The organism is Pseudomonas sp. OA65 (genome assembly GCF_017498305.1).
GTDB lineage: Bacteria > Pseudomonadota > Gammaproteobacteria > Pseudomonadales > Pseudomonadaceae > Aquipseudomonas > Aquipseudomonas zanjanensis.
Window position 1 is genome coordinate 1 of the sequence record NZ_JAGDEZ010000014.1, and the last position, 115343, is coordinate 115343.

Annotated in this window: 94 protein-coding genes, 2 tRNA genes and 2 pseudogenes (1 of these 98 running past the window's edge); 54 read left to right on the forward strand and 44 right to left on the reverse strand. The window is 61.5% G+C overall.

Features of this window, described 5'->3' with window-relative positions; all coding sequences use genetic code 11:
• Positions 1-354: 354 nt before the first annotated feature.
• The 12 genes from J3361_RS14155 (at position 355) to J3361_RS14210 (ending at position 13872) form a co-directional block, all read left to right on the forward strand.
• Positions 355-684, forward strand: coding sequence for a polymorphic toxin type 44 domain-containing protein (locus J3361_RS14155; RefSeq protein ID WP_243458875.1), 330 nt, complete (start codon positions 355-357; stop codon positions 682-684).
• 30 nt (positions 685-714) lie between these two features.
• Positions 715-1167 (forward strand): hypothetical protein, encoded by a 453-nt coding sequence (locus tag J3361_RS14160; RefSeq protein ID WP_207965117.1) that lies wholly within the window; start codon positions 715-717, stop codon positions 1165-1167.
• 392 nt (positions 1168-1559) lie between these two features.
• Positions 1560-2012, forward strand: coding sequence for a type II 3-dehydroquinate dehydratase (aroQ, locus tag J3361_RS14165; protein ID WP_092331086.1), 453 nt, complete (start codon positions 1560-1562; stop codon positions 2010-2012).
• A gap of 48 nt (positions 2013-2060) precedes the next feature.
• Positions 2061-2525, forward strand: coding sequence for an acetyl-CoA carboxylase biotin carboxyl carrier protein (gene accB / locus J3361_RS14170; protein WP_053118072.1), 465 nt, complete (start codon positions 2061-2063; stop codon positions 2523-2525).
• A gap of 17 nt (positions 2526-2542) precedes the next feature.
• Positions 2543-3901, forward strand: a complete 1359-nt coding sequence (gene accC, locus J3361_RS14175; protein ID WP_207965118.1) for an acetyl-CoA carboxylase biotin carboxylase subunit — start codon at positions 2543-2545, stop codon at positions 3899-3901.
• Between the two features lie 292 nt (positions 3902-4193).
• Complete coding sequence (gene prmA, locus J3361_RS14180) at positions 4194-5072, forward strand: 50S ribosomal protein L11 methyltransferase (protein WP_013692161.1); 879 nt, start codon at positions 4194-4196, stop codon at positions 5070-5072.
• Between the two features lie 30 nt (positions 5073-5102).
• Positions 5103-6329 carry a DUF3426 domain-containing protein gene (locus J3361_RS14185; RefSeq protein WP_207965119.1) on the forward strand — a complete coding sequence of 409 codons (1227 nt, stop codon included), beginning with the start codon at positions 5103-5105 and terminating at the stop codon, positions 6327-6329.
• A 185-nt stretch (positions 6330-6514) separates the two neighbouring features.
• The gene (gene dusB, locus J3361_RS14190; RefSeq protein WP_053181619.1) at positions 6515-7522 is read left to right on the forward strand and encodes a tRNA dihydrouridine synthase DusB; all 1008 of its coding nucleotides are present in this window, start codon (positions 6515-6517) and stop codon (positions 7520-7522) included.
• Positions 7519-7839 (forward strand): DNA-binding transcriptional regulator Fis, encoded by a 321-nt coding sequence (fis, locus tag J3361_RS14195; protein ID WP_003186237.1) that lies wholly within the window; start codon positions 7519-7521, stop codon positions 7837-7839. The genes dusB and fis overlap by 4 nt, the downstream gene beginning before the upstream one ends.
• A gap of 83 nt (positions 7840-7922) precedes the next feature.
• On the forward strand, positions 7923-9530 hold the full coding sequence (purH, locus tag J3361_RS14200; RefSeq protein WP_207965120.1) for a bifunctional phosphoribosylaminoimidazolecarboxamide formyltransferase/IMP cyclohydrolase: 1608 nt from the start codon (positions 7923-7925) through the stop codon (positions 9528-9530).
• Between the two features lie 169 nt (positions 9531-9699).
• Positions 9700-10995, forward strand: a complete 1296-nt coding sequence (gene purD, locus J3361_RS14205) for a phosphoribosylamine--glycine ligase (protein WP_207965121.1) — start codon at positions 9700-9702, stop codon at positions 10993-10995.
• A gap of 99 nt (positions 10996-11094) precedes the next feature.
• Positions 11095-13872 carry a hybrid sensor histidine kinase/response regulator gene (locus J3361_RS14210; protein WP_207965122.1) on the forward strand — a complete coding sequence of 926 codons (2778 nt, stop codon included), beginning with the start codon at positions 11095-11097 and terminating at the stop codon, positions 13870-13872.
• Between the two features lie 36 nt (positions 13873-13908).
• Here the strand turns inward: J3361_RS14210 and J3361_RS14215 are convergent, their stop codons facing one another.
• From J3361_RS14215 to J3361_RS14225, 3 genes are all read right to left on the reverse strand, one after another.
• Positions 13909-14589, reverse strand: a complete 681-nt coding sequence (locus J3361_RS14215; protein WP_207965123.1) for a hypothetical protein — start codon at positions 14587-14589, stop codon at positions 13909-13911.
• The gene (locus J3361_RS14220) at positions 14586-15311 is read right to left on the reverse strand and encodes a hypothetical protein (RefSeq protein WP_207965124.1); all 726 of its coding nucleotides are present in this window, start codon (positions 15309-15311) and stop codon (positions 14586-14588) included. Before J3361_RS14220 ends, J3361_RS14215 begins: the two co-directional genes overlap by 4 nt.
• 63 nt (positions 15312-15374) lie before the next feature.
• On the reverse strand, positions 15375-16184 hold the full coding sequence (locus J3361_RS14225; RefSeq protein ID WP_243458876.1) for a hypothetical protein: 810 nt from the start codon (positions 16182-16184) through the stop codon (positions 15375-15377).
• A gap of 224 nt (positions 16185-16408) precedes the next feature.
• Here J3361_RS14225 and J3361_RS14230 point away from each other — a divergent pair, with 224 nt between their 5' ends.
• Complete coding sequence (locus J3361_RS14230) at positions 16409-17005, forward strand: MarC family protein (RefSeq protein ID WP_207965125.1); 597 nt, start codon at positions 16409-16411, stop codon at positions 17003-17005.
• Between the two features lie 11 nt (positions 17006-17016).
• Here J3361_RS14230 and J3361_RS14235 read toward each other — a convergent pair whose 3' ends face one another.
• From J3361_RS14235 to cobG, 5 genes are all read right to left on the reverse strand, one after another.
• The gene (locus tag J3361_RS14235; RefSeq protein WP_207965126.1) at positions 17017-24072 is read right to left on the reverse strand and encodes a TcdA/TcdB pore-forming domain-containing protein; all 7056 of its coding nucleotides are present in this window, start codon (positions 24070-24072) and stop codon (positions 17017-17019) included.
• A gap of 473 nt (positions 24073-24545) precedes the next feature.
• Positions 24546-26243: a precorrin-3B C(17)-methyltransferase gene (gene cobJ, locus J3361_RS14240; RefSeq protein WP_207965127.1), complete on the reverse strand. Its 1698-nt coding sequence runs from the start codon at positions 26241-26243 to the stop codon at positions 24546-24548.
• Positions 26243-26974, reverse strand: coding sequence for a precorrin-2 C(20)-methyltransferase (locus tag J3361_RS14245; protein WP_018608198.1), 732 nt, complete (start codon positions 26972-26974; stop codon positions 26243-26245). The genes cobJ and J3361_RS14245 overlap by 1 nt, the downstream gene beginning before the upstream one ends.
• Entirely contained in the window at positions 26974-27600 is a 627-nt protein-coding gene (locus J3361_RS14250) for a precorrin-8X methylmutase (RefSeq protein WP_003197389.1), read from the reverse strand. The genes J3361_RS14245 and J3361_RS14250 overlap by 1 nt, the downstream gene beginning before the upstream one ends.
• The gene (gene cobG / locus J3361_RS14255) at positions 27593-28942 is read right to left on the reverse strand and encodes a precorrin-3B synthase (protein WP_207965128.1); all 1350 of its coding nucleotides are present in this window, start codon (positions 28940-28942) and stop codon (positions 27593-27595) included. Before cobG ends, J3361_RS14250 begins: the two co-directional genes overlap by 8 nt.
• 921 nt (positions 28943-29863) lie before the next feature.
• On the opposite strand from cobG, the gene cbiE reads away from it, so the two are divergent.
• The 12 genes and pseudogenes from cbiE to J3361_RS14310 all read left to right on the forward strand — a co-directional run bounded on the left by cbiE (position 29864) and on the right by J3361_RS14310 (position 42159).
• Positions 29864-31075: a precorrin-6y C5,15-methyltransferase (decarboxylating) subunit CbiE gene (gene cbiE, locus J3361_RS14260; RefSeq protein ID WP_207965129.1), complete on the forward strand. Its 1212-nt coding sequence runs from the start codon at positions 29864-29866 to the stop codon at positions 31073-31075.
• Entirely contained in the window at positions 31068-32165 is a 1098-nt protein-coding gene (locus J3361_RS14265; protein ID WP_207965130.1) for a cobalt-precorrin-5B (C(1))-methyltransferase, read from the forward strand. The genes cbiE and J3361_RS14265 overlap by 8 nt, the downstream gene beginning before the upstream one ends.
• A complete protein-coding gene (locus tag J3361_RS14270) occupies positions 32162-32884 on the forward strand; it encodes a cobalt-precorrin-6A reductase (protein WP_207965131.1) in 723 nt (240 codons plus the stop codon). Before J3361_RS14265 ends, J3361_RS14270 begins: the two co-directional genes overlap by 4 nt.
• Positions 32885-33739: 855 nt before the next feature.
• Positions 33740-33890, forward strand: a pseudogene (locus J3361_RS29510) (addiction module antidote protein); the annotation flags it as partial.
• A gap of 178 nt (positions 33891-34068) precedes the next feature.
• Positions 34069-34467 (forward strand): DUF2946 domain-containing protein, encoded by a 399-nt coding sequence (locus tag J3361_RS14275; RefSeq protein ID WP_207965132.1) that lies wholly within the window; start codon positions 34069-34071, stop codon positions 34465-34467.
• 45 nt (positions 34468-34512) lie between these two features.
• Positions 34513-34992, forward strand: coding sequence for a copper chaperone PCu(A)C (locus J3361_RS14280; protein ID WP_207965133.1), 480 nt, complete (start codon positions 34513-34515; stop codon positions 34990-34992).
• A 58-nt stretch (positions 34993-35050) separates the two neighbouring features.
• Positions 35051-35434: a DUF2946 domain-containing protein gene (locus J3361_RS14285; RefSeq protein ID WP_207965206.1), complete on the forward strand. Its 384-nt coding sequence runs from the start codon at positions 35051-35053 to the stop codon at positions 35432-35434.
• 84 nt (positions 35435-35518) lie between these two features.
• Positions 35519-37645, forward strand: a complete 2127-nt coding sequence (locus J3361_RS14290; RefSeq protein WP_207965134.1) for a TonB-dependent copper receptor — start codon at positions 35519-35521, stop codon at positions 37643-37645.
• A 166-nt stretch (positions 37646-37811) separates the two neighbouring features.
• Entirely contained in the window at positions 37812-39191 is a 1380-nt protein-coding gene (locus J3361_RS14295; RefSeq protein ID WP_207965135.1) for a PepSY domain-containing protein, read from the forward strand.
• Between the two features lie 228 nt (positions 39192-39419).
• Complete coding sequence (locus tag J3361_RS14300; RefSeq protein ID WP_207965136.1) at positions 39420-40208, forward strand: ABC transporter ATP-binding protein; 789 nt, start codon at positions 39420-39422, stop codon at positions 40206-40208.
• Positions 40205-41152, forward strand: a complete 948-nt coding sequence (locus tag J3361_RS14305; RefSeq protein WP_207965137.1) for an ABC transporter substrate-binding protein — start codon at positions 40205-40207, stop codon at positions 41150-41152. The genes J3361_RS14300 and J3361_RS14305 overlap by 4 nt, the downstream gene beginning before the upstream one ends.
• The gene (locus tag J3361_RS14310; protein WP_207965138.1) at positions 41149-42159 is read left to right on the forward strand and encodes an iron ABC transporter permease; all 1011 of its coding nucleotides are present in this window, start codon (positions 41149-41151) and stop codon (positions 42157-42159) included. The genes J3361_RS14305 and J3361_RS14310 overlap by 4 nt, the downstream gene beginning before the upstream one ends.
• Here the strand turns inward: J3361_RS14310 and J3361_RS14315 are convergent.
• Positions 42134-43669, reverse strand: coding sequence for a class I SAM-dependent methyltransferase (locus tag J3361_RS14315; protein WP_207965139.1), 1536 nt, complete (start codon positions 43667-43669; stop codon positions 42134-42136). The genes J3361_RS14310 and J3361_RS14315 overlap by 26 nt on opposite strands.
• A 276-nt stretch (positions 43670-43945) precedes the next feature.
• On the opposite strand from J3361_RS14315, the gene urtA reads away from it, so the two are divergent.
• From urtA to ureC, 11 genes are all read left to right on the forward strand, one after another.
• Positions 43946-45211, forward strand: a complete 1266-nt coding sequence (gene urtA, locus J3361_RS14320; protein WP_025211599.1) for an urea ABC transporter substrate-binding protein — start codon at positions 43946-43948, stop codon at positions 45209-45211.
• A 126-nt stretch (positions 45212-45337) separates the two neighbouring features.
• Positions 45338-46834 (forward strand): urea ABC transporter permease subunit UrtB, encoded by a 1497-nt coding sequence (gene urtB / locus J3361_RS14325; protein ID WP_207965140.1) that lies wholly within the window; start codon positions 45338-45340, stop codon positions 46832-46834.
• A complete protein-coding gene (gene urtC, locus J3361_RS14330; RefSeq protein ID WP_207965141.1) occupies positions 46834-47913 on the forward strand; it encodes an urea ABC transporter permease subunit UrtC in 1080 nt (359 codons plus the stop codon). The genes urtB and urtC overlap by 1 nt, the downstream gene beginning before the upstream one ends.
• Positions 47910-48770 (forward strand): urea ABC transporter ATP-binding protein UrtD, encoded by an 861-nt coding sequence (urtD, locus tag J3361_RS14335; protein WP_207965142.1) that lies wholly within the window; start codon positions 47910-47912, stop codon positions 48768-48770. Before urtC ends, urtD begins: the two co-directional genes overlap by 4 nt.
• Before the next feature lie 133 nt (positions 48771-48903).
• On the forward strand, positions 48904-49602 hold the full coding sequence (gene urtE, locus J3361_RS14340) for an urea ABC transporter ATP-binding subunit UrtE (RefSeq protein ID WP_207965143.1): 699 nt from the start codon (positions 48904-48906) through the stop codon (positions 49600-49602).
• A gap of 30 nt (positions 49603-49632) precedes the next feature.
• Positions 49633-50475, forward strand: coding sequence for an urease accessory protein UreD (locus J3361_RS14345; RefSeq protein WP_207965144.1), 843 nt, complete (start codon positions 49633-49635; stop codon positions 50473-50475).
• Positions 50476-50736: 261 nt separating this feature from the next.
• The gene (locus tag J3361_RS14350; RefSeq protein ID WP_039593493.1) at positions 50737-51039 is read left to right on the forward strand and encodes an urease subunit gamma; all 303 of its coding nucleotides are present in this window, start codon (positions 50737-50739) and stop codon (positions 51037-51039) included.
• A 9-nt stretch (positions 51040-51048) separates the two neighbouring features.
• Positions 51049-51582 (forward strand): GNAT family N-acetyltransferase, encoded by a 534-nt coding sequence (locus J3361_RS14355; protein WP_207965145.1) that lies wholly within the window; start codon positions 51049-51051, stop codon positions 51580-51582.
• A gap of 5 nt (positions 51583-51587) precedes the next feature.
• On the forward strand, positions 51588-52121 hold the full coding sequence (locus J3361_RS14360; protein WP_207965146.1) for a GNAT family N-acetyltransferase: 534 nt from the start codon (positions 51588-51590) through the stop codon (positions 52119-52121).
• A complete protein-coding gene (locus J3361_RS14365) occupies positions 52118-52423 on the forward strand; it encodes an urease subunit beta (RefSeq protein ID WP_207965147.1) in 306 nt (101 codons plus the stop codon). The genes J3361_RS14360 and J3361_RS14365 overlap by 4 nt, the downstream gene beginning before the upstream one ends.
• Before the next feature lie 127 nt (positions 52424-52550).
• Positions 52551-54251 (forward strand): urease subunit alpha, encoded by a 1701-nt coding sequence (gene ureC / locus J3361_RS14370; RefSeq protein WP_207965148.1) that lies wholly within the window; start codon positions 52551-52553, stop codon positions 54249-54251.
• A gap of 83 nt (positions 54252-54334) precedes the next feature.
• On the opposite strand, the gene J3361_RS14375 is transcribed toward ureC, so the two are convergent.
• The 3 genes from J3361_RS14375 to J3361_RS14385 all read right to left on the reverse strand — a co-directional run bounded on the left by J3361_RS14375 (position 54335) and on the right by J3361_RS14385 (position 60955).
• Positions 54335-59374 (reverse strand): NEL-type E3 ubiquitin ligase domain-containing protein, encoded by a 5040-nt coding sequence (locus J3361_RS14375; protein WP_207965149.1) that lies wholly within the window; start codon positions 59372-59374, stop codon positions 54335-54337.
• A 107-nt stretch (positions 59375-59481) separates the two neighbouring features.
• Positions 59482-59781 (reverse strand): chaperone modulator CbpM, encoded by a 300-nt coding sequence (locus J3361_RS14380; RefSeq protein ID WP_207965150.1) that lies wholly within the window; start codon positions 59779-59781, stop codon positions 59482-59484.
• Between the two features lie 235 nt (positions 59782-60016).
• Complete coding sequence (locus J3361_RS14385) at positions 60017-60955, reverse strand: DnaJ C-terminal domain-containing protein (protein ID WP_207965151.1); 939 nt, start codon at positions 60953-60955, stop codon at positions 60017-60019.
• A gap of 295 nt (positions 60956-61250) precedes the next feature.
• Between J3361_RS14385 and J3361_RS14390 the strand changes: the two genes are divergently transcribed.
• Positions 61251-62516: an Hsp70 family protein gene (locus J3361_RS14390; protein ID WP_207965152.1), complete on the forward strand. Its 1266-nt coding sequence runs from the start codon at positions 61251-61253 to the stop codon at positions 62514-62516.
• 144 nt (positions 62517-62660) lie between these two features.
• Here J3361_RS14390 and J3361_RS14395 read toward each other — a convergent pair whose 3' ends face one another.
• The 4 genes from J3361_RS14395 to J3361_RS14410 all read right to left on the reverse strand — a co-directional run bounded on the left by J3361_RS14395 (position 62661) and on the right by J3361_RS14410 (position 66044).
• Positions 62661-63674 (reverse strand): AI-2E family transporter, encoded by a 1014-nt coding sequence (locus tag J3361_RS14395; RefSeq protein ID WP_092171427.1) that lies wholly within the window; start codon positions 63672-63674, stop codon positions 62661-62663.
• Positions 63675-63907: 233 nt separating this feature from the next.
• Complete coding sequence (locus tag J3361_RS14400; protein WP_207965153.1) at positions 63908-64180, reverse strand: PsiF family protein; 273 nt, start codon at positions 64178-64180, stop codon at positions 63908-63910.
• A 214-nt stretch (positions 64181-64394) separates the two neighbouring features.
• Complete coding sequence (locus J3361_RS14405) at positions 64395-65285, reverse strand: triacylglycerol lipase (protein WP_207965154.1); 891 nt, start codon at positions 65283-65285, stop codon at positions 64395-64397.
• Between the two features lie 120 nt (positions 65286-65405).
• Positions 65406-66044, reverse strand: coding sequence for an FMN-dependent NADH-azoreductase (locus J3361_RS14410; protein ID WP_207965155.1), 639 nt, complete (start codon positions 66042-66044; stop codon positions 65406-65408).
• A 137-nt stretch (positions 66045-66181) separates the two neighbouring features.
• On the opposite strand from J3361_RS14410, the gene J3361_RS14415 reads away from it, so the two are divergent.
• Both J3361_RS14415 and J3361_RS14420 read left to right on the forward strand, forming a co-directional pair.
• Entirely contained in the window at positions 66182-67123 is a 942-nt protein-coding gene (locus J3361_RS14415; protein ID WP_207965156.1) for a LysR substrate-binding domain-containing protein, read from the forward strand.
• A gap of 57 nt (positions 67124-67180) precedes the next feature.
• Positions 67181-67711, forward strand: coding sequence for a ferritin-like domain-containing protein (locus J3361_RS14420; RefSeq protein WP_092171445.1), 531 nt, complete (start codon positions 67181-67183; stop codon positions 67709-67711).
• A 118-nt stretch (positions 67712-67829) separates the two neighbouring features.
• Here J3361_RS14420 and J3361_RS14425 read toward each other — a convergent pair whose 3' ends face one another.
• Positions 67830-69905, reverse strand: coding sequence for an AsmA family protein (locus tag J3361_RS14425; protein ID WP_207965157.1), 2076 nt, complete (start codon positions 69903-69905; stop codon positions 67830-67832).
• A 376-nt stretch (positions 69906-70281) separates the two neighbouring features.
• Here J3361_RS14425 and J3361_RS14430 point away from each other — a divergent pair, with 376 nt between their 5' ends.
• The 8 genes and pseudogenes from J3361_RS14430 (at position 70282) to J3361_RS14465 (ending at position 76632) form a co-directional block, all read left to right on the forward strand.
• Positions 70282-70776: a hypothetical protein gene (locus J3361_RS14430; protein WP_207965158.1), complete on the forward strand. Its 495-nt coding sequence runs from the start codon at positions 70282-70284 to the stop codon at positions 70774-70776.
• A gap of 156 nt (positions 70777-70932) precedes the next feature.
• A complete protein-coding gene (locus tag J3361_RS14435; protein WP_207965159.1) occupies positions 70933-71565 on the forward strand; it encodes a TetR family transcriptional regulator in 633 nt (210 codons plus the stop codon).
• A gap of 264 nt (positions 71566-71829) precedes the next feature.
• Positions 71830-72200, forward strand: a pseudogene (locus tag J3361_RS14440) (DUF6124 family protein).
• A gap of 356 nt (positions 72201-72556) precedes the next feature.
• Positions 72557-73057 (forward strand): urease accessory protein UreE, encoded by a 501-nt coding sequence (gene ureE / locus J3361_RS14445; RefSeq protein ID WP_057448286.1) that lies wholly within the window; start codon positions 72557-72559, stop codon positions 73055-73057.
• Positions 73054-73728, forward strand: a complete 675-nt coding sequence (locus J3361_RS14450) for an urease accessory protein UreF (protein ID WP_207965160.1) — start codon at positions 73054-73056, stop codon at positions 73726-73728. The genes ureE and J3361_RS14450 overlap by 4 nt, the downstream gene beginning before the upstream one ends.
• Before the next feature lie 9 nt (positions 73729-73737).
• Entirely contained in the window at positions 73738-74352 is a 615-nt protein-coding gene (gene ureG, locus J3361_RS14455) for an urease accessory protein UreG (RefSeq protein WP_207965161.1), read from the forward strand.
• 31 nt (positions 74353-74383) lie between these two features.
• The gene (locus tag J3361_RS14460) at positions 74384-74956 is read left to right on the forward strand and encodes a HupE/UreJ family protein (RefSeq protein ID WP_207965162.1); all 573 of its coding nucleotides are present in this window, start codon (positions 74384-74386) and stop codon (positions 74954-74956) included.
• 542 nt (positions 74957-75498) lie between these two features.
• Complete coding sequence (locus tag J3361_RS14465) at positions 75499-76632, forward strand: AGE family epimerase/isomerase (RefSeq protein WP_207965163.1); 1134 nt, start codon at positions 75499-75501, stop codon at positions 76630-76632.
• A 134-nt stretch (positions 76633-76766) separates the two neighbouring features.
• Here J3361_RS14465 and J3361_RS14470 read toward each other — a convergent pair whose 3' ends face one another.
• The 8 genes from J3361_RS14470 to J3361_RS14505 form a co-directional block, all read right to left on the reverse strand.
• Positions 76767-77531 carry an SDR family oxidoreductase gene (locus J3361_RS14470; protein WP_207965164.1) on the reverse strand — a complete coding sequence of 255 codons (765 nt, stop codon included), beginning with the start codon at positions 77529-77531 and terminating at the stop codon, positions 76767-76769.
• Between the two features lie 849 nt (positions 77532-78380).
• Positions 78381-79097, reverse strand: a complete 717-nt coding sequence (locus tag J3361_RS14475) for an ABC transporter ATP-binding protein (RefSeq protein ID WP_018606262.1) — start codon at positions 79095-79097, stop codon at positions 78381-78383.
• Positions 79094-79966, reverse strand: coding sequence for an ATP-binding cassette domain-containing protein (locus J3361_RS14480; protein ID WP_057448281.1), 873 nt, complete (start codon positions 79964-79966; stop codon positions 79094-79096). Before J3361_RS14480 ends, J3361_RS14475 begins: the two co-directional genes overlap by 4 nt.
• Positions 79963-81243, reverse strand: coding sequence for a high-affinity branched-chain amino acid ABC transporter permease LivM (gene livM / locus J3361_RS14485; protein ID WP_186707824.1), 1281 nt, complete (start codon positions 81241-81243; stop codon positions 79963-79965). Before livM ends, J3361_RS14480 begins: the two co-directional genes overlap by 4 nt.
• Before the next feature lie 2 nt (positions 81244-81245).
• Positions 81246-82160, reverse strand: a complete 915-nt coding sequence (locus tag J3361_RS14490; RefSeq protein ID WP_014336328.1) for a branched-chain amino acid ABC transporter permease — start codon at positions 82158-82160, stop codon at positions 81246-81248.
• A 164-nt stretch (positions 82161-82324) separates the two neighbouring features.
• Positions 82325-83461, reverse strand: a complete 1137-nt coding sequence (locus J3361_RS14495) for an ABC transporter substrate-binding protein (RefSeq protein WP_207965165.1) — start codon at positions 83459-83461, stop codon at positions 82325-82327.
• Between the two features lie 370 nt (positions 83462-83831).
• Positions 83832-85115 (reverse strand): FAD-binding oxidoreductase, encoded by a 1284-nt coding sequence (locus J3361_RS14500; protein WP_207965166.1) that lies wholly within the window; start codon positions 85113-85115, stop codon positions 83832-83834.
• Positions 85116-85273: 158 nt separating this feature from the next.
• Positions 85274-86764, reverse strand: coding sequence for an aldehyde dehydrogenase family protein (locus J3361_RS14505; protein WP_207965167.1), 1491 nt, complete (start codon positions 86762-86764; stop codon positions 85274-85276).
• Between the two features lie 180 nt (positions 86765-86944).
• Between J3361_RS14505 and J3361_RS14510 the strand changes: the two genes are divergently transcribed.
• From J3361_RS14510 to nadE, 3 genes are all read left to right on the forward strand, one after another.
• The gene (locus J3361_RS14510) at positions 86945-87853 is read left to right on the forward strand and encodes a LysR family transcriptional regulator (RefSeq protein ID WP_207965168.1); all 909 of its coding nucleotides are present in this window, start codon (positions 86945-86947) and stop codon (positions 87851-87853) included.
• Positions 87854-88103: 250 nt separating this feature from the next.
• On the forward strand, positions 88104-89330 hold the full coding sequence (gene pncB / locus J3361_RS14515) for a nicotinate phosphoribosyltransferase (protein WP_207965169.1): 1227 nt from the start codon (positions 88104-88106) through the stop codon (positions 89328-89330).
• A gap of 4 nt (positions 89331-89334) precedes the next feature.
• Entirely contained in the window at positions 89335-90162 is an 828-nt protein-coding gene (gene nadE, locus J3361_RS14520; protein WP_207965170.1) for an ammonia-dependent NAD(+) synthetase, read from the forward strand.
• Positions 90163-90339: 177 nt separating this feature from the next.
• Here the strand turns inward: nadE and azu are convergent, their stop codons facing one another.
• Positions 90340-90786 (reverse strand): azurin, encoded by a 447-nt coding sequence (gene azu, locus J3361_RS14525; RefSeq protein ID WP_207965171.1) that lies wholly within the window; start codon positions 90784-90786, stop codon positions 90340-90342.
• 342 nt (positions 90787-91128) lie between these two features.
• Between azu and J3361_RS14530 the strand changes: the two genes are divergently transcribed.
• Complete coding sequence (locus J3361_RS14530; RefSeq protein ID WP_207965172.1) at positions 91129-91716, forward strand: TIGR00730 family Rossman fold protein; 588 nt, start codon at positions 91129-91131, stop codon at positions 91714-91716.
• 68 nt (positions 91717-91784) lie between these two features.
• On the forward strand, positions 91785-91970 hold the full coding sequence (locus J3361_RS14535) for a hypothetical protein (RefSeq protein ID WP_207965173.1): 186 nt from the start codon (positions 91785-91787) through the stop codon (positions 91968-91970).
• 73 nt (positions 91971-92043) lie between these two features.
• Here the strand turns inward: J3361_RS14535 and J3361_RS14540 are convergent, their stop codons facing one another.
• The 17 genes from J3361_RS14540 to rnr form a co-directional block, all read right to left on the reverse strand.
• Entirely contained in the window at positions 92044-92421 is a 378-nt protein-coding gene (locus tag J3361_RS14540) for an NUDIX domain-containing protein (RefSeq protein WP_207965174.1), read from the reverse strand.
• Positions 92422-92587: 166 nt separating this feature from the next.
• Positions 92588-93481 carry a transglutaminase family protein gene (locus J3361_RS14545; protein WP_207965175.1) on the reverse strand — a complete coding sequence of 298 codons (894 nt, stop codon included), beginning with the start codon at positions 93479-93481 and terminating at the stop codon, positions 92588-92590.
• Positions 93481-95967 (reverse strand): circularly permuted type 2 ATP-grasp protein, encoded by a 2487-nt coding sequence (locus tag J3361_RS14550; RefSeq protein WP_207965176.1) that lies wholly within the window; start codon positions 95965-95967, stop codon positions 93481-93483. Before J3361_RS14550 ends, J3361_RS14545 begins: the two co-directional genes overlap by 1 nt.
• A gap of 244 nt (positions 95968-96211) precedes the next feature.
• Entirely contained in the window at positions 96212-99505 is a 3294-nt protein-coding gene (locus tag J3361_RS14555; RefSeq protein WP_207965177.1) for a transglutaminase family protein, read from the reverse strand.
• Positions 99506-99679: 174 nt separating this feature from the next.
• On the reverse strand, positions 99680-100141 hold the full coding sequence (locus tag J3361_RS14560) for a hypothetical protein (protein WP_207965178.1): 462 nt from the start codon (positions 100139-100141) through the stop codon (positions 99680-99682).
• Between the two features lie 190 nt (positions 100142-100331).
• A complete protein-coding gene (locus J3361_RS14565; protein ID WP_207965179.1) occupies positions 100332-100793 on the reverse strand; it encodes a hypothetical protein in 462 nt (153 codons plus the stop codon).
• Positions 100794-101255, reverse strand: a complete 462-nt coding sequence (locus tag J3361_RS14570; protein ID WP_207965180.1) for a hypothetical protein — start codon at positions 101253-101255, stop codon at positions 100794-100796.
• 19 nt (positions 101256-101274) lie between these two features.
• A complete protein-coding gene (locus J3361_RS14575) occupies positions 101275-101736 on the reverse strand; it encodes a hypothetical protein (protein WP_207965181.1) in 462 nt (153 codons plus the stop codon).
• Entirely contained in the window at positions 101736-102653 is a 918-nt protein-coding gene (locus J3361_RS14580; protein WP_207965182.1) for an NAD synthetase, read from the reverse strand. The genes J3361_RS14575 and J3361_RS14580 overlap by 1 nt, the downstream gene beginning before the upstream one ends.
• 282 nt (positions 102654-102935) lie before the next feature.
• On the reverse strand, positions 102936-105236 hold the full coding sequence (locus J3361_RS14585; RefSeq protein ID WP_186707857.1) for a YgiQ family radical SAM protein: 2301 nt from the start codon (positions 105234-105236) through the stop codon (positions 102936-102938).
• Between the two features lie 190 nt (positions 105237-105426).
• Positions 105427-106824, reverse strand: coding sequence for a replicative DNA helicase (dnaB, locus tag J3361_RS14590; RefSeq protein WP_027911801.1), 1398 nt, complete (start codon positions 106822-106824; stop codon positions 105427-105429).
• Positions 106825-106941: 117 nt separating this feature from the next.
• Positions 106942-107388 (reverse strand): 50S ribosomal protein L9, encoded by a 447-nt coding sequence (gene rplI / locus J3361_RS14595; protein WP_003186385.1) that lies wholly within the window; start codon positions 107386-107388, stop codon positions 106942-106944.
• A gap of 18 nt (positions 107389-107406) precedes the next feature.
• Entirely contained in the window at positions 107407-108297 is an 891-nt protein-coding gene (locus J3361_RS14600; RefSeq protein ID WP_207965183.1) for a hypothetical protein, read from the reverse strand.
• 36 nt (positions 108298-108333) lie between these two features.
• On the reverse strand, positions 108334-108564 hold the full coding sequence (gene rpsR, locus J3361_RS14605) for a 30S ribosomal protein S18 (protein WP_002551829.1): 231 nt from the start codon (positions 108562-108564) through the stop codon (positions 108334-108336).
• Between the two features lie 28 nt (positions 108565-108592).
• Positions 108593-109021 carry a 30S ribosomal protein S6 gene (rpsF, locus tag J3361_RS14610; RefSeq protein ID WP_003186395.1) on the reverse strand — a complete coding sequence of 143 codons (429 nt, stop codon included), beginning with the start codon at positions 109019-109021 and terminating at the stop codon, positions 108593-108595.
• Between the two features lie 308 nt (positions 109022-109329).
• Positions 109330-110088 carry a 23S rRNA (guanosine(2251)-2'-O)-methyltransferase RlmB gene (gene rlmB, locus J3361_RS14615; protein WP_207965184.1) on the reverse strand — a complete coding sequence of 253 codons (759 nt, stop codon included), beginning with the start codon at positions 110086-110088 and terminating at the stop codon, positions 109330-109332.
• Entirely contained in the window at positions 110085-112715 is a 2631-nt protein-coding gene (rnr, locus tag J3361_RS14620) for a ribonuclease R (RefSeq protein WP_207965185.1), read from the reverse strand. Before rnr ends, rlmB begins: the two co-directional genes overlap by 4 nt.
• A 227-nt stretch (positions 112716-112942) precedes the next feature.
• On the opposite strand from rnr, the gene J3361_RS14625 reads away from it, so the two are divergent.
• Positions 112943-113029, forward strand: a tRNA-Leu gene (locus J3361_RS14625).
• Between the two features lie 176 nt (positions 113030-113205).
• A tRNA-Leu gene (locus tag J3361_RS14630) sits at positions 113206-113292 on the forward strand.
• Positions 113293-113517: 225 nt separating this feature from the next.
• Here J3361_RS14630 and J3361_RS14635 read toward each other — a convergent pair.
• Positions 113518-115343: the 3' portion of a methyl-accepting chemotaxis protein gene (locus J3361_RS14635; protein WP_207965186.1), read on the reverse strand. 109 nt of this gene lie beyond the right edge of the window; only the last 1826 of its 1935 coding nucleotides appear in the window; its start codon lies beyond the right edge, outside the window — the gene reads right to left on this strand; its stop codon occupies positions 113518-113520.

Sequence of the window (115343 nt, forward strand, 5' to 3'; positions counted from 1 at the left end):
CTTGCTCGCGAAAGCGTCGGCCCATCCAGCATCTGTAGTGGCTGATACGCCGCTATCGCGAGCAGGCTCGCTCCCACAGTGGATCTGAGCTGTACGCAACATCGGAGTACACCACCGAACCTTGTGGGAGCGAGCCTGCTCGCGATAGCGCCGGGTCAGCTTGCATCGACGCTGAATGCACCGCCGTCATCGCGAGCAGGCTGGTATTTTTTTCCGATGCGCCGCGCTGAATGACCTTGGCGCTACTGCGCAGCCCCGATGGGGTTTGTCGCATGGAGCAGGTTACGGAATTTTGTAACAGTTATCTTCATGCTAGGCTCCCGCCCCCTCAAGAAATTGCAAAAGGAACATGCAATGAGGGTACCTGCGTCGCCACCCGGCGTTTCTGTCGAAGAAAATATGGCCGTGGCATTTCATAAGAAAAATGTTCTGAAAGCTGGATCGGCTTTTATCTACTCGTGGTTTTACACCCAAGTCAGAAATCGCGGGCCTTGGGACTACAAGCAACTATCCGCCGAATATGAAGCCTTTGGAAATTTCAACTACGGTGCCACCGGAACCGCAGCAGGCTTCAGCGAAGACGTTCTTTTACGGGCAGCAGGCCTGGCCCAGAGTCGAGCAGGATCAACCGTGGCAGAGTTCGGCACATGGTGGGGCAAGCCCCTTTCGGCGACGATCCGGTAGATCAACGATGGATCAAGGAGGGGATAAAATATGCCAAATTCAGAAACTACTAAAAAGCCCACCTATCTCGTTGTCTTTTGCGCACTGCTTGCCCTCGCGCTGTTTTACATCAGTTGGCTGTGTTTCTTCCCTCGAAATATGCCCCAACTGACAGAGGTCGTCTTGCGAAAACCTTTGTCCCACGATGCATTTATCTATGGCGTAAAGGATGATCGTGGTGGAGCAACGGTCCCGTTCAGTTATCGCTACTACGTCTATCGAACCTTGGCAGTTGACAGCGACATCCTTTCCGAACTGAAAAACGCGACGCCATTCCTTGTCACTCGGGATGACTCAATAGCTGTCGACATCCAGGAATCGACGATTACGGTGTCAGTTGATAAGGAAGTCTATGCCTACCACAGCAACACCCTCTATCGACATGCCGATGGTGTCGACTACACACCCGTGAAGATCTATTTGCGTTCAAGTCCGACAGATTAAATGAAGGAGCGAGCCTGCTCGCGAAAGCGATGGGTCAGCTTGCATCGAGGTTGAATGTACCGCCGCCTTCGCGAGCGAGCCCGCTCCCACAGTTTTGATCGGGATTGTTCACAAATCCTGTGTTCATCCCAAATCCCCTGTGGGAGCGGGCTTGCTCGCGAAAGCGGTGGGTCAGCTTGAATCGATGTTGGATATGCCGCCGTCATCGCGAGCAAGCTCGCTCCCACAGGGGTTCAGCTACAACCGTATGACCGGATCACGGGCCTGGGTCACAAATTTCGCGCAAACATCGGTCATCGTGCTGGCTATTGCCGAGAACTGGACAGTCACAAAGGCTTTGCGGCATAGTCGCCAGGTTCTGATACCTGCTCACAGATAACAAGGAACAGCAGATGGCGACCCTATTGGTCCTGCACGGACCCAACCTGAACCTGCTGGGCACCCGTGAACCGGGCGTCTACGGTGCCGTGACACTGGCCCAGATCAACCAGGACCTGGAACAGCGGGCCCGCAACGCCGGCCATCATTTGCTCTATCTGCAAAGCAACGCCGAATATGAATTGATCGACCGCATCCATGCCGCGCGTGGTGAAGGCGTGGACTTCATTTTGATCAATCCAGCAGCTTTTACACACACAAGTGTCGCATTACGTGACGCGCTGCTGGCGGTGAGCATCCCATTCATCGAAGTGCATTTGTCCAACGTGCACAAACGCGAACCTTTCCGCCATCACTCCTACTTCTCCGATGTAGCAGTGGGAGTGATCTGCGGCCTTGGCGCCAGCGGTTACCGACTGGCCCTGGAGGCCGCCCTAGAACAGCTTGATAAACAGGCACCAGCTTGAACAACAAGCGTTAAACGCCCCTGACCGACCCTTGGGAGTTGATGATTCATGGATATCCGTAAAGTTAAGAAATTGATCGAATTGCTGGAAGAGTCCGGCATCGACGAGCTTGAGATCAAGGAAGGCGAAGAGTCCGTACGCATCAGCCGCCACAGCAAGACCCCGGCCCAGCAGTTCTATGCACCGGCCCCGATGCAAGCCCCGGCTGCCGCACCGGCTCCGGCAGCAGCGCCAGTTGCCGCCGCAGCCCCAGCCGCACCAGCGGCACCAACGCTGAACGGCACCGTTGCCCGTTCGCCAATGGTGGGCACGTTCTATCGCAAGTCTTCGCCATCCTCGCCGTCCTTCGTTGAAGTCGGCCAGACCGTGAAGAAAGGCGACACCCTGTGCATCGTTGAAGCCATGAAGATGATGAACCACATCGAAGCTGAAACCAGCGGTGTGATCGAATCCATCCTCGTCGAAGACGGCCAGCCGGTTGAGTACGACCAACCGCTGTTCACCATCGTTTGAACCGCGGGGAGCCTTTGATGACTGCGAAGTTGGAAAAAGTTCTGATCGCTAACCGCGGTGAGATCGCCCTGCGGATTCTGCGTGCCTGCAAAGAGATGGGCATCAAGACCGTCGCCGTTTACTCCAAGGCCGACAAAGAACTGATGCACCTGGGCCTGGCGGACGAATCCGTCTGCATCGGTCCGGCGTCGGCTGCGCACTCCTACCTGCACATCCCGGCGATCATCGCTGCTGCCGAAGTGACCGGCGCCACCGCCATTCACCCGGGCTACGGTTTCCTGGCGGAAAACGCCGACTTCGCCGAACAGGTGGAAAACTCCGGTTTTGCCTTCATCGGTCCGAAAGCCGAGACCATCCGCCTGATGGGCGACAAGGTGTCGGCCAAGCACGCCATGATCGCTGCCGGCGTGCCAACCGTCCCGGGTTCCGACGGCCCGCTGCCTGAAGACGAAGAAACCGCTTTGCGCATCGGTCGCGAAGTGGGTTATCCGGTGATCATCAAGGCCGCTGGCGGCGGCGGTGGCCGCGGCATGCGCGTGGTACACAAGGAAGAAGACCTGATTTCCTCGGCGAAACTGACCCGCTCCGAAGCTGGCGCGGCGTTCGGCAACCCGATGGTCTACCTGGAAAAATTCCTGACCAACCCACGTCACGTTGAAGTCCAGGTGCTGTCCGACGGCCAGGGCCAAGCCATCCACCTGGGCGACCGCGATTGCTCGCTGCAACGCCGTCACCAGAAGGTCCTCGAAGAAGCGCCGGCACCGGGCATCGACGAGCAGGCTCGCCAGGAAGTCCTGGCACGTTGCGTCAAGGCCTGTATCGACATCGGCTATCGCGGCGCCGGCACCTTCGAATTCCTGTACGAGAACGGTCGTTTCTACTTCATCGAAATGAACACCCGTGTTCAGGTGGAGCACCCGGTTTCGGAAATGGTCACGGGTATCGACATCGTCAAGGAGATGCTCAGCATCGCCGCCGGCAACAAGCTGTCGTTCACCCAGGATGACGTGGTCATCCGCGGTCACGCGCTGGAATGCCGGATCAACGCCGAAGACCCGAAAACCTTCATGCCAAGCCCTGGCACGGTCAAGCATTTCCATGCCCCGGGCGGCAATGGCGTTCGCGTCGACTCGCACCTGTACAGCGGTTATGCCGTTCCGCCGAACTACGATTCGCTGATCGGCAAGCTGATCACCTACGGGGCGACCCGTGACGAGGCCATGGCGCGCATGCGCAATGCGCTGGACGAGATCGTGGTAGACGGGATCAAGACCAACATCCCGCTGCACCGTGATCTGGTTCGTGACGAAGGCTTCTGCAAAGGGGGCGTGAACATTCACTACCTCGAGCACAAGCTGGCAGGCGAAAAGCACTAAGCTTCAGCTCGCACCAGACAAAGCCGCCTTCGGGCGGCTTTGTTGTACCTGGATGCCGCACAAATCCCCCTGTGGGAGCGCGCTTGCTCGCGAATGCAATCTGTCAGTGACATTGATGCTGACTGACTCAGCGCTTTCGCGAGCAAGCCCGCTCCCACAAGTACAGCGTCATTCAAGAAGCGAGCGGTAGACATAAGGTCACACCACTCCCACAAAACCCATGCGCTCGCGTAAACTGGCGCGCTTCTCGCAGCCATCGGCTGCACACTCTATTTTTTCAAAGGTGCCCGCCATGCCTTGGCTGCAAGTACGCCTGGCCATCAGCCCGGAACAAGCCGAAACCTACGAAGACGCGTTTCTTGAAGTAGGCGCAGTATCGGTAACCTTCATGGACGCCGAAGACCAGCCGATCTTCGAGCCGGAGCTCAACACCACCCCGCTGTGGTCCCATACCCATCTGCTGGCCTTGTTCGAAGGCGGCACCGAGGCGGCCAGCGTACTGGCCCATCTCGAGCTGCTGACCGGCAGCCCGCTGCCCGAGCATCACAGCGAAGTGATCGAAGACCAGGACTGGGAACGCAGTTGGATGGACAACTTCCAGCCGATGCGTTTCGGCCAGCGCCTGTGGATCGTCCCGAGCTGGCACGCCGCGCCAGAGCCGGACGCAGTCAATCTGCTGCTGGACCCGGGCCTGGCGTTCGGCACCGGCACCCACCCGACCACCGCGCTGTGCCTGGAATGGCTCGACGGCCAGGACCTGAAGGGTTGCAACGTGCTCGACTTCGGCTGCGGCTCGGGGATCCTGGCGATTGCCGCGCTGCTGCTGGGCGCCCGGGAAGCGGTCGGCACCGACATCGACGTCCAGGCCCTGGAAGCCTCCCGCGACAACGCCGGACGCAATAACATCGCCGAAGCCTTGTTCCCGTTGTACTTGCCGCAGGACTTGCCACAGGTCCAGGCCGACGTGCTGGTGGCCAATATCCTCGCCGGCCCACTGGTGTCCCTGGCGCCGCAACTGTCGAGCCTGGTCAAGCCGGGCGGACGCCTGGCGCTGTCGGGCATCCTCGCCGAACAAGGTGAAGAAGTCGCCGCCGCTTATGCCGCGGACTTTGACCTCGACCCGATCGCCAATCGCGATGGCTGGGTGCGCATCACCGGACGTCGGCGCTAGAATGAGCGCCTGTATCCACCGGATTGCCGCATGACTGACAGCTTCGTCACCCAGTGCCCGCATTGCCACACCCGTTTTCGCGTCAGCCATGCTCAATTGAGCGTGGCCCGCGGGGTGGTTCGTTGCGGCTCGTGCCTGCAAGTATTCAATGCCGCACGACAGTTGCTGGAACAACGCACGGCCAAGCCAGTGGCGCCCACCGTCGCACCGCCCGCCAAGCCGGCCGCCGAAGCCCCACCTCGGGCGATCAGCCAGAAACAATGGAGCGCCGCCGAGCTGGACCTGGACGACCTGGATAAGGAACTGGCGCGCCTGGAGCGACGTGACAATCGCGCCCCAGGCAGTGCCGGCCGGCGCCGGGAAGACAACCTGAGCGCGCAACGCGACTCGCTCTCCAGCGAACAACAAGCCTGGCCCGACAGCCTGTACAGCGAAACCTCGGACGAACGCGTCGAAACCGTCCTCGATACGCCCTTCGAACCGTTCGAACCCCACGAACCGGTGCGGCCACCGCGTACCGAACCGTCGTTGTCGCTGGCCCTCGAACCACTGGAACCGGACGACGAACCGGTCGCCCCGCTCCACCTCGCACCGGACGACGAGCCCGAAGAACGCCTTGAGCGCCTGTCCGCTACCGACGACCACGACGACGAGCCCGAGCCACCGCTGCCACTGCGCAAGTCACGAGAACGCCAGGAGCCGGGCATACGTGCCGAAGCCCTCCACGACCTGGACGACGACCCACTGCAACTGGACTGGCGCAAACGTCGCTCGCCCTGGGGCCGGCGCTTGTTGTGGATACTGCTGATCCTGCTCGCCGCCGCAGCCCTGGGTGGCCAGTACATCGCCTACCATTTCGAAGAGCTGGCCCGCCAGGACCAGTACCGACCGTGGTTCCTGCAACTCTGCCCGACCATCGGCTGCGACGTACCGTCCAAGGTCGACATCGCCAAGATCAAGAGCAGCAACCTGGTGGTGCGCAGCCATCCGGAGTTCAGCGGCGCCCTGATCGTAGACGCGATCATCTACAACCGTGCGCCCTTCTCCCAACCTTTTCCGTTGCTGGAACTGCGCTTTGCCGACCTCAACGGGCACCTGATCGCCAGCCGTCGCTTCAAGCCCGGGGAGTACCTGGGCGGCGACCTCGAGGGCCGCGGCGAAATGCCGCCGCAGACGCCCATCCACATCGCACTGGATATTCTGGATCCGGGCCCCAAGGCGGTGAACTACAGTCTGAGCTTCCATTCCCCCGAATGAAACCGGCCAGGGTCGGCCAATTGACGGCAGCTTTCTGACTGACCCCACCCAGACCAAACCGCTGGCGATAACAAAATAGCTGTTCAGATTTTATCCAATTCGATCTTTATCCAGTCATCGAGAGCGGGTATCATGCCAACCCTTTTTCGAAGTCTCATGATCCGGCCCCACTTCAGGGAAGTCCTATGTCGGCGGTACGCATCGGCCCATATACATTGCAGAACGGCCTGGTTCTCGCCCCCATGGCGGGCGTCACCGACCAGCCCTTTCGTCAGTTGTGCAAACGATTGGGCGCAGGCTTGGTGGTTTCGGAAATGGTCACCAGCGACATGAGTTTGTGGAACACCCGCAAATCGCGTCTGCGCATGATCCACGAAGGCGATCCCGAGCCCCGCTCGGTACAGATCGCCGGTGGCGACGCACAGATGCTGGCGGAGGCGGCCCGGGCGAACGTCGAGCTGGGAGCGCAGATCATCGACATCAACATGGGCTGCCCAGCGAAAAAGGTCTGCAACAAGGCCGCTGGCTCGGCGCTGTTGAAAGATGAAGCGCTGGTCACCGAGATCCTGCAGGCGGTCGTCGCCGCGGTCGATGTACCGGTGACCCTGAAGATTCGTACCGGGTGGGACCGGGAAAACAAGAATGGCCTGGTGGTGGCGAAGATCGCCGAACAGGCGGGTATCACGGCGCTGGCGGTGCATGGCCGCACCCGTGCCGACCTGTACACCGGCGAGGCCGAGTACGACACCATCGCCGCGATCAAGCAGGCGGTGTCGATTCCGGTGTTTGCCAACGGCGACATCGATTCGCCCGAGAAGGCCCGGTACGTGCTGGACGCGACCGGTGCCGATGGCCTGTTGATCGGCCGGGCCGCCCAAGGGCGGCCATGGATTTTTCGTGAGATCGAACACTACCTGCGCACTGGCGAAAAGCTCGCTGCGCCGCAGTTGTCCGAGGTGGAACGTATTCTGCTAGAGCATCTGGCCGCGCTCCATGCCTTCTACGGAGAAGTCATGGGCGTACGCATCGCTCGCAAGCATGTGGGCTGGTATCTCGCAACCCTGCCGGGCGCCAGGGAGTTTCGCGCCCGTTTCAATCGTTTGGATGGTACGCAAGCACAATGCGCCGACGTTCAGGCGTTCTTCGCTGAGCGTTACAAGAGCCTGACAGGGGACGAAGGGGTGGCCGCATGACGATGATGACCGAGACTTTAGTGAGTGGAACAACACCCGTGAGCGACAACGTGAATTTGAAACAGCACCTCAATACGCCCAGCGAAGAAGGCCAGACCCTTCGCGGGAGTGTCGAGAAGGCGCTGCACAATTATTTCGCCCACCTTGAGGGCGCTGCCGTCACGGATGTGTATAACCTGGTGCTTTCCGAAGTCGAGGCGCCTCTGCTCGAAAGCGTGATGAACTACGTCAAGGGCAACCAGACCAAAGCCAGTGAGCTGCTGGGCCTGAACCGCGGCACCCTGCGCAAGAAACTCAAGCAGTACGACCTGCTGTAAGCATTCAATCAAACCAGAAAGGCGCCCGCATAAAAAACGGTCGCCTTTTTTGCTGACTTCCCTTGCTTTTGATGGAAATTGAAATGACCGACCAGACCACCCGCCTGCCGATCCGCCGCGCCTTGATCAGCGTTTCCGACAAGACCGGGATCCTCGAATTCGCCCGCGAGCTGCAACAGCTGGGCGTCGAGATTCTCTCCACCGGCGGAACCTTCAAGCTGCTGCAGGACAACGGCGTCGCCGCAGTGGAAGTCGCGGACTACACCGGTTTTGCGGAAATGATGGACGGTCGGGTCAAGACCCTGCACCCGAAAATCCACGGTGGGATCCTGGGCCGTCGCGGCATCGACGACGCCGTCATGAACGAACACGGCATCAAGCCGATCGACCTGGTAGCCGTCAACCTCTACCCGTTCGAGGCCACCATCAACAAGCCTGGCTGCGACCTGCCGACCGCTATCGAGAACATCGACATCGGCGGCCCGACCATGGTTCGCTCGGCGGCCAAGAACCATAAGGACGTGGCCATCGTAGTCAACGCCAGCGACTACGCCAGCGTGCTGGAAAACCTCAAGGCCGGTGGCCTGACCTACGCCCAGCGTTTCGACCTGATGCTCAAGGCCTTCGAACACACCGCCGCCTACGACGGCATGATCGCCAACTACATGGGCACCGTGAACCAGGCCGCCGAAACCCTGTCGACCGAAGGCCGCAGCGAATTCCCGCGCACCTTCAACACCCAGTTCGTCAAGGCCCAGGAAATGCGCTACGGCGAGAACCCGCACCAGAGCGCGGCGTTCTACGTGGAAGCCAAGCCGGCCGAAGTCGGCATCGCCACCGCCACCCAACTGCAAGGCAAGGAACTGTCGTTCAACAACGTGGCCGACACCGACGCCGCGCTGGAATGCGTGAAGAGCTTCGTCAAACCGGCCTGCGTGATCGTCAAGCACGCCAACCCGTGCGGCGTGGCCGTGAGCCCGGACGCCGAGGGCGGTATCCGCCAGGCCTACGAACTGGCCTACGCCACCGACACCGAGTCGGCCTTCGGCGGCATCATCGCCTTCAACCGTGAGCTGGACGCCGAGACCGCCAAGGCCATCGTCGAGCGTCAGTTCGTCGAAGTGATCATCGCCCCTTCCGTCAGCGAAGAAGCCCGCGCCATCGTGGCCGCCAAGGCCAACGTGCGCCTGCTGGCCTGCGGCCAATGGTCGGCCGACCGTGTGCCGGCCTGGGACTACAAGCGCGTCAATGGCGGCCTGTTGGTCCAGAGCCGCGACATCGGCATGATCGGCAGCGAAGACCTCAAGGTCGTGACCCAGCGTGCCCCGAGCGAACAGGAAATCAACGACCTGATCTTCGCCTGGAAAGTCGCCAAGTACGTCAAGTCCAACGCCATCGTCTACGCCAAGAACCGCCAGACCATCGGTGTCGGCGCCGGCCAGATGAGCCGCGTAAACTCGGCCCGCATCGCGGCCATCAAGGCTGAACATGCCGGCTTGCAGGTACAGGGCGCGGTCATGGCTTCCGATGCGTTTTTCCCGTTCCGTGATGGCATCGACAATGCGGCCAAGGTCGGCATCACCGCAGTGATCCAGCCGGGTGGTTCGATGCGTGATGCTGAAGTGATTGCTGCGGCCGATGAGGCTGGCATCGCGATGGTCTTTACAGGCATGCGCCATTTCAGGCATTGAGGGCAGCGGTAAGCTTCAAGCTGCAAGCGGCAAGTTAAGAGCAGGCCTGTGGCGCTCTGCTTGCCTTTGCAAACTCACTAATTCAAAGCCATAAGCTGCAAGTTAGAATCGCGCATACCCGCTCTGACTTGCAGCTTGTAGCTTGCAGCTTCTCCGAAGGAGTCTTTCTTTGAACATTTTGATCATTGGCAGCGGTGGCCGCGAACACGCCCTGGCCTGGAAAGTGGCCCAGGATCCCCGTGTGCAGAAGGTTTTCGTAGCACCGGGCAATGCCGGCACCGCCATCGAAGCCAAGTGCGAAAACGTCGCCATCGACGTGCTGGCCCTGGAACAACTGGCCGACTTCGCCGAGAAGAACGTCTCGCTGACCATCGTCGGCCCGGAAGTACCGCTGGTTGCCGGCGTGGTCGATCTGTTCCGCTCCCGTGGCCTGGACTGCTTCGGCCCGACCGCTGGCGCCGCGCAGTTGGAAGGTTCGAAAGCGTTCACCAAGGATTTCCTGGCGCGTCACAAGATCCCGACCGCCGACTACCAGAACTTCACCGAAATCGAACCGGCCCTGGCGTACCTGCGCGAGAAAGGCGCACCGATCGTGATCAAGGCCGACGGCCTGGCCGCCGGTAAAGGCGTGATCGTTGCCATGACCCTGGCCGAGGCCGAGGACGCCGTGCGCGACATGCTCGCGGGCAATGCCTTCGGTGACGCCGGTTCCCGCGTGGTGATCGAAGAGTTCCTCGACGGCGAGGAAGCCAGCTTCATCGTCATGGTCGATGGCAAGAACGTCCTGCCCATGGCCACCAGCCAGGACCACAAGCGTGTCGGCGATGGCGACAGCGGCCCGAACACCGGCGGCATGGGTGCCTACTCCCCGGCTCCAGTGGTTACTGCCGAAGTACACCAGCGCGTGATGGACCAGGTAATCTGGCCAACCGTGCGCGGCATGGCCGAGGAAGGCAATGTCTACACCGGTTTCCTCTATGCTGGCCTGATGATCGACAAGGCTGGTAACCCAAAAGTCATCGAATTCAACTGCCGTTTCGGCGATCCTGAGACCCAGCCGGTGATGCTGCGCCTGCAATCGAGCCTGGTCCTGCTGGTCGAGGCCGCGCTGGCCCAGGCCCTGGACAAGGTCGAAGCCCAATGGGACCCGCGCCCTAGCGTCGGCGTTGTACTGGCCGCTGGCGGTTACCCGGGCGAGTACGCCAAAGGTAGCGCAATCCAGGGCCTGGACGCCGCGGCCCGACTGGAAGGCAAGGTCTTCCATGCAGGCACGGCGTTGAAGGATGGCCAAGTGGTCACCGCCGGTGGTCGTGTGCTTTGCGCCACCGCCATGGGCGCCAGTGTGGACGAAGCCCAGCAGCAGGCCTACAAGCTTGCCGCCGAGATCGACTGGGAAGGTTGTTTCTACCGCAAGGACATTGGCTACCGTGCCATTGCCCGTGAGCGTGGCGAAAATCTGGAATAACCCGGCCATTCAGTCAGGCAAGGGTCTGCGGCCCTTGCCTGACTGTTCCGGCGCCGCGCATAGTTATAATCTGGCATCAACCTACGAAGGGATTTCGCCGTGCGCTGGCTCAGGATTGCCATAGGCTTTACCGTCACCCTGCTGACGCTGCTCTGCATGCTCCCGGCCCAGGCCGCGCCAGGCAGTGGCTGGGCGGTATTGCTCGACGAACAGGGCGACCTGACGCTGAGCGACATCCGCTCTGCCCGCTACACCAATCAATTCAGCCCTATCGACCTGGACCGCCTCAAGGCCGCCGAGCCCGGCGGTGCGTTGTGGCTGCGCTTCCGCCTGGCCCCGGACAGGCACGAACACATCCTGCGCATCTTCGCCCCCGACCTGTCACGCCTGAACCTCTACGTGCTGGACGGCGACGCCCTGGTCGAGCAACAGGTCAGCGGCAATGCCACGCCGCATACCGAACCGACGGTGCCCAGCAGCGACTTCATGCTGCCCCTGCCGCGCAGCGATAAATCCCTGGACGTCTACCTGCGACTGGCCTCGCGCCACGAACTGCGCCCCTACGTCACGCTGGAATCGGCCGTCGCGGCGGCAGCCGATCAGAACCAGACGCTGATCTATGGGCTGCTGTTCGGCTGCATCGCCATGCTGATCCTGCACAACCTCACCCGCTACGCCTATACCCGTTCACGCAGTTGCCTGTGGCTGGCCGCCTGTGAAGGGCTGCTGATGCTCAGCCTGGTGCTGTTGCTGAACCTGGCGGGGCCCTGGCTGCCCGACTGGCCGGCGGTGCAGACGCCCGGGGCCTACCTGGCGCTGCTGCTGACGGCGCCCTGCGGCCTGATGTTCGCCTACCGCTTCTTCGCGCCCCTGGGGCCGCACCCGTTGAACCGGCTGCTGCTGGGGGACATTGTGTTCGTCATGCTGTGCAGCCTGCTGCTGTTGTTCGTCAACACGCTGCCGCTCAATATCATGACCTACGCCCTGGTGGCCCTGGCCGGCCTGAGCATGCTGTTCGTCAGCGCCTGGCACTGGCAAAAGGGCTATCGCCCGGCCCGGCTGTTCGTCGCGGCCATGGTGGTCTTCAACCTGGGCACGCTGATCATCCTTCCAGCACTGCAAGGGCTCACGGAAGTGGCTCCCCAAGGCTTGATCATCACCCTGCTGGTCTTCATCTGCATCAGCGGCTTGTTGATGAGCGTCGCCCTGGGCGAGCGCCAACGCTCGATCAATGAAAGCCGCTTCAGCCTCAGCCGCGACCTGGCGGCGAGCAATGCCGAAATCAATGCCAAGGCCGAATTCCTGGCGAAGATCAGCCACGAAATCCGCACCCCGATGAACGGCGTGCTGGGCATGACCGAGCTGCTGCTGGGCACGCCGCTGTCGGTCAAGCAGCGCGACTACGTGCAGACGATCCATAGCGCCGGCAATGAACTGCTGACCCTGATCAACGAGATCCTCGACATTTCCCGGCTCGAATCCGGGCAGATCGAACTGGACGATGTGCAGTTCGACCTCAATGCCCTGATCGAGGATTGCCTGAGCATCTTCCGCGCCAAGGCCGAACAGCAGAACGTCGAGCTGATCAGTTTCATCCAGCCCCAGGTACCACGCGTGATCAGCGGCGACCCGACGCGGCTGCGCCAGGCGTTGCTGAGCCTGCTGGAAAACGCCCTGAAGAAGACCGACGAGGGCGAAGTGCTGATCGTCGTCGCCCTCGATGAGCGCAGCCATCAGCCCCGCCTGCGCATCGCCGTGCAGGACAGCGGAGCGCCGATGGATGCTGAAGAGCGCGACACGCTGATGCACGCCGAGCTGCACAGCAAGAACTTCCTCTCGGCCACGCGCCTGGGTGGCAACCTGGGCCTGGTCATTGCCCGCCAGTTGATCATCCTGATGCATGGGGAGTTCGGGATAAAAAGCGGCAGCAACCAGGGCAGTACCCTGTGGCTGACCTTGCCGCTGGACCCGGATCGCCTCGAACACCCGACGTCCGACCTCGACGGCCCGTTACAAGGGGCACGGGTGTTGATCGTCGACGACAACGACACCTGCCGCAAAGTGCTGGTGCAACAGTGCAGCGCCTGGGGCCTGAACGTCAGCGCGGTACCCTCGGGCAAGGAAGCCCTGGCGCTGCTGCGCACCAAGGCGCACCTGCGCGATTATTTCGACGTGGTGCTGCTGGACCAGAACATGCCGGGCATGACCGGCATGCAACTGGCGGCCAAGATCAAGGAAGACCCGAGCCTGAACCACGACATCCTATTGATCATGCTCACCGGTATCAGCAACGCGCCGAGCAAGATCGTGGCGCGCAACAGCGGGGTCAAGCGCATCCTCGCCAAGCCAGTGGCCGGCTATACCCTCAAGACCACCCTGGCGGACGAGTTGAACCAGCGCAACCGGGGCCAGGCAACGAAGGTGCAGGTAAACGCCGGCCCTCCGCTTCCGGTGAAGGTGCCGAGCGACTTCCGCATCCTGGTGGCCGAAGACAACAGCATTTCCACCAAAGTCATCCGCGGCATGCTCGGCAAACTCAATCTGCAACCCGACACCGCCAGCAACGGTGAGGAAGCCCTCAAGGCCATGAAGGAACAGCGCTACGACCTGGTCCTGATGGACTGTGAAATGCCGATCCTCGACGGGTTTTCCGCGACCCAGCAGTTACGGGCCTGGGAAATGGGTAACCAGCGCACCCGCACGCCGGTGGTGGCGCTCACGGCGCATATCCTGGCCGAGCACAAGGAGCGCGCCCGCCAGGCTGGGATGGACGGGCACATGGCCAAGCCGGTGGAACTGTCGCAGTTGCGTGAGCTGATCGAGCATTGGGTGGCCCAGCGCGAGCAGCAGGACAAGACCGCGGCGCATCCGTCCTAGGCCACGACAGGCTCGCGCGCGAGCCCAACGCCCTGTTCAAAATTCCAACGCATATATATTGCGGGTTGTTTCGGCGATAACGGATGCCCGAACCCGTTCCCGGAACGTTGAATAATGCAGCGTACTGAACGTGACAACCGCCATTTCTTCCAGGCTGGTCTGTACCACTTCTTCAATCGGCCAGAAAAGAAAGCTTGAGACCGTTCTACGCGTGCTGAATTGCTTGTGATAAAGAGCCAGCTCAATTTTCCCAGCTGATTTCGGCAGGCAAGGAATCACTTGGAAGAACGCCGAATCCTGTTGCAGGCTGGCTCGTTCGAACGCCTCGAGGGCATTGGGATTTCGCTCCAGGGCGCCAATCGACTCAGTCGCCGGCTGCGCAAAGCGTTCGTCGAATGACTGGGATAGTTGAAGGGAAACACTCTGGGCCATTGATCCCTCGCCAGCCAGTCCAGGCTCGAGAGGACGGGCCGAATCCCAGCCCAGGTATTGCAGCTTTTTCTTGTAGTAGCTGAACCAACTACTACCCACCAATCCGTCCCGATAAGCCGACCGTGTGGCCAACTGGGCGTAAAGGTTGCTCAGGCAGATGTCTTCGCGATCCTGACGGGACAAGCCCTCGCCAAATGAAACGAGACTGCCTGCCACCACAGCCGCTCCTGTGGCGTCACTGCCATACAACGCCTGCTCGCGATCCTGCAAATACCCGGCATTCATGGGGTGGCCCCCGATGGATCGAATTCAACGCTGCTCGAAATATCAAAGATATGTTCAGCGGGCCTATCGCCCAGCTTCTGAACAATCGCCCCACGAAGAGGTTCGTAAAGCTCATTCGACAAGCCGGCCTGGAAGCATCTGGACTGAACATTACCCACAACATTGGCGACCGACAGGCACTGTTCGAGCGGGTTGGAAAGATCGGTTTGCGAAGTCTCGTAACTCAGGTAGGCACTGCTTAGCAGGGGACCCGGCTGGGCCAGCACCACTTGCAAGTTGACCCTGCCGGTAGATTCGTCGTTAACGTGTGGCAGTGCGGAGTCCCTGCGCTTGTAGGTATGTCCACGTAATTGCTCCATGGCCGGCAGGGTACCGGGTAATTTCGCGACACGGTTCAATAAAACCGTGACGTTATCAGTCGTCGTTCGATCGACGGACTCGCCCAAACATCGCCCCAGCCAGTGCGCCGCATTTAAATAGCATGTTCCATCAACTGAAAAATTATTCCATGTAACTGTTTTCTGCAGCCAGGCATTCTTCAAGACTTCACGATACTCGTCATACCATTTTGGCGCCAAGGCATAACCCGGGTATTTTTTATTGGCCACCAACTGCGCAAACAACAACGATTGCAGCACATCGCGCGTCTCTTGTTCTGCCATATCCTGCGACAGCACCACTACAATCCCGGCATTAACAAGAACCGAATAATGATCATTCATTTCAACCACTCGCTCGTTTATGGTCGGCGACTACAACGTAGTCGCCTTAGAAGCTTTACTCGATCAGAGTTCGTAAGCCAGGATTTTTTGTTGTGCGCGATCACCCAGTTTCTCAATAATAATATCGCGGGTACGGTTAATAATGGACGGCACCATGGTCATATGACTTTCACCGCGATACAAATCGACGGTGCTGCTGTCCCAATTAACAAACAAGACTTGGGTCTGGTTGGTACGCTTGATGAAACGCACGGCTCCCAGTGCCAGGATGACTTCGCCATGAGGCGTCTCGTGACAGGTTGCCACACCAAAACCGCCCGCGCCGGACTCCTGGACGTTGCGCTCAAACACCTGAAGCGGCCTGTCACGCTCCTGCAACGAATTAATTGCAACACCGGCGACTTGGAGCATCAGCGCTGAGGTGGGGCCGGGAACGGCGGCTGCCGCCACCGCCGCACCGAGAATCTTCAACACCAGTTGATCCATCGTGAAACTTTTGCCCGAAGCGGTAACCGTATCGTAGTACTTCTTCAGGATCGCCCAACCGCAATCCTGCATGACTTGCAGGAAGAGTTGATACCACTCCTTTCCTTGCGCATCGTTGGGGTATTGTTTATTAGCCACTAACGAGGCGAACAAATACGAATGCTGGATGTCGGCCTGGTTTTGTTCGGACATTCCCGAAACAAAAGCCAGGATACCATCGCCAACGATCGAGGCACGATCCGGCTTCTCGGGATACTCACCCACCTGGCTGCTTCGAAACAGCGAAGCAGGCGCGATGACTTCAAACTCATCCGGCGACACATCGTAAGACTTCAACCGATTAACGCGATCAGCCAAAGTCATAACAGAATCAAATCTAACGCTCATACTCTTTTCCTTTTTAATAAAAGATCCTCCATGGACCCGAGAGGCGAACTTACGCAACCCACTTCCTAACAACAAGCGCACAACTGTAACCGTAGATAATGAAATCCAAATCATTAGATTAATCGGCTCATTCTTGAAGTTGCACTTCGTCTCCGCCACGAGCCGACAGACACCCCGACGCCTGATAGACTCCACCTCAAATTCATTCGTCGCGAGCCTCAACCATGCTCCCTGTGCTGTTCAGCGTTTACCTGAAGATGCTGGTGCTCTACAGCCCCTTCTTCGTTCTCTCCTGCTTTATCGGCCTGACTCGCGGCTATTCCCGCAAGGAACAACGCCGCCTGGCCTGGAAGGTCGCGATTGCGACGCTGGTCTCCAGCGTGTTGCTGTATTTGTTCGGGCGGGTGATTTTCAGCGTGTTCGGCATCACCGTGGATGCGTTCCGTATCGGCGCCGGCAGCGTGCTGTTTATATCGGCCCTGGGCATGGCCCAAGGCAAATCCGCCGTGCAGACCGATAATGTGCAGCAGGACGTAACCATCGTCCCGCTGACCATTCCGTTGACCGTCGGCCCGGGCACCATCGGCGCCCTGCTGGTGATGGGCGTGAGCCAGCCGCACTGGGACGACAAACTCATGGCCATCATCAGCATCGCCCTGGCCAGCTTTACCGTGGGCGTGGTGCTGTACCTGTCCAGCCGCATCGAGCGGATTCTCGGCGACCAAGGCTTGCAGATCGTCAGCCGCCTGATGGGGCTGTTTGTCTGCGCCTTGGCGGCGCAGATCATTTTTACCGGGGTGAGAGGTTACCTGGTGCCGTGACGGGAGACGGCTTACCCTGCGACCGGCGCCGGCGCCAGCAACTCCGCCAGAGTTGCACTGCCGGTCGCACCCAACGCCCTTAACCGCGTCACAAACATCGACACCGGGCTCGCTTGTGCAGCGTTGAAGCCCAGGCACAGTTCGCCACGCAATACCGGGTCGGCGGAACACACATCACGCAGAATCAAGCAGCGTTCACTGTCCGGGTCAACGATGACCAGGTGCGCCTGGACGATCTCGAACACGAGTTTTTCAGGCTCATCGAATGCGCAGATCAAGGTGCTTAGCGTGGCAGGCGTTTCACCCAGGGCATGGCGACAGTCGACAATGACCGACTCCAGTTTCAGCCACACCGGCTTCGTCAACTGGCACGTCACCGAGCCTTGGCCCAGGCGCAGAATCAACCGGGTGACCTCGTCGGGAATCATCGGCGAAAGATCGCGGCCGACACTCTCTCCTTCAACCACCAGCACCTGGGCGTTGCGCTGGATATAATCGAACGGTCCGATGCTTCGCTTGTCCGGATAAATGAGCACCCGCCCGTCCGGGTGCTCGTGCAATAACACGTTCACCTGCGCTTGAGTGCCCAGCAGGGTGAAGTCCTTGGGTAGATTCTTGCCGGTTACCCGCAGCAACCGGGCGCTTTGCACGTCATACCAGCTCAGGCTTCCAGGCTCGGACTCCACCGACACGAACTCGTCATGCCGGGCCGCTCCCAGCAATCGTTGGAGGGCTTCGACCAAGTGCTCGCCCTGCGCGGTCACCCAGGCGTGATTGACCCCGGTGATGGTCGCCGCCTCCTGATGACGCAGCGCCAACGCCACACCGTCCACGCTTATGCCGCGCAATCCGGAACCTTCGAGCGTGACGTCAGCGAACCGCCAGCCCGCCCATTCCCGTTGATAAGCCGGCAGGCTGGCGCCTGGCAACAGTTGCGAGCCGGCGCCAAATGCCTGGTCAAGCTGCTGCGGGTCGAAGAACGGCTGGCTCATTATTTCACCGCTAGATCGATTGAACAGCCAGACCGACTGGTTGTCCGGTATCACGCCGAGCAAGCGCACTTCCTTGTCTAACCCCGGATCGCATAACAACAATCGGTGCGTCACGTACCAGGCACAGAGATTGCTGTCACCGGCAGTGTTGCGCACGCCGGCAATGGCGAAGTCCTTGGCCGGATAGCGCTTGGCCAGCGGCTCGAGCGCCTGCCACCACTGGGCACGGTCTTTGAGCCAACGCTCACTCACACCGGCGAACTGCAGGTCGCCTTGCGCAACCAAGTTGAAAAACAGCCCGTTTTCATCGAGTGCCACGTAGCCCCCTTCGACTGCCAGGACCTGCGTGAGCCCGTCTGGCTGCACCCATTCGTGCGTCCATTGCGCCGTACCGTCCGTCACGTTGCGTTGCAGTCGGCAGAGCGTCTGGTTGGGACTGACTCGCTGGTAAACGAAGAACACATCGCTGTCGCCAGCCATGGGTAAGAGCATCAGACCGTCCAGATGCTTGATCGAGTCGTCCCAACCTCGGGCATGGCGCTGAGCCGGTGGTGCCGGGATCAGGCAACGATCGCTACGGCGTATCCACGCCATGTCTCGGACGCCGGGCGCAATCGTCCAACAGATCGCAACATACGAGGCCGGTTGCCAATAGACGGCCGTAGATCCAGTGTTCGAGGGGTCGGCGCCCAGTCGAGCGAAATTGCCCAGCACGGACGACCACTTGGCCAGCGTATCGCCAGTCAACAGCAGCGCTTGCAGCTGCGGTGCCGTGTCGTAAGTGACGGAACTCAATAATAATTGTCCGTCATGAATCAGGTATCGGTATTGCCGGACGGCTTGATTGTCATCAACGTGTTCCTGCAAGACATGAATCACTCCCTGGGCATCCGCCTCAATGCTGCGAATGGTGCTCTTGCCCTCTTGGATGAGGAGCAGATAACGGCATTCGAGCAGACCCGTCGCACAATCCGCTTGCCAGATCTGGTACCCGTCGGGATCGTAAAAATAGGCCGAATCATCCACGACCAGTGACAATCGTGGCTCGCCGAGCACTTCCATGTCGTCGCGGATGTAAAGGAAACGGTCTTCGGCCGCGTCATACCAGGCTGTGGTATAGCGCGGTTGTCGAGGATCCTCGAATGGAACCAGGTAGTGGTCGATCGTTGTATAAGGCAACGCCAATCGATGCTCACGCGCCAGGCTCTGGTAGTGGTCAAGCAACGCCTGTTCATCGAGCCCCTCGGGCGCCGTCTGCTCGACAAAATCCAACTGGCGCTTAGCCCCGGTGACACTGAACAATTGGTCGGCCGTGCGAATCAATACTTCGTTACGGCCGCTACGAGCGACATGGATAGAGCCGATGTACAACTCACCGGATGGCTCGATCCGGATATCACTGTCCTTGGCCCAGGTTGCCTGCAATACCCAGCGACAATACGTCAGGTTCGGTGCGACAAGCCTTATGTTCACCCCGGGATTGAGCGCCACGGTACAGAGTGCGCCAGCGCCCCTGAGCCAATAGGACAGCTTTCCTTGCCAGGCATCCGGCAGGATAGGAACCACGAGCGTGCGCTCCACCGCATCCAGGTTCACCCGGATGACCGTTTCGCCGTACACCGGGTTCAGGCGATTGAGAATGTAGTCGGAAGGGAACGAGTAGAACGAGAACAGGAACAACCACGAGCCGTCCGCTTGCTTTTTCTCCAGCCGGCGAGCCGTGTCGAACCCACGATCGCCGCGCAAGCGAGCGAAGGGCAACGCCTTGTATTCATAGCCGTAAGTGGTTTGGGGCGTGCAGGGCAGCACGATGGGTTGTCCGACGGGCACAGCGAATCTGATCCGTCCGGGCAACCCCAGCTCTCGGCGAATATCAATCGCTCGCGAATCGTCGAAGTCGAAACCCGGCACACCGAAATGATCACGCAGCGGATAGAGCTTCGGACTGTCGAGCAGCATCGTTGCATCGTTCAGATCGATGCTTCTGATCAGCAGTGGCGAACGTGGCACCCACGCATCCAACTTGTGATCATGGTAGTAGCCATCGCCACGATAGGCCTGCTCCAGATCGGCAAAAAAATCTCCGACTTGTTGCGCCTCGCGAGCAATGCTGGCAAACCCCTGGGCCAGTGCAGCGACCCCGACGGCCAAGCCACCCAATATCACCCCCGCGCCGCCAAGTACCGCCGCTGCAGTCGACGCACCGGCCAAGCCTGCCCCGATGCCGCCCGCCATCAGGGCCAGGCTGGCAGAGTCGAACGCCAGCTGGGTCCCGAATTGCGCCGTCTCAACGCCGTTGCGGGACGTCTCCAGTTGATAGATATCAAAGCCGACATTGGCCAGCCCCAACACCGCGCCGACGCCTTCGTTGGCCGCATGCCCCAGCGCCTGGCCGACAATCGGCGCGCACGTGCGAGCAATGAGCCGTTCTTCGGCCAACGCGGTACGGACCAACTGCACCAGGCCCGCCACATCCACAACGTTGCCATGCACCAGCTGTGCATAGTTGACGTAGGCGTGCAGGCGAACGGCGGTGGTCAGCGTTCGGTCATCGCCTTCCCGGTTGCGCAAGGCGTTCATCAATGCCTGGATGGTGAAACCAGCATTGAGGGTATGAACGCTCCCGGCCTCGGTCGGGTCCAGGACGCTGCCCGTCTGCACAGGTTTGCGCGCCAGGGTCGAAAACTGTTCCGACAGCCAGTTCTTGATCCGCAACAGGCGATGATCGTCGCTGAGCACGCGGACCGGCTGTTGCGGGTGCGCGGGATCGAGCAGGCTCACCCGGTATTTGCCTTCCGGCGTGATTTCCAGTGTTTCGAACAAGGGCACCAGCGGGGTCGTCGAGCCATGCAATTCCTGCAAGCCGACCGTTGCCTGGGCGATCTGTTGGCCCCACCAGTGGCTATCCAGCTTCAGTAAACTGCTCCCCAAGTGCGCGTTACTTGCCAAGGATCGGCCATGGGCACTGTTCAAGCGCTGGCGAATTGTAAGCGTCGGTTCTCCCGGCAAGGGGTCGGGCCTGAGCAGATGTTCCACGGTAAAGCCGTCAGCCAGTTCCAAGGCAGCGATCTTTTCGCTATGCAAGTCGATCAGATCGAATTCCGGTCGAGCGGCAGGACCATAGGCCGCGTAATAGTGAGCCATGCCCTCTGCCTGGAAAAATCGTTCCAGTACAGTTCTCATCTCATCCGCATGATCAAAGTTGCACAGACCGAAGTTGGGGTCGAAGAAATGATAGGTGGCACGCTCGCCGCTGACAGTCTTGGCCACCAACATCGAGTGGTTATCAGAATTGAGCATCACCATACGGGGGCCGCTGCGCGTCTCGAGCAGGTCCCTGACCTGATCCAGGTTCGCCTGCCCCAAACGTGTGCCGACCTCAGGCATCGGTACATCCCGCAACGCTTCGAGCGACCGCAAAAAAGCTTGGGCATCGGCCTCACCGGGTTCGAGCACCGCCAGGTAGAAGCGTCTGCGCAAGTGTCCGGAAGGCACTTCACCCTGGGCCAGCGCTGCGCCCATTACCAACGCCAGGGGATAGCAGCGCCCGCCAATCGCCTCGCCATCGCTATCGAGCAGTAAATCCTGGGGGACCATTTGCATGGCATTGTCGCCGAATCCGTCCAGCACCTGCGCGGAGCGTTCAACGACCTTGAGGCGATGCTCAAGGGTCGCCACTTTCTGGATCCGTGCGACTTGACGCCCCCATTGAAACAACGTCCGCGCCTGTTTCAAGGCCGTTTTCTTCAACTCCAGCGCGCTGTCGGACGGCAGTGGCGCATCCGCCGAGTCGCTCACCAGGCCATTCATGAAGCTGGCCGGCTTACGCTTGAACAATTGCCGCTCGATAACCGCGTAACGGCCGGCAATACCCTGTTCGGCAACGCTGTTGGCCAAGTTTTCCAACTCACTGGTGAAAGCATTGAAACGCAGGTTATCCAGGGTGTCCAAGCCCAGCAACACGCCCAGCGACAGCCGCTGTATTGGGCTGGCCTCAATGAAGCGCCGGCTACCGCTGGCAATATCGACCAGCACGTCGTCGATCCCCAGGTTCTGCATCTTTGCATCGCTCAGGAATACTGGAGCCAGCCTATCGACTGCCTGGCGCCGGATACGCTGGCGATCATCGAAACTCAACGGCAGCGGCTTCTCGAAGCGGATTTCACCGTCGTGCCCCTGGCTCATCGCCTCGATGAAGGGTTCGCCAAGCCCCTCCACCAATCGCTCCAATACATCCGTCAACAGCACCGCTCGCCCTTCGATCAGCGGCCAGCCCTGTTCGAACTTGATCCTCGAATGCTGGAGCAGTTGCGCGATGTCGCCGCTATAACGTGGATAGTTGCTCGCTTTCCAACGTGCCAACTCATTGTTGAGCCACTTTTCTGGATCGCCTCCATTGACCTTCCATGAATGATCCAGCTCTTCTTCAGTGGCGCCGTTAACGGTTGAATAGGGGGCGATGGCTGCCTCGTTAAGCAGTTTTTCTGCAAACGATGGGGCCAAGTGCGCTTTGGCATAGTCGGCCATGCCAACTTTCATGGCGCCGGGACCTGTGAGATAGATAGTCCCTTCGCTTTCCAGATGTATGCCATCGCGAAAATAGGTCGCTATGGCGTCGGTCAGAAATGCGGCAAACATTGCGTTTTCCGACGGCAATTCTTCCAAAGGCCCATACTTCGTCTCCATCACTTCGCGCACCAGCTCTCTCATCTCGACCGCGTTGCTCAATGCAACACCCCGTTGAGCGGCCAGTCGGTTGGAAACCTCCAACACCTCATAGTTGAATCGCATACGCTCGATGACACTTTTCAAGATGCTCGAGCCCGGGTGAGCCATCAGGAATGCATTCGCCAATGATTGACGTATGGCCGCGGCGCGCAGTGCGAAGGGCCTGACGAGGCGATCCGCCGGAGCCTTGAAAACCTCGCCCAGGCTTGGCCGCCCCTGCGCGAAAGCCTGCAGTGCCGACAGGTGCTCAGCGGGAATGCTGGCGTAATACTTGGACGACTCGGTACGACCGGGCATCCATTCCGGGTTGTTGTTCAACAGCAACTGCAGGATTCCCAAGCGGGCATCAAAGCCCAGGGCACTGATATCGACACCCCCCAAGGTATCCACCAAGGGGGGAAGATGATCGATATCACTGTAACTTCCACCTTGGTCGAACAGGACTTCAGCGCGTACCAGATCTGACGCCGCAGCCATATTGCCGCGCAAACGCATCTCCTGCTCATAAATACCCCGCAACTGCAGGGGTGCCTCGCTGGCGGCAAGATCACGCAATTGAAGGGGACCCTCAGCCATGGACTCGACGCTCTGCCTGTTACGTTGCCTTAATGCCTCCAACTGCTGTGCATCCTGACCGTAGGCGCGAACCAATAGATCCATCCGGGCTTCATCGGCCGATCCACCCTTGGCCACCGCCGCATTGATGTGAGCATACATTTGTTGCTTCAGTACAATGGCGCGCTCCTCGTAAAGCGTCGCCAGTTCTTTTGCACTCACCGTGCCGCTTACGTGTGGAAGAGCATCTGCCTTGGCAGCTTCGACAATAATTTTATTGGTCTGCCAGGCAACTAGTGCATCGCTGTCATACCAAAGATTCAGCGTATAACCCTGCCCGGCCAACACCTGCCGCCAAACATTGAGATAATCGCGTTGAATGTCGCCAAGCCCGCCACCGAGCCAGACGAAGTGCAAAGTCTTGGACACTTCAATGGGCGGCTTCTTCATTTGTTCGAGGCTGAACTGAAGGTTCGCCTCTTTGTGGTCGACCTCGTTATAGAGTTGTGGCAAATCCTTTGTAGCCCCGGACCGGCTGAACATGGTTGCAGCCTCGCTGCGCTTGACTCTTCGGCGGCCCAACAGCTCGGCGAGCGCCTGCTTCAACAGCCCCAATGGCTCGAGCAGCCGGTGGGAATCCGGCATGCCGATACAAGCAGAGTAGTAACGGATGACCGTGTCGTATTGCTCGTTGTTTTTGTAGGGCAACAGGGCTAGTTCGAGGTCGGCCAGCTTGAAAAGATCGCTGACTTCGCCCTCACTACCACCACTATGGTTATTCGCGTCCTGCATTAAAAATACTCCTTGACCTGTTCCAGCACAAAAGAACAGGCATATAAATAGCGTCGCCAGAGCGAGCCCCGGCGACCTCTCATTCCATTGATTTTTGTAACTTGGCGCGAACTTACACATAGACCAAGTCGTGACAAGTGCACGCTAGTAACTTGTCAGGCAGGCAAACTAACGCTAAAAAACCAACAACTCAAACGGGAAGGCTTTCAATGCATTTCAAAGAAGAGGCAAGACCACAACGTGCTCTTTTTTACACGGATGAGAACTAAAGCAAAAGAATCGAAACACACTCGCAAGCCCACTTTTATCCTGTGGCGAGGGAGCTTGCTCCCGCTGGGCTGCGCAGCAGCCCCAAAAGCAGCGGCTCGATCAGTCTGATACACCCAGGCGCCGGGCGGGGTCTGCTTCGCAGCCCAGCGGGAGCAAGCTCCCTCGCCACAGTAGCTCCCCCCACCACAGAACAGTGTCACGGTTCAGGCCGGTTTGGCCCCATACCAGCGCGGCGTGTACACCCAGTTTCCACCGGATGCACGCGGGAACACACAGGTCGTGGAGGAGCCGATCAGGACCATCGTGCGCATATCCACCTGCTCGGCCGTGAGTTGCCCCAACGTGGTGACACGCAGGGTCTGGCCCGGGCGACCAATGTCGCGCCCCAACACCACCGGCGTCTGCGGTGTGCGGTGCTGGCCGACGATCTCCAGCGCGCGTCCCAATTGCCACGGTCGCGCACGGGAGATCGGGTTGTAGAAGGCCAGCGCCAGATCGGCTTCGGCCGCCAGGTCCAGGCGTTTTTCGATGATCGACCAGGGCTTGAGATTGTCCGATAGCGACATCACGCAGAAGTCATGCCCCAACGGCGCACCGGCCTGGGCGGCGGTGGCGAGGGAAGCGGACACACCGGGCAGGATCTCCAAGTCAACCTGGTGCCAGGTCGGGTCGCTGGACTCGTGCAATGCTTCGAGCACCGCTGCTGCCATGGCGAATACACCCGGGTCACCGGACGACACGACGATCACCGAACGGCCCTGCGCAGCCAACTCAAAGGCGTGTCGGGCACGCTGCATTTCTTCGCGGTTGTCGGTGCAGTGCAGCACTTGATCATCGCGAAACGGGCCGGCCATACGCACATAGGTTTCGTAGCCGAGCACATCGGTGGCCCGCGCCAATTCGGCTTTCACCGCCGGCACCATCAACTCGGCAGCGCCCGGCCCCAGGCCGATCACCGCCAGGCGTCCGCGCGGACGACCGATTTGGGCCACATCCAAGGGTTGCGCGGCAACGGCGATGGCCAGGTTGTCCGTCGCCGAAAGGATGTTCGCCGCCGGCACCGAACTGCGCGCCAAGGAGGCGGCATCGCCCGTCGTCGCCACAAAACGCAGCGCCACCCCGAGTTCAAGCGCCGCTTCACGCAAGGCCACACTGGCCATCAGCGTATCCGCCGCCACCAGGCACGCCAGGCTCTGAAGCGCCACGTTCGCTTGCTGCAAAGCGGCACGAACGGCGCCCGACAGGTCAGCCAACTCGGCGCTCACCACCACCGCGACACAGCGCGGATAAATCAGCAGTTCGTGAGTGCTCGCCTCACGCTCGGCATGGCCGACGTGGATCGTGCGCCGCGCCTGCGGGTCTTGCGGCAACTGCGCCTGATCCAGCCACGGCGCCGCGCCTTCGATGCGCACCGGTTCCCCGGCCAACAGATCGGAGACGAAGCGCTTGCCCTGCTCCAGATCGCCGAGGCTATAGCCGCTTGGCGGATTGAGCAGGCAGGTGCCGAAACGCAATTCGCCGCTGGTGGTGATCGCTGGTGCCACTTGCAGCATTGCCGCGATGTCCCGGGCCATGGCGTTGACCCCGCCCAGGCCGCCGAGCAGCGGCACCACGGCGCTGCCATCCTCGGCCACTGCCAGTACCGGCGGCTCGGCGCCTTTTTCCAGCAACAGCGGCGCCAGGGTACGGATGACGATGCCCGCCGCGCACAGGGCGATGATCGGCGTGTCCTGCTGATAGAGTTCGCGCAACGTCGCGCCAAATTCCAGGTACTGCCGATCGCCCTCGACCCGTCCGGCCAGGCCGTGGATCAGCGCGTCGGGATAGCCCTGCTGGATCCGTCGGGCCGTCCCCAGGCTGCCGGGGCCGAGGATGACGATTGCAGGCGTCTTGGCGGCCATCAACCCTGCCACCGTTCGCCCGGCACGATGATCAGCGAGAAGTACGGCGAAGACATCGGCTCGACTTCATCCAACGGCACGATTTTCTGGTTGGCCATGGTCGCGCGCTCGACGTACAGCGCCCGCCCGTCCATGCCCAGTTCCTGGAGCACTTGGCGAACCTTGGGGAAATTGCGTCCCAGCTTCATGATCACCGCCGCGTCCGCGTCGGCCAGGCGGCGCTTGAGATCATCGTGAGGCAGGACGCCCGAGAGCACCGACAGGCTCTGGTTGCGATAGACCAGCGGCGCACCGAGCACCGAGGCTCCGCCGAGCATCGAGCACACGCCGGGGATGACTTGGGCCTCATAACGCTCGGCCAGGCGATCGTGCAGGTACATGTAGGAGCCGTAGAAGAACGGGTCGCCCTCACAGATCACCGCCACGTCGCGACCGGCGTCCAAGTGCACGGCCAACTGCTCGGCGGCGGTGTCGTAGAAGTCGGCGATCACCTGTTCATAGGACAGCGGCGCCGGCAGCGCTTCGGTGGTGACCGGGTAGACCAGGGGCAGCAACGTCTGCGCGTCCTGCAAATGGGCCTCGATGATGCCGAAGGCGTTGCCCTTCTTGCCCTTGGCGACGAAGTACGCCACCACAGGCGATTCGCGCAGCAGGCGCAGGGCCTTGACCGTAATCAGTTCCGGGTCACCGGGGCCCACGCCGAGGCCGATCAGACGTCCAGGCTGCTGCATCATTCAATCTCCGTAGCGAGGGCGTTGACGGCGGCGGCGGCCATCGCACTGCCGCCCAGGCGACCTTGCATGATCACGAACGGTACACCGCGGCTGTTGGCCGCGAGCATCGCCTTGGACTCGGCGGCGCCAACGAAGCCCACCGGAAAACCGAGGATCAATGCCGGTTTCGGCGCGCCGGCATCGAGCATTTCCAGCAGGTAGAACAGCGCGGTCGGTGCGTTGCCGATGACCACAACGCTGCCTTCCAGGTGCGGGCGCCACAGCTCTAACGCCGCAGCCGAACGGGTGTTGCCCAATTCCAGGGCCAACGCTGGGACGCTCTCGTCGCGCAACGTGCAGATCACCGGGTTGTTGGCCGGCAGGCGAGCCCGGGTCACGCCTTCGGAGACCATCCGCGCATCGCACAGGATCGGCGCACCGGCGGCCAGCGCCTGACGCCCGGCCGTGCCCGCGCCCTCGGAAAACTGCAAGCCATCAATGGCCTCGACCATGCCGCAGGCGTGGATCACCCGCACCGCGAGTTTCTCCAGATCGGCCGGAATGCGCGCCAGGTTGGCTTCGGCGCGGATAATCGCGAAGGAGTTGCGATAGATCTCCTGACCGTCGCGGATGTAATCAAGCATCAAGGGGGCTCCGGGGATGAGCGTCGAGCCAGTGGCCGAGCGCTTCAATAGTCAGATTGTGGGCTTGCAGCGCACCGAAACCTGGCTGCGCGGCATCACGAAAATAAAGGTCGTAACGACCGGGGGCGACCGCCAGCAAGGTGGCAGGCGCAACATGGGCCGCCGCGCAGGAACGTGGGCAGCCCGATAGATGAACCTTCATGGCATGGCCTTCGCCTTGCAGCAGATCGGCCAGTTGGCGGGCGTCGGCCTTGGTGTCGGCCAGGGCTTTGCCGCAGCCACTGGAGCCGGTGCACGCGATGAGTTGTGCCAGGGGCTGATCGCTCGAACCCAAGAACCCCAACGCCTCGAGCCGCGCTAGCACTGGGGCGGCATCTTCACGGCGCACGTTGGGCAGCAGCAGGCTTTGCCAAGGGCTGAAGCGCAGGCTCGCGTCGCCTTTTTCCCGCGCCAGTTGCGCCGCGCCTCGCAGCATCTGCGGATCGAGCCGCCCCAGGGGCGCCGCCGCGCCGACGTAGACGCGGTCGTCGTGCTGGGCATGGACGCCGAGGTGCAGCCCATCGATGGACGCCTCCCGCTGCCAATCCAGACAAGCTTGCAGGGGCACGCGGTGGACCAGGCGGCTGATAAATTCATCCACGGGGATTTCCGTCAGCAACTGGCGCATGCGGATCTGGTCCGGGCGGGCCAGGTCTAGGAACTGCTCCAGCACCGCCACCACCAAGGCATGGCCCTGGGCCAGGGGCACCCTGCCCGCCGGTTTATCCAGGGGTGTGCCGGCCAAGCCGAAGGCCAGCCAGGGCTCACCGTCACGGACCAGGGCCGACAGCCACAGGTCGTGGTGATGTTCGAGCATCGCCAACGCTTCGCCACCGTCCAGTTGCACGGCGAACTTGGCCGACAACTCATGAAAGCGCTCGTGGGTTTGCAGGGTGACGAGGATCTGCTCGGCCAACGGGCGAGTGTCGAACAGCCTCTGCCGGTCGATCCCGGCCGAGGGGCTGAGCATCAGGTTGCGCACGTCATCGCCCGCCGGATTGCGTGGGCCAAGCCCGGCGGCCAGCAGTGCCTCGATCAGCGCACCGTGCTCGGGACCAATCCCGCGGATTTGCAGGTTGGCCCGGTTGGTCGCCTCGATCACCCCACCGGCGAACCGCTCGGCCACAAAGGCCACGGCTTCGGCCTGATCCGCCTGGATGGAACCGCCGTCGAGCTTGATCCGACAGATCCCCCCGTCCAGCGCCTGGACGACACGCAGCAACCCCGGGCAACCGGAGGGGCGTACGACGTTGGAGGATGGACGTTCGTTCAAGGGCAAACCGACAAATAAGAAACGCCGCATCGGCGAAGGACCGCCATTATGCCTGCTTTGCCGGGGGGCATGAAAAGCTTGCTGGTCGGATTGAGGTGAGATGGCTCAAGAACACGGGTTGCCTGATCCAATGATGGTGTCTGTATCGCCGTCATCGCGAGCAGGCTCGCTCCCACAGTTTGGATCGGGGTGTTCATCAATTTGGTGTCCGCCACCGATTCCTTGTGGGAGCGACAAATTCTGCGTTCAACCCCAAATCCCTGTGGGAGCGAGCCTGCTCGCGATAGCGGTCTGTCTGAAAAAGTGATGCTGGATGGACCGCCGCCTTCGCGAGCAAGCTCGCTCCCACAGTTTTGATCGGGGTGTTCACAAATTCTGCGTTCAACCCCAAATCCCTGTGGGAGCGAGCCTGCTCGCGATAGCGGTCTGTCTGAAAAAGTGATGCTGGATGGACCGCCGCCTTCGCGAGCAAGTTCGCTCCCACAGTTTTGGATCGGAGTGTTCACAAATTCTGCGTTCAACCCCAAATCCCTGTGGGAGCGAGCCTGCTCGCGATAGCGGTCTGTCTGAAAAGTGATGCTGGATGGACCGCCGCCTTCGCGAGCAAGCCCGCTCCCACAGTTTTGGATCGGAGTGTTCACAAATTCTGCGTTCACCCCCAAATACCCTGTGGGAGCGAGCCTGCTCGCGATAGCGGTCTGTCTGAAAAAGTGATGCTGGATGGACCGCCGTCTTCGCGAGCAAGCCCGCTCCCACAGTTTGGATCGGGGTGTTCACAAATTCTGTGTTCAACCCCAAATCCCTGTGGGAGCGAGCCTGCTCGCGATAGCGGTCTGGCGGTGACATTGATGTTGCGCCAGGCGCCTGATCCGCCGGGGCGCGGTATGATGGCGGCCCGGTTCGCGGCGGCAACACGCCTGTCGATCAACCCCATCCATTCGAGGAATAAAGATGACCCCCTGGCTGACCGTAGTGGGCATCGGTGAAGACGGCTTCAAGGGCCTGGGCCGAACGGCTCGCCATGCCTTGCTGCGGGCGTCACGCATTGTCGGCAGCGACCGGCAACTGGCGCTGCTGCCATTGTGTATCCGCGGCGAACGGGTGCTGTGGCCGAGCCCGTTTTCCCTGGAACCGCTGCTCGCTCGGCAAGGCGAACCGGTGTGCGTACTGGCCAGCGGCGATCCGATGTTCTACGGCGTAGGCGCCAGCCTGGCGAAACGGGTGCCGATTGATCAAATGCAGGTCATCCCCGCGCCATCCTCCTGCTCGCTGGCCGCGGCGCGCATGGGCTGGCCGTTGCAGGACGTGGTCACGCTGTCGCTGGTGGCGCGCCCCCTGCCGGCGCTCAATGGGTATTTATCCACAGGCCTCAGGCTGTTGCTGCTGAGCAACGACCGCCACAGCCCCGCCGCCGTGGCGACCTTGCTGCGCGAGCGGGGATTCGGCCCAAGCGCCATGACGGTGCTGGAACACTTGGGCGGCACGGCAGAACGACGGATCGAAAGCACTGCGACACAATGGTCCGACGCCACCGTCGCCGACCTGAACCTGATCGCCATCGAATGCCGGGCCGAACCGTCGGCACCGCGCCTGTCACGCCTGGCCGGTTTGCCCGATACCGCGTTCGAGCATGACGGTCAGTTGACCAAACGCGACGTACGCGCCATCACCCTCGCCCGCCTCGCCCCCACACCTGGCGAGCTGCTCTGGGATGTCGGCGCCGGCAGCGGCTCCATCGGCATCGAATGGATGCGCGCCCACCCCAGTTGTCGGGCGCTGGCCATCGAAGCCGACGAAGGCCGCCAAGGCTTGATCGAACGCAACCGCGACACCCTCGGCGTGCCCGGCCTGCAACTGATTCGCGGCAGCGCCCCCCAGGCGCTGGAAAACCTCGAACGTCCGGACGCGGTGTTCATCGGCGGCGGCGTCACCCGCGAAGGCGTGCTCGACGCCTGCTGGGCCCAACTAAAGCCCGGCGGTCGGTTGGTCGCCAATGCCGTGACCCTGCAAAGCGAAACGACCCTGATGCACTGGCGCGAACGTCACGGCGGTGAACTGACCCGCATCCACATTGCCCAGGCCCAGCCACTGGGCGAATTCGACACCTGGCGCCAGGCCTTGCCGATCACCTTGCTGGACCTGACGAAACCTCTCGATGCGTGACGAAACCGCCGAACAACCCGCCCCCTTGCGCAGTGGCCTGACCACCGGCAGTTGCGCCACCGCCACCAGCCTGGCGGCGGCCCGCCTGCTGCTGCGCGGCACCGAAGCTGACGCCGTGGAAATCATCCTGCCCAAGGGCAAGCAGGTGCAGATGCGCCTGGAGTTCTGCCGCCTGACCGACCAAGGCGCCGAGGCCGGAACGATCAAGGACGCCGGCGATGACCCGGACGTGACCCACGGCGCCCTGTTGTTTTCCCAGGTGCGCTTGATCGCCGAGCCCGGCGTGCACTTCATCGCCGGTCGCGGCGTCGGCACGGTGACGCGACCGGGGTTGGTGCTGGGCGTCGGTGAGCCGGCGATCAACCCGGTGCCACGCAAAATGATCAACGACCACCTGGGTCGGCTGGCCGAGGAAAGTGGTTATACCGGCGGTTTCGAAGTCACGATCAATGTCGAGGGCGGCGAAGCCCTGGCGCTGAAAACCATGAACCCGCGCCTGGGCATCCTCGGCGGCCTGTCAATCCTCGGCACCAGCGGCATCGTCCGGCCGTTCTCCTGCGCGGCCTACATCGCCTCGATCCACCAGGGCATCGACGTGGCGAAAACCAACGGCTACCTGCACATCGCCGCCTGCACCGGCAATGCCAGCGAAGACACCATGCGCCGGGTCTACAACCTGCCGGAAATCGCCCTGATCGAAATGGGCGACTTCGTCGGCGCCGTGCTCAAACATGTGCGCAAGGTACCGGTGGAAAAACTCAGCCTCTGCGGCGGTTTTGGCAAGATCAGCAAACTCGCCGCCGGCCACATGGACCTGCACAGCCGCCACTCGAGCATCGACCTGCCACAACTGGCCGAATGGGCCGCCGCCATCGGTGCCGATGAGGTGTTGCAGCAAGGCATTCGAGAAGCCAACACCAGCCAACAGGCCCTGGCGATGGCCAGCGCCGCCGGCATCGCCCTCGGTGACGCGGTGTGCGACCACGCGCTGGCCTTCGCCCGCAGCGTGGTGCCGACCCAGGTCCAGGTCGAAGTCTTCGCCATCGACCGCCAGGGTGGGATTGTCGGCCAGGCTGGAGTTTTGAAATGAAACGTATCCTGCTCCTCGGTGGCGTCACCGAAGCCCTGGCCATCGCCCGCACCCTCGGGCCCCAGCACATCTACAGCCTGGCGGGCATCGGCCGCATCCCCACCGACCTGACCTGCCAGGTCCGCGTCGGCGGCTACGGCGGCGCCGAAGGGCTAGCGCACTTCATCCGCGCCGAGGGCATCGACCTGCTGCTGGACGCCACTCACCCCTACGCCGCCCAGATCAGCCACAACGCCGCCCACGCCGCCCGAGCCTGCGCCATCCCCTGCTGGGCCCTGCGCCGCCCGGCCTGGCAACCCCAGGTCGGCGATGACTGGCGCGAAGTGGCCGACTGGAGCGAACTGATCCAGGCCCTGCAACCCTTCCACCGGCCCCTGTTCACCCTCGGGCGTGAGCCGCTGCAACACCTGAATGAAATCCCGCCAGAGCAATTCTGGACCCTGCGGGCGCTGGAGGTTTATTCCGGTAATGAGCGCTGCGAAGTGATTGGGGCTCGTGGTCCTTTTCATATCGAGAGCGAGCGTGAGCTGTTCGAACGACGGCGGATCGATGTGCTGGTGAGCAAGAACAGTGGCAGCACTGCTACGGAACCGAAGCTGGAGGTGGCGCGGGAACGGGGGGTGCCGGTGTTGGTGTTGAAGCGGCCGGTGTTGGCGGGGGTGGATCGGGAGTTTGGAACGGTGGATGAGGTGTTGCGGGGGCTGCGGCAGCTGGTCTGACAGAAACCTGCACCGTCCTACAAGCCTGTCCTGTCAGAACTACGTCAGCAGGCTACATCACCTTGCGTCGCTGCCTACAACTACGCCAGAATCCGCCGGCTTGTGCGCCTTGGAGGCCGTCGGTAACTTGATTCCCGTCACTGCCCATCAGTGATCGGGTTTAGTCGCCCGAGGTTTTCAGCGGGTTCACAAGCTTCGTCAGTCAGGTAGTTCATCCCTGCACTTGATGATGGTTGTGCGCAGGGCGCCTTCGGGCGCGCCGGTAATGCTGGACTCCCGGTCGACTAACCTGCGCACAGCCGCCGCCCTGTGGCGAGGGAGCTTGCTCCCGCTGGGCTGCGCAGCAGCCCCAAAAAAGCGGACGCGATATTCCTGACACACAGCAATGCCTGGTTTTAGGGCCGCTCCGCGCTGGAGCGCCAGCCCGGCCCAGCGGGAGCAAGCTCCCTCGCCACAAAGATCTCATGCGCCCTTCAGACCGGGGCGACACTCTCGATGAAGGGCCAGCCATGGTCGGCGACCTCGCATTCGATCTGGAGGGCTCGCGACGACATATCGCGCAAGGGGTCCAGCAAATGATTGAGCTGGGCCAGTTGTTGGCGAATCGGGCATTGGATGTGGTCGACCCGAGATAAGCGACAGGACGTTGGCTTTGATCAAAATCGATTGGTCAAACCCACCCCTGTGGCGAGGGGATTTATCCCCGCTGGGCTGCGAAGCAGTCCCAAAACATAAGCTCACAGTTTTGTCTGGCGGACTGCATTCACTGCTCTTGGGGCTGCTACGCAGCCCAGCGGGGATAAATCCCCTCGCCACAATGAATGCTCACGCCATTAGATTTTCAAAGGTAACGCTATGCCTCTCACACGAAGCTATAAGCACACGATCATCGAACGCGTCAGGTGTGATCCTGAATTCTCCAGAATCCTGCTAGATGAAAGCCGTAACTCTGATTTTGAACGGAGAGCAGGAGATGGCGAGAATGATCCTTCGCAATCTGTTCAATGTCATCGGAGCCCTGTGGCGAGGGAGCTTGCTCCCTCGCCACAAAAGCACTCACCTGAAGATACCTTGCTATTGTTACTCACAAGCCTGCGACCCTACACCGCACGTGGCCTTTTTACTTCTGCCCCCCGATCAGGCTAAATACCGCCACCTGATCGCCCAACCGAGCGGATTGCCCCATGTCCCGACAACGGCTTGCATTTGCCTGGATCGCCTGCTTCGCAGTGCTGTTCAACATGCTTGCCATGCCGCTTGCCAACAGCGGGGGTTCGACCGCCAATTCGCCAGCCGAGCAACTGTTGTGGGGCAGTTTCTGCTCGTCCAGCGGCACGAAAATGGTGGCGATATCCTTGGGCAAACTCGAACAGGGCGCGCCACAAAAAGACAATCACTCGACCATGCAACATTGCTGGTGCTGCTCAGGGCCGGCGCCGTTGGTGGCGCTCGCCGGGCATGCTCCGCAGTTGTTTCTGGATGCACAGTTGGCCCATCGTGCCGCCGTCCATTCCGAGCTCGACAGCCCCACGCCACGCCAGCAGTGGCCCAGCCTCAACCCCCGCGCCTCGCCTCTGGCCTGATTCTTCCGCACACACCTGCGTCCTGAATCGTTCCGGAGAATTGCCATGTTGAACAGACTTATCCTGCTGGCCGCCCTGCTGCTTCCCATCGGCTTCGCCCAAGCTCACCAATACAAAGCGGGCGAGCTTGAGATCGCCCATCCATGGTCCCAGGAATTGCCGCCCAACGCGCCGACCGTGGCCGCCTATTTCGTGCTCCACAACAGCGGCAAGACCGCAGACAAGCTGCTCAGCGTCGACTCGCCCATCGCCGGCAAGGCCGAGCTCCACGAGCATGTGATGCAAAACGACCTGATGAAAATGCAACCGGTGCCCGTCGTAGCCATCGCCCCCGGTGCCACCGTCACCTTCGCACCGATGGCCTATCACGTGATGCTGCTGGACCTGAAGGACCGCAGCCTGCTCAGCGACGGCAAGCGTTTCCCCATGACCCTGCACTTCGAAAAGGCCGGGGATGTCACGGTGGATGTCGCGGTGCAGAAAAAAGCACCCGACGGCACCAAGACGCATAAGCACGAACAGTAAGACATAGCCGCCCATGCAACCTCGTCGCGCCAGCCTGCCCACCCGCCGCCGTCAGCCCATGAGCCTGACCCGCGGTAGCTGGATCAGCCTGTTCGCCATGCTGATGATCTTCATCGGTCCGCTGGTTTCCCAGTCGATGCCGATGGATCAACGCATGTCCATGCCTATGAGCATGAACATGGAGATGAGCATGGACATGTCGGCGCACGAAGCGCCGGCAGCCGAGCACTGCCCGCCACAGAGCGAGCATCATGCGCTGTGGGAAAAGTGCGGTTATTGCAGCCTGCTGTCCAATTGCCCCGCGCTGCCTGGCGGTCACACCTTCGTCGCCTTCGACACACCCCACACCAACACCTACACCAGCCCTTCCCCACGCCTGGGTCATGCCCGGCCGGCATTATTCCCGGGTGCCCGCACCCGCGCACCGCCCCTCGACGCGTAAACCTGACACTTAACTTACCCCGGTCATACAAGACAGCCCCAGGCTGCCCGACCGTGTCGTCTACGTCTGTTCGATGGAATCATCATGTCCAGGTTTTCTGCTGGCATCGCTTTGGGCTCTGCCCAGGTTCGCTGCCCCCTGAACGAGCCACGGGTTCGTTTGCGCCAAACCATCGCCGCACTGTGCGGCCTGCTGCTCACCCCGCTCGTTTTGGCCGACGAGCACGAGCATCTCGATCATCCGGTCGAAGAACTGAGCCCGACGGTCATCACCGCCATCGCTCCCAGTTCCCCCCTGACCGTCGTCACCAATCCCAAGGACCCGCGCCAACCGGTGCCGGCCAGCGATGGCGGCGATTACCTCAAGACCATTCCCGGCTTCGCCCTGGTGCGCAACGGCGGCACCAATGGCGACCCGGTGTTGCGTGGCATGTTCGGTTCGCGGCTGAACATCCTCACCAACGGCAGCATGCTGCTGGGTGCTTGCCCGGGCCGGATGGACGCGCCGACGTCCTACATCTCGCCGGAAACCTACGACAAGCTCACCGTCATCAAAGGCCCGCAAACCGTGCTCTGGGGCCCCGGTGCCTCGGCTGGGACCGTGCTGTTCGAGCGCGAGCCGGAACAGTTCGGCGAGTTGGGCACCCGGGTCAACGCCAGCGTGCTGGCCGGCTCCAACGGCCGCTTCGACAAAGTGGTGGATGCCGCCGCCGGTGGGCCGCTGGGTTATGTACGGGTGATCGGCAACACCGCCCATTCGGACGATTACCGCGACGGCAACAACGACACCGTGCCGTCGCGCTATGACAAGTGGAATGGCGACGTCACCCTCGGCTGGACGCCGGACGCCGATACCCTGCTGGAGCTGACCGCCGGCAAGGGCGACGGTGAAGCGCGCTACGCCGGGCGCGGCATGGACGGTTCGCAGTTCAAGCGTGAAAGCCTCGGGCTGCGTTTCGAGCGCTCGAACATCGGCGAGGTGCTGGACAAGGTCGAGGCCCAGGTCTACTACAACTACGCCGACCATGTGATGGACAACTACACGCTGCGCACGCCGTCCGGCACCGGGATGATGGCTGGGCCCATGGCCTCCAACGTCGACCGTCGCACCCTCGGCGCCCGCATCAAGGCGACCTGGCGCTGGGCCGATGTGCAATTGATCAGCGGCCTGGACGCCCAGACCAACGAGCATCGCCAACGCAGCAGCATGGGCGTGGATACCTACAAGGACCTGCCGTACACCAAGGATGCCGACTTCCATAATTACGGGGTGTTCGGCGAATTGACCTGGTACGCCGCCGACCGCGACCGAGTGATCACCGGCGCCCGGCTCGATCGCGCCTCGGCCAAGGATTACCGCCAGAGCATCGGTTCCGGCATGTCGGCCCGTCCCAACCCTACTGCCGATGACACCCGCGCCGACACGCTGCCCAGCGGTTTCGTCCGCTACGAACACGACCTGGACGACAGCCCTGCCACCCTCTACGCAGGCATCGGGCACGCCCAGCGTTTCCCGGACTACTGGGAGCTGTTCTCGGCGAACGTTGGCCCGAGCGGTTCGCTGAATGCCTTCGACGCGATCAAGCCGGAGAAGACCACCCAGCTCGACTTCGGCCTGCAATACAAGACCGACACCCTCGAGGCCTGGGCATCGGGGTACGTCGGGCAGGTGCGCGACTACATCCTGTTCGATTACACCCCCGGGATGATGGGCACCACCTCGCGAGCCGAGAACATCGACGCACGGATCATGGGCGCTGAATTGGGTGCGGCCTACAAACTCACCGAGCGCTGGAAAGCCGATGCCACCCTGGCCTACGCCTGGGGCAAGAACAGCAGCGACGGCAGCGCCCTGGCGCAGATGCCGCCGCTGGACGCGCGCCTAGGCCTGACCTACAGCGAAGACCGCTGGAGCGCCGGGGCCTTGTGGCGGGTAGTGGCGGCGCAGCACCGCGTCGATGAGAACAAGGGCAACGTGGTGGGCAAGGACTACGGCAAAAGCTCGGGATTCGGGGTCTTCTCGCTCAACGGCGCCTACCGCATCAACCAGCACTGGAAGGTCAGCAGCGGCGTCGACAACCTGTTCGGCAAAGCCTACGCCGAGCACTTGAACCTGGCCGGCAACGCCGGGTTTGGTTACCCGGCGAGCGATCCCCAGGCCATCAACGAACCGGGGCGTACGCTCTGGACCAAGGTGGATATGAGTTTCTAAAAGCATCGCGGGCAAGCCTTGCTCCCACAGTATTTGTCATTACTGAGAGACAAATTGTGCTCCCTTAGCAATGGGAATACCTGTGGGAGCAAGGCTTGCCCGCGATCGGTTGCGCAGCAACCGCCAAAAACATAACAACCCAATTTGCCCTGCGGAGCGCTTTGCAATGAGCCAACCGAAACCGAATTTCTACAACCTGGCCTGGCGCTGGCATTTCTATGCCGGGCTGTTCGTGGCGCCGTTCATGGTGATGCTGGCCCTGACCGGGATCATTTACCTGTTCAAGCCGCAACTCGATCCACTGATGTACGGCAGCCTGCTGAACGTGCCGGCCGGGCATCACACCCTGGCGGCGGACGAGCTGCTCAAGCAGGTCCGCCAGGCTTACCCCGAAGGCCAGGTCAAACAATACTTGCCACCGGTCAACGCCGAGCGCAGCGCGCAGTTCGTGGTGATCGACAAGGGCCAGGAACTGAACGTGTTCATCGACCCGTACCACGGCGACGTGCTCGGCGAGCAGGATGCGAAGAACAACCTGCAAGCCATGGCCCGGGCGATCCACGGCGAGTTGCTGATCGGCACGGTGGGTGACCGATTGGTGGAAATGGCCGCCGGCTGGGGCGTGGTGCTGGTGGTCTCCGGCCTGTACCTGTGGTGGCCGCGCGGACAATCGTCGGCCGGCGTGCTGTGGCCGCGCTGGAGCGCACGCGGTCGGCTGTTCTGGCGTGACCTGCACGTTGTCGTCGGTTTCTGGGGCGCGGCATTCCTGCTGGTGATGCTGCTCAGCGGCATGACCTGGACCGGCTTCTGGGGCAAGCAATACGCGGACCTCTGGAACCGCTTCCCGGCGGCGATGTGGAATGACGTGCCCAAGTCCGACGTCGAGGCCGGCAGCCTCAACAACGCCCATCGCCAGACCGTACCCTGGGCCATGGAAAATACGCCGATGCCGATGTCCGGCGACCATGCCGAGCACATGGCCCACGGCGGCATGCATGAAGGCCCCGCCGCGCCGATCGTCAGCCTGCAAGCAGTGCAGGACATCGCCACCGCGCGCCAGGTCGAGCCCGGTTACAGCATCACGTTCCCAACGACCGCCTCGGGCGTGTACACGGTCGCCGTGTTCGCCGATGACCCGCGCAACGACGCGACCCTGCACGTAGACCAGTACACCGGCAAGGTCCTGGCCGATGTCCGCTGGGAGCACTACAGCATCGTGGCCCGCGCCACCGAAACCGGCGTGATGTTGCACGAAGGCAAGATGTTCGGCGCGGTGAACCAGATCCTTGTGCTGCTGGTTTGCCTGATGATTCTGCTCAGCGCCGTGAGTGGCCTGGTGATCTGGTGGAAGCGCCGTCCCCAGGGCAAGTTCGGCGTGCCGCCGCTGCGTCACGACCTGCCGACCTGGAAGACTGGCGTGTTGATCATGCTGGCCCTGGCGGTGGTGTTTCCATTGGTGGGCGCTTCGCTGGTGGTGGTGTGGGCGCTGGATCGCCTCGTCACCCGGTTCAATCGCCAGCCTGAGATTGCCTCATCTTCAAGCTGAAGACAGCGAGTTAACGGAAGGTGGCGCGAAACCTCTACAATCGTGCCCGCCTTCCAAACCACGAACACAATTCAAACTGTGTGGGGCTTTGTGGGAGCAAAGCTTGCTCGCGATCCAGGCGCTGCGGTCCTCAAGAGACCGCGTCGTTTTCATCGCGGGCAAGCCTTGCTCCCACACAGCTCGCTCCCACAGGGGATTGAGGTCCGATCCAATAATTTGAGTAACTGCATGACCTCCCTAACCCTCTCCCACCTCGCCTGGACACCCCTGGGCCATGGCCACTGCCATCACCAGTTCCAACTGCGTGACGCCACGCTGCAGGTGACGGCCGGGGAGTTTGTCGGGTTGATCGGACCCAACGGCAGCGGCAAGACCAGCCTGTTGCGCTGCGCCTATCGCTTCAGCCGGCCGGAAAGTGGCGAAGTAAAATTGGAGCATCACAATGTTTGGCAGCAGTCCTCGCGCTGGTGCGCCCAACGCATCGCCGTGGTGCTGCAGGAGTTTCCCGACGCCTTCGGCCTGACGGTGGAGGAAGTGGTCGCCATGGGACGTACGCCCCATAAGGGCCTGTTCGACGGCGACCACGAAGAGGACCGGAGATTGGTGCTACAGGCCTTGGCATCGGCAGGACTCGAAGGCTTTGGCGACCATGCCTTCGCCACGCTGTCGGGAGGCGAAAAACAACGAGTGATCCTCGCCCGCGCCCTGGCCCAGCAACCGCAGTTACTGATCCTCGACGAACCGACCAACCACCTCGACCCGCACTATCAATTGCAACTGCTGCAACTGATCAAGGGCCTGGGCATCGGCACCCTCGCCAGCCTCCACGATCTGAACCTGGCCGCCGCCTTCTGTGATCGCCTGTACGTGATCGAACATGGGCGCATCGTCGCCAGCGGCACGCCCAAGGACGTCCTCACCGCCCAGCTGTTGCGCGAAGTGTTCGGCGTCGAAGCCCTGGTGGATGAGCACCCGCTGTCCGGCTACCCACGAATCACTTGGATAACCCAACCATGACCTTGCGTTTCCTGCTGTTGCTGCCCCTCCTGCTGGGCAGCGCAAATGCCCTGGCCGAAGCCACCCGCTACCCGTTGACGATCCAGAGCTGCAACCGCCAGGTGGTGTTCAACGAGGCCCCTCGGCACGCCGTCAGCCATGACATCAACATGACGCAGATGATGCTCGCCCTGGGGCTCAAGCCGCGCATGGTCGGCTATAGCGGCATCAGCGGCTGGAAATCGGTGACGCCCGAGATGGCCAGGATTCTCGATGGCCTGCCGGAGCTGGCCGCCAAATACCCCTCGGTGGAAACCCTGCTCAATGCCAACGTCGACTTTTTCTTCGCTGGCTGGGACTACGGCATGCGTGTGGGCGGCGACCTGACCCCGCAGACCTTGCAACCGCTGGGCATCAACGTCTACGAACTGACCGAATCCTGCGCCTTCGTGATGAAACGCCCGGCGGCCTCCCTGGAAGACACCTACAACGACCTGCGCAACCTCGGGAAAATCTTCGATGTACAGGATCGCGCCAATGCGCTGATCGCGACGATGCAGGCCCAGGTGGCCGAAACGCGCAAGCACCTGCCGACCCAACAACCGCGCGTGTTCCTGTATGACAGCGGCGAAGACCGGGCCATGACCTCCGGCCGCCTCGGCATGCCCCAGGCCCTGATTGACGCGGCCGGCGGACGCAACATCCTCGATGACGTGGAAACCAGTTGGACCCGGGTGAACTGGGAGAACGTGGTCGAGCGCAACCCGCAGGTCATCGTGATCGTCGACTACGGCGAAGTCAGCGCCGAGCAGAAGCAACAATTCCTGCTGGATAACCCGGCCCTGCAATCGGTGGATGCGATCAAGCAGCGGCGCTTCATCGTGATCCCTTACGTGCAGGCCACACCGGGTATCGACAACGTGCTGGCGGTGCAAACCCTGGCACGGGGTTTCCACCGCCAATGAATAATCGTCGCTACGGCGCCCTGCTGATGGTCCTCGGTGCGCTGCTGCTGGTGTCGTGCGTGGTATCCCTGGGTTTCGGGCCGGCGCGGGTGCCGGTGGCCGTGGTCTGGGATCTACTGCTGCATAAGGCCTTCGGTGTGGGCGAGGTCTATTGGACGCCCGGCCAGGAACATATCGTCTGGCTGATCCGCGTCCCGCGCCTGCTGCTCGGTGCCCTGGTCGGTGCGGGGCTGGCGCTGATCGGTGCGGTGCTGCAAGCGGTCACGCGCAACCCGCTGGCCGATCCGCACCTGTTGGGTGTCACCTCCGGTGCGACCTTGGGAGCGGTCATCGTGGTGTTGCATGTCGGTGAAGTCATCGGCTTGCTGACCCTGCCCCTCGCGGCCTTCATCGGCGCACTGCTGAGCATGTTGCTGGTCCTGGCCATCGCTGCCCGCCAGGGTCGCCTGGAGAGTGATCGGCTGTTGCTGTGCGGCGTGGCGGTGTCCTTCGTGATGATGGCGGCGGCCAACCTGCTGCTGTTCCTCGGCGATCATCGCGCCAGTTCGGCAGTGATGTTCTGGATGCTTGGTGGCCTGGGCCTGGCCCGTTGGGAGCTGCTGGCCGTGCCGGCCGCCAGCGTGGGGTTGGGGCTGGTGTTGCTGCTGGGCATGGCCCGGCCGCTGAACGCGCTGATGGCGGGCGAACAAACCGCCGTGACCCTGGGCCTGAACGCGGCGAAGGTGCGGTTGTGGATTTTCCTGATCGCGTCGCTGATGACCGGCGTGCTGGTGTCTATCAGCGGCTCGATTGGTTTTGTCGGGCTGATGGTGCCGCACATTGCCCGGCGCCTGGTGGGCGCCGAGCATCGGCGGTTGCTGCCGGCCTGTGTGCTGCTCGGCAGCCTGTTCCTGGTGTGGGTGGACGTGGCGGCACGCACGTTGATCGCGCCGGAGGACTTGCCGATTGGGGTCGCCACAGCCGCTATCGGCGGACTGTTTTTTATCGGTCTGATGCGCCGCCGCTGAAGAGATGCTTCTTTTTGTAGACGCCGAATAGCTCGGTCCCAAGGCCTCCATTGCGAAAATGCTCAAGCTCCGCTCGTACCATATCGATGACCAGCGCCTGGTCTTCAGCGGCTTCAAGATGAAAATTCCCGCTGTAGGCAAGATTCACCATCCGCCAGAGAAAGCAGTTGGTGCGGTAAACGTCTACCGGCTTCAGCCAACGCTCCAGGAGCGCGGTAATTTCCTCGCTTCGAATCCCCTCGAAACACCCAATCGAATGGTCCTTGTCTGGAATGACCGCATCGACGGCCTGGGTGTCGGCATTTAATCGGTAGCGCGCCGGCAAGGACGAGAATGCGGCGTCAGCGGCAATGATTGCGTCGGGCCACAAGCGGTTGCCGTTACGTCCCACAGCCTCCCCCACACTCCAGAACTCCCCATCGTTTTTCAAACTACGGGAGATAAAGAGCATGACTTTTTCCAGCTCGACCAAATGATGCAATGCCGAAACACACATGATGACGTCCCACTGCTCACCGGTAGGCACCAGGTTATTTGCATCCGCCACGATCAAATCGAGGCGGATCCCTGGCGGAAACTGCTTTGCCGCGATTTGAAGCAAGTCCTCATTGATATCCAGCAATGACCATTCCACGCCTTCGGGTACCGCCGCTGACAAACCGGCCTCTATCCGCGCGGCGCCACTGCAGATTGACAAAACCTTTATGGCGCCGTGGTCCATGACTTTCTGGCGTAGCCTCGCTTGAAAATCCGGCGGAGTCTCCGGGACGTTCGCCCTCAGCAGACGCGTCGCATAAGAGTAGGCGGCCTCGCCTTCAAACGGCTCCAAAATGACCATGTCAGCCTGCGCAGCATGCCCTTGCGCCTGAGCCGGTCCATTTAATCGGCGGACGGTGCGAGCAACGCCCATTGCCGTTTCACTCTGGCGCTCCTGAACGTTTGCATAGAACTCATTCCGGTAGACGCTACTGAAGTGTGCGATCTCGTTTTTCATGCGCATGGGTTGATGGGTTTTCGCCAGAAGCGCTTTCATCTCTCCCTCTCTGGCGACGCACAAGTCAGCTATCGCCAACCAATCTGCCGTCGGATCGTTCTTCGCCCCAGGCCCGCACGCGATCAAGAGTCGGCCACGCTTCCCTGCCAACCAAGCCAGATCCAAATCCACCGTCCTCCATTCCGACGGTGTATAGCCTCCACACACATGGAAAATCCCAAGTTGGAATTCGGCTTGAGCTAGATCATCGAAAAAAGCAACTGAGCAGGTGAGCCCATCCGAACTGATGCTGGGTAGGGCCGCCGAAAAACGAACGTGCAAGGTTGAATCAGGAAACACCTGCAGCTCACTGCTTCGAAGGTGCTCTCCAGCGGTGAGAATCAGCGAATACCTGCCTTCTCTCAAATGTGTCGCATGCATCCACTTCGGGTGCTCGACCGGTTTAGTGCCAGGCAACACGTCAAACACCGCCGTCTCGTCGAGAAGAAAACTGCTCGCAGGGCCAGAGTCATTCAAAACGGATTTCCCCTCTTCAGAATGGCAGAAGAGTCAGCATAGTCGGGCGGTCGAAAATCTCACGTTGAATTGGCTCACCTTCCACGCCCCAATACGGAGCGCCTTCCTGCACCAGCCCCCGCGATGTGGTCGCTGACGGTGCATTGTCGTTTTCCTTCTCTACCGCCAACCCCGCATTTCAAAGCCTTTTCCCGACCGGGCACACCCCTTGCAAAAGCGCCTTCAGCGTTTGCATCTGCCGCCCAAAAAAACTCATAAGTCCATGGAGATCGCACAATGAAGCGTCGTAGCTTGATCAAGGCTTTTACACTCTCGGCAAGTATTGCCGCGATGGGCATGGCCTGGACCGTCCAGGCCGCCGAAACCATCAAGGTCGGCATCCTGCATTCGCTGTCCGGCACCATGGCGATCTCCGAGACGTCCCTCAAGGACATGGCGCTGATGACCATCGACGAGATCAACGCCAAGGGTGGCGTGAACGGCAAAAAGCTTGAGGCCGTAGTCGTGGACCCGGCATCGAACTGGCCACTGTTCGCCGAAAAGGGCCGTCAGTTGCTGACCCAGGACAAGGTCGCCGTGGTGTTCGGCTGCTGGACCTCGGTGTCGCGTAAATCCGTGTTGCCGGTGTTCGAAGAGCTCAACGGGCTGCTGTTCTACCCGGTGCAATACGAAGGCGAAGAGATGTCGCCCAACGTCTTCTACACCGGCGCAGCGCCGAATCAGCAGGCGATTCCGGCGGTGGAATACCTGATGAGCGAAGAAGGCGGCAGCGCCAAGCGCTACTTCCTGCTGGGCACCGACTACGTCTACCCGCGCACCACCAACAAGATCCTGCGTTCGTTCCTGCACTCCAAAGGCGTGGCGGACAAGGACATCGAAGAGGTCTATACCCCGTTCGGCCACAGCGACTACCAGACCATTGTCGCCAACATCAAGAAATTCTCGGCCGGTGGCAAGACCGCGGTCATCTCCACCGTGAACGGCGACTCCAACGTGCCGTTCTACAAAGAACTGGCGAACCAGGGCCTGAAGGCTACCGACGTGCCGGTCGTAGCGTTCTCGGTGGGCGAAGAGGAACTGCGTGGCATCGACACCAAGCCACTGGTGGGCAACCTGGCGGCATGGAATTACTTCGAGTCCGTGGATAACCCGGCGAACAAGAAATTCGTCGATTCCTGGAAAGCCTACGCCAAGGCCAAGAACCTGCCGGGCGCCGACAAAGCGGTGACCAACGACCCGATGGAGGCCACCTACGTCGGCATCCACATGTGGGCGCAAGCGGTGGAAAAAGCCAAGTCCACCGATGTCGACAAGGTCCGCGAAGCCCTGGCCGGCCAGACCTTCGCCGCACCGTCGGGCTACACCCTGACCATGGACAAGACCAACCATCACCTGCACAAGCCCGTGATGATCGGCGAGATCCAGGCCGACGGTCAGTTCAACGTGGTCTGGCAGACCGAAGGCCCGATCCGCGCCCAACCTTGGAGCCCGTTCATCGCCGGCAACGACAAGAAGCCTGACTATGCGGTGAAGAGCAACTGAGCCTGGGAACAAGCCCCTAACTCTGTGGGAGCAAAGCTTGCTCGCGATCGCGGTCATCCAGACACACCGCCATCGCGAGCAAGCTTTGCTCCCACAGGGTCCGTCGTCGCCTTACAGGACGTAGCTATGTCCCTTTATCGTTTGCTCCTCCTAGTATGTTTGCTGTTGCCACTGGGCGCCCACGCCGGCGACGCCGAAGACTTCGTCGCCGCCAACCCGACCCAGCAGGCCAAGCTTTTGGAAACCTGGGCCGCGCAGCCGGAGCCTGAGCGCGTCGAACTGATCAACGCCTTGCAACAAGGGCAGTTGACCGTCGATGGCCAACCCAAGACCCTGCGCCTGAACAACCGCTTGCGCGGCCTGATTGAAACCGCGCTCGCCAGCCACCAATTACTCGCCGTCGATGCCCGCGTACGCCTGGCTGCCGCGCAGCAATTGCAAAAAAGTGCCCGCCCGGCGCAACTGGCATTTCTCGATCGACAATTGGCCGGCGAGCAGGACGAAGACGTACACGCCGCCCTGAGCCTGGCCCTGGCGAACCTGCAACTGGTGGACACCAACCCGAACGTGCGCCTGGCCGCCGTGCGCCTGCTGGGGGAAACCGGTGATCCATTGGCCCGCACCCGCCTGGAAGGTTTACTTGAGCCCGGCGTCGAAACCGATGCCGCCGTGCGCACCGCCGCTGAGACCAGCCTCAGCCAGGTCAAGCGCAAACTCCTGGTGGGCGAGTTGCTGGGCCAGGCCTTCAGCGGCATGTCCCTGGGCTCGATCCTGCTGCTCGCCGCCCTCGGCCTGGCGATCACCTTTGGCCTGCTGGGGGTGATCAACATGGCCCACGGCGAGATGCTCATGCTCGGCGCCTACTCCACCTACGTGGTGCAGATACTGTTCCAGCGCTTCGCCCCGAACGCCATCGAGTTCTATCCGCTGATCGCTTTGCCAGTGGCGTTTTTCATCACCGCGGCCATCGGCATGGCCCTGGAGCGCACGGTGATTCGCCATCTCTACGGGCGCCCGCTGGAAACCCTGCTCGCCACCTGGGGCATCAGCCTGATGCTGATCCAACTGGTGCGCCTGGTGTTCGGTGCGCAGAACGTCGAAGTCGCCAACCCGGCGTGGCTGTCGGGCGGGATCCAGGTGTTGCCGAACCTGGTGCTGCCGTACAACCGCATCGTGATCATCGCCTTCGCGCTGTTCGTGGTGGTGCTGACCTGGCTGCTGCTGAACAAGACACGCCTGGGCCTGAACGTCCGCGCGGTAACGCAGAACCGCAACATGGCCGCGTGCTGCGGCGTGCCCACCGGGCGCGTGGACATGCTCGCCTTCGGCCTCGGTTCGGGCATCGCCGGGCTCGGCGGCGTGGCCCTGAGCCAGATCGGCAACGTCGGCCCGGACCTGGGCCAGAGCTACATCATCGACTCGTTCCTGGTGGTGGTGCTCGGCGGTGTCGGCCAGTTGGCCGGCAGTGTGTTCGCCGCGTTCGGCCTGGGCATCGCCAACAAGATCCTCGAACCGCAGATCGGTGCCGTGCTCGGCAAGATCCTGATCCTCGCGCTGATCATTCTGTTCATCCAGAAGCGTCCGCAAGGCCTCTTCGCGCTCAAAGGACGGGTAATCGACTGATGAACCAGCCCCTGATGCTCACGGCCACGCAAAAGGCCGGTCCCAAAGTCACTCTCGCCGTCGGCGCGCTGATCCTCGCCGTGCTGTTGAGCCTGCCGCTGCTGTCGCTGCTGGCGGCGGACCATCCGCTCCACGTTTCGGCCTACACCCTGACCCTGGTGGGCAAGATTCTCTGCTATGCCATCGTCGCCCTGGCGCTGGACCTGGTCTGGGGCTACGCCGGCTTGCTCTCCCTGGGCCACGGTTTGTTCTTCGCCCTGGGCGGCTACGCCATGGGCATGTACCTGATGCGCCAGGCCGCCGGCGATGGCTTGCCGGCGTTCATGACTTTCTTGTCGTGGACCGAGTTGCCCTGGTACTGGGCCGGTACCGACAGTTTCCTTTGGGCGATGTGCCTGGTGGTGCTGGCGCCGGGTTTGCTGGCGCTGGTGTTCGGTTTCTTCGCCTTCCGCTCGCGGATCAAGGGCGTGTATTTCTCGATCATGACCCAGGCCCTGACCTTCGCCGGAATGCTGCTGTTTTTCCGCAACGAAACCGGGTTTGGCGGCAACAACGGCTTTACCAATTTCCGTTCGATCCTGGGCTTTGGCATCACCGAACCGGGCACCCGGGCGGTGCTGTTTTTCGCCACGGTGTTGTTGCTGGTGGCGAGCCTGTTCATCGGCTGGCGCCTGGCCCGCAGCAAATTCGGCCGGGTGCTGACCGCCCTGCGCGACGCGGAAAACCGGCTGATGTTCTGCGGCTACGATCCCCGGGGGTTCAAGCTGTTCGTCTGGGTGTTGAGCGCGGTGTTGTGCGGCTTGGCCGGGGCGTTGTACGTGCCGCAGGTGGGCATCATCAACCCCAGCGAAATGTCGCCGACCAACTCCATCGAAGCCGCCGTCTGGGTCGCCCTCGGCGGGCGCGGCACGTTGATCGGGCCGTTGCTGGGCGCCGGGGTGGTGAACGGCATGAAGAGCTGGTTCACCGTGGCGTTTCCTGAATATTGGCTGTTCTTCCTCGGCGCCCTGTTCATCGTCGTGACCCTGTATCTGCCCAAGGGCGTGATCGGGCTGCTGAAGAAAAGGGGCGAACAATGAGAATCACACCGACGGCGGATTTCATGCTCGAACCCATCCTGGAGCCCAACAAAGACCAAGGCAGCAGCCGCGACGCCATCGGCCTCGGCCAGGCGGCCGGCGTGGGCCTGAACACCCGCCACGGCACCATCCTGACTTTGGAAGACATCAGCGTCAGTTTCGATGGTTTCAAGGCCTTGAACGAGTTGAACCTGTACATCGGCGTCGGCGAATTGCGCTGCATCATCGGCCCCAACGGTGCCGGCAAGACCACGCTGATGGATGTCATTACCGGCAAGACCCGCCCCAGTCACGGCAAGGCCTGGTTCGGCGAAACCCTCGACCTGACGACCATGAGCGAAGTGCAGATCGCCCAGGCCGGCATCGGCCGCAAATTCCAGAAGCCCACGGTGTTCGAAGCCTTGAGCGTGTTCGAGAACCTGGAGCTGGCGCTCAAGACCGACAAATCGGTGTGGGCCAGCCTGCGGGCGAAACTGACCGGCGAGCAGCACGATCGCATCGACGAAGTACTCGAGACCATCCGCCTCACCGCCTCGGTCAACCGCGCCGCAGGGTTGCTGTCCCACGGCCAGAAGCAGTTCCTGGAGATCGGCATGCTGCTGGTGCAGGACCCGCAATTGCTGCTGCTCGACGAACCGGTGGCGGGCATGACCGACGCCGAGACCGAGTTCACCGCCGAGCTGTTCAAGACCCTGGCGGGCAAGCATTCGCTAATGGTGGTGGAGCACGACATGGGCTTCGTCGGCGCGATTGCCGACCACGTCACCGTGTTGCACCAAGGCAGCGTGCTGGCTGAAGGGTCGCTGGAGCAGGTGCAGGCCGATGAGCGGGTGATCGAGGTTTACCTCGGTCGCTAGATCGACAAACACATTCCCCCTGTGGGAGCGGGCTTGCTCGCGAATGCGCAGTGTCAGTCAAAGTTGTTCTGCCTGACTCACCGCTTTCGCGAGCAAGCCCGCTCCCACAGGGGACTTGAGGGGAATTCAAGACATGCTGCAAGTCGAAAAACTGCACCAGTACTACGGCGGTAGCCACATCCTGCGCGGCCTGTCGTTCGACGCCAAGGTCGGCGAGGTGACGTGCCTGCTGGGGCGCAACGGCGTGGGCAAGACCACCCTGCTCAAATGCCTGATGGGCCTGTTGCCGGCCAAGGAAGGTGCGGTGAATTGGGAGGGCAAGGCCATCACTGCCTTCAAGCCGCACCAACGGGTGCACGCCGGCATTGCCTACGTGCCCCAGGGCCGGGAAATTTTCGGCCGGCTGACGGTAGAAGAAAACCTGCTGATGGGGCTGTCGCGTTTCCCTGGTTCAGAGGCCAAGGAAGTACCGGCCTTTATCTATGAATTGTTCCCGGTGCTGCTGCAGATGAAACAACGCCGGGGCGGTGATCTGTCCGGCGGCCAGCAACAGCAGCTCGCCATTGGCCGGGCCCTGGCCAGTCGGCCGCGCCTGCTGATTCTCGACGAGCCCACCGAAGGCATCCAGCCCTCGGTCATCAAGGAGATCGGCGTGGTGATCAAGAAACTGGCGGCCCGGGGCGACATGGCGATTTTGCTGGTGGAGCAGTTTTACGATTTCGCCGCCGAGCTGGCCGATCAATACCTGGTGATGTCCCGGGGCGAGATCGTGCAGCAGGGCCGCGGAGAAAACATGGAAGCCGAGGGTGTGCGCGGGCTGGTTACGATCTAGTCTTAGCGTCCCGACGATTATTAGAAAATCATGAATCTACCTGTTTCGCCCTCCGCCCTGTTCACCCCCAGCTGGCACGCCGAGCTGGATTTGGGCTACGCCCGCTTCGGCGATTGCACACGCCCGGTACAGCGCCGCCATAAAGGCCCGCTGCGGGTGCAGAAGCACTTGTACGCCGAAGGCCCCGAGGTGTGCCAGCACATCATCGTCCACCCGCCCGGCGGGATTGCCGGCGGTGATCGACTGGACATCTCGGCCCACGTCGGCCCGGGTGCCTGGGCGCAATTGACCAGCCCAGGCGCCGCCAAGTGGTACCGCGCCGCCGGCCCGGCGTACCAGCAGTTGACCCTGAGCGTGGCCCCCGGTGCGACCCTGGAATGGCTGCCCCAGGAAACCATCGTGTTCAGCGCGGCCCAGGCCGAACTCAGCACGCGCATCGACCTGCAGGGCGACGGGCGCCTGTTCTACTGGGACATGGTTGCCCTCGGCCGGCCGGCCAGCGGCGAGCGGTTCGACCTCGGGCACTTTCAATCGCGGCTGGACATTCGCCGCGACGGCCAGTTGCTGTGGCACGAGCGCCAGCGCATCGTGGGCGGTGATGGGCTGCTCGACTCGCCCATCGGGCTGGGCGGTGATCCGGTGTTTGCCACGTTACTGGTGACCGGCGAGATCGACAGCGAGCTGCTGGAGCGCTGCCGGTCCCTGGGCCATGCCGTGCGCGGCGACCTGACCCAATTGCCCGGTTTGCTCGTGGCCCGCTGCCTGGCGAGCGAGGCGTTGCTGGCGCGGGGGTGGTTGATTGAGTTGTGGCGTTTGCTCAGGCCTGCATTGCTCGGAAGAGAGGCCATGCCACCGAGAATCTGGAGTACCTGAATCCGCTTTTCTGTGGGAGCAATGGCATGCAAACAATGAATTTCTGTGGGAGCAATGGAGTGGAAGCAATGAATTTCTGTGGGAGCAAAGCTTGCTCGCGATGAACGATAACGCGGTCCTTCTGATCGACCGAGGCGCTGCTATCGCGAGCAAGCTTTGCTCCCACAGGTTTTGCTTTCAAAGGTTTTGCTTTCACAGGCTCGCTCCCACAGTGGAATGGATCTACAGCGAAATTTTTTTATCTGCCCTTATGGAATGCACATGGACCTGACCCCACGCGAAAAAGACAAGCTGCTGATCTTCACCGCCGGCCTCGTTGCCGAACGGCGCCTGGCCCGTGGCTTGAAACTCAACTACCCGGAAGCCATGGCCTACATTTCCGCCGCGCTGCTGGAAGGTGCCCGTGACGGCCAGACCGTCGCCGAGCTGATGCACTTCGGCACTACCCTGCTGAGCCGCGAGCAGGTGATGGAAGGCATCCCGGAAATGATTCCGGAAATCCAGGTCGAAGCGACGTTTCCCGACGGCACCAAACTGGTCACCGTCCATCAACCCATCGCCTGAGGCCACGCCATGACTGCCCATGTTCGTGACGCTCAACCCGCCGACCTGGCGGCGATTCGCGACATCTACAACGACGCCGTGCTCAACACCACGGCGATCTGGAACGAGCAGGCCGTGGACCTGGGCAACCGCCAGGCCTGGTTCAGTGCCCGGCAACACCAGGGCTACCCGGTGCTGGTGGCCGTCGACGCCGAGGACAACGTGCTCGGCTACGCTTCCTTCGGCGACTGGCGGCCGTTCGACGGCTTCCGTCATACGGTGGAGCATTCGGTATATGTGCGCAGCGACCAGCGCGGCAATGGCCTTGGCCCGTTGCTGATGGCTGCCCTGATCGAGCGCGCCAGGTCCTGCGATAAACACGTCATGGTCGCCGCCATCGAGAGCGGCAACGCGGCCTCGATTCGCCTGCATGAGCGGGCCGGTTTCGTCACCACCGGGCAGATGCCTCAGGTGGGCACCAAGTTCGGCCGTTGGCTGGACCTGACGTTCATGCAGTTGGTCCTCAACCCCGGGGCGCCACCGCCCGCCATCGACAAGGAGTGATACCGATGAACGCCGCCCAGTTGCGTCGAGTCCATGCTGAAAGCTTTGCCCATTACCGCCAGGGCCTGATCGATCTGCTGCTCGACGCTGTCGGTTACGGCGCCAGCGTCGGGTTCATGGCCGACCTTGATGCCGTCCAGGCCCGTGCCTATTTCGACGAAGTCCAGACCGGCCTCAACCAGGGCCACCTGCTGCTATGGGTGGTGGTCAAGGATGAGCAGGTACAGGCCAGCGTCCAGCTTGCCCTGTGCCAGAAGCCCAACGGTCTCAACCGCGCCGAAGTGCAGAAGCTGCTGGTACGCGGCGAGGCCCGCCGTCGTGGCCTGGGCCAGCAATTGATGAGCGCCCTGGAACTCGGCGCCCGCCAGCACAAGCGCGGCCTGCTGTACCTCGACACCGAGGCCGGCTCCGAGGCCGAGGCGTTCTACCGCGCCATGGGCTACACCCGCGTCGGCGAACTGCCCGACTACTGCCAGAGCCCGGACGGGACCTACACCCCGACCGCTATTTACTACAAGATCTTGGGGCAACCGCAATGATTCCAGGGCAATACCAGGTCCAGCCTGGCGACATCGAACTCAACGTCGGCCGCCGTACCCTCACGCTGAGCGTCGCCAACAGCGGCGACCGGCCGATCCAGGTTGGCTCGCACTATCACTTTTTCGAAACCAACGACGCCCTGGCCTTCGACCGCGCCGCCAGCCGTGGCATGCGCCTGAACATCCCGGCCGGCACCGCGGTGCGCTTCGAACCGGGCCAGAGTCGGGAAGTCGAGCTTGTCGAGCTGGCCGGGTTGCGGCGGGTTTATGGGTTCGCCGGACGAGTCATGGGCAGCTTGTGAATGACTTCAGCTGCAAGCTTCTAGCTGCAAGCTGCAAGAAACAGCGGTTTGCGGCGCTCCCCCCTGCTTTGTTTTTACTTGAGGCTTGCAGCTTGAAGCTTGCAGCTCATATGCGAGGATCTTTGCAATGAAAATAGGTCGTCAGGCATATGCCGACATGTTCGGCCCCACCGTCGGCGACAAGGTCCGCCTGGCCGACACTGAACTGTGGATCGAAGTGGAAAAGGACTTCACCACCTACGGCGAAGAAGTGAAATTCGGCGGCGGCAAGGTCATTCGCGACGGCATGGGCCAGAGCCAACTGTTGGCCGCCGAGGTCGTCGACACGCTGATCACCAACGCGCTGATCATCGACCACTGGGGCATCGTCAAGGCCGATGTCGGCCTCAAGGACGGGCGCATCGCAGCCATCGGCAAGGCCGGCAACCCGGACATCCAGCCCGACGTGACCATCGCCATCGGCGCCAGCACCGAAGTGATTGCCGGCGAAGGCATGATCCTCACCGCCGGCGGCATCGACACCCACATTCACTTCATCTGCCCCCAGCAGATCGAAGAAGCGCTGATGAGCGGCGTCACCACCATGATCGGCGGCGGCACGGGCCCGGCCACCGGGACCAACGCCACCACCTGCACCTCCGGGCCCTGGCACCTGGCGCGCATGCTCCAGGCCGCCGATGCCTTCCCGATGAACATGGGTTTCACCGGCAAGGGCAACGCCAGCCTGCCGGAGCCGCTAGTGGAACAGGTCAAGGCCGGCGCCATCGGCCTGAAGCTGCACGAAGACTGGGGCACCACCCCGGCGGCCATCGACAACTGCCTGAGCGTGGCCGACCAGTACGACGTGCAGGTGGCGATCCACACCGACACCCTCAACGAGTCCGGCTTCGTCGAAACCACCCTGGCCGCGTTCAAGGGCCGCACCATCCACACCTACCACACCGAAGGCGCCGGTGGCGGCCACGCGCCGGACATCATCAAGGCCTGCGGCTTCCCCAACGTGCTGCCCAGCTCCACCAACCCGACCCGGCCGTTCACCCGCAACACCATCGACGAGCATCTGGACATGTTGATGGTCTGCCATCACCTGGACCCAAGCATTGCCGAAGACGTGGCCTTCGCCGAAAGCCGCATCCGCCGCGAGACCATCGCCGCCGAAGACATTCTCCACGATCTCGGCGCCTTCTCGATGATCAGCTCCGACAGCCAGGCCATGGGCCGTGTCGGCGAAGTCATCACCCGCACCTGGCAGACCGCCGACAAGATGAAGAAGCAACGTGGCGCCCTGCCCGGCGACGGCGAAGGCAACGACAATTTCCGCATCAAGCGCTACATCGCCAAGTACACCATCAACCCGGCGATCACCCATGGCATCAGCCATGAAGTGGGCTCCATCGAAGTCGGCAAGTGGGCCGACCTGGTGCTGTGGCGCCCGGCGTTTTTTGGCGTGAAGCCGACCTTGATTCTCAAGGGCGGGGCGATTGCCGCCAGCCTGATGGGCGACGCCAACGCTTCGATCCCGACCCCGCAACCGGTGCACTACCGACCGATGTTCGCAAGCTTTGGCGGCTCGCGGCATGCCACCAGCCTGACCTTCATCAGCCAGGCCGCTGCCGAGGCCGGGTTGCCGGAACAGTTGGGATTGAAGAAGAGGATTGCCGTGGTCAAAGGCTGCCGCGATGTGCAGAAAACCGACCTGATCCACAACGACTACCTGCCGAGCATCGACGTCGACCCACAGACCTATCAGGTCAAGGCCGATGGCGTGTTGTTGTGGTGTGAACCGGCAGATGTCTTGCCGATGGCGCAGCGTTACTTCCTGTTCTGAACCAACAGTTGCCTGTGGCGAGGGAGCTTGCTCCCTCGCCACAGGTTTTCATTGGGTCAAGAAACAGCCGGGCCGGCTTAACCCTATAGATCAGTACTTTCCTTCAACGCATCCAGCTCCGATTGAGTCAACGACTGAATCAGCTCCGCCTCCTGGACTTTGAACTGCAAGGCCAGCGCCTCGGACTGAGAGGCATAAGCGGCTGCCTCCAGGGTTCCGGCGGCCTTTGCCTCATCCAGTTCAATCTGCTTGGCGATGAGGGTATCCGTCAGTGCCTGGAAGGACGTCGGATGGTGTTCCTTCAGGTAATCGATCCAGAAATCCCGCCCCACCAGCGATTGGAACTGCTCAGGCGAACCGTCGAGGGCCAGGACTTGCTCGGCAGCCGCATCAAGTGCCTCTTGCGTGACACCGGCCAGCATCAGGAAGCGTCCGCCTGTGGGCTGTTTGGGCAGTTCCAGCCGCGCCTTCAGCCCGACACGATAGGCCAGGCGAACCTCGACCTCTTCAATCTGCTGTAAGTGTTGGGTTTTCTGCGCGGCCGTAAGATCACGACGCGCCTTGATCGCATCACGACGCTGCTGAATATCTTTCAGCGCAATACGTTCCACCTCATCGAGGCGAAACAGTCCCTTCGCCAGGCGGACCAGCACCGCCGCCTCATCCGTTGCCCCAGCCAGGGCCCGAGCGTTGTGAATCATCAACCTGATTTCCAGGTAGCTGAACGACAACGCCGCGCGGTCCTCGCACGCCGGGGCGCCGGCCAGTTCGAACAGTTCACGGCGCAACTGCGTAGAGTCCCTGGCCGCCTCGAGCATCTGCCAGACGCGCGCCTGGAGGTCCGGGTAGTTTTCTTCGCCCTGATAAGAACCCGCCAATCGATTCAATAACCTGAACAGTTCCTTGGACTGCGGCTCGCGTGCCAGGCTTCGCCACAAGGCCTTCCTTGCCTCCAGTTCGGTGCTTGGCAAATGACGCAACCACTGCTGCACGTTTGAAGGCCTGTCAGGCAGGGCATGACCAAACGCTCCGGGCGAGCGCAGCGCCATCCATTGCGGGTGCGACAGGGAGAGGTTCATCCAATACTCGCCCAAGCGCTGCTGAGTCAGTTCGCTCAACGGATTTCCCTGCAACAGGGTCACGCCATTGAGGCGTGCCGTGGCGTGCGCGCGCGCTGGCGGCGGATCGATCAGGTCGTCCGGGACATCGGTTAATCGATTGTCGCGTAAATCAATGCGTTCGAGGGGCTGTTCACCGAGGCCGCGGGGCCAAACGCTTATATCGGTGCTTTTCAAAAACAGGCCGCGCAAGGCGGGGAAGTGGCTGAAATCCGGCAACCGATCCAGCGGATTGTTCTCCAGATTGAGGATCTTGAGCTGGGTCAGGTCTTGCAGCGTCCCAACGCTGCGACTGGACAAGCGGATCTGATTCGATCCCAATTTGAGCCGGGTCAGGCCATTCATTGCCCCCAGGGCGGCGGGCACATCGGTCAGCCTGTTGAGGGTCATGTCCAACCAGCGAAGGGAGGAAAAACCGGCCAGGAAACTTTCGCTGCCCACTTGCGTAAGTCCCATGTCATTCAGCTTCAGCGACGCCACATGGCTGAAATCGGCGGTCAGGTCGGGAAGCGCCCCGACAGAGTGTTGGCTCAAGTCCAGTTCATAACCCACCCGGCTGCCGTCCACTGCCGTTACCGCCGGGACCTGGCGCCGCCAACAACGCTTGATCTGCTCAGCCACCGGGCGCCTGGCCTGCGGATCCACCAGTTGATGACGCTGGCGACCCACCTCGCGCCAGCCCGGCGTGCTGGCCCAGAGGTCCAGGTCGCGATCGAGCATCTGCAACTCGACCTTACGTCGCTTCAGTTCAGCGACGGCGCCTTCGCCCAATGCCTCCAGCAAGGCCTGGACCTCTTGCTCGGTGTAGTCCGGGTACAGCTCAAGAACCCGCCGTTGCGGCGACCGACCCAACCCCAATCGTTCGCGCAAACCGCCCAGAGGGTAGCCGATCTGGCCCGATGCCAGACGCATCGGCGATTTATACGACGGCTTGACTGGCGGCAGCTTCAACAGGTTTGCCAGGAAATCTCGGCTTGCCGGAGCCGCACCGATGGCCTGTTTCAACAGGTCCCCCTGATGAATCGAAGGACGGCCCATGGCCTGGCGCTCGGCATCCGGCAGGGCACGCTGCAACGCATCGTAAAGGCTGCCCCAGTGGCTCAGGTCGTTGCCTTGGTCGTCGAAGGACTTGTAGGCGCTGCCATCCTTGATCACGTATTTGGTCTGCTCCGCGCCCTGCGGCCCGATCGCGCCGATCAAGTCGCCCGTGACGTCATCTGCGCGCAACTCGATGCGCACCGTGTCACTCCATCCCGACAAGGTTTTCATCGTCGCCAGGGCCAGGCGCGGCGTATCGGCAGTGGCCAGCGGCTCTTGGTACAACCCCTCGTAGGCGCGGTTCATCCGCACCGTGCGCTGGAAATGACGCAGCTCTTCGGCGATACGCAGCGGGATGGGTTTGGTCTGGGCGGCATCGGCAAAATCCCACTCGGCCATCTGCTGTGTTTCAGCCGATGTGGCAAGGGCCAGCATTTGGTCGATTGCCGCGGCGGGGACCGAAGGGAAACGGGATTTGATCAGCGTCGCGCGCGGGTCGCTCGAGAGGTCCTGCTTGGCATAGTAATCGTTGAACAGATTCACTTTTTCGCGCACCACGAGCTCGGCGAGCTGCTTGCGCAACTGACGGACTCGAGCCGGCATATCGGTTTTCGCGATGGCCGGGCTCGCATCGGCCAGCAGGTCGCCGCCGGCGGCATCCACCGCCTCGATCAGGTTTTTCAACACCGAAGGCGTGCGCACGTTCGCTTCGGCAAGGCTGACACCCCGGGCCGCGGCGCCAGCTTGCGGACCAGGTGCGTAGTGCCATAGCCGCCGGCCCGAGCGATCGACCACCTCCAGTTGCAAGCCTTTTGGCCACGGACCATAGCGCGTGAGCAAGTGCAGTTGGGTCATCGGCTCGGCTTTGTCGTAGTCCAGCGCCTCCTCGCTTTGCAGTTGCGCGGTCAACGTCTCGATTTGTCGGCAAATGTCGAAACGCGAGAGCGTATCGGCCAGCAACGCCGGCATCGGCGCGCCCTCTACGTGCATACGCCGCAGCACGTCCTCAGCGGTGCCGCTGGCGATGCGGATCTGCTCCAGCTCCGCCGGGCTGAAATGCTCGACCCGATGCCCAAGCCGTTTCATCAACTTCGCACCCGTCCAGCCATGGGGATGCTCCAGTTCATGGCGCCACGCACCGCTGCCATTGTCCGTCAGCTTGGGTTGATAGGCATCCGGTCGGGAGGGATGGCGAATGCGATACCGCTGCGTAGCCGGATCCAACTGCACTTCATAGTGCTGGCCATCCAGCGCCAGGATCTGGCGCCCGTTGACCCGGTGCAGGCCTCGCGCGTCCGGCACTGCGCCGGCAGGTGGGACGAGATCGCTCCGGTAGGGGGCCAGGTCCGGACGCCAGAGCCGTGACTCGCCGCTGTCCAATCGGAGCGGTTCCAACTGCTCCACGGCGTTGGACCATTGGATATGCGGCAACACTGCGGCGCCCGTGGCCACGAACGCGGTGTTGAGGGCGACGCTGGAAAAATGCGCCCACATTTCCTGAGTCTCCCCGCGCTCGAACGCTTCGATGCCTTCAAAGGCCTCGTTGAACATCTGCACCGCCCCTACCGTCAACATCAGCGGCCCCAGCCCTGGCACAACGAACGCTCCCAGGTTGAGCACATCGATGACCGCATTCAAATAACTTTCCTGGCGCGCCAGACGGGCTTTCTTGTCTTCGTCACCAGTGGGCACCGCTACCGCGCGGGCGTCGAGCTGGATCTTCTGGACCTGCCGTAGCCGCAACGACTCCCACAACGGGGCGGGATTGGGCGAAGTGTCCATGGGCAGCCGTCGCAGGGTCGGTTTGAGCGGGTAGTCGACCAGGCTATTTTTCAGGTCGGAAGGTTGGTAGAACCGGTTGAACTGCTCAAAAAAAACGCCTTGCTTGCGCAGCGGCACAAAACGGCTGAAAAAGCGCCGATAGGCGATGCCGTGCAGGCGCCGCCGCGTTTGCGCCATGAAGTCGGCGCTGGAAGCAAATTCCTTCAGCGGCTGCTCGGGATCACCGGGAAGGTAGGCCACGAGCCGCTCGACCCGCCGGCTGTTTTCACGCTCCGGTCCGATCAGCACGGGGCCAACCAACTCGATGTCGAAAACGCTCAGCGAAGTGAAGGTCACCGCGCGGTCGTCCAAGGTGATTGCGTCCTGGTCGCCGATCACCTGTTGCAACATTCGATAAGCCGCCTGACTGATGTCCCCCTTGGCCCGGGCGACCTCCATGCTCAGCGCCAAACCTTGCCGGTGATGATCACGCAGTTGGCGATCCAACAGGTCGCGTGACGCCTCATCTGCCGGTCGCACGATCGCGTTGATGTGTTCTTGATACTGGCGCCCCAAATCCAATGTGCGACATAGCCTGGCGAAGGCTTCGGGCGCAATCGGCAACGCCCCCGCGCGAAAGGCGCTGGTGGACGGCACGACCTGGCCACCGTAAAACGGACGCTGGGTGGTGATCAGCGTGCAATCGGCACAACCGGGCCGGTTCTCTTCGTCAGGTTCGAAATTGGCCAGCGCGGCCTCCAGCAGCGAAGAGCCATGGTATTCGTACTGATTGAACTGGCTGTCGCCTTTATCCAGCACGAGTGCGCCGAAGAAATCGCTGCGAACTTGCCGTCCGTACTTGCGGACGAAATAAACCTGGCTGACGTCGAGCGTCTGCTTGAATTCAGCCTGGATTGCCTGGTTGAGCAACGGCTCGGCGAAGGCGCGAATGTCCTGGATATCGCCCAAGGCGTTGTCGATCTGGTTCAGGGTCTCGCGGAAGCGCGAATGGCTGCTTTTCAGGCTGCTTCTGGTTTCGTGGGCGGCCGTCGCGTACCAGTCTGGAAGCTCCAGCGCATGGCCGCTCAGCTCCCGCTGGCGCTGCACGATGGCGTCACTGTACCAACCGGGAATACGGGTCTTGAGCAGGTCCAAGTGCAGGCCGCGGGTTCCAGGCTTCACGAGGGGAAGAATGGGTTCTGGCATATCGGGTCATCCTTGACGTTGGAAAACCCGAGCCTAACCAGCGCGTCACCGGCAGATGCGGTAACTATGTATTTTTTAAACAAGACATGACGCGCATGCCTTGGCTTTCAATCCACCCAGCGGCCCAGTTGCTGGCGCAGCCGACGGTTCTCGCTGCGCAGTTGCTGGACTTCCTCCAGCAGGTCCAGCGCCAGGGCGACGCCTTCCCATTCCAGCTCCAGGTCGCGCCGCAGCTTGGCGGCACGCTTGGCCAGGGCCAGTTCGTAATCGGTAAAACGCCAATCCGTCGGGGCCGCGCCGTGGGGTTCGAGGATGCCATGCTCGACGATTTCGATTACATGGACATCGGCCAATGCGGCGGCTTCACAGAACTCCACCAGGTTCAATTCAATGATCGGGTTGTTCATGATCTGCTTCTCCCAATGCTTTAACTGTCGAGTCTAGCCATGATTGTGGCAAGTCTGACCATGACCGTGGCGAGGGAGCTTGCTCCCGCTCGGCTGCGCAGCAGTCGTAAAAATCTGCCAACCGGTTTTTCCTGGTGCACCGTGTTGATTGGTTTTGGGGCTGCTTCGCAGCCCAGCGGGAGCAAGCTCCCTCGCCACAGGTTGTGTGTGTGTGCAGTTGCTCATCGTCCTCCGTTCAGAAATTCTCCCGCGGATCGAACGCGGCTTTCTTCGCCAGCTCTGCCCACAACGCCTTGACCGCCTCGTCGCTGGTCTTGGGCATCACGGCCTTGAGCTGCACGAACAAATAGCCGCGCTCACCGGCCTTATTGCGCAGGCCGTGGCCCTTGGCGCGCATGCGCTGGCCGTTCTGGCTGCCGGCCGGGACCTTGAGGTTGATCTTGCCGGTGAGGGTGGGCACCGCCACTTCGGTGCCCAGCGCCAGTTCCCACGGGGCCAGGGGCAAGGTGATGATCAGGTCCTGGCCCTCGACGTCGAACTTGGGGTGCGGGGCGAAACGAATGGTCAGGTACAAGTCGCCATTGGCGCCGCCACCGATTCCCGGCGCGCCCTGGCCCTTTAGGCGGATGCGTTCGCCATCGGTCACCCCCAACGGAATCTTCACGTTCAGGCTTTTGCTGGTGTTGCTCACATGCTGGCCCGCCGCGTTGTACTGCGGCACCTGGAAGCTGACCTTCTTCGATTCGTTCGACAGGGTTTCTTCCAGGAAGATCGGTAATTCCATTTCCACGTCTTGCCCTCGACGGCCTGCGCTGCGACCTGACTGCCCACCACCGAACCCCGGCCCGCGATTGCCGAAGATCGAACTGAAGAAGTCCGAGAAATCGCCGGTGTCCTGGCCACCAAAACCACCACGGCTCTGCCAACCCGGCGGTCCCTGGAACGGCTGGCCGTGCTGGCCGTAGCGGCGCAAGTCGTCGTATTCGGCGCGCTTGTCGGCGCTTTTCAATGCCTCATAGGCTTCCGAGACGTCCTTGAATTTGGTCTCGGCGTCCTTTTCCTTGCTCACATCCGGGTGGTACTTGCGCGCCAGTTTGCGATAGGCGGCCTTGATCGTGGCGTCGTCGGCCGTCGGCTCGACACCCAGGATCTTGTAATAGTCTTTGAAGTCCATTGAAGGATCACCATCCGTTATCGATATCGCGCCGCCATGCACAGCATGCTCGTTGCACAAGCCCCGGAGTTTGACCAATCTCAAGGTTTGTGACCGGGCGGCGCTTCAGAAGTTTATCGGCAGCTGGTGGCGGTTCTTGTGCCCGCCCTGTGCTACCGGCTCATGCCAGCAAGTTTGGGGGTGTCGGGGTGTCTTTCAAGGCCTCTGTTTGCGAATTAGCAGATAACCGGCCTTCGAATCCGTGCCGCACTGACATACACTGCGCGGCCGTTTTTTCAACTGGAACCTGAAAGACATGAAAAACGCATCCCCGGCCCGTGCCTGCGGCATCGACTTTGGCACGTCCAACTCCACCGTCGGCTGGCTGCGCCCCGGCATGGAAACGTTGATCGCGCTGGAGGACGACAAGATCACCCTGCCCTCGGTGGTCTTTTTCAATCTCGAGGAGCGCCGCCCGGTGTACGGCCGCCTGGCCCTGCACGAATACCTGGAAGGCTACGAAGGCCGGCTGATGCGCTCGCTCAAAAGCCTGCTGGGCTCCAAGCTGATCAAGCACGACACCAGCGTGTTGGGCACGGCCATGCCGTTCAAGGATCTGCTGGGGTTGTTCATCGGCCAGTTGAAGAAACGCGCCGAAGCCGCCGCCGGTCGGGAATTTGAAGAAGTGGTACTGGGGCGCCCAGTGTTTTTCGTCGACGACGATGAACTGGCCGACCAGGAAGCGGAGAACACCTTGGTGGACGTAGCCCGCGCCATCGGGTTCAAGGAAGTCTCGTTCCAGTACGAGCCCATTGCCGCGGCATTCGACTATGAATCGACCATCGAGAAAGAAGAGCTGGTGCTGATCGTCGACATCGGCGGCGGTACCTCGGACTTTTCCCTGGTGCGCCTGTCGCCAGAGCGGCGCATGCATGACAACCGTCACGCCGACATCCTGGCGACCGGCGGCGTGCACATCGGCGGGACCGATTTCGACAAGCAACTCAGCCTGCAAGGCCTGATGCCGCTGTTCGGCTACGGCAGCCGGATGAAAAGCGGCGCCTACATGCCCACCAGCCACCACATGAACCTGGCGACCTGGCACACCATCAACTCGGTGTATTCGCAGAAATCCACCCTGGCCCTGGGCAGCATGCGCTACGACATCGAAGACACGGCGGGCATCGACCGGCTGTTCAAGCTGATCGAACAGCGCGCCGGGCACTGGCTGGCGATGGAAGTGGAAGAAACCAAGATCCAGCTGACCCACGCCGACCAGCGCCACGTGCCGCTGGACCGGATCGAGCCGGGCTTGAGCGTGGACCTGAGCCGAGCCTTGTTCGAGTCGGCCATCGACGGCTTGCTGGAGCGGGTACGCGGCAGTGTCACGCAGTTGCTCAATGATGCCAACGTACGGGTCGATCAGGTCGACACGGTGTTCTTCACCGGCGGTTCCAGCGGCATCCCGGCGCTGCGCAACAGCGTCTCGGCCATGCTGCCCCAGGCGCGACATGTGGAAGGCAATATCTTCGGCAGTATCGGCAGTGGATTGGCGATCGAGGCGATGAAGCGGTATGGGTAAAAAGCAGCTGTGAGCTTCGAGCTGCAAGCTTCAAGGAAGAGCAGTCAGGCGGCGCGGCGGGCTTTTGCTTTTGCTTGCAGCTTGCAGCTTGCAGCTTGAAGCTTGAAGCTTGAAGCTTGAAGCTCAAAGCTTGCAGCTGCCCCCCTACACCATCCCCACCTGCTTCAACTCACTCTTGAGATACGCATAATAAATCGGCCCCGCCACCACCCCCGGCAGGCCGAATGCGGCTTCGAACACCAGCATCGCCATCAGCAATTCCCACGACTTGGCGCTGATCTGCCCGCCGACGATACGGGCGTTGAGGAAGTATTCGAGCTTGTGGATCACGATCAGGTAGCCCAGCGCCGCGACCGCCACCCAGATCGACAACGACAAGGCGACGATGGTGATCAGGGTGTTGGACATCAGGTTGCCGATCACCGGCAACAGCCCCAGCAGGAACGTCATCACGATCAGGGTCTTGGTCAACGGTAGATGTATGCCGAACAGCGGCAGCACCACTGCCAGGAAAATCCCGGTGAAGAAGGTGTTGAGCAGGGAAATCTTGATTTGGGCGAAGACGATGTTGCGAAACGCCTTGACCAGCAGGTTCAGGCGATCGAACAGCGCCGCGGCCAGGGGCTTGCGCTTGGTCAGGTCGGGAATGCGCTGCAGGGCGACGATGGCCCCCAGCACCATGCCGATCAGCAACGTCACGAACATATGGGCTGCGTCCTTGCCCACCAGTTGCAGGTCGCTCAGGTGCTTGCTCACCCAGTCACCGATCGCCACCCGGAACTCGGCGGCGCTGGCCGGCAGGTAGGCGTCGATGAACGGCGGCAATTGCCCACGGGCGCGGTCGACCACCGCCATGAACTTGTCCAGGGAGGCTCCGGGGTTTTCCGCTTCATGGAGCAGGAAACTGAAGGCACCGGCGAAGATCAGGGTCAGCACACTGACCACCAGCGTGCCCAGCAACGCCACCGCCAGCCAGCGGGCGCGGCGGCCTTCGATCAGGCGTTGCAACTGGGGCGTGAGCATGTTGACCAGCTCGAACACCAACAGCCCGGCCAGCAGGCTCGGCAACAGGCGCAGCGGCAGTACCAGCAGCAACCCACCAAAAATGATCACCCAACTGATCACCAACAACACATGACGCTGAGAAAACGTTGGCATACAGCCTCAGGACAAAACGGCGTGAAAGGATCGGCAGTCTGCCAGCGTTCCGCTGGCAGCACTAGGGATTGTGTCGGCCGACCTTCGTCGCAGTTCAGGGCTTTTTTGTAACTTTTGCGTCGGCCCCATCGCGAGCAGGCTCGCTCCCACAGTGGATCGGCGTTGGCCTGCCCATGTGGGAGCGAGCCTGCTCCGGGCGGCGATCCGACGATGGGGCCCCACAGATCCAACACTTATTTTTTCTTCAGGCACTCACTCATGAACGCCTTTCGCGCATCGCCCTTCAGCGCCTGTTCGGTGGCGGTGGCGTTGCAGCTCTTCATGCGCTCCTGCGGGGTAGCCTTGAGGCAATTGCTCATGAACGCCTTGCGCTCGTCGCCCTTGAGCGCCTTGGCGGTGGCGTCGGCGTTGCAGGTGGTCATCTTGCTCTGCTGCGTCGTCTCGGCGAAGCCCTGGGAACACAGCAGCAAACCGATCATCAGCAAAGGCACACGAAGCATCTTCATGGTGTTTCTCCTGGCTGCCACACGAGGAAGTGGCGATGGGGTGCAGTGTAGACAACGCCTGTTACACCTTCATCCGTTCGATCTCCTGCGCCTGGTCTATCGCTTTCGCGAGCAAGCCCGCTCCCACATTCGACCGAGTTTCTTCAGACACAATGCGGTCAATTGTGGGAGCGGGCTTGCTCGCGAAGAACGATAACGCGGTCCTCCTGATGATCTACACCCCGGCCGCCTTCAACCGCTCGGCATGCTCGACAAACAACCGGACCGGCTCGGCGCCCTTGCCCACCAGCCCCAGCGACTGGTTGACGATGTCGAAGTGGTCCAGCGGATAGTCATCGCCGATGACCGTGCCCAGGTGTGAGCTGTAGCGCCCGACCATGCCGTCGCATTGCCCCGCCTCCCTGACAAAGGTACGGGCAAATAAACGGCACGTGCGGTTGGTGCCGTCGAACAGGTTGCGTCCCTTATCGGTCTTGCCCGGCTGCAAGGTGCCGGACCACGAGTAATAGCGCACGCCATTGACCTCTTCCGGCCCCTGGCCGCCCCAGGTCGCCGGCAAGCCCTGTGGATAACGTTGGTTGAACAGCGCCACTCCCGCAGTGGTCAGGGAAACGTGGGACGCGTGGATGTCCACCGGCAGCTTCGGCCCGCGATAGCCAGTGTCCAACAGGCTCATCAGCAAGTTGATCAGGCGCAGCACGGCACTGAGCACACGCCCCTTGGCGCTGTCGGAGGGATAGTGGCGCTGCAGGTAATCAGCCAGTTCGGAGCCGTGGTTGGGGCCGGCCACCGAGGTGACCGACGCCACCAGGTCCGGGCGCTTGGCGGCGGCATAACGGGCGGTGAGGCTGCCTTGGCTGTGGCCGATCAGGTTGACCTTCTGCGCACCGGTTTGCCGCAGGATGTCGTCGATCAGGGCCAGCAACTGCTCGCCGCGCACCTCGGACGAATGCAGCGGCGAAACCTTCACCGCCACCACCACGGCCCCTCCGCGACGCAACGCCGAGATGATCCCATACCAGTACGGATACAGCACCAGACAAATGAACCCGAACATGCCCGGGACCAGCACCAGCGGGTAACGGGTGGCGCAGCGTTGCGACATGGCGACATCCTTGTGATCAAGAGGTGGTCAGCATCGGTACCGATCATGACCAGTCTATGACACCTAGATGAATCCGTGGCGAGGGAGCTTGCTCCCGCTGGGCTGCGCCGCAGCCTCCTTTCAGAAAGAACGCGCCAACGCCTGCAAACGCTGCTCGGCCTCGGCACAGGACAATGCAAAACTGCGCTCAGCCGACTCTTCGCCTTCGGCCGCCACCACCGTCACATCGGTAATACCGATAAACCCCAGCACGGTGCGCAACAGCGTGTCGGCGTGGTTCATGCTCTCCAGTTGGCCGCCGGGGCCGAAACCGAAATCGCCACGGCTGGTCACGATCAGCGCCTTCTTGCCCAGCACCAGCGGTTCGTAGTGCGACACGCCGTTATCCAGGCTGTGATTGAACGTCAGCCCGATGCGCACGATCTGGTCGATCCAGGCCTTCACGCCGCTGGGCACGCTGAAGTTGTGCATGGGCGCGGCGATCACCACTCGGTCGTGGGCTTGCAGTTCCGCCACCAACGCATCGCTCAAGGCCAAGTCCGCCTGCATGATCAAGGGTCGATTTTGCGGCTCGGGGTAGAACGCCGCCGCAATGAAGGCTTCGTTGACCGGCGGTATCACTGTCCGTCCGACTTCGCGGCGGGTCAATTGAGATTGCGGATTCGCGGCCTGCCACGCCGAGACAAAGGCCTCGGCCAGGCGCCGGGAATGGGAACGCTCGCCCCGGGGACTGCCATGCACTACAAGAATCTTGCTCATCTGAATCTCCTTTGATGCGGCTACAATTAACACTGCGTGTGCGGCGCAGATTGAAGCCCTGTGCTGCCAGCAGACAACTGAGCGTTAGTTCATCGGGATGAGTTAATTTCATCCGTCACGTTTTCAGGAGAATCCGGATGTTCGCCAACCTGCCGCTCAACGCCCTGCGCGCCTTCGAATCCGCCGCGCGGTTGCTCAGTTTCAAGGCGGCCGCGGCGGAGTTGTCGGTGACGCCGACAGCGGTCTCCCACCAGATTCGAGCGCTGGAGAGTTGGCTAGGGCTGGTCCTGTTCGAACGCCTGCCACGCCAGGTGCGCCTCACCGACGGAGGGCAACGCTTGTTCCACAGTTTGCACGGGGCCTTGCTGGAGGTGGCGCAAAGCGTCGATACCTTGCGCCCGCAACGCAGCACCAGTCACCTGACCCTGTCCACCACCGCCGCGTTTGCCGCCCTGTGGCTGGTGCCTCGCCTGGGGCGCTTTTATGCGCGCCACCCCAACATCAACGTGCGCCTGGACACCCATTGCGAGGTGATCGACCTGCATCAGGACGCCAGCGTCGACCTGGTGGTGCGCTACAGCCTGGACGCCTACCCGAACCTGTACGGCATGTGCCTGTTCGATGAAAGTTTCGGGGTCTATGGCTCGCCTGAACAGGTGGCCCTGGCGGCACGGCAGCCGCCAACGCAGATCAGCGTGCGCTGGCACAACTCCAAGCTGTACGCCCACGGTTGGGATGCCTGGTGCGCCCAGGCCGGGGAAACCTGGCTCACCCGGCAGCCGTGCATGCGCGAGTACGACGAGGAGCATTACGCCTTGCAAGCGGCGATTGCCGGGCAGGGCCTGGTCTTGGCGAGCAATATCCTGGCGTCGGAAAGCATCGCCAGCGGCTTGCTGGTGGGCTATCGCCCAGAGGTACAGGTCAGCGGCGCCGGCTACAGCGCCCTGTGCGTCCCGGGCCGCGAACGCCATCCGCCGGTGCGGGCGTTCTTCCAGTGGTTGGGAGAGGAGGCGCGACTGTCCGGTTATGCGCTGAAAAACTCAGTAAAACTTTTTCAAGACCGCGTCACTCACATTTAGAGTGATCGCGCCAGCAGAGCGTGACGCCTCAACCGGATCAGCCTCCAGGAGAACGAGATGAGCGACATGCACTTATCCGATGTAACCACCCTGCGCGAACGGGCACGGCAGAACGTGCAGAACGGCGCCGTGACCGAAGGCTACGGCGCCGATCGCCAGGAAGTCATCCGCCTGCTCAACGAAGCGCTGGCCACCGAACTGGTTTGCGTATTGCGCTACAAGCGCCACTACTTCATGGCCACCGGTCTCAAGGCCAGCGTGGCGGCCAGTGAGTTCCTCGAGCACGCGAACCAGGAAGCCGAACACGCCGACAAACTCGCCGAGCGCATCGTACAGCTGGGCGGCGAGCCGGAGTTCAACCCCGATCTGTTGACCCGCAACTCCCACGCCCAGTACGTCGCAGGCAACACCCTCAAAGAAATGGTGTACGAGGACCTGGTGGCCGAGCGAATCGCCATCGACAGCTACAGGGAAATCATCCAATACATCGGCGAAAAAGACCCGACCACCCGGCGCATCTTCGAAGACATCCTGGCCCAGGAAGAAGAGCATGCCGATGACATGGCCGATATCCTGGCTGATCTCTGATACCGCCATCGCGAGCAGGCTCGCTCCCACAGGGGACCGCATTCTTCCTGAAGAACTCGGTCGAATGTGGGAGCGAGCCTGCTCGCGATGGGGCCGGCAGTATCACTGCAAGGCTCGGCTACCGGGTAGGCTTGACCGTCACCGGCGCCTTGCCCGCCTTCATCTGCTCCAGCAGCGGCGCGCACTGGTTCGGCTCTCCGCCGCTGGGCGCCACCAGCGCCAGCAACCCGGCCGCCGGCGCGGCGATCACACCCAACGCCACCATGCCGGCACCGCGCAGCATCAGGGGCACGGCCTTGACTCCGGCGGCGGGCTTGGCGAAGGGTCCCCGTACATACAACGGCGAACGCAGGGAAATCAGGCGCCAGCCCTTGGACTCTGGGGTGATGGTCAGGTCCAACTGTTCACTCGCCATGTTCGCCGTGCCGTCGATGTAGATGATCGCGTTTTCGGTGTCGAACACGAACAGGCGCGTGGTCGCCAGGCCGGTCTTGATGTCGAAGTCCGCCGCCGCGCAGTTGATCTTCACTTCCTTGTCGCCAAAGATTTTCCCTACCACGTAGTTGCCGACGTTCAACCCCGCCAGCTCCATCAACTCCCGACTGATGGCGCCATCGTTGATGAGCATTTTCAGCGTGCCGTTGGAGGTGCCCAGCAACGCCGCCACCGAATTGCCGCGCCCGGTGATATCGGCATCGCCATTCAATTCGCCGAAGCTGGTTTTCATCGGCTCGAAACCCGGGAACAACTGCTTGAGCTTGAACCCTCGCGCCGTCAGCTTCGCCTGGCCTTCCAGTGGCCGGGTGCGCCCGTTGAGGCGGATCTGCGCATCGAGGCGGCCACCGGCCACGCCGAAACGCAGGGGCTCAAGGCTCAACTGCCCGTTGTTGAGCACCAGATGGGTGTACAGGTCGGTGAACGGTAGCTGCTCGCTATGGACAATGCGTTTGCCGGTGAACTCCACATCGGCGTCCATCACGCTCCAGCGCTCGGTGCGAAATTCTTCCACGGGCAAGACCTTGCCGGTCGGCTGCTTGCTGGCGCCGCCCCGGGCTTTTTGCTCGGCGTTGGAGTCAGCACCGATCAGAGGCGCCAAGTCGCTGAACAGCAGTTGATTGGAAACCAGCGCGCCACTGAGTTTCGGCCGCGGCTGGCTGGCGACGTAAGCCAGGTCGCCATGGATATCGCTGTCGCCGATCTTGCCGTTGAACGCCTCATATCGAAACAGCGCCCCACCCGGCTCATGCAGCTTGGCGATCAAACGACCATCGGTGGCGTAAGGCGGCGAGTCCGGCAGGGTCACGCCAGTCAGCGGGTAGAGATTGGCGAGGCTGTTGCCGGCCAGTTTCAGGCGCAAGTCCAGGGCCCCGAGGTTCAGCGGGTCGGTAAGGGTGCCGGCCAGTTCGACACGGGTGTCAGCGATTTTCGCCTGGGCCTGGAGGGGAAAGGGTTGTGAGGCATCCTTCAGTGCCAGCAAGCCACCGACCTTGCCGGAGCCGGTCAGGTTTTGTCCGTGATACTGCCCGTTGACCTTGAAGGCGAACGCATAGTCCTGCGGCGTCGCGCCTTGGTCCTGGGCTTTTTTCGCGGCTTTGTCACCGACGATATCGCTGAACGGGATGGGTTTGCCTAATGGGTCGATCAACAGGTCGAGGCGGGTCTTGAGTGTCTGGTCATTAAGGGTGACGTGGCCTTTGTCGAAGCCGATGGCGCCGATGTCCACCACCCAGCTGGACGGCTCGGCATCCGGGTCTTTTGGATCGAATTGGAAGGTCCAGTTGGCGCGACCGTCCGCCAGGCGTTGCAGGTTGGCGTTGGGCTCCGTCAGGTCGATGCGCGGAACCGCCACCCGCCGGGCCAGCAAGGCCAAGGGCGAAACGCGCAGCTCGACGCGCTTGAGCGTGACCATTTGCGGCGTTTTCGACCAGTCCGGGTTACCCAGGCTCAAGTCTTCGGCCACCACATGGGGCCACGGCAACCAGGCGCGCCAGCCACCTTCCTCCGGCTCGCGCTGCCAGACCACCGCCAGGTTGCCGTTGATGGCGAAGGGGCGATGCAACTCCTCGGAAACCTTGGCATTGAGCGTGGGCTTGATGCGGTTCCAGTCGAAGAAGGCGATGACCAGGATCAGCACCGCCAGCAGGGCAACAAGGCTGGCAAAGCTCCAGGCGAGGACTTTCGAGGTGCGCGTCATGCACAAGGCTCCTGATGACAAGTCAGCGTCCGCAACCGCGGTGCTGTTTTAAATACGAACCTGCACCGGTTCGTCATGAAGGGTTGGACTGGCGAAACGGCCAACAGGTGCCGATGAACGGCACAAAAAGATGCCAGGATTCTGACTGATCGGCCAACAAACTGTTACCGCTCCCGCACATTTGCGAGGCAGCGATGGGTACAAAATACCCACCACGGTGCAAAACAGCACCTTGGAAACGCCCGTTCTAGAGCCTTCGCCGCGAACAATCAATTCCGTTGATTATTACCATTGCGTTTATGAACTTTTATATCGACTTATCGAGAGTAGCATTGCCCTCGTACCCACTTTATCGCCCTCCCAAGGAGCAACGATCATGAAACGCCAATTACTGATGAGCCTGTCCCTTTCACTGCTGGCCTCCACTGCCTTCGCACTGCCAGCTTCCGAACAAGCCACGCCACAGGTCAAGGACAGCCACTCTGTCTACAGCCAGACGGTTGCCGAAGGTGGTCGTGATCGTCTGGAAGAAAAAGGCCTGGCTGAAGACGGCTATGACCGTACCCCGCAGAGTGATGCCCTGGCAGCCGACGGTTCCGACCGCACGCCTGGCCAAACCCTCGCTGCTGACGGTTCCGACCGCACCCCAGGCCAAACCTTGGCCGCTGACGGTTCCGACCGCACTCCAGGCCAAACCTTGGCCGCTGACGGTTCCGACCGCACTCCGGGCCAAACCTTGGCAGCCGATGGTTCCGACCGCACTCCAGGCCAAACCCTCGCCGAAGACGGTTCTTCCCGTACCAAAATGGGCGATACCGTGGCCGAAGGCGGTGGTGATCGCGTGATCGAACGCAACGGCACAGTGAGCTGAGCCCATGGTGGCCCAGAGAAAAGCCCGATTCCTGCAATCGGGCTTTTGACTTTTCAGGCCCTCCGTTTTCCCCGCCCGCCCCTCTCTACCGTTCGACGTCGGCAAAGCCGATTTGCTAGAGTGCGTCGCTCCCGTGAATCAGAAGCCAGCCTTGCGATGCTGCCCCGCGCCGAACAGAAACAACAGACTCGAATTGCCCTGATGGACGCAGCCCGCCATTTGATGGAGTGCGGCCGCGGATTCGGTAGCCTGAGCCTGCGGGAAGTCGCCAGGACGGCAGGCATCGTGCCCACCGGGTTCTACCGGCACTTCGACGACATGGACCAACTCGGCCTGGCACTGGTCAGCGAAGTCGGCCAGACCTTCCGCGAAACCATCCGCCTGGTCCGCCACAACGAGTTCGTCATGGGCGGCATTATCGACGCGTCGGTGCGGATCTTTCTCGATGTGGTGCAAGTCAACCGCTCCCAATTCCTGTTCCTGGCCCGCGAGCAGTACGGCGGCTCCCTGCCGGTGCGCCAGGCCATTGCTCAATTGCGCGAAGACATCAGCTCGGACCTGGCCGCGGACCTGGCGTTGATGCCCAAGCTGCAGCACCTGGACCTGGCCGCCCTGGGCGTGATGGCCGATCTTATCGTCAAGAGCGTGTTCGCCACCCTGCCGGACATCATCGACCCACCCGCCCAAGCCCTCCCCGAACACCTCACACCCCAAGCGAAGATGACCCAGCAACTGCGATTCATCTTCATTGGCCTCAAGCATTGGCAAGGGTTGGGCAGTACCGAATAACTGTCAGCATGCGTTCTCTGTGGGAGCGAGCCTGCTCGCGATGGCGGCGTCTCAGCCCCTGATTGCCCACCTGACACACCGCCTCCCGAAGAACCGCCTGGGCGATAGGGCCATCTCTGTAGGAGCTGCCGACCGCTGTGATCTTTCGGTGCTTTTTCCCCGCCAAACCCTCGGACATTTCCTTCAATACGCCGGGCTGTTCAACAGTTGCCACCTCTTCGAATGCAAGCGAAAGGATGTCGACCCCAACTCTGGTACATAGATATGTTCAAGGTCACTCCAAATCCGCCAAAAAGCGGCCACAAATCCCGCGTCCAAGCGCAGGAAGAAAAAAAGCGCGAAGACGCCGCCACCCGGCCCTCGACTACTAGCTCAAGCCCAAGCCCGCCTCACCGCCCGAACCTGACAAAAACCAGCTCTTCATCGTTTCGCCACACATCGACACCGAGACCCTGCTCGCCAACGCCTCCGAAGACCTGCCCTCCATCAGCACCATCGCCGCCGACGTGGACGACTCTCGCCGCTGCGTCGCCCTGGCCATCAGCCGGATGGCCGATGGCGTGCAGTTGTTGGTCGAGCGAGCGTTGGATCATCTGGAAACCAAGGAGATGGCGGCGCCTGGTGCCAAGGGATAGCGCGTTGTTTTGATGCAAGCTGAGCCGACGCCATCGCGAGCAGGCTCGCTCCCACAGGGTTTTGTGTCGAATCGAATATCAAGTTCAACACCATTCCACTGTGGGAGCGGGCTTGCTCGCGAAAGCGGTGGATCAGACATATTGATGTCGACTGACACGCCGCCTTCGCGAGCAAGCCCGCTCCCACAGGCGCTTTTGTGTTGGTCGCAAAATGGTGCGCAGCCCCACGACGCGCACCAACATGGCACGCAATTCGCCCCATCCTGAAACGCCATCCCCTGATATTTCCTACACCCCCTTCGATTGGCAAGCCCCTTGCTCTAAACACAGCACCGTTCATTGCCGGAAGCACTCCGATGCTGGTGATTCACCGCAGAATCGACACTCAACCGCGCTGGGACGCCGAGCTGCACCTGACCTTCGACGCCCGCAGCAAAAGCCGTCTGCGCTGTTTCAGTGCCGAAGGTGAAGACGTGGGGTTGTTCCTGGAACGAGGCCAGCCGCCGCTGTACGACGGCGAATGCCTGCAGGCCGAAGACGGGCGTATCGTGCGCGTCTGCGCTCGCGCGGAACAATTGCTGCACGTCACCTGCGCCAATGCCTTCGAACTGACCCGCGCCGCCTACCACCTGGGCAATCGCCACGTGGCCCTGCAAGTCGGCGATGGCTGGTTGCGCCTGCTGGACGATTACGTGCTCAAGGCGATGCTCGAACAACTGGGCGCCCGCGCTGAAGCCATCGAAGCCCCGTTCCAGCCGGAACATGGCGCCTATGGTGGCGGCCATCATCACTCCCGGCACGGCGACGAAGACTTCAACTACGCGCCGCGCCTGCATCAATTTGGCGTGCGCACATGAACCCGGCCTGGGCGCTGCTGCGTCTGGCCAGCCCGCAGTTGCCGATTGGCGGCTACAGCTATTCCCAGGGGCTGGAGATGGCGGTGGACAATGGCCAGGTGAAAAACCCCGACGACGCACGGCGCTGGATCAGCGATCAATTGCTGCTGAACCTCGCGCGTTTCGAGGCGCCCTTGCTGCTGGCTCACTGCACCGCGGCCGCCGCTGACGATTGGAACGCGCTGCTGCAGCATTGTGAGGAGCACCGCGCCAGCCGGGAAACCCGCGAGCTGTATCAGGAGAGCCGGCAGATGGGCTACTCGTTGCAGCAACTGCTCGCCGGCCTACCGGAACTCGACGGTGCCTCCCGGGACTTTCTAGAACAGCGCAGCGAACCGCACCTGGCACTGGGCTGGGCCCTGGCCGCCCGCGCCTGGCAGATCGCGCCCCAGGACGCCCTCGCCGCCTGGCTGTGGAGCTGGCTGGAAAACCAACTGGCGGTGCTGATGAAAACCCTGCCCCTGGGCCAGCAAGCAGCCCAGCGCCTGACCAGCGAACTGCTGCCGCTGTTGCAACAGGCCCAGCAGGACGCCTCGAACATCGACCCCGACCATTACGGCAGCGCCGCGTTTGGCCTGTCCCTGGCGTGCATGGCCCATGAGCGCCAGTACAGCCGTCTGTTCCGTTCCTAGGAGACACACATGAATACACAACCTCTGCGCGTCGGTATCGGCGGCCCGGTGGGCTCCGGCAAGACCGCCCTGACCCTGGCCCTGTGCCTGGCCCTACGTGAACGCTACAACCTGGCGGTGGTGACCAACGACATCTACACCCGCGAAGACGCCGACTTCCTGGTGCGCAACGAAGCCCTGGCGCCGGAACGGATCATCGGCGTGGAAACCGGCGGCTGCCCGCACACGGCGATTCGCGAAGATGCCTCGATCAACCTCGAGGCGGTGGACCAGTTGAACCGGCGCTTTCCGGGCCTGGACGTGATTCTGGTGGAGTCGGGCGGCGACAACCTGTCGGCGACCTTCAGCCCGGAGCTGTCGGACCTGACGATCTATGTGATCGACGTTTCCGCCGGGGACAAGCTGCCGCGCAAGGGCGGGCCGGGCATTTGCAAATCCGACCTGCTGGTGATCAACAAAATCGACCTGGCCCCCCTGGTGGGCGCGTCCCTGGAGATGATGGACAGCGACACCCGGCGGATGCGCAATGGCAAGCCCTTCGTGTTCAGCAACCAGAAAACCGGCCAGGGCCTGGAGGACATCATTGCCTTCATCGAGCGCCAGGGTCTGCTGAGCGCCGCCTGATTTTTCCGACTGACAACAAGGAAGCTTATCCATGACCTTCAAACGCCTCTTCGGCGCCCTCGCCCTGCTGCTGACCCCGGCCCTGGCCTTCGCCCACCCCGGCCACGGCGACAACGGCCTGATCGCCGGCCTCGGCCACCCCATCGGCGGGCTCGACCACTTGCTGGCAATGCTGGCGGTCGGCTTATGGGCCGCGCAACAACAAGGCGCCGCGCGCTGGGCGCTGCCCTGCACCTTCGTCGGTACGATGCTGCTGGGCGGTCTGCTGGGCTTTGAAGGCCTGGCATTGCCGGCGCTGGAGAGCGGGATCGCCGCTTCGGTGTTGGCCCTGGGTCTGGCGGTGGCACTGGCGGTGCGTCCGCCGTTGAGCCTGGCGGTTGGCGCGACGGCATTGTTTGCACTGTTCCATGGCGTGGCCCATGGCTTGGAACTGCCGGACATGTCGAGCCCGTGGGCCTATGCGGTGGGCTTCGTCGCAGCCACGGCGGCGCTGCATGGCGCAGGGTTTGCACTGGTGCGAGTGCTGCCACGCGCGGCGGCGCCATTGGTTCGGTTGGCTGGAGCAGCTTCGGCGGGGGCTGGGGTTTGGTTGTTGGCGGGTTGATTCTTTAGCGCCTGCCAGGGCCTCTTCGCGAGCAGGCTCGCTCCCACAATTTGATCGGGTACACCAGCCCTTGTGGGTGCCAGTCTGCTTCCAACACCGACCGAAAGGCAGATGAGCTTTTGTGGCGAGGGAGTTTGCTCCCGCGGGGTTGCGAAGCAGCCCTAAAACTGCTGACGCGGTGTATCAGATGGATTGAGTTGCTGCTATTGGGGCTGCTGCGCCGCCCAGCGGGAGCAAGCTCCCTCGCCACAAAAGCGCCCTCGCCAGAGGGGTTGTGTGGGGATTCAGAGTGCGAAGAGATTGCAACACCAGCACCACCGCCCAACTCAACACCAATCGCCGCCACAACCGCGTTTTGGTGAGTCATTGATCGGTACTCACGCCCTTTGTGGGAGCGAGCTTGCTCCCACAATTTGATCGGTACACACCCTGTGGGAGCGGGCTTGCTCGCGAAGGCGGCCTGATAGCCACCCCATCTCCCCAGGCCTGCCACTCTGCTACCATGTCGCGCAATCGCCCCCAAGCCGTGACGACGTCCGCCCATGCCTGATGCTTCCCGCCCCGCTTCCCCGCCTGAATTGACCGCCCTGTTCGCAACAGTGCGTCAGCATTTTCACGACGTGATCGTGCCGATGTGGCAAGGCCCGGGCTGGAATGCCGAACTGGCGCTGCCCTATGAATCCCTGGATGCCGAACATGCGCCGCTGCCGCCCCAGCGCTACCGCGCCATGGCCTGTGCGCGGCAGTTGTATGTGTTCGCCAGCCTGATTGGCGAAATGCCCCAGGCCGAGGAACGGGCCAGCGCACTGTTTCGCTCGCTGCAACGTCATTTCCACGACGCCGAACACGGCGGCTGGTTCTATAGCATCGATCCGCAAGGCGCGCCGCTGGACACCGGCAAAGACCTCTACACCCACGCCTTTATCCTGTTCGCCTGCGCCCATTACTGGGGCAAGGTTCGCGAACCGCTGGTGGAATCGGTGCTCAACGCAAGCCTGGAGGTCATTGCCAAGCGCTTTGCCAGCGCAGACGGTCTCTACGAGGCCAGTCTCAAGCGCGATTGGTCAACGACCGGATCCGGACCGTTGCAAAACCCCTTGATGCACTTGGCCGAAGCGTTCCTCGCCACCCTCTCGGTCCGCGAAGACGCCAACGCCCGCCAGGCGTTGCTGAGCCTGTGCGACGGGATGGCCAAGCAGTTCATCGAGCCGCAGCAACGCGTGATGATGGAGAAGCCGCTCAAGGCTGTGGATAACTGGTTCGAACCGGGACACCAGTTCGAATGGTATTACTTGCTGGCTTCATCGCCGCTGTTGCGCAACGGCAAGTTGCACACGGCTCTGGAGCGCAGCTTCGGCCATACCGAACAACGCGGCGTCGATCCGGATTCCGGCGCGGTGTGCGCGATGCTGGCTCTGGAACCACAGGCCAAGCCACGGGACGCGACCCAACGCATCTGGGCCCAGGCGGAGTACTTGCGAGCGCTGACCTTGCGCCCGGGCAATCAAGGTGCATTGCTGCGTCAACTGCAGGCATTGCAGCAGCAGTTCCTGCATGGCAAAGGCTGGAACGAATGCCTGGACGCCGACGGCATCGTCAGCCGCCGGGACATGCCGTCCACCACGCCGTATCACCTGCTGACCTGTTATCGCGGGCTGGCCGATTATCTAGGCTGACTGGCAAACCGCTATCGCGGGCAAGCCTTGCTCCCACAGGTTTTGATTCATTTCTGGGGAAGTAGGGCTGTTCCCACAGGCTTGATCTTTCCCTGTGGGAGCAAGGCTTGCCCGCGATGAACGATAACGCGGTCTTATGTTTTGTTACGCTCAATCGCAAACCCAGCCCAAGTCTGGCTCACCGGCATCAGCTCCAGGCTGTTGATGTTGATGTGCGCCGGCGTGTTGAGCACCCAGAAAATCGTGTCGGCGATGTCCTGTGGCTGGATTGGCTCGGCACCGGCATAGGTCGCGTTGTAGCGCTCCTGGTCGCCACCGAAGCGCACCAGGGAGAATTCGCTTTCGCACAGGCCCGGCTCGATGTTGCTCACTCGCACGCCCGTGCCTTGCAGGTCGCAACGCAGGTTCAGGGAGAACTGTTTGACGAACGCCTTGCTCGCGCCATACACATGGCTGCCCGGATACGGGTAGTTGCCGGCGATGGAGCCCAGGTTGACGATCCCGGCCCCACGACCGTGGGCGATCAAGCGCGGCAACAGCAGGCGAGTGCTGTAGATCAGGCCTTTGACATTGGTGTCGACCATGGTGTCCCAGTCATCGAGGTCGCACTTGGGCGCCGGGTCGACGCCCAAGGCCAGGCCGGCGTTGTTGATCAGCCCGCGCAACGTGGCGAAGGACGGCGGCAGGTTGGAAATGGCCTCCTCCATGGCCTTGCGATCGCGCACATCCAGGACCAGGCCATGGACTTCGGTCTGCTTCGACAGCTCGGCGCAAAGGGCATTGAGGCGTTCTTCACGACGACCAGTCAGCACCAGTTTCCAACCGGCCTCGGCAAAACGACGGGCACAGGCCTCACCAAAACCGGATGTCGCGCCGGTGATAAACAGGGTGTCAGACATCGTGTTCTCCTTGTTTGAACTTCAAAAGCCATTGAATGGAAATCGGCCCACAGCATGCCCGGCCTGGGGCGCCGGGGGCAAGTTTGCCCATGAACTTCTGGCCCGCAGCTGCTCATAAAACAACCAATCCACGCCAGGCCTTGTCCAACAAGGCCCGTAGCCGATTGCCCGCACCTTATCCACAGGCACGTCCACAGTAATCGGGGGCAAGTGCAAAACCCGCAAGCCGCTGTGCATAAGGCTTTGCGGGGTATTTGGAAAATATTTTCGCTTGACCCTGCAACTCAGGTTGTGCAACGCAAGTTATCTGCTATAAGCCAGCGCGCAAGAGCCGATGGCTCCAAGCCAGTAACCATGGCCCTCAGCGCGGTCTTTCCAGAGTTTAATCACAGACTTATCCACAGGCTTGCTCACAGACTTTCGAGCCCATTCCAGTACTCGGAAAACTGTTGACAACAGCCGCTGACGCTTGATCAGAAACGCCTGATCAAAAAACCATCACAGCCCTGCAAGCCACGTATTCAAAGGCTTTCAGCCAGCTACTCCCACGTTACCCACAGCCAGTTCCACAGCAAACGGGGACAAGTCAAAATCGTGACAAAACAACTGTTTGCGGCGACTTTATGTCGCGGTTTCGCAGGGGCTCAGGATTGTTGTCCACAATTGCAAAAACGCATAAAAACCCTGTGGGAGCGAGCCTGCTCGCGATGGCTGTCTGTCAGTGCCATGGAGAGTGGCTGACACGCCGCTATCGCGAGCAGGCCCGCTCCCACAGAGGGATGGTGGTGTTTGGGGGAGATAAAAAAACCGGCGATTCACTCGCCGGTTTTTTTCATTGCTTCAACCGCCTCAATGCCCGCCCAGGTATGCGTTGCGCACTTCCTCGTTGGCGAGCAGTTCCTTGCCGGTGCCGGTCAGGCGGATTTCACCATTGACCATCACATAAGCCCGGTCCGACAACCTGAGGGCGTGGTTGGCATTCTGCTCCACCAGGAAGATGGTCATCCCGGTGGACGCCAGCTCACGCAGGGTGGCGAAGATCTGCTTCACCACGATCGGCGCCAGCCCCAGGCTCGGTTCATCGAGCAGCAACAACTTCGGCCGGCTCATCAATGCCCGGGCGATGGCGAGCATTTGCTGCTCGCCGCCGGACATGGTCATGGCCCGCTGGTTGCGGCGTTCCTTGAGCCGCGGGAACAGCTCGAACATGCGTTGCATGTCTTCGCTGGCGTATTTGTCACCGATCGGAATGGTGCCCATCAGTAGGTTTTCCTCGACCGTCATGTCGGGAAAAACCCGCCGCCCTTCTGGCGACTGCGCGATGCCGTTGGAGGCGATGTAGTGGGAGGACTTGTGGGTAATGTCCACGCCCTGGTAGATGATCTGCCCACCCGCCGCGCGGGGCTGGCCAAAGATCGACATCAACAGCGTGGACTTGCCGGCACCGTTGGAGCCGATCAGGCTCACGGTCTCGCCTTCGCCAATGTGCATCGAGACTTTCTTCAGGGCCTGGATCGGCCCGTAGAACACGTCCAACTCCTTGAGTTCGAGGATAGGTCCACTCATACCAGCTCCTCTTCATCGGCACCCAAGTAAGCCGCAATCACCTTCGGATCGTTGCGAATCGCCTCGGGACCGCCCTCGGCGATCACGTTGCCGTGGTCCAGCACCACGATGTGGTCGGAAATGCTCATTACCATGCCCATGTCGTGTTCGATCAGCACCACGGTCAGATCGTGCTCGTCGCGCAGCAGCCGGATCATCGCGCTCAGCGCTTCGGTTTCCTGAGGGTTAAGGCCGGCGGCCGGTTCGTCGAGGCAGATGATCTGCGGACGCGTGCACATGGCCCGGGCGATTTCCAGACGGCGTTGCTGGCCATAGGAAAGCTCGCCCGCCAGACGGTTGGCACAATCCACCAGGTCCACCACTTCCAGCCAATAGAAGGCATGGTCCAGGGCGTCGCTTTCAGCCTTGCGGTAGCCCTTGGTGTTGAGAATGCCCGCCACCAGGCTGCGGTTGACCCACATGTGCTGGGCCACCAGCAGGTTTTCCAGCACCGACATTTCCTTGAACAGGCGAATGTTCTGGAAAGTGCGCGCCAGGCCGGCGCGGTTCACCAAGTGGGTGCCGCCGAACATCTTGTAGTACAGCCGGCTGGCGAAGGATTTCGGCGAGACGAAGTCGGTCGGGCGAAACGCTTCGCCCAACAACTTGATGACGTTGGTCTGCTCGCCGCGCACATTGAGTTCGATCTTGCCGCCCGAAGCCTTGTAGAAACCGGTCAGGCAGTTGAACACCGTGGTCTTGCCCGCACCGTTGGGGCCGATCAGGGCGAAGATCGAGTTGCGCTTGACCTGCAGGCTGACATCGCTGAGGGCCTTGATGCCACCGAACTGCATCATCAGGTTTTCAACTTTGAGTACGACTTCGCTCATGGCGCTACCCCCTTGCGCGGCGTCACACCGGTACGGCTGATACGGATCAGGCCGCGTGGGCGCCAGATCATCATCAACACCATCAGTACGCCGAACAGCAGCACTCGGTATTCAGAGAAGCTGCGCAGCAGTTCCGGCGCCACGGTGAGCACGAATGCCGCAATCACCACGCCGACCGTCGAGCCCATGCCACCCAGCACCACGATCGCCAGGATCAGCGCCGACTCGAAGAAGGTGAACGACGACGGGTTGACGAAGCCCTGGTAACTGGCGAAGAACACCCCGGCCAGGCCAGCCGTGGACGCGCCGATGGTGAAGGCCGAGAGCTTGACCAGCACATGGTTCAGGCCCATGGAGCGGCACGCGATTTCATCTTCGCGCAGCGCTTCCCAGGCACGTCCGACCGGCATGCGGGTCAGGCGATGCTTGATGTAGAGCACCAGCAGTACCGTGATGAACAACACGATGTAGATGAACAGGAATTTGATGTTGGGGTTGTAGTCGAGGCCGAAGAACTCATGGAACGGCACCCCGCCATCTTTCGCTCGTCGGCCGAACTCCAGGCCGAAAAAGGTTGGCGACGGCACGGGCATGCCATTCGGCCCGCCAGTGAACGACAGCCAGTTGTTCAGCACCAACCGGATGATCTCACCAAACCCCAGGGTCACGATGGCCAGGTAGTCACCGTGCATTCGCAACACCGGGAATCCCAATATGCACCCCGCCATCGCCGCCGCGATGGCCGCCAGCGGCAATACGGTCCAGAAACCCAGCCCCAGGTATTGGTAGCCCAGCGCCAGGCCATAGGCACCGATGGCGTAGAACGCCACGTAACCCAGGTCGAGCAGCCCCGCCAGGCCGACCACGATGTTCAAGCCCAGGCCCAACAGCACGTAGATCAGCCCGAGAATGACCACCGTGAGCACGTATTTATTGGCGAAGAACGGAAACACGATGGCAATCACGATCAGAGCCGGAATGATCCAGCGCAAGCGCGACTTGTAGTCCGGCGGCAACACATGCACACCGGAGCCAGTGCTTTCGAAGCCCTGGAGAATCTTCAGTCCCTTGGGCGTTTGCAGGAACAGGCTCAAGGCAAAACGCCCGATCATCACGATCGCCACCAGCCAGCCGACGCGGGCCGGTTGCAGGTTGAAGCTATAGCCGTCGAGCACCACGCCGACGATCGGCCCGAACACGATCAGCGAGATCAGGCCGGCCAGGATCGCGTCGATGACGCTCTGTTTGATATCAAGCGGTTTATTGGCAGCAGACATACTTATACCTTCGCCACGAGTGGGCGACCCAACAGGCCTTGGGGACGGAAAATCAGAATCAGCACCAGCAGCGAGAAACTGAACACGTCTTTGTAGTCAGAGTTGATCAGACCGGCGAACAGCGATTCGGAAATGCCGAGGATGATCCCGCCGAGCATCGCCCCAGGCAGGGAACCGATGCCGCCGAGTACCGCCGCGGTAAATGCCTTGATGCCGATAATGAAGCCGGCATAGAAGTCGAAGGTGCCGTAGTTCATGGTGATCAGCACGCCGGCCAAGGCCGCCATGGCTGCACCGATGATGAACACGTAGGAAATCACCCGGTCGGTGTTGATCCCCAGAATCGAGGCCATCTTGCGGTCTTGCTGGGTGGCGCGGCACATGCGTCCGAGCTTGGTGTACTTGATGATGTAGGTCAGCAAGGCCATCCCGGCAAATGCGGCGATCAGGATGAAGATCTTGGTGTAGGTGAGCTGGACGAAACCGCTGCCGATGTCGACGCGCATGGCGCCTTCGAGCAGTGTCGGGACACCCTGTTGGCGGGCGCCCTGGCTGATCTGTGCGTAGTTCTGCAGGATCAGCGAGATGCCGATGGCACTGATCAGCGGTGCCAGCCGTGTGGAATTGCGCAGTGGTTTGTAGGCGACGCGTTCGATGACCCAGCCGTATACCCCGGTGACCACGACCGTGAACACGAGGGTGCCTAGGATCATTAGCGGAAAGGATTCAATACCGAAGTAAGCCAGCAGAGCCAGACTGATTGCCGCGAGGTAAGCGGAAATCATGTAAACCTCGCCATGGGCGAAGTTGATCATGCCGATGATGCCGTAGACCATTGTGTAGCCGATGGCGATCAGACCATAGACCGACCCGAGGGTCAGGCCATTGATCAGTTGCTGCAGGAAAATACCATCCATAACGCAATCTCACGCAGTGAGAACCTGCACACCCTGAGGTGTGCGGTTCTTCTAAGGAAAATACAGATTTACGTCAGAGCAATGTCAGGCACGACCGGCGCGAGCCTCATGGAAACCGGGGCTTTCCCGGCTGCCCTATCAGGCTTGGACGGTCTTTTCAGCCCTTACTTCTGTTTTTCCAACTGGTGATATTTTCCGTCCTTGTCCCACTGGTAGACCACGTAGTCGGAGACTTTCAGGTCGCCCTTGGTGTCCCACTCCTTCTTGCCCATCACGGTCTGGACAGGGTTGGCCTTGAGCCACTTGGCCGCGTCTTCGCCTTTGTTGGACTTGGCGCCATTGAAACCGGCGGCCAGGGCCTGGACCGACGCGTAAGCGTACAGGGTGTAGCCTTCAGGCTCGGTGCCATTCTTGCGGAACTCTTCAACCACGGCCTTGCTGTCTGGCAGCAGGCGCGGGTCGGCGCCGAAGGTCATGTACACGCCATCGACGTATTGCGCGCCGCCGGCGGTGGTGACCAGTTCGTCGGTCACGATGCCGTCGTCGGACATGAACTTCACGTCCTTGAGACCTTGCTCACGCAACTGGCGAACCAGCGGGCCGGCTTCCGGGTGCAGGCCACCGAAATAAACCACGTCGGCACCGGCCGAACGGATCTTGGTGACCACGGCGCTGAAGTCTTTCTCGCCGCGGGTCAGGCCTTCGTACAGCACCTCCTTCACGCCACGCTTGGCCAGTTGTGCCTTGGTGGCATCCGCCAGGCCTTGGCCGTAGGTGTCCTTGTCGTGCAGCACGGCCACTTTCTTGCCCTTGAGCACGTCGACGATATAGTCGCCCGCCACGATGCCCTGCTGGTCGTCACGACCGCACATGCGGAACATGGCGCTCAGGCCGCGCTCGGTGACCTGTGGGTTGGTGGAACCCGGGGTGATGGCGATGATGCCGGCTTCGTCGTAGACCTCGGAGGCCGGGATGGTATTGGACGAGCAGAAGTGCCCGACCACGCCGATCACCTTGTCCTGATCGACCAGTCGGTTGGCCACGGCCACGGCCTGCTTGGGTTCGCAGGCGTCGTCGCCGGCGACCAGTACGATCTTCTCACCGTTGACGCCACCGGCCTTGTTGATGGCATCGGCTGCAGCCTGGGCACCCTTCATGTACTGCTCGCCAAATGCAGCGTTGGCGCCGGTCATCGGCCCCGCCACACCAAATTTCACATCAGCTTGAGCAAACGCAGAAACACCCAACGCAGTTGCCACTGCGAGGGCCAGGAAACCTTTCTTGTAAAACGTCTGGGACATGAGGTGGTGCTCCAAGGTTTTTTTTAGTTGGCACTGCGACTTCATTTCACTGAAAAGCTCAGAGCAAGGGCCGTGCCATCGGTTTTTTATTCTGAAAAAAGTCGCTGCTTTATTGTTATTTCGACTGTTTCGGGCCCTTTTTCATGGGGCGTGCAACCGTCTAAACCGTACGAGGTGCAACCTTTTATCTAAATGGGTAAAACCCTCCGTGAGCCATCATTGCAACCATCACACGAAACAGCGTGCAACCACTGTGTAACAACCCACGTCACCGAACTGCACACTGTCGGTGCGCGACTGCTACAAGCCGCACCATAACAGGCTAGACGCTACGCTAGAAAACGCGGCCTCCAGCAACAATTTTCAACACTCAAATGACAATCCGCAGGCACTGGCCCGCGTGATACAGCGAAAAGCCCGCCTCATACAGGCAACTGCGCAATCCCACCCCGGCCAATGGCTGCATGGGTGCGAACGGGATCGGCAGGGCCTGGGCATTACCGTGGCAGAGATAATCGGCGAATGCCTTGCCGACCACCGTGCCAGTAGTCACGCCCCGCCCGTTGTAGCCGGTCACGGCCACCAACCCGGGGGCCGGTTCGAACAGGCGCATCAGGTGATCGGGGGTGAAGGCGATGCAACCGGTCCAGGTGCACTCCCACTCCACTGCCTTGAGGTAAGGAAAATAGTGCTGCTGCACCCGGTCGGCCCAGGCCTTGAGGAACCAGGTGGGCTTGCGGTTGCCATTGCCCAGGCTGCCCAGCAGCAAGCGGCCGTCCTTGTCCCGGCGGATGCTGCTCAGCACTTGGCGGGTATCCCACGAACCCTGGCCGCCTGGCAGGATGCGACGGGCGGCCTCGTCGGTCAGTGGGACCGAGGCGACCTGATAGTAATAGCCAGGGAAAAAATTGCGCCGCAGTTCGGTCCAGTCCCCCTCGGTGTAGGCGTTGGAGGCGATCACCACTTGCTCGGCCAGCACCGAACCCTGGGCGGTTTGCACCGACCAGCGCTGACCTTGGCGTTCCAGACGGGTCACCGGGGAATGGTCGAACAACTGGCCGCCCAGGTCCGTTGCAGCCTTGGCCAACCCGCTGGTGTAGGCCATCGGGTTGAGCGTGCCGGCGCGGCGATCGAGTAAAGCCGCGGCGATTTTCGAGGTGCCTGTCGCCTCCGCGCAGGCCTGGCCGGTGAGCAATTCCACCGGGGCGCCGCGGCGCTTCCATTGTGCTTCGCGACTGCGCAGGTCGGCCTCGCCCCGGGCGTTATGGGCCATGTGCAGGGTGCCTTCGCGACGCAACTGGCAATTGATGTTGTATTTATCGACGAGGCTGAACACCAAGGCCGGCGCAGCCCCCAGCATGCGGTTGAGCTGGCTGCCCACCGCCTCGCCGAACCCGGCCTCGATGTCATCCGGCGGGATCCACAGCCCGGCGTTCACCAGGCCGACGTTGCGTCCCGACCCGCCCTGCCCGGCCCGATGGGCTTCCAGCACAGCCACGCGCTTGCCTTGTTCGAGCAAGTGCACCGCCGCCGACAGCCCGGTGAAGCCTGCGCCGATCACACAGACATCCACCGTGATTTCACCGGTGAGCGCGGTGTTTTCAGGCCTTTGCGGCGTCAGTTTTTCCCACAGACATTCTTCGCGTAACGGCATTGCCAGACTCCGGAAATGAAACCTAACCACTGCACACAAATTCATTGTGGGAGCGAGCCTGCTCGCGATGACGGTTTATCTACCGATATTGATGTCGGCTGATTCGACGCTATCGCGAGCAGGCTCGCTCCCACAGGAGGACTTCCGCCGACTCGATATCAGTCGAAGGTAATCCCCTGCGCCAACGGCAACTCCAACGAGTAGTTCACGGTGTTGGTCTGGCGGCGCATGTAGCCGCGCCAGGCGTCGGAACCGGATTCGCGACCGCCGCCGGTTTCTTTTTCGCCGCCGAACGCGCCGCCGATTTCCGCGCCGCTCGGACCGATGTTGACGTTGGCGATGCCGCAATCGCTGCCCACCGCCGACATGAACTGCTCGGCTTCACGCACGTCGGTGGTGAAGATGCAGGACGACAGGCCTTGGGGCACGGCATTGTTCAAGTGCAGGGCCTCCGCAAAGTCCTTGTAGCCGACCACGTAGAGGATCGGCGCGAAGGTTTCGTGGCGCACCACATCGCTTTGCTCGGGCATCTCGACGATGGCCGGCGAGACGTAATAGGCATTCGGGAACTGGTCTTCGAGTTGGCGCTTGCCACCAAACACGCGGCCTCCTTCGCTCAAGGCCTGCTCCAGCGCGTCCTGCATGCCCTCGAAGCTGTGCTTGTCGATCAGCGGTCCGACCAGGTTGCCTTCCAGCGGATGGCCAATGCGCACTTTCGAATAGGCGGCCTTGAGGCGGGTGACGATCTCTTCCTTCACCGACTCATGGGCAATCAGCCGACGCAGGGTGGTGCAACGCTGGCCGGCGGTGCCGACGGCGCTGAACAGGATGGCGCGCACGGCCATGTCCAGGTCGGCGCTCGGCGCCAGGATCATGGCGTTGTTGCCGCCCAGTTCCAGGATGCTGCGGGCGAAACGCGCGGCGACTTTCGGTGCCACTTCACGGCCCATGCGGGTGCTGCCCGTGGCGCTGATCAACGCCACACGCGGGTCATCCACCAGGGCTTCACCGGCATCGCGACCGCCGATGATCACTTGGCTGAGGTACGGCGGTGCGTCGCTGAAGTCCTTCAGCACGCGCTCGAACAGCGCCTGGCACGCCAGGGCGGTAAGCGGGGTCTTTTCCGAGGGTTTCCAGATCACCGAGTTGCCGCAGACCAGGGCCAGCGTGGTGTTCCAGGCCCAGACCGCGACCGGGAAGTTGAAGGCACTGATCACACCGACCACGCCCAGCGGATGCCAGGATTCACGCATGTGGTGGCCCGGGCGTTCGGAGGCGATGGTCAAACCGTACAGCTGGCGGGACAGGCCGACGGCGAAGTCGCAGATGTCGATCATCTCTTGCACTTCGCCCAGGCCTTCCTGGGTGATCTTGCCGGCTTCCCAGGACACCAGTTCACCGAGATCGGCCTTGTATTCACGCAGCAGATCGCCGAATTGACGCACCAGCTCGCCGCGACGCGGGGCCGGCACCTGGCGCCACAGATCAAAGGCATGCTCGGCACGGCTGACCTGCTGCTCGACTTCAGCGGCGCCTTCCCAGTTCACGGCACCGATACGACTGCCATCGATAGGCGAATGCACCGGCTGTGCGCCGCCCTGGTACAAGGCCGGATTGACGCCCAGACGATCAAGCAATGCAGCAACCATGGGGTAACTCCTCTAAACGAGCGATAAAAGATTGGCAGGCGGGCAATCACCCTCTGCTCAGGCCTCTAGTTTTAGCTGGCTCGAGTCTTGCCAACAAACGACCATTAAGCGAGATATCATTCCGTTTATTCATGCTGCCCCTGACTCGATTTATAGAGCAACAAGAAAAAGGCCCTCGTCATGCTCAATAAGCGCTATTTACCGTCGATCACCGCCCTCCAGTGCTTCGAAGCCGTGACCCGCCACCTGAGCTTTACCCGTGCCGCCGAAGAGCTTCACCTGACCCAGAGTGCCGTCAGCAAACAGGTCGCTCAGCTCGAGGAATTGTTGCAGCATCTGCTGTTCCGGCGCGTGCGCCGTCGCTTGCAGCTGACACCGGCCGGGGATTTATATCTGGGGGAGGTACGAAAGATCCTCTCCCAGGTGGAGATGTCTACCCATTACCTGCGTTCCTACGGTGGCGACACCGAAGTCCTGCGTGTTTCCACCCCTCCGACGTTCGGCGCCCGATGGCTGGTCCCGCGCCTGAAGGGTTGGCGCCTGCGCCATCCGAAAATTCATCTGGACCTGTGCAGCGAGCAGGAAGCCGACGACTTGCAGCAGGGGCGCAGCGACCTGGCGTTCTATTTCGGCCAAGGTTCACGCCCTGGCACCGAGTCCCTGAGACTGTTCGACGAAGAGCTGGTGCCGGTCTGCGCGCCCGGCAGCCTGCCTGACCAGCCCTTCACCGACCCGACCCAACTGGCCGAGCTGGTGCTGCTGCAAAACGCCTCGCGCCCCCAGGCCTGGCACGACTGGTTCGACAGCCAGGGCTACCACACCGAACACAGCTACCACGGGCCGCGTTTCGAAACCTTCTACATGTGCATCCGGGCCGCCCAGGTCGGCTGCGGCGTCGCCCTGCTGCCGCGGTTCCTGGTGGAAGAGGAGTTGGCCGACGGCAAACTGGTCATCCCCTGGCCCCATGCGATGCCCAGCACCAGTGCCTATTACCTGGCCTATCCGGAGCGTTCGGCGGAAGTACCCAAGGTGCGGCTTTTTGTGGAGTGGATGCTGGAGCAGATTGAGAGCCCGCTGACACCGCAATAACGGCACCCCACACAAACCCCGTGGCGAGGGAGCTTGCTCCCGCTCGGGTGCGAAGCACCCGCAAAAAAAGAGGAGCGCTTCCCACTCCAGCGGGAGCAAGCTCCCTCGCCACAGTAAGCGCGCTCCCACAAAGGCCTGTGGACTGTTAAAAAATCGCTGGCAAAACCCACCACGGTTATGCGCCACTAGCCCTTTCACTTCAAACCGCCGAACCTCGCTGCCCACTGCCGCGGCCTGTCTGGAGAACCTTATGAGCGAGAGCGTATTTGCCGATCGCATCGTGCAGAACCTGCTCGACACCGACTTCTACAAACTGACGATGATGCAGGCGGTGCTGCACAACTACCCCAACGTCGAAGTCGAGTGGGAGTTTCGTTGCCGCAACAGCGAGGACCTGCGTCCGTACCTCGCGGAGATCCGCTTCCAGATCGAGCGCCTGGCGGAGCTGAACCTCAGCGCCGACCAACTGGGTTTCCTGGAGCGCATCAGCTTCCTCAAGCCGGACTTCCTGCGTTTCCTGGGCCTGTTTCGCTTCAACCTGCGCTACGTGCACACCGGTATCGAAAACGGCGAGTTGTTCATCCGCCTGCGCGGGCCGTGGCTGCACGTCATTCTGTTCGAAGTGCCGCTGCTGGCCATTGTCAGCGAGGTGCGCAATCGTTATCGCTACCGTGAAATCGTCCTGGAACAGGCTCGGGAGCAGTTGTATCGCAAGTTCGACTGGCTGAGCGCCAACGCCAGCGCCGAAGAACTGTCCGAACTGCAAGTCGCAGACTTCGGCACCCGCCGCCGCTTTTCCTTCCGCGTCCAGGAAGAAGTGGTCAACGTCCTCAAGCACGATTTCCCCGGGCGTTTCGTCGGCACCAGCAACGTGCACCTGTCCCGGGAACTGGACATGAAACCCCTGGGCACCATGGCCCACGAGTGGATCATGGCCCATCAGCAACTGGGCCCGCGGCTGATCGACAGCCAGATCGCCGCCCTTGATTGCTGGGTGCGTGAATACCGAGGCCTGCTGGGCATCGCGCTCACCGATTGCATCACCATGGACGCCTTCCTCAAGGATTTCGATCTGTTCTTCGCCAAGCTGTTCGACGGCTTGCGCCATGACTCGGGCGACCCGGTGATCTGGGCCGAAAAAGCCATTGCCCACTACCACAAGCTCGGCATCGACCCGATGAGCAAGACCCTGGTGTTCTCCGATAGCCTGACATTGCCCAAATGCCTGGAGATTTTTCGGGCGTTGCGTGGTCGCATTAATGTCAGCTTCGGTATTGGCACCAACCTGACCTGTGACATTCCAGGTGTAGAGCCGATGAGCATCGTGCTTAAAATGATCAGCTGTGATGGGCAACCCGTGGCCAAGATTTCCGATGAGCCCGGCAAGACCCACTGCAAGGACCCGAATTTCGTCGCCTACATGCGACACGTTTTCCAAGTACCTGCCGCCCTTTCAGACACATCAAGCAAGGAGTGAATTCATGCAAGCCGTACAGCGTGAGATTGCTGAACAGCTCAAGGTCCAGCCACCGTTCGCCCATGACGCCGACCTCAAGGCGGAAATCGCCCGGCGAGTGAGCTTTATCCAGGATTGCCTGGTCGATTCCGGGCTCAAGTCCCTCGTGCTGGGCATCAGTGGCGGCGTCGACTCGCTGACCGCCGGGCTGCTGGCCCAACGTGCCATGCGCGAACTACGGGAGAAAACCGGCAACGCGGCCTACAAGTTCATCGCCGTGCGCCTGCCGTACGAAACCCAGTTCGACGAACATGAAGCACAGGCCTGTGTGGACTTCATCGACCCGGACGAGCGCCATACCGTCAACATCGGCCCGGCGGTCAAGGCCTTGGCCGAGCAAGTCGCGGCGTTCGAGGGTAAGGCGGCGGTGTCGCGGGATTTCGTGCTGGGCAATACCAAGGCGCGGATGCGCATGGTGGCGCAGTACACCATCGCCGGCGCTGAGCAGGGCCTGGTGATCGGCACTGACCATGCGGCGGAAGCGGTCATGGGTTTCTTCACCAAGTTCGGTGACGGCGCTTGTGACCTGGCGCCGTTGAGTGGCTTGGTGAAGAACCAGGTCCGGGCCATCGCCCGTGATTTTGGCGCGCCGGAATCACTGGTGGAAAAAGTCCCCACCGCCGATCTTGAAGACCTGTCGCCAGGCAAGCCGGATGAAGCGTCCCACGGCGTGACCTATGCCGAGATCGATGCGTTTCTGCATGGGCAACCGGTTCGTGAAGAGGCGGCAAAAATCATTTGTGATACCTATCGTAAGACCGAGCACAAGCGGGTGATGCCGTACGCCCCGTAACCACCGCGACGGTGTGACAATCCCTGTGGGAGCGAGCCTGCTCGCGAAGGCGTCGCATCAGCGACATCATTGCTGACTGACACACCGCTTTCGCGAGCAGGCTCGCTCCCACAGGGGAAATCTGCCAGGCATGAAAAAGCGCCCTGAATGAGGGCGCTTTTTTTTATGCCTCGGTGGCTACTTCAGGGTAACGGTGCCTTTCATCATCGAGATGTGGCCCGGGAACGAGCAGAAGAAGCCGTACTTCTCAGAGGCATTGAGTTTCGACACATCGAAGGTCACCGAGTCGGTTTCCTTGGCACCAATGAGTTTGGTATGGGCAATGATGCGAGCATCACCATCCTTGAGGTAATTCTTGTCGATACCGGCAGCAAGGCCATCGGTGGCAATCGGCTGCATGTCAGCCTCTTTGCTCAGTACCCAGTTATGGCCCATGACGTTTTTCGGCAAGCTGCCCGAGTGCGTCAGCTCAACGGTGAAGGTCTTGCAGCTCTTGTCGATTTCGATGGCCTTGGTGTTGAAGGACATCTGGTCGGTCGAATCGATGGTGGTCTTGCACTCCGCTGCCATCAGTTGGCTGCTGGCCAGCGTCAACAGGGATACTGCAACAAGTTTGGCAAACATCGTGAATCTCCAAGGCATGGTTAACAAAAATCCGTCAAAGGGAAAGACTGCCTGATTTTCCGACAAGTTCCTATGACCTGAGTCAAAGATTGTATACAACTTAAGCCTATCAGCCTGATGGACAGAATCAACCAGCCAGAAGTATGAGGCGCCCCCTATGATCAGCCCCATCACCTACTGGAGCGATCGTCATGAATCTCAACAGCCTGCTGTGCAGCTTGCTCGCCGCCTACGCCTGCGGCGCCAGCGGCACCTACGAAAAGCCCCAGCGCGAGGTATAAATCCTTTGCGCAACACAGGCCAGGCTTTACTCTGGCGCGGTGACTGACCACGGAGTAAAGCATGTCCATCGCGTCTGTTTGTGTATTTTGCGGCGCCAGCACTGGCGCCAATCCGGCGTATCGTGAAGCGGCGCAGGCCCTCGGGCGTGCGTTGGCGGAACGAAAATTGACCCTGGTCTACGGCGGCGGCGCTGTGGGACTGATGGGGCTCGTTGCCGACGCGGCCCTGGCGGCCGGCGGCGAGGTCATCGGCATCATCCCGCAAAGCCTGAAGGACAAGGAAATCGGCCACAGCGGCTTGACCCGTCTGGAAGTGGTGGACGGCATGCACGCCCGCAAGGCGCGCATGGCTGAACTCAGCGACGCCTTCATCGCCTTGCCCGGCGGTCTCGGCACGCTGGAGGAATTGTTCGAAGTCTGGACCTGGGGCCAGCTCGGCTACCACGGCAAACCGCTGGGGCTGCTGGAAGTGAACGGTTTCTACAGCAAGCTCACCGCTTTTCTCGATCATATCGTCGGCGAAGGCTTCGTCCGCGCGCCCCATCGTGACATGCTGCAAGTGAGCGAATCCGCGCAAAACCTGCTCGATGCCCTGGACGAATGGCAACCGTCCGTGCAGCCAAAGTGGGCCGAACAAAAACCCAGCTAACGGCTCGGCCCCGATACAGGGCAGAATATGCGCCGCTCAACCTCACCTTCGACCCCAGAGGATCGCCCATGGCCAAACCCAATTATTCCTTCGCCAAACGTCAGAGAGACTTGGCCAAGGAGCAGAAGAAAGAGGAAAAGCTGCAGCGCAAGAAAGCAACCGCCGATGAAGCAGCACTGAACCCCGATGCAGAAGGTGAAGTGGTGGCAGACGATGATGTCGATGCACCGAAAGATCAGGCCCCCGACGCCTGACTCCCCCAGGGCCCGATGATCCGATCCGGCCCCTCGGTTTTGTGTCCAGGACCGGCAGCCTCGCTGCCGGCCCTCACAGTCCCAGCGCCTTGATGATCGACAGGCGATAACCCGCAGGCAGGTTCACCGGCAATTGGTCCGGCGCGAACAGCCCGATCTCCTTGTGCTCATGACTGATGGTCGGCACGAAACCGCCCAGCAACTGGCAGCGGTACGTGGAGATGAAGACGTGCTTGCCGGGAATGACCTCGAACAGGTACGAATCCAGCGGCTCCCCCACGCTCACCTCAACCGCCAGCTCCTCGGCGATTTCCCGCGCCAGACATTGCGGCGCCGTTTCACCCAGTTCGATCCGCCCGCCGGGCAGCTCCCATTCGTCCCGCTCGTTGAGCATCAGTACAACCAGGCCTTGGGGGGATTGCAGCACGCCTTTGATGGATACCGGGAACATGGGGGAACCTCATCATCCGATGACACACAACCTGTGGGAGCCGAATCCTGTGGGAGCCGAGCTTGCTCGCGATGAGGGCGACACGGTTCAACTGCAAACCGCATTATCGTTCATCGCGAGCAAGCTCGGCTCCCATAGGCTCGCTCCCATATTTTATACACAGCGTTCATGCTTCCAACGGCATCACCGTCACCCGCACTTCCGGATCATGGGCACCGCCCCCCAGAATTACCCCGCGCAACGGCGACACATCGGAAAAATCCCGGCCCCAGGCCAGGGTGATGTGTTCCAGGGCCGGCTGTACGTTATTGGTCGGGTCGAAATCCACCCAACCCAATACCGGGCAATACACCGAGACCCAGGCATGGGACGCATCGGCGCCAATCAGCCGTGGCTGGCCGGGCGGTGGCTGGGTCAGCAGGTAGCCGCTGACGTAACGCGCCGCCAAGCCGCGAGAGCGTACGCAAGCCAGCATCAAATGGGCAAAGTCCTGGCATACACCCCGCCGCCGCTCCAGCACCTCCACCAGGGGCGTCGCCACTTGGGTCGCCTCGGCATCGAAGGTGAACTCCTCGAAAATCTTCTCCATCAGCGCTCGAACGCCCAGCATCAGCGGTTGCCCTGGCGCAAAGCAGCTTTCGGAGAATTCGACGAAGCTGCGCTTGAGGTGCACGTAGGGTGACTCGAAACGGTAACGGCACGCCTCCAGCAATGGCGCCGCCAATGGCCGGCCCGTGTAGGTCAGGGCGTTACAAGTCGACTCCCAGGCCGGGGACAGGTTGAAATCCAGCTCGGGGCGGGCCAGCACCTCGACGCTCAGGCGCGCATTGACCAACAATTCATCATGGGGCCGCTCGAAGGCCAGGCGGGTCAGCGGATTGCCGAACACATCCTGTTCATCGCGCCGGGTCGTCGGCTCCGGACTGATCAGCAACTGCTGCTCAGTACAACGCTGCCAATCACAGGCCCGTGGCCACAGGTGGGCAAGCTGCTGGGCCAGGGACACCGGGCTGTCGTAGTGGTAATGGGTGTCGTGGAGAATCTGGTAGCGGGCGTTCATCAGACGGACACCGTGCGTTGGCTGACGTCATCGACGTGGGCGAAATGACGCAAGGCCAGGCGATCGGACACCTGACCGCTGACATCGGCCACTTCCTGCAACAGGTCGGCCAGCCCATCGAGTGCGGCGCGCAGGCTGGCTTCACCGAACAACGGGTTCTCCAGGCAACGCAGGTCAAAGCGCGACAGGCGTGCGACCAGTTCCGGCAAGGCGGTTTCCCGGGGCGCGGCGAAATCATCGTTCAAGCGCTTGAGGGTGCGAGTCACCAGTTTCAATTGGAAAAGCACCGCGTGGGGGTTCTGTTCGTCCAGCAGCAACAAGTCCAGCACCGGGATCAACTGGGCCACCGCCAAATAGCGCGAGCGGTAGGTGATGCTGCTGTTACCCAGCTCCAGCAACCACTCCAACCCGGCCTGGTCGAAGACCGCATCGCTGCGCAGGAACGCCGCCAGGCTGCTGCTGAGAAACTGCAGGCGCTCCAGGCGCCGGCCGATCATCAGGAAGCGCCAGCCTTCGTCGCGGGTCATGTCGTCCAGGGCGAAGCCGGACAGTGCCGCCAGGGACATCACCAGCCGATTGAGGAAGTCCAACAATTCGCCGAAATCCGCCTCCTCGGTTTCCAGCTCCATGGCTTCGCGCTGCAACTCAACCAGCGCCTGCCAGTTCTCCCGGGACAACTTGCCGCGCACCTGCGAGGCGGCCCACTGTAAACGCTGGAGGTTGGAACGCAGGCTGAACGACCAGTCGTCCCCCAGCAGCGCCGCCAGCAAACGCTCGGGCAGCTCGCCTTCTTCGGGCAACAACATCAGGCTTTCGCCCAAGGCTACCGCCGATTCCAAGGCCTGCGGGTCATCGCCGTCGACATAACGCGCCAGCATGATCCGCAGCAACCGCGCGCTGCCATCGCAACGCTCGCAATAGCGGCCGAACCAGAACAGGTTTTCCACCACCCGCGAAGGCAGGTACGGATCACGTCGAACCAGGTCATGAACCCCGATGGTTCGCTGGGCCTTCCATTGTTCACCGCCGGGGGCCTGCTCACTCAGCACCCAGGTGTCCTTGCTGGCGCCGCCGCGCTGCATCGATACCACTTCAGCGTCGGCCTCGGCGGCCACGCGAGTCAGGCCGCCCGGTAGGACCCGATAATCGTCTTTCCCGGACACGGCATACATGCGCATGCCGATTGCCCTCGGCTGGATCTGGCCATCTTCGGCCTGCCACACCGGCGCCTGGGACAACTGCGCCAGTTCCTGGGCGACGTAGGCATAGGGCCGTGCCTGCATGCGCGCCGCCAGTTGGGCGCGCTGCGCCTCGCTCAGGTCGCGACCGAACACCGGGCTGAAACTCTGGGAAGGAAACGCCGGCTTGATCAACAAGTGCGGCAATTTTTCCAGGGCCTGGGCCAGCACCGGCGGCTCGCCGCACCACCAGGTGGCGATGGACGGCAGCAGCAGCTCTTCGCCAAACAGGTACTGGTTGATCTTTGGCAGAAACCCCAGCAGGCCCGGCGACTCCAGCACGCCACTGCCCAGGGCATTGGCTACCAGCACCCGGCCCTGGCGCACCGCTTCGAGCAAGCCCGGCACGCCGAGGGCCGAATCGGTGCGCAGCTCCAGGGGGTCGCAGAAATCGTCGTCGAGCCGGCGCATGATGGCGTGGACCCGGCGCAGGCCGCTAAGGGTCTTGAGGTAGACCGTGGCATCGCGAACGGTCAGATCGCCGCCTTCCACCAGCGGATAGCCCAGTTGGCGCGCCAGGTAAAGATGCTCGAAATAGCTTTCGTTGAAACGCCCCGGCGTCAACAGCACCACCAGCGGCGACTCGCCGTCGCTGGGCGCCTGGCGCGCCAGGGTTTCCTGCAAGGTGCGGAAAAATCCGGACAGGTGCCGCACCTTCAAATCGCGGTACAAGTCGGGGAAGGCGCGGGAAACGATCATGCGATTTTCCAGCGCGTACCCGGCCCCGGAAGGCGCCTGGGTCCGGTCCGCAGTGACCCACCAGCGACCATCGGGCGTGCGCGCCAGATCCACCGCATACAAGTGCAGGAAACTGCCGTCCGGCGGCGCGATGCCCTGGCAAGGCCAGAGGAAATTGTTGTGCCCGAAGACCAACTCCGCCGGCAACAGCCCTTCACTGATCAGCCGCTGCGGCCCGTACAGGTCGGCCAACACCGCATTGAGCAGTCGCGCACGCTGAGCGATCCCGGCGGACAGATGCTTCCATTCCTGCGGGTCGATCACGTGGGGCAGCAGGTCCAGTTCCCACGGCCGGTCGGCGCCTTTCGGATCGGCGTAGACGTTGTAGGTCACACCGTTTTCCTGGATCTGCCGGGCCAGCAGGGCCTGGCGCTGGAGCAACTGGGCCGGCGTGCTGCGCTGCAACTGGTCGAACAGCCGCCGCCAGTGCGTACGGACCGCTCCGCTGTCGTCCAGCAATTCGTGATAGGTGCCCGTCGTCAGCGGGTAACGGTCAAGCAGGTCAGGCATGGAAAGCTCGGCAGACAGCAATGAAAGGTGAGACTAGCGCAAGCGCATGACGCCCGGATAGGTGTGTTTGTGTTGGATCCGACCTGGGTTTGAAGCTGCAATTATTGTGGCGAGGGGATTTATCCCCGTTGGGCTGCGCAGCAGCCCTAAAGCTGTTAGCTGAATCTTCCTGGCACACCGAGTTGCCTGGGTTTGGGCTGCTGCGCAGCCCAGCGGGGATAAATCCCCTCGCCACAAGATCCTCCTAGCGCTTTGAGGCACCCTGAAAACGTCGCAGATCGAGCGTGAGCGGAAACTCGTCATCCACCGCCAGGCTCGGTATCGGCAGTTTCCCCGGCGTATGGCCGAGCCGGAAGAAACGCGCCATGCGCCGGCTCTCGGCCTCGTTGGCGTTCACCGGCAGGCTGTCATAATTGCGCCCGCCTGGATGGGCCACGTGATACTGGCAACCGCCCACGGAACGTTGCATCCAGGTGTCGAGCAAGTCGAAGACCAGCGGTGCATGCACCGCAATAGTCGGTTGCAGGCAGTTGGCCGGTTGCCAGGCGCGGAACCGCACGCCGGCAACGAACTCGCCGACCCGACCGGTCGGTTGCAACGGCACCGCGACGCCGTTGCAGGTCAGCAGGTAGCGTTGCGGCGCCAGCCCGCTGAGTTTGACCTGCAAACGCTCCAGGGAGGAATCCACATAACGCACGGTGCCGCCCACGGCACCCTCCTCCCCCAGCACATGCCAAGGCTCTAGGGCTTGGCGCAACTGCAGCTCGATACCGCTGACCGCGTAATCGCCCACCTTGGGGAAACGGAATTCCAGGTGCGCGGCGAACCACTCGGCCCGCAACGGGTAGCCGGCGGCGTTCAGTTCGTGGATGACGTCGGCAAAATCCTGCTCGATAAAGTGCGGCAACAGGAATCGGTCATGCAGCTCGGTGCCCCAACGCGCCAGCTTCGCCGGTGCATACGGCTCACGCCAGAACCGCGCCACCAGCGCCCGTAGCAGTAATTGCTGGGCCAGACTCATGCGGGCGTGGGGCGGCATCTCGAACGCACGCAACTCCAGCAGGCCGAGACGCCCGGTGGCGCCGTCCGGTGAATAGAGCTTGTCGACACAGAATTCGGCGCGGTGGGTGTTGCCCGTCACGTCGATCAACAGGTTGCGCAACAAGCGGTCAACCAACCACGGCGGACATTCCTCGCCGGGCTGGGGCATTTGCGCGAAGGCAATTTCCAGCTCGTACAACGCGTCGTTGCGTGCCTCGTCCACGCGGGGCGCCTGGGAGGTCGGGCCGATGAACAATCCAGAAAACAAGTAGGACAACGACGGGTGGTTATGCCAGTAACTGATCAAGCTGCGTAGCAGGTCGGGACGCCGCAGGAACGGTGAGTCCGCCGGTGTCGCGCCACCCAGTACGAAATGGTTACCACCACCGGTGCCGGTGTGCCGGCCATCTATCATGAATTTCTCGGTGGTCAACCGGGTCTGTCGCGCTTCTTCGTATAAAAATTCAGTGCGCTCGACCAGCTCATCCCAAGTTGCCGAGGGCTGCACGTTGACCTCGATTACACCCGGGTCGGGGGTGACGCGGAAATTACTCAGGCGCGGGTCGCTTGGCGGCTCGTAGCCTTCCAACAGCACCGGACAGTGCAGCTCCTCAGCCGTTGCCTCGACGGCACTGACCAGCTCCAGATAATCCTCGACCCGCTCCAGCGGCGGCATGAACAAGTACAGCCGGCCTTCGCGGGCCTCGGCGCAGAAGGCGGTGCGGGTCAGCCAGTCGGCGGATTTGTCGATCTCCGGGACACACTCCTGCTCGGCCGCCGACTCGCCGTGACGCGCCAACTGCTCGGTGCCGGGCAGTTCGGGCAAATCCTGGTTCGGGTCGGTGGGGTGGATGAACGGGTACTCAGCCGCGGTCACCCAAGGCTGAGACGCCAGCGGCAAGCGATAACCCAGGGGCGAATCCCCCGGCACCAGGCGACAGTGGTTGTCCCGCAGGTACCAGCGACCGCTTTGCCACTGGTCGCCCTTGGCGGTGCGGGCCAACGGCAGGACCTGCCCGATCACTTTGTCTAGGCCCTGGCTGAAGACCTTGCGCAACCGCGCACGCTCCAAGGCGTCCTCCAGGCGTGGGTCTTCGGCCGTGACATTCGAAGGCAATGCACCTTCGCGCCAGAGGTAATAGAAATTATCTTCGTAGGCCGGGAACACGAACCGCGCAGGAATGTTCAAGCGCTCGGCGACGCTCGCCAGGAAACGTCCAGCCAGTTCGCCATCGGCGCCGTAGTCTTCCTGCTCGTCGGCGATCAACGCACTGTTGTGCCAGATCGGCACCCCGTCGCGCCGCCAATAGCAGTTGAGCGACCAGCGCGGCAATTGCTCGCCGGGGTACCACTTGCCCTGGCCGAAATGCACCAGCCCCTTGGGCGCATAGTGATTGCGCATGCGCTGGAACAGCTCGGCAGAGAGCCGGCGCTTGTCCGGTCCCAGTGCTGCGGTATTCCACTCGGCGCCGTCCGGGTCATCGATGGAGACGAAGGTCGGCTCGCCGCCCATGGTCAGGCGCACATCGCCCTCCAGCAGGTCGGCATCGATCTGCCGCCCCAGGGCCTGGATCGCCAGCCATTGCGCGTCAGTGTAAGGCTTGGTCACCCGCGGCGCTTCCCAGACCCGCTCGACGGACATTTCGTGACTGAACTCGCACTCGCACGGTTCCACCAAACCGCTGATCGGTGCCGCCGAGGACGGATCGGGACTACAGGCCAGCGGGATGTGGCCTTCCCCGGCGAACAGCCCGGACGTCGCATCCAGGCCGATCCAGCCGGCACCGGGCAGGTAGACCTCGCACCAGGCATGCAGGTCGGTGAAATCCACATCGGTGCCGGACGGGCCATCGAGGCTTTTCACGTCGGCGGTCAATTGGATCAGGTAACCGGAGACAAACCGCGCCGCCAGGCCAAGGTTGCGCAGCAACTGCACCAACAGCCAGGCCGAGTCGCGGCACGAGCCGGAGGCGTGCTCAAGTGTGTGCTCCGGGGTCTGGACGCCCGGCTCCATGCGAATCAGGTAGTTGATGTCTTCGCTCAGGCGCTGGTTGAGCGCCACCAGGAAATCCACCGCCGGCAACGGTGTGCGGTCGATGCCCTCCAGGTAGGCCTGGAACTTCGGCGTCAGCGGGAGCTTTTCCAGATAAGGCATCAGCTCATGCTTTTCGTCGGCCGCGTAGGCAAACGGGATCTTCTCGGCGTAAGGCTCAAGGAAAAAATCAAACGGATTGAACACCGCCATCTCGGCGACCAGATCGACTTCGACCCGCAGCTCATCGGTCTTTTCCGGAAACACCAACCGCGCCAGGTAATTGCCCTGGGGGTCCTGTTGCCAGTTGATGAAATGCTGCTCCGGCGAGACCTTCAGCGCGTAGGAAAGAATGCGCGTGCGGCTGTGGGGCGCCGGGCGCAGGCGAACGATCTGCGGACCGAGCTCGACCGCGCGTTCGTAGCGATAGTGTGTGACATGGTGCAATGCGACATGGATCGACACGACGTGCCTCCTGCGAGCCTGGGCGGTAACGAAAGCGGCGCAAGACTTATGCCATGCAGGCAGGCCGGACACTTTCTTTGTCTACTCAAGGCAGTAGAGCACTAAAAACGCGCGATGCCCGAATTCATCTGCAACGCAATGCACATAAATGCGGCGCTGGCCGTGCGAATTGACTCAACGGCGCGGGCGTGGGGCCTTGGCGGCCTGGATGATGAGTTTGCGTTGGCGGCGAATGTCCACGAGTTTGCCGCGCATTTCCCGATGACGCTTGCTGTTGAGCAGCGCCAGCCCCAGCAGTGGCAGCAGCACCGCGAAGAGGTACACGCCCTGATGCGGCCCATAGGCGAACGTCGGCAGCACCGCCGCCAGACAGGCCAGGAAATACCCCGCCACCCACCAGACCGCCCAGGCGCGCCCGCGAGCGATCAAGAGGTTGCCCAAGACCAGGACGAGCACCAGGACCAAGGTGCCGAGCCCGACATAGTCGGTCCTGGTTGATGGCGCCAGGGCACGCCAATAAGTGCCTGCGGACAAAACGAGCAGCGCAGACCCGGAAAAGCAGCCCAGAAAGATCGTACCCATGAACACCGGAAAATAACGGACGAGGAACTGCTTCATTGATCCGCCGCCGATCATTCGGTGAACTCCTCATACAGCCCGACGGCAACAGTCTTCACGGCACCATAGCCGGTATAACTGCCAATGATCCCCAAAGCACGGCGCTGCTCATATGAATCGTCCTTGAAGAATTGGAGAGTTGATTTTTTATTGTGCCGTGCCCTGAAGTATCTACGCCAGCTCAGATTTCTGGCCTGACGACACCGACTCAACGACGCGGTCGCGACGTCTTTGCGGACTGGAGGATGCGTTCGCGCTGATGGCGGATTTCGACGAGCTTGCTGCGCATCTCGCGGTGGCGTTTGCTGTTGAGCAGCAGGAGTCCGAGTAATGGAAAAAACAGACCTGCCGCATAGGCGATTCGATTCGGACGATAGCCAATGGTTGGTAATACACACAGCAGACAAGCTACGAACAACCCGACAAACAGCCAGATCCAACCAGGCCTGCCCCGGATGACCATGAAGTTGCTATGGACCAGAACCATTGTGCAAATAGCGATGCCTATGGCGGACAATTTTGCTTGGCTCGCCAACGGAACGCCCGCAAGGAAACCGTCGAGCAGAGCAAAGAGGGCAAACAGAAACGATATTTTCGCCACGAAGATTGCTGCAATGAAGGTTGGAAAGTAGCGCCTCATGAAATCGATGAAATTCGGATGACTTTTCATCTAGCGTCCTTTCATTTTTTTCCGCTGCCGGGTGGCAGACCTTGTCGCGATACGCTCATTGCGTAACTCCAATAGTTTTTGACGCATCTCTCGATGGCGTTTGCTATTGAGCAATAGCAACCCCAGCAACAGGAACAACAACCCAGTCACATAGGCAACGGGATGCGGTCTATAGCCGTAGGTGGGAAGGGCAATGAAGAGGCAAACGAGATAGAACACAACGATGGCCCGAACACCCCACGACCGCCCTCTGATCATGAAGAAATGACTCAACGCCAAGAGCAGAGATAGCACCAGTGCAATCAGAAAAGAATATTTAGCCCGCTCAGGATCGCCTCGAAAATAAGTACTTGAGGCCAATGAAATCGAAGCGGAAACCGCAAAACAGGCTAGAAAAAAAGCGCATATGAAGGTTGGAAAATACTGAGCAAGGAACGCGTTCAATGAATGCTTGCGGTCCATCAACTACTCCCCCCGCGCATTAGCTTGATCGGCTCCGCTGCCTGGTCTCACGCTTGATCCGCTGACGTTCGTGGCGGATCTCCAAAAGTCGAGCACGCATTTCCCGGTGACGCTTGCTACTGAGCAGCAACACACCAAGCAAGGGCCAAAACACCCCCTCCGCATATATAAACTTGTGCGGATCATATTGGATAGTCGGCAAAACGATTAGCAAGCAAGCAGCAAGTACGGCGACCATGACCCATGCGCACCAAGGTCGCCCTCGAACGATCAAATAGTTGCTGTGCACGATGACCATAGCGATGATAACGGTCGCCGCCCACCCGGAAGTCGCCCTGATATCCACTGGGACAGCTCGAAAATAAGTACTCATCGCTAACGATACCGTCGCCGAAGCAGCGAAGCAGCCTGCAAAAATGACTCCCATGAAAACAAAAAGGTAACGTACCAGAAAACTACGGATAGTCTGGTTCTGCTCCATTACTCCATCTCCTCATACAAGCCAACCGCAATGGTTTTGACATTGCCAGATATGGCGCTGCCGGCGACCCCCAATGCCGCGCCCAGAGAATCCTGTATCTGAGTAACAGTGCCATGCCTAAGCTGAGTGGGTGTGTAGCGCTTGGGAAGCCCCCCGGCAAGTTGCTTCAGCTTGATCATCCTGCGAGACATCTCCGGGTGTTTGATACTCAGCAATTCTTGGGTCAGTTTGGCTCGCTCCTGGCGATTCAAGCCTTTTAGAACGTCGCGCAAGCTTTTTCCTGTGGTTGCCTTTGCTACATTGACCAATTTGATAGTTGTGAGTGCGCTAGCCCCCGCGCCCAGCAGTGATGCTGCGTCCAATCCAATCATCACGTTCTGATACCAAGCTTCGCCATCAAGGTAGTCATTCATGGACGGATCGACTATTTCATTACGAGCCCGGTAACCACTACCCACACACTGGACGGTACTTGCAGCGGCTGCGGTATAAGCAATTGCGGACACCACCGTGCTGGCTCCAGCACTGAAAGGAATCAGCACGGTACCGCTTAGAACAACGGTCCAGCTGATAAATGCAGCAGCGCAGGCCAAACCGGTGTTCACCGCCTCAGCTACCAATCGCGATTCACGAGGATTGTCCTGTACTTGCTGGGCAAACTGAGCCGGCGCAATGTACTTCTGCGCCTCGCGCAAAATGATCCGCTTGGGCTTGATGCTGCAGATCGGCTTGAACTCACGCAGGGTCACTACATTGGATTCAGCATCGATGTACACCACACCGGCGCCGACGATACCGGGATCGGCGTCGATGGCAGCGAACAGGCGCGGCAGGTTGATCTGGCTTTCGATACGGCGGCGGGCCATCATTTGGGAGATGCTGTTGTCCATGCCGATGCCGGGTAACGGAGTGCTCATATGAATCGTCCTTGAGAATCGGAAGAAGTAAGTCTTTATCCACACACAATACTGTGGCGAGGGAGCTTGCTCCCGCTCGGCGGCGAAGCCGTCGTAAACCGGGCGGCACGGTCTATCTGGAAACCTTGCATGGGATTGTCTGGGGCCGCTTCGCAGCCCAGCGGGAGCAAGCTCCCTCGCCACAAAGGCTATGCGGGCGCCACGATAACAAACGGCCAGCACCGCCGCTAGAAAGCAAAACGCCAGCACTTAAGGCTGGCGTTTTGCGAGGCGGCGGGGCGATCAGCGCGGCACGACAGGCTTGCGCGCCGGTTTCGGGCCCTTGCCCTTGGCGGCGTCCTTGCGCTCCTTGGCGGCCTGCTGGTTGCGGGCGAATGCCGCGGCCTTGGCTTGCTCGCGCTTGTCCCATGGGTTGCCACCGTCGCTGGCGCGCGGTGGCAGGCCGGTGTGCTGGGTCAGGATCTTGGTGGTTTCCTTGCCCACCTTGTGGCTGCCGGCTGGCGTCGAGTTCTTGCGACGGGCGCTCTGGTAGCTGTCGGTGGCCGGCTGGTGCAATGGAATCAACTGGTTCTTGCCCGGCCCGATCAGGTCGGCACGGCCCATGCGGGTCAACGCTTCGCGCAGCATCGGCCAGCCTTTCGGGTCGTGATAACGCAGGAACGCCTTGTGCAGGCGGCGCTGCTCTTCGCTCTTGACGATGGTCACCCCATCGCTCTTGTAGGTGACCTTGCGCAGCGGGTTCTTGCCCGAGTGGTACATGGCGGTGGCGGTAGCCATCGGCGACGGATAGAACGCCTGCACCTGGTCGGCACGGAAACCGTTGCCCTTGAGCCACAGCGCCAGGTTCATCATGTCTTCGTCGGTAGTGCCCGGGTGGGCGGCGATGAAGTACGGAATCAGGTACTGCTCTTTCCCGGCTTCCTTGGTGTATTTCTCGAACATCCGCTTGAATTTGTCATAGCTGCCGATGCCCGGCTTCATCATCTGGTTGAGCGGGCCTTCCTCGGTGTGCTCCGGAGCGATCTTCAGGTAACCGCCGACGTGGTGGGTCACCAGTTCCTTGACGTATTCCGGCGACTCGACCGCCAGGTCATAACGCAGGCCGGAGGCGATCAGGATCTTCTTCACCCCAGGCAAGGCCCGGGCGCTGCGGTACAGCTGGATCAGCGAAGAATGGTCGGTGTTCAGGTTCGGGCAGATGCCGGGGAACACGCACGATGGCTTGCGGCACGCGGATTCGATTTCCGGGCTCTTGCAGGCAATGCGGTACATGTTCGCGGTCGGGCCGCCGAGGTCGGAAATGACCCCGGTGAAACCGGGGACCTTGTCGCGGATCTCTTCGATCTCGCGAATGATCGACTCTTCGGAACGGTTCTGGATGATCCGGCCTTCGTGCTCGGTGATCGAGCAGAACGTGCAGCCACCAAAGCAGCCGCGCATGATGTTCACCGAGAAACGGATCATCTCGTAGGCCGGGATCTTCTCCTTGCCGTACGCCGGATGTGGAACACGTGCGTAAGGCATGCCAAACACGTAGTCCATTTCTTCAGTGGTCATCGGAATGGGCGGCGGGTTGAACCAGACGTCGACTTCGCCGTGCTTCTGCACCAGGGCACGGGCGTTGCCCGGGTTGGTTTCCAGGTGCAACACGCGGTTGGCATGGGCGTAGAGCACCGCATCGCCACGGACCTTTTCCACCGACGGCAGGCGGATCACGGTCTTGTCGCGGGTCATTTTCGGGCTCGCCAGGATCTGCACGACCTTGGCTTCACTTGGATCTTCAACCGGACCTTTTTCCTGCTCGATGGCGCAGGCAGCGGTATCTTGGGTATTCACGTACGGGTTGATGATCTTGTCGATCTTGCCCGGGCGGTCGATGCGCGTGGAATCGACTTCGTACCAGCCTTGCGGCGTGTCACGACGGATAAACGCGGTGCCGCGCACATCGGTGATGTCTTCGATCTTGTGGCCATAGGACAAGCGCTGGGCGACTTCGACAATCGCCCGCTCGGCGTTGCCGTAGAGCAGGATGTCGGCGCAGGCGTCGATCAGGATCGAGTTGCGCACCCGGTCCTGCCAGTAATCGTAGTGAGCGATGCGGCGCAGGGACGCTTCGATGCCGCCGAGCACGATCGGTACATGCTTGTAGGCTTCCTTGCAGCGCTGGCTGTAGACCAGGCTCGCACGGTCCGGCCGCTTGCCCGCCAAACCACCCGGGGTGTAGGCGTCGTCGGAGCGGATTTTCTTGTCGGCGGTGTAGCGGTTGATCATCGAGTCCATGTTGCCGGCCGCGACACCGAAAAACAGGTTGGGCTCGCCGAGCTTCATGAAGTCGTCTTTGGACTGCCAGTTCGGCTGGGCAATGATCCCGACACGAAAGCCCTGGGCTTCCAGCAGACGGCCAATGATCGCCATGCCGAACGACGGGTGATCGACATAGGCATCACCGGTGACGATGATGATGTCGCACGAATCCCAGCCGAGCTGATCCATCTCCTCCCTGCTCATGGGCAGGAACGGCGCCGGGCCGAAACATTCGGCCCAGTACTTGGGATAGTCAAATAACGGCTTGGCTGCTTGCATGTCGATGACCGGTATAAAGGATGAAAAATCGCGGGCGCGGAATATAGCACAAAAAATAACCAATTCCGACGACTATGGTCGGAAATCGGCGGTCCCTCTGTGGGAGCGGGCTTGCTCGCGAAAGCGGCGTGTCAGTTGACATTGAAGTGGTCTGGCACACCGCCTTCGCGAGCAAGCCCGCTCCCACAAGTTATTCGTCGTCATCAAAATTGTAGCTACCCGGCGCCAGGTTTTCGAAACGCGTGTATTTGCCGATGAACGCCAGGCGGATAAAGCCGATCGGGCCGTTCCGCTGCTTGCCGATGATGATTTCGGCGATACCCTTGTGCTCCGTCTCCGGGTGATACACCTCGTCCCGGTAGACGAACATGATCACGTCGGCGTCCTGCTCGATCGCTCCGGATTCCCGCAAGTCGGAGTTCACCGGGCGTTTGTTGGGGCGCTGTTCCAGGGAACGGTTCAACTGGGACAGGGCCACCACCGGACAGTTGAATTCCTTGGCCAGGGCCTTGAGGGAACGGGAGATCTCGGAAATCTCGTTGGTCCGGTTGTCGCCGCTGGAACCGGGGATCTGCATCAATTGCAGGTAGTCGATCATGATCAGCGCGATGTCACCGTGTTCACGCACCAGGCGCCGGGTCCGGGCGCGCATTTCCGACGGGCTGATGCCTGCCGTATCGTCGATGAACAGCTTGCGATCGTTGAGCAGGTTGACCGCCGAGGTGAGGCGCGGCCAGTCGTCGTCTTCCAGTTGGCCGGAACGGACCTTGGTCTGGTCGATACGCCCCAGCGACGAGAGCATACGCATGATCAGCGATTCGCCTGGCATCTCGAGGGAGTACACCAGGACTGCCTTGTCGCTGCGCAGCACGGCGTTTTCCACCAGGTTCATTGCAAAGGTGGTCTTACCCATGGACGGTCGGCCGGCGACGATGATCAGGTCGGACGGTTGCAGGCCGCTGGTCTTCTCGTCGAGGTCGGTGTAGCCGGTGGACAGGCCGGTGATGGCGTTGTCGGTGTTGAACAAGGTGTCGATGCGGTCGATGGCTTTGGTCAACAGGTCGTTGACGCTCACCGGGCCGCCGGTTTTCGGCCGGGCCTCGGCGATCTGGAAGATCTGCCGCTCGGCTTCGTCAAGGATCTCGGCGGCGGTGCGGCCTTCCGGGTTGAAGGCACTGTCGGCGATCTCGGTGCTGATGCCGATCAACTGGCGCAAGGTCGCCCGCTCGCGCACGATCTGCGCATAAGCCTTGATGTTGGCGACCGACGGCGTGTTTTTCGCCAGTTCACCCAGGTAACCCAGGCCGCCCACCTGGGACGTCTGCCCTTCCTTGTCCAATTGCTCGGCCAGGGTCACGACGTCGATCGGCATGTTCTGATCGGCCAGACGGGCGATCGCACGGAAAATCAGACGGTGGTCATGCCGGTAGAAATCGCCATCGGAGACTTGATCGAGCACACGTTCCCAGGCGTTGTTGTCCAACATCAGGCCGCCCAGCACGGCCTGTTCGGCCTCGATGGAATGCGGAGGCACCTTCAGGGCAGCGGTTTGCAGATCGTATTGCTCGGGGGCGGTGATTTCGTTCATGGCCACGTCTGGTTATGAAAATCAGGAATTGCAGAAAGACAAAGGGCACGACCTGTAAACAGGATCGTGCCCGATGTTACCGGCAAGCACCCGAGGGTGCCAGCCGACAGGTGTTGCTTAGGCTGCTACCACGACAACGCGTACGGTGGCTTCAACTTCGGCGTGCAGGTGCACGGCTACGTCGAATTCGCCTACGTTGCGGATGGTGCCGTTCGGCAGACGAACTTCGCTTTTCGCAACTTCAACGCCGGAGGCGGTCAGTGCGTCAGCGATGTCGTGAGTACCGATCGAACCGAACAGCTTGCCTTCGTCGCCAGCGGTGGCAGTGATGGTCACTTCCAGCTCGGCCAGTTGGGCAGCACGGCTTTCAGCCGATGCTTTACGGTCTGCGGCGGCTTTTTCCAGCTCAGCGCGACGCTCTTCGAACGCAGCCAGGTTGGCAGCGGTCGCAGCGGTGGCTTTGCCGAAAGGCAGCAGGTAGTTACGACCGTAGCCGGCCTTAACGTTTACTTTGTCGCCCAGGTTGCCCAGGTTGGCGATTTTTTCCAGAAGGATCAGTTGCATGTGAAAATCCTCTAACTTTTAACCTTCACCGTTCGCGTTGTCGGCGTCTTTCGGCGCCATACGACCGCGAAAATCAATCAGGCTGTCGACGATGGCCAAGACCACGAGCAACGGACCGAGCAAGTGCATGAAAGGCAACAACGTCACGTATATCCCCACCAGCCAGAACGTGGCCAGTCGCTTCTGCGCCACCAGCCCGTGAATCAGGGCCAGGCCGGCGAAGACCAGCGGTACACTGCACAGCGGCAACAGGATCAGTGCATGCGGTCCGAAAAACGGAGCCACACACATGACGGCCAGCAGTGACAGCGCCACGCTCTTGGGGAATCGGATGGCGCGAAACTCGCGACCGAAACCACCGGGGTTATACAACGACGCCTGCCAATAGCGCCCAAGAATCAGGCACAGCACGCTAAAGATCTGCGACGATAACGCTATCGAAATGATCATCAGCGGAGCGCTCAGGGCGGTGAAAAGCGCCTTCTGGTCTGCCGAGAAAGTCTCGTAGACCTCACCCATCGCCAGCGGCAGGACGTGTTCGAACGTCTGCGCCAGTGACTCGATGAAGGAACTGAAGACAGTTCCCAGGCTCACCGCACACAACAACCCCACGGCCACGCTGCACAGCAGCACACGGTTCCAGGTATGGCCGGCGCGCAAAACCAACGCCAGGCCACTCGCCCCGAGCAACACCAGGAGTGTTGTCGGGTCCCTCAGGAAGTACCAGCTCACCAACGCTGACAGCAACCCGAAACCCAGGACGCCCAAGGCGTCCGAACCGCGCCGCAGGAGCACAAGGCATCCAGCGGCGGCACTCAACCAGAACAACAGCGGCAATGCCGCGGATCCGGCCACAACCAGCGTGGCCTGCACGCGTCCCCGCATGATGAAGTCAGCTAAGGCGCGCATGCATTCAATCCCTTACTACTCGTCGACTGCCCGGTCTCAGCGGCCGTGGCTGTCGGTGTAGGCCAGCAGGGCCAGGAAGCGGGCGCGCTTGATAGCGGTGGCCAGCTGACGCTGATAACGAGCTTTGGTACCGGTGATACGGCTTGGAACGATTTTGCCGGTCTCGGATACGTAGGCTTTCAGAGTGTTGAGATCTTTGTAATCGATCTCTTTCACGTCTTCAGCGGTGAAGCGGCAGAATTTACGACGACGGAAGAAACGTGCCATGTGATTGGCTCCTTAAAAGGTCCGTGGATTACTCGTCAGCGTTATCGCTGTTGTCGCTGTCGCTATCGCTGTCATCGCCATCGGCGCTGTCAGAGTGCTCAGGACGGTCGCGACGCTCACGGCGCTCACTGCGGTTTTCTTCAGCCTTGAGCATCTCGGATTGGCCGGTGACGGCTTCTTCGCGACGGATGACCAGGTTACGGATCACTGCATCGTTGTAGCGGAAGTTGTCTTCCAGCTCGGCCAGGGCCTTGCCAGTGCACTCAACGTTCAGCATCACGTAGTGAGCCTTGTGAACATTGTTGATTGCGTAGGCCAGTTGACGACGGCCCCAATCTTCCAGACGGTGGATTTTGCCGCCGTCTTCTTCGATCAGCTTGGTGTAACGCTCAACCATGCCGCCGACTTGCTCGCTTTGATCCGGGTGGACCAAAAAGATGATTTCGTAATGACGCATGAATGCTCCTTACGGGTTGTAGCCTGCCGCTCAAAAACGGTCAGACAAGGAGTGAATGACACTTATGGACTTGAGGACGCTAGACACATAAGTGCCTGCCATCACAGCAAGGGGCGCAATTGTAGAGAAGGGGCGAAGGCGGCGCAAGGCAATTGGCGATTATTTGAACAACCACCAATTCCTCCGTACACACCAAACCAATGTGGGAGCGGGCTTGCTCGCGAATGCGGCCTGACATTCAACCTATTTGCCGAATGACACTCCGCTTTCGCGAGCAAGCCCGCTCCCACAATTGATTTACGCCTGGATCAGGGCTTTTTGGAGACAGCCTTGACGCTACGCTGGCGCAGCGCCTCGAACAGGCACACGCCGGTGGCCACCGAGACGTTGAGGCTGCTGACGCTACCTGCCATCGGCAGCTTGACCAGGTAGTCGCAATGCTCGCGGGTCAGGCGGCGCATGCCCTTGCCTTCGGCGCCCATGATCAGGATCGTCGGGCCCGTCAGGTCCTGGTCATAAATGCTGACCTCGGCCTCACCCGCCGTCCCGACGACCCACAGGCCGCGCTGCTGGAGTTTTTCCAGGGTGCGCGCCAGGTTGGTCACCGCCACCAACGGAATCACTTCCGCCGCGCCACAAGCGACTTTACGCACCACCGGCGTCAGCGTCGCCGACTTGTCCTTGGGCACGATCACCGCCAACGCACCGGCCGCATCCGCCGAACGCAGGCAGGCGCCGAGGTTGTGGGGATCGGTTACGCCGTCCAGCACCAGCAACAGCGGCGCGCCTTCGGTACGGTCGAGCAGCTCGTCGAGCATGGCTTCGCCCCAGACCTGGCTCGGACTGACGTCCGCAACCACGCCCTGGTGAACGCCCTCGACCCACGCGTCCATTTCACGACGCTCGGCCTGGCCGATGGCAACCTTGTTTTGGGTAGCCAGCTCGACCAGCGCTTGCACACGCGGCTCGCTGCGACCTTCCGCCAACCACACTTGCTTGACGCGTTTGGGGTGGTGACGCAGCAGGGCTTCTACGGCGTGCACGCCGTAGATTTTTTCCAGACTCATGACTTGGCCTTAGGTTTGCGCGACCCGCCGCTTTTCGCGGGGGCCGAACCCGCTTTTGGCGGGCCTTTACGGTGTTTGCTTGGCTTGCTCGACGACTTTTCCGCCCCGTGGGACTTTCCCCCAGACGCCGCTTTACCACCGCTTTTTGCTTCGTTGAGCAACTGCTGTTTCAACTCGCGGCTCTTGCGCAGCTCGGCGTTTTTCGCGGCTGCGTCGCTGGGGCGGTAGGCTTCGGGAGCCTTGTCCTTGGTAGACGAACGGCGACCAGCCTTGGCTGGCTCAGGCGCTGCGGTTTTTGCCGGGGCACCCTTGCCCTTGCTCGCAGGCGCTGCGGTCTCGCTGCCGCGTTTTTTACGGCCAGTCGGTGCTTCGGCAGGCTTGTCGGACATTCCGAAGTCGATCTTGCGCTCATCGAGGTCGACGCGCATGACCTGCACTTCCACGGTGTCGCCCAGGCGGAAGCTACGACCGGTGCGCTCGCCCGCCAGGCGGTGATGCACAGGATCAAAGTGGTAGTAATCACCCGGCAAGGCGGTGACGTGCACCAGGCCCTCGACGTAGATGTCGGTCAGTTCGACAAACAAACCAAAGCCGGTCACCGCCGTGATCACGCCAGGGAACGACTCGCCCACGCGATCTTTCATGAACTCGCACTTGAGCCAGTTCACCACGTCGCGGGTCGCTTCGTCGGCACGGCGCTCGCTCATGGAGCACTGCTCGCCCAACTGTTCCAGGGCCGCTTCGTCGTACGGATAGATCCGTGCCTTCGGAATGGTCATGGCACCGGCGCGCTTGACGTGCGGGGTGTTCTGCTTGGAATGGATCACGCTGCGGATCGCGCGGTGCGTGAGCAGGTCCGGGTAACGGCGGATCGGCGAGGTGAAGTGGGTGTACGCCTCGTAATTCAGACCGAAGTGGCCCTGGTTATCGGCGCTGTACACCGCCTGGCTCAAGGAGCGCAGCATCACGGTCTGGATCACATGGTAATCCGGACGGTCCTTGATGCTGGCCAGCAGTGCCTGGTAGTCCTTCGGCGTCGGGCCGTCCTTGCCTTTGTGCAGGGACAGGCCGAGCTCGCCAAGGAAGGCGCGCAGTTTTTCCAGGCGTTCCGGCGGCGGGCCGTCGTGCACGCGGTACAACGCCGGAATCTCGTGCTTCTTGAGGAATTCAGCGGTGGCCACGTTGGCCGCCAGCATGCACTCTTCGATCAGCTTGTGCGCATCGTTACGGGTGGTCGGGGTGATCGCGGCGATCTTGCGCTCGGAACCGAAGACAATCCGGGTTTCCTGGGTCTCGAAATCGATCGCGCCACGCACATGACGGGCACCCAGCAACACCTTGTACAGCGAATACAGCTGCTTGAGGTGCGGCACCACGCCAGAGTATTCGGTACGCAGGGCCTTGGCTTCACTGGTCTTCGGCGTTTCCAGGATGGTGCTGACCTTGTTGTAGGTCAGGCGCGCCTGGGAGTGGATCACCGCTTCGTAGAACTGGTAGTCGGTCATTTCGCCGGTTTTGGAGATGGTCATCTCGCACACCATGGCCAAACGGTCGACTTTCGGGTTCAGCGAGCACAGGCCGTTGGACAGCTGCTCAGGCAGCATCGGGATCACGCGCTCAGGGAAATACACGGAGTTGCCGCGCACCTGGGCTTCGTTATCCAGGGCCGAACCGATCTTCACGTAGCTGGACACGTCGGCAATCGCGACGAACAACTTCCAGCCGCCGGAGAACAGGCGCAATTTGCCGGGCTTGGCTTCGCAGTAGACCGCATCGTCGAAGTCGCGAGCATCTTCGCCGTCGATGGTGACGAACGGCAGATGGCGCAAGTCGATGCGTTTTTCTTTGTCTTTCTCTTCGACTTCCGGCTTGAGCTTGGCGGCTTCCTTGAGGACAGCCTCGGGCCAGACGTGAGGAATATCGTAGGTGCGCAGCGCAACGTCGATCTCCATGCCCGGCGCCATGTAGTTGCCGACCACTTCAACGATATCGCCCTGGGGCTGGAAGCGCGCCGTGGGCCAGTGGGTGATTTTCACCTCGACGAACTGCCCCACCTTCGCGGCGCCGTTACGGCCCGGGGTGATCAGCACTTCCTGCTGGACCTTCGGGTTATCCGGCACGACGAAACCGATGCCGCCTTCTTCGAAGTAACGGCCAACGATACTTTCATGGGCGCGGGACACCACCTCGACGATCACGCCTTCACGGCGACCGCGGCGGTCCAGGCCGGACACGCGAGCCAGGGCCCGATCGCCGTCGAACACCAGGCGCATTTGCGCCGGGCTCATGAACAGGTCGTCGCTGCCATCGTCCGGGATCAGGAAGCCGAAGCCGTCACGGTGACCGGCGATGCGACCGAGGATCAGGTCGAGCTTGTCCACCGGCGCATAGGTGCCGCGCCGGGTGTAGATCAGTTGAGCGTCGCGCTCCATGGCGCGCAGACGGCGGCGCAGGGCTTCGAGTTGGTCCTCGGTGGTCAGACCGAACTCTTCGACCAACTGCTCGCGGCTAGCAGGCGAACCCCGATCGGCGAGATGCGCCAGGATCAGTTCACGGCTAGGAATAGGGTTTTCATATTTTTCCGCTTCACGAGCGGCCTCGGGATCGAGGGACTGCCAATCGGCCATTAGAGAGTTTTCACCTTGTCTATATGCGGGTTAGTTTGGCATAGGCTTAATGAAACGGGAAATTTCAAGCATTCGATAGCGTTTCCAGCGTCATTTGGCCAGCCCTTTGGCACCCCGGGAAGCACCGCTCGTGAAATTTAGCGGTTTTTTTCTCCGCAGGGGTTTACAGTTAAAAACACGCTCCGTATAGTGCGCGCCATCGACGACGTACACACGTTGCCGATACTGCCCAGATGGTGAAATTGGTAGACACGCCAGCTTCAGGTGCTGGTGACCGCAAGGTCGTGGAAGTTCGAGTCTTCTTCTGGGCACCAATTTCGAGCAGCAGGTCAATGGCTTGCAAGCTCAACAAAAACCCGCGAAAGCGGGTTTTTGCATTTCTGCCCCCTGGATTTGCGCTTGGCAATTACTAAAACAAAAACAGGGGTTTACAGATCAAAACGCGCTCCGTATAGTGCGCGACATCAACAGCGGCAACGCTGAAGATGCTGCCCAGATGGTGAAATTGGTAGACACGCCAGCTTCAGGTGCTGGTGACCGCAAGGTCGTGGAAGTTCGAGTCTTCTTCTGGGCACCAATTCAAGCTTCAAGGTTACAGCCTTGAACCTCACAGAAACCCGCGAAAGCGGGTTTTTGCGTTTCTGGGTATTGGAAAGCAGACACGAATGCATTCGAGGCATTGAAACCGCTTTCGCGAGCAGGCTCGCTCCCACAGTTGACCTCAAGCGCCCACAGATTCTGCGTTCACTGTAATCCCCCTGTGGGAGCGAGCCTGCTCGCGATTAGGCCGGCTCAAACAACGCTAAGCCCTGAACTGCCCCAAACTTGCCTTCAACTGCGCCGCCAGACTGTCCAGCACCTTGCCGCTGGCGGTGGTCTCCACCACAGCCTGAGCCGCCTTCTCGGCCTGGGCATGGATGGTTTCCACCCGCCCACGCACCGCTTGCGCGCCCTGGGCTTGATGGGCCGCCGCCTGGGTCGCCAAACCGATGGCCGCATGCACCTGCTCGACGGACGCCTGCACCGACTGCTGCAACCGCGCACTGTCTCGCAGCACCAACAAGCCCTCACTGGCCTGGCGCCCGGCCTGGCCAATGGCGGCCACCGCCTCGCGAGCGCCTTGCTGCAAGGCCACGATGTGCGCCTGGATATCGCCCGTCGAGCTTTGGGTCTTGCTCGCCAACGCCCGCACCTCATCCGCCACCACGGCGAAACCGCGCCCGGTTTCCCCGGCACGCGCCGCCTCGATGGCTGCGTTCAAGGCCAGCAAGTTGGTCTGCTCGGCGATGCCGTGAATCACGGTCAGCACCACTTCGATCTGTTCGCTCTGCTGCGCCAGCCGTTCGATCACTTTCGCCCCAGTGTCCACCTGACCAGCCAGCGCCTCGATCAAGCCCCCGACCTTGGCCGACGTCCGCGTGTTTTCATCGGTGGCCTGGCGGATTTCCACCACTTGTTGCAGTGCCGCCTGCATTGCCTGACTTTCCGATTGAGCTTCGTCAGCCATTTGCGACAGCGCACGCAGGCTCTCGGCCACTTCATCGCGCTGCATCCCGGCCGCCGCATCGGCGCCGGAGTTGCGCAAGGTCATAGCGCCAATTTCCACACCGGTACGCTGGGCCACATCGCCCGCCTCGCGCACGATGGGCTGCAACTTATCCACAAAGCGATTGACCGCCGAGGCCATGTCGCCGATTTCGTCCTTACTGTTGATTTGCACCCGCTTGGTCAGGTCGCCCTCGCCCGCCGCCAGATCGTTCATGGCCGCGATCAGCAACTTCAAGCGATTGACCACCCGACGCCCCAGCACCACGGCCAGCAGCGCCAGCACGCCGAAGCCCACCAGCGCCAAGCCCAGGCCAATGCGCCAGCGCAAAGTGCCTGCGGCTTCCTGAACAGTGGAGGCGGTATTGGTTTGCATCTGCGTGGCCGTGGCCTGGGCCGACTCCAGGCGACCGCGCATGGCGGTGGCGCTGTCAGCCGCCGCGCCTTTGAGACTGTCGCCGACCAATTGATCACTGCTGGCGATCAAGGCCGCGAAGCGCTGGTCCAACGCCTTCAGGTCGGTTTCAACGGAAGCCGTGGAAACCCCCATCAAGACCTTGCCGATCTCTACGCCGTTGGGGTTGATCGAGGCCTCGAGGTAATACACAGACGGATCGTTCTTCGCCGCGTCCAGCACCTTGTCCAACGCCCGCTCGCCTTTGCCCTTCTCCAGCAGCGCCTTGTTGATCGGGTTTTCCCGGTTCAGGTAGCGAGTCAAGTGCTCACCGTTGGCGTCGTCATAGATGACGAACAGCACGTTGGGATTGCGCTGGGCCCGACGGGCGAATTCAGAGAGGGTGGGCACGTCGTTATCCCACATCGCGCGCGGCGCAACGGATGCCAGGAGTTGCGCCATATCATTGGCGGAGTCCTTGAGCGATTGCTCGAGCGTCCTGCGCAACTGCGCTTGTTCGTCCTTCAGGCGCGCCGACAAACCGACGGTAAGGCGCTGACGAGTACTGGCAGACAAACTATCCAGGCTCGAGGTGACCTCGCGCCCAGCCTGCTCCAGCTCGCCAGACAATTTCTGACTATCAACCCCCAGCCGAGCCCCTAGTTCGGCCTCCAACGCGGTGACCGTGC

Excerpts from the sequence above, each read along its gene's own strand:
- J3361_RS14155 (WP_243458875.1), top strand. The coding sequence starts at position 355 with ATGAGGGTACCTGCGTCGCCACCCGGCGTTTCTGTCGAAGAAAATATG.
- J3361_RS14160 (WP_207965117.1), top strand. The coding sequence starts at position 715 with ATGCCAAATTCAGAAACTACTAAAAAGCCCACCTATCTCGTTGTCTTT.
- aroQ (WP_092331086.1), top strand. The coding sequence starts at position 1,560 with ATGGCGACCCTATTGGTCCTGCACGGACCCAACCTGAACCTGCTGGGC.
- accB (WP_053118072.1), top strand. The coding sequence starts at position 2,061 with ATGGATATCCGTAAAGTTAAGAAATTGATCGAATTGCTGGAAGAGTCC.
- accC (WP_207965118.1), top strand. The coding sequence starts at position 2,543 with ATGACTGCGAAGTTGGAAAAAGTTCTGATCGCTAACCGCGGTGAGATC.
- prmA (WP_013692161.1), top strand. The coding sequence starts at position 4,194 with ATGCCTTGGCTGCAAGTACGCCTGGCCATCAGCCCGGAACAAGCCGAA.
- J3361_RS14185 (WP_207965119.1), top strand. The coding sequence starts at position 5,103 with ATGACTGACAGCTTCGTCACCCAGTGCCCGCATTGCCACACCCGTTTT.
- dusB (WP_053181619.1), top strand. The coding sequence starts at position 6,515 with ATGTCGGCGGTACGCATCGGCCCATATACATTGCAGAACGGCCTGGTT.
- fis (WP_003186237.1), top strand. The coding sequence starts at position 7,519 with ATGACGATGATGACCGAGACTTTAGTGAGTGGAACAACACCCGTGAGC.
- purH (WP_207965120.1), top strand. The coding sequence starts at position 7,923 with ATGACCGACCAGACCACCCGCCTGCCGATCCGCCGCGCCTTGATCAGC.
- J3361_RS14215 (WP_207965123.1), bottom strand. The coding sequence starts at position 14,589 with ATGAATGCCGGGTATTTGCAGGATCGCGAGCAGGCGTTGTATGGCAGT.
- J3361_RS14220 (WP_207965124.1), bottom strand. The coding sequence starts at position 15,311 with ATGAATGATCATTATTCGGTTCTTGTTAATGCCGGGATTGTAGTGGTG.
- J3361_RS14225 (WP_243458876.1), bottom strand. The coding sequence starts at position 16,184 with ATGAGCGTTAGATTTGATTCTGTTATGACTTTGGCTGATCGCGTTAAT.
- J3361_RS14230 (WP_207965125.1), top strand. The coding sequence starts at position 16,409 with ATGCTCCCTGTGCTGTTCAGCGTTTACCTGAAGATGCTGGTGCTCTAC.
- J3361_RS14235 (WP_207965126.1), bottom strand. The coding sequence starts at position 24,072 with ATGCAGGACGCGAATAACCATAGTGGTGGTAGTGAGGGCGAAGTCAGC.
- cobJ (WP_207965127.1), bottom strand. The coding sequence starts at position 26,243 with ATGGCCGCCAAGACGCCTGCAATCGTCATCCTCGGCCCCGGCAGCCTG.
- J3361_RS14245 (WP_018608198.1), bottom strand. The coding sequence starts at position 26,974 with ATGCAGCAGCCTGGACGTCTGATCGGCCTCGGCGTGGGCCCCGGTGAC.
- J3361_RS14250 (WP_003197389.1), bottom strand. The coding sequence starts at position 27,600 with ATGCTTGATTACATCCGCGACGGTCAGGAGATCTATCGCAACTCCTTC.
- cobG (WP_207965128.1), bottom strand. The coding sequence starts at position 28,942 with ATGCGGCGTTTCTTATTTGTCGGTTTGCCCTTGAACGAACGTCCATCC.
- cbiE (WP_207965129.1), top strand. The coding sequence starts at position 29,864 with ATGACCCCCTGGCTGACCGTAGTGGGCATCGGTGAAGACGGCTTCAAG.
- J3361_RS14265 (WP_207965130.1), top strand. The coding sequence starts at position 31,068 with ATGCGTGACGAAACCGCCGAACAACCCGCCCCCTTGCGCAGTGGCCTG.
- J3361_RS14270 (WP_207965131.1), top strand. The coding sequence starts at position 32,162 with ATGAAACGTATCCTGCTCCTCGGTGGCGTCACCGAAGCCCTGGCCATC.
- J3361_RS14275 (WP_207965132.1), top strand. The coding sequence starts at position 34,069 with ATGTCCCGACAACGGCTTGCATTTGCCTGGATCGCCTGCTTCGCAGTG.
- J3361_RS14280 (WP_207965133.1), top strand. The coding sequence starts at position 34,513 with ATGTTGAACAGACTTATCCTGCTGGCCGCCCTGCTGCTTCCCATCGGC.
- J3361_RS14285 (WP_207965206.1), top strand. The coding sequence starts at position 35,051 with ATGAGCCTGACCCGCGGTAGCTGGATCAGCCTGTTCGCCATGCTGATG.
- J3361_RS14290 (WP_207965134.1), top strand. The coding sequence starts at position 35,519 with ATGTCCAGGTTTTCTGCTGGCATCGCTTTGGGCTCTGCCCAGGTTCGC.
- J3361_RS14295 (WP_207965135.1), top strand. The coding sequence starts at position 37,812 with ATGAGCCAACCGAAACCGAATTTCTACAACCTGGCCTGGCGCTGGCAT.
- J3361_RS14300 (WP_207965136.1), top strand. The coding sequence starts at position 39,420 with ATGACCTCCCTAACCCTCTCCCACCTCGCCTGGACACCCCTGGGCCAT.
- J3361_RS14305 (WP_207965137.1), top strand. The coding sequence starts at position 40,205 with ATGACCTTGCGTTTCCTGCTGTTGCTGCCCCTCCTGCTGGGCAGCGCA.
- J3361_RS14310 (WP_207965138.1), top strand. The coding sequence starts at position 41,149 with ATGAATAATCGTCGCTACGGCGCCCTGCTGATGGTCCTCGGTGCGCTG.
- urtA (WP_025211599.1), top strand. The coding sequence starts at position 43,946 with ATGAAGCGTCGTAGCTTGATCAAGGCTTTTACACTCTCGGCAAGTATT.
- urtB (WP_207965140.1), top strand. The coding sequence starts at position 45,338 with ATGTCCCTTTATCGTTTGCTCCTCCTAGTATGTTTGCTGTTGCCACTG.
- urtC (WP_207965141.1), top strand. The coding sequence starts at position 46,834 with ATGAACCAGCCCCTGATGCTCACGGCCACGCAAAAGGCCGGTCCCAAA.
- urtD (WP_207965142.1), top strand. The coding sequence starts at position 47,910 with ATGAGAATCACACCGACGGCGGATTTCATGCTCGAACCCATCCTGGAG.
- urtE (WP_207965143.1), top strand. The coding sequence starts at position 48,904 with ATGCTGCAAGTCGAAAAACTGCACCAGTACTACGGCGGTAGCCACATC.
- J3361_RS14345 (WP_207965144.1), top strand. The coding sequence starts at position 49,633 with ATGAATCTACCTGTTTCGCCCTCCGCCCTGTTCACCCCCAGCTGGCAC.
- J3361_RS14350 (WP_039593493.1), top strand. The coding sequence starts at position 50,737 with ATGGACCTGACCCCACGCGAAAAAGACAAGCTGCTGATCTTCACCGCC.
- J3361_RS14355 (WP_207965145.1), top strand. The coding sequence starts at position 51,049 with ATGACTGCCCATGTTCGTGACGCTCAACCCGCCGACCTGGCGGCGATT.
- J3361_RS14360 (WP_207965146.1), top strand. The coding sequence starts at position 51,588 with ATGAACGCCGCCCAGTTGCGTCGAGTCCATGCTGAAAGCTTTGCCCAT.
- J3361_RS14365 (WP_207965147.1), top strand. The coding sequence starts at position 52,118 with ATGATTCCAGGGCAATACCAGGTCCAGCCTGGCGACATCGAACTCAAC.
- ureC (WP_207965148.1), top strand. The coding sequence starts at position 52,551 with ATGAAAATAGGTCGTCAGGCATATGCCGACATGTTCGGCCCCACCGTC.
- J3361_RS14375 (WP_207965149.1), bottom strand. The coding sequence starts at position 59,374 with ATGCCAGAACCCATTCTTCCCCTCGTGAAGCCTGGAACCCGCGGCCTG.
- J3361_RS14380 (WP_207965150.1), bottom strand. The coding sequence starts at position 59,781 with ATGAACAACCCGATCATTGAATTGAACCTGGTGGAGTTCTGTGAAGCC.
- J3361_RS14385 (WP_207965151.1), bottom strand. The coding sequence starts at position 60,955 with ATGGACTTCAAAGACTATTACAAGATCCTGGGTGTCGAGCCGACGGCC.
- J3361_RS14390 (WP_207965152.1), top strand. The coding sequence starts at position 61,251 with ATGAAAAACGCATCCCCGGCCCGTGCCTGCGGCATCGACTTTGGCACG.
- J3361_RS14395 (WP_092171427.1), bottom strand. The coding sequence starts at position 63,674 with ATGCCAACGTTTTCTCAGCGTCATGTGTTGTTGGTGATCAGTTGGGTG.
- J3361_RS14400 (WP_207965153.1), bottom strand. The coding sequence starts at position 64,180 with ATGAAGATGCTTCGTGTGCCTTTGCTGATGATCGGTTTGCTGCTGTGT.
- J3361_RS14405 (WP_207965154.1), bottom strand. The coding sequence starts at position 65,285 with ATGTCGCAACGCTGCGCCACCCGTTACCCGCTGGTGCTGGTCCCGGGC.
- J3361_RS14410 (WP_207965155.1), bottom strand. The coding sequence starts at position 66,044 with ATGAGCAAGATTCTTGTAGTGCATGGCAGTCCCCGGGGCGAGCGTTCC.
- J3361_RS14415 (WP_207965156.1), top strand. The coding sequence starts at position 66,182 with ATGTTCGCCAACCTGCCGCTCAACGCCCTGCGCGCCTTCGAATCCGCC.
- J3361_RS14420 (WP_092171445.1), top strand. The coding sequence starts at position 67,181 with ATGAGCGACATGCACTTATCCGATGTAACCACCCTGCGCGAACGGGCA.
- J3361_RS14425 (WP_207965157.1), bottom strand. The coding sequence starts at position 69,905 with ATGACGCGCACCTCGAAAGTCCTCGCCTGGAGCTTTGCCAGCCTTGTT.
- J3361_RS14430 (WP_207965158.1), top strand. The coding sequence starts at position 70,282 with ATGAAACGCCAATTACTGATGAGCCTGTCCCTTTCACTGCTGGCCTCC.
- J3361_RS14435 (WP_207965159.1), top strand. The coding sequence starts at position 70,933 with ATGCTGCCCCGCGCCGAACAGAAACAACAGACTCGAATTGCCCTGATG.
- ureE (WP_057448286.1), top strand. The coding sequence starts at position 72,557 with ATGCTGGTGATTCACCGCAGAATCGACACTCAACCGCGCTGGGACGCC.
- J3361_RS14450 (WP_207965160.1), top strand. The coding sequence starts at position 73,054 with ATGAACCCGGCCTGGGCGCTGCTGCGTCTGGCCAGCCCGCAGTTGCCG.
- ureG (WP_207965161.1), top strand. The coding sequence starts at position 73,738 with ATGAATACACAACCTCTGCGCGTCGGTATCGGCGGCCCGGTGGGCTCC.
- J3361_RS14460 (WP_207965162.1), top strand. The coding sequence starts at position 74,384 with ATGACCTTCAAACGCCTCTTCGGCGCCCTCGCCCTGCTGCTGACCCCG.
- J3361_RS14465 (WP_207965163.1), top strand. The coding sequence starts at position 75,499 with ATGCCTGATGCTTCCCGCCCCGCTTCCCCGCCTGAATTGACCGCCCTG.
- J3361_RS14470 (WP_207965164.1), bottom strand. The coding sequence starts at position 77,531 with ATGTCTGACACCCTGTTTATCACCGGCGCGACATCCGGTTTTGGTGAG.
- J3361_RS14475 (WP_018606262.1), bottom strand. The coding sequence starts at position 79,097 with ATGAGTGGACCTATCCTCGAACTCAAGGAGTTGGACGTGTTCTACGGG.
- J3361_RS14480 (WP_057448281.1), bottom strand. The coding sequence starts at position 79,966 with ATGAGCGAAGTCGTACTCAAAGTTGAAAACCTGATGATGCAGTTCGGT.
- livM (WP_186707824.1), bottom strand. The coding sequence starts at position 81,243 with ATGTCTGCTGCCAATAAACCGCTTGATATCAAACAGAGCGTCATCGAC.
- J3361_RS14490 (WP_014336328.1), bottom strand. The coding sequence starts at position 82,160 with ATGGATGGTATTTTCCTGCAGCAACTGATCAATGGCCTGACCCTCGGG.
- J3361_RS14495 (WP_207965165.1), bottom strand. The coding sequence starts at position 83,461 with ATGTCCCAGACGTTTTACAAGAAAGGTTTCCTGGCCCTCGCAGTGGCA.
- J3361_RS14500 (WP_207965166.1), bottom strand. The coding sequence starts at position 85,115 with ATGCCGTTACGCGAAGAATGTCTGTGGGAAAAACTGACGCCGCAAAGG.
- J3361_RS14505 (WP_207965167.1), bottom strand. The coding sequence starts at position 86,764 with ATGGTTGCTGCATTGCTTGATCGTCTGGGCGTCAATCCGGCCTTGTAC.
- J3361_RS14510 (WP_207965168.1), top strand. The coding sequence starts at position 86,945 with ATGCTCAATAAGCGCTATTTACCGTCGATCACCGCCCTCCAGTGCTTC.
- pncB (WP_207965169.1), top strand. The coding sequence starts at position 88,104 with ATGAGCGAGAGCGTATTTGCCGATCGCATCGTGCAGAACCTGCTCGAC.
- nadE (WP_207965170.1), top strand. The coding sequence starts at position 89,335 with ATGCAAGCCGTACAGCGTGAGATTGCTGAACAGCTCAAGGTCCAGCCA.
- azu (WP_207965171.1), bottom strand. The coding sequence starts at position 90,786 with ATGTTTGCCAAACTTGTTGCAGTATCCCTGTTGACGCTGGCCAGCAGC.
- J3361_RS14530 (WP_207965172.1), top strand. The coding sequence starts at position 91,129 with ATGTCCATCGCGTCTGTTTGTGTATTTTGCGGCGCCAGCACTGGCGCC.
- J3361_RS14535 (WP_207965173.1), top strand. The coding sequence starts at position 91,785 with ATGGCCAAACCCAATTATTCCTTCGCCAAACGTCAGAGAGACTTGGCC.
- J3361_RS14540 (WP_207965174.1), bottom strand. The coding sequence starts at position 92,421 with ATGTTCCCGGTATCCATCAAAGGCGTGCTGCAATCCCCCCAAGGCCTG.
- J3361_RS14545 (WP_207965175.1), bottom strand. The coding sequence starts at position 93,481 with ATGAACGCCCGCTACCAGATTCTCCACGACACCCATTACCACTACGAC.
- J3361_RS14550 (WP_207965176.1), bottom strand. The coding sequence starts at position 95,967 with ATGCCTGACCTGCTTGACCGTTACCCGCTGACGACGGGCACCTATCAC.
- J3361_RS14560 (WP_207965178.1), bottom strand. The coding sequence starts at position 100,141 with ATGATCGGCGGCGGATCAATGAAGCAGTTCCTCGTCCGTTATTTTCCG.
- J3361_RS14565 (WP_207965179.1), bottom strand. The coding sequence starts at position 100,793 with ATGAAAAGTCATCCGAATTTCATCGATTTCATGAGGCGCTACTTTCCA.
- J3361_RS14570 (WP_207965180.1), bottom strand. The coding sequence starts at position 101,255 with ATGGACCGCAAGCATTCATTGAACGCGTTCCTTGCTCAGTATTTTCCA.
- J3361_RS14575 (WP_207965181.1), bottom strand. The coding sequence starts at position 101,736 with ATGGAGCAGAACCAGACTATCCGTAGTTTTCTGGTACGTTACCTTTTT.
- J3361_RS14580 (WP_207965182.1), bottom strand. The coding sequence starts at position 102,653 with ATGAGCACTCCGTTACCCGGCATCGGCATGGACAACAGCATCTCCCAA.
- J3361_RS14585 (WP_186707857.1), bottom strand. The coding sequence starts at position 105,236 with ATGCAAGCAGCCAAGCCGTTATTTGACTATCCCAAGTACTGGGCCGAA.
- dnaB (WP_027911801.1), bottom strand. The coding sequence starts at position 106,824 with ATGAACGAAATCACCGCCCCCGAGCAATACGATCTGCAAACCGCTGCC.
- rplI (WP_003186385.1), bottom strand. The coding sequence starts at position 107,388 with ATGCAACTGATCCTTCTGGAAAAAATCGCCAACCTGGGCAACCTGGGC.
- J3361_RS14600 (WP_207965183.1), bottom strand. The coding sequence starts at position 108,297 with ATGCGCGCCTTAGCTGACTTCATCATGCGGGGACGCGTGCAGGCCACG.
- rpsR (WP_002551829.1), bottom strand. The coding sequence starts at position 108,564 with ATGGCACGTTTCTTCCGTCGTCGTAAATTCTGCCGCTTCACCGCTGAA.
- rpsF (WP_003186395.1), bottom strand. The coding sequence starts at position 109,021 with ATGCGTCATTACGAAATCATCTTTTTGGTCCACCCGGATCAAAGCGAG.
- rlmB (WP_207965184.1), bottom strand. The coding sequence starts at position 110,088 with ATGAGTCTGGAAAAAATCTACGGCGTGCACGCCGTAGAAGCCCTGCTG.
- rnr (WP_207965185.1), bottom strand. The coding sequence starts at position 112,715 with ATGGCCGATTGGCAGTCCCTCGATCCCGAGGCCGCTCGTGAAGCGGAA.